Source organism: Streptomyces sp. HmicA12 (genome assembly GCF_000373565.1).
In the GTDB taxonomy this organism is placed as follows: Bacteria; Actinomycetota; Actinomycetes; order Streptomycetales; family Streptomycetaceae; genus Streptomyces.
Genome location: NZ_KB891803.1, coordinates 169,169 through 255,447 on the forward strand (window position 1 = coordinate 169,169; position 86,279 = coordinate 255,447).

At 71.9% G+C, this 86,279-nt stretch carries 86 protein-coding genes, 3 pseudogenes and 2 riboswitches (1 of these 91 cut by a window edge); of the genes and pseudogenes, 43 read left to right on the top strand and 46 right to left on the bottom strand.

All coding sequences use genetic code 11. The annotated features are described in order from the left end of the window. A protein-coding gene (locus B072_RS0112830) for an SAM-dependent methyltransferase (protein WP_018530351.1) crosses the window boundary here: on the top strand, positions 1-59 show its final stretch. Its footprint begins 721 nt before the window's first position; 59 of the gene's 780 nt are visible here — the last part of the coding sequence; its start codon lies off the left edge, out of view; the stop codon is at positions 57-59. Between the two features lie 4 nt (positions 60-63). Here the strand turns inward: B072_RS0112830 and B072_RS0112835 are convergent, their stop codons facing one another. Beyond that, a complete protein-coding gene (locus B072_RS0112835; RefSeq protein WP_018530352.1) occupies positions 64-936 on the bottom strand; it encodes an esterase/lipase family protein in 873 nt (290 codons plus the stop codon). A 211-nt stretch (positions 937-1,147) separates the two neighbouring features. Here B072_RS0112835 and B072_RS0112840 point away from each other — a divergent pair, with 211 nt between their 5' ends. After that, positions 1,148-2,779, top strand: coding sequence for a GMC oxidoreductase (locus tag B072_RS0112840; protein ID WP_018530353.1), 1,632 nt, complete (start codon positions 1,148-1,150; stop codon positions 2,777-2,779). Positions 2,780-2,806: 27 nt separating this feature from the next. Here the strand turns inward: B072_RS0112840 and B072_RS0112845 are convergent, their stop codons facing one another. Genes B072_RS0112845 through B072_RS0112855 form a run of 3 tightly spaced genes read right to left on the bottom strand, consistent with a single transcriptional unit; the run spans position 2,807 to position 5,265 of the window. Beyond that, the gene (locus tag B072_RS0112845; protein WP_018530354.1) at positions 2,807-3,289 is read right to left on the bottom strand and encodes a carboxymuconolactone decarboxylase family protein; all 483 of its coding nucleotides are present in this window, start codon (positions 3,287-3,289) and stop codon (positions 2,807-2,809) included. Further along, positions 3,286-4,371, bottom strand: a complete 1,086-nt coding sequence (locus B072_RS0112850; RefSeq protein ID WP_018530355.1) for a dihydrodipicolinate reductase — start codon at positions 4,369-4,371, stop codon at positions 3,286-3,288. The genes B072_RS0112845 and B072_RS0112850 overlap by 4 nt, the downstream gene beginning before the upstream one ends. A gap of 42 nt (positions 4,372-4,413) precedes the next feature. After that, positions 4,414-5,265, bottom strand: a complete 852-nt coding sequence (locus B072_RS0112855; RefSeq protein WP_018530356.1) for a fructosamine kinase family protein — start codon at positions 5,263-5,265, stop codon at positions 4,414-4,416. A gap of 259 nt (positions 5,266-5,524) precedes the next feature. On the opposite strand from B072_RS0112855, the gene B072_RS43090 reads away from it, so the two are divergent. After that, positions 5,525-6,106, top strand: coding sequence for a type 1 glutamine amidotransferase (locus B072_RS43090; RefSeq protein ID WP_086020347.1), 582 nt, complete (start codon positions 5,525-5,527; stop codon positions 6,104-6,106). Beyond that, positions 6,103-6,411: pseudogene (locus B072_RS43095) on the top strand (glutamine amidotransferase-related protein); the annotation flags it as partial. The gene B072_RS43090 and the pseudogene B072_RS43095, both read left to right, overlap by 4 nt. On the opposite strand, the gene B072_RS0112865 reads toward B072_RS43095, so the two are convergent. Beyond that, complete coding sequence (locus B072_RS0112865; RefSeq protein ID WP_018530357.1) at positions 6,377-7,639, bottom strand: benzoate/H(+) symporter BenE family transporter; 1,263 nt, start codon at positions 7,637-7,639, stop codon at positions 6,377-6,379. The pseudogene B072_RS43095 and the gene B072_RS0112865 sit on opposite strands and share 35 nt — an antisense overlap. 149 nt (positions 7,640-7,788) lie before the next feature. Between B072_RS0112865 and B072_RS0112870 the strand changes: the two genes are divergently transcribed. Further along, positions 7,789-8,325: a helix-turn-helix domain-containing protein gene (locus B072_RS0112870; protein ID WP_018530358.1), complete on the top strand. Its 537-nt coding sequence runs from the start codon at positions 7,789-7,791 to the stop codon at positions 8,323-8,325. A gap of 28 nt (positions 8,326-8,353) precedes the next feature. Here B072_RS0112870 and B072_RS0112875 read toward each other — a convergent pair whose 3' ends face one another. Genes B072_RS0112875 through B072_RS0112885 form a run of 3 tightly spaced genes read right to left on the bottom strand, consistent with a single transcriptional unit; the run spans position 8,354 to position 11,290 of the window. Continuing rightward, positions 8,354-9,205: an aldo/keto reductase gene (locus B072_RS0112875; RefSeq protein ID WP_018530359.1), complete on the bottom strand. Its 852-nt coding sequence runs from the start codon at positions 9,203-9,205 to the stop codon at positions 8,354-8,356. 37 nt (positions 9,206-9,242) lie between these two features. Next, positions 9,243-10,271 carry a zinc-binding dehydrogenase gene (locus B072_RS0112880; protein WP_026245764.1) on the bottom strand — a complete coding sequence of 343 codons (1,029 nt, stop codon included), beginning with the start codon at positions 10,269-10,271 and terminating at the stop codon, positions 9,243-9,245. A 41-nt stretch (positions 10,272-10,312) separates the two neighbouring features. Beyond that, entirely contained in the window at positions 10,313-11,290 is a 978-nt protein-coding gene (locus B072_RS0112885; protein ID WP_018530361.1) for an aldo/keto reductase, read from the bottom strand. A gap of 237 nt (positions 11,291-11,527) precedes the next feature. Between B072_RS0112885 and B072_RS43100 the strand changes: the two genes are divergently transcribed. Then, positions 11,528-12,472: a helix-turn-helix transcriptional regulator gene (locus tag B072_RS43100; RefSeq protein ID WP_051127167.1), complete on the top strand. Its 945-nt coding sequence runs from the start codon at positions 11,528-11,530 to the stop codon at positions 12,470-12,472. Between the two features lie 13 nt (positions 12,473-12,485). Here B072_RS43100 and B072_RS0112895 read toward each other — a convergent pair whose 3' ends face one another. After that, positions 12,486-13,355, bottom strand: coding sequence for a helix-turn-helix domain-containing protein (locus tag B072_RS0112895; protein WP_018530363.1), 870 nt, complete (start codon positions 13,353-13,355; stop codon positions 12,486-12,488). Between the two features lie 161 nt (positions 13,356-13,516). On the opposite strand from B072_RS0112895, the gene B072_RS0112900 reads away from it, so the two are divergent. Genes B072_RS0112900 through B072_RS49105 form a run of 3 tightly spaced genes read left to right on the top strand, consistent with a single transcriptional unit; the run spans position 13,517 to position 15,128 of the window. Beyond that, positions 13,517-14,359 (top strand): SDR family oxidoreductase, encoded by an 843-nt coding sequence (locus tag B072_RS0112900; protein WP_018530364.1) that lies wholly within the window; start codon positions 13,517-13,519, stop codon positions 14,357-14,359. 42 nt (positions 14,360-14,401) lie between these two features. Next, positions 14,402-14,824 (top strand): cupin domain-containing protein, encoded by a 423-nt coding sequence (locus B072_RS0112905; RefSeq protein ID WP_018530365.1) that lies wholly within the window; start codon positions 14,402-14,404, stop codon positions 14,822-14,824. Positions 14,825-14,858: 34 nt separating this feature from the next. Continuing rightward, positions 14,859-15,128 carry a zinc-binding dehydrogenase gene (locus tag B072_RS49105; RefSeq protein ID WP_018530366.1) on the top strand — a complete coding sequence of 90 codons (270 nt, stop codon included), beginning with the start codon at positions 14,859-14,861 and terminating at the stop codon, positions 15,126-15,128. A gap of 22 nt (positions 15,129-15,150) precedes the next feature. Here the strand turns inward: B072_RS49105 and B072_RS0112915 are convergent, their stop codons facing one another. The 5 genes from B072_RS0112915 to B072_RS0112935 all read right to left on the bottom strand — a co-directional run bounded on the left by B072_RS0112915 (position 15,151) and on the right by B072_RS0112935 (position 19,217). Next, the gene (locus B072_RS0112915) at positions 15,151-15,933 is read right to left on the bottom strand and encodes a lipoprotein (RefSeq protein WP_043243842.1); all 783 of its coding nucleotides are present in this window, start codon (positions 15,931-15,933) and stop codon (positions 15,151-15,153) included. A 121-nt stretch (positions 15,934-16,054) separates the two neighbouring features. After that, the gene (locus B072_RS0112920; protein WP_018530368.1) at positions 16,055-17,596 is read right to left on the bottom strand and encodes a PstS family phosphate ABC transporter substrate-binding protein; all 1,542 of its coding nucleotides are present in this window, start codon (positions 17,594-17,596) and stop codon (positions 16,055-16,057) included. Between the two features lie 112 nt (positions 17,597-17,708). After that, positions 17,709-18,170, bottom strand: coding sequence for a hypothetical protein (locus B072_RS0112925; RefSeq protein ID WP_018530369.1), 462 nt, complete (start codon positions 18,168-18,170; stop codon positions 17,709-17,711). A 2-nt stretch (positions 18,171-18,172) separates the two neighbouring features. Further along, positions 18,173-18,484, bottom strand: a complete 312-nt coding sequence (locus B072_RS0112930) for a hypothetical protein (RefSeq protein WP_018530370.1) — start codon at positions 18,482-18,484, stop codon at positions 18,173-18,175. 61 nt (positions 18,485-18,545) lie between these two features. After that, entirely contained in the window at positions 18,546-19,217 is a 672-nt protein-coding gene (locus tag B072_RS0112935) for a DJ-1/PfpI family protein (RefSeq protein WP_018530371.1), read from the bottom strand. Positions 19,218-19,424: 207 nt separating this feature from the next. Here B072_RS0112935 and B072_RS0112940 point away from each other — a divergent pair, with 207 nt between their 5' ends. Continuing rightward, a complete protein-coding gene (locus B072_RS0112940; protein ID WP_018530372.1) occupies positions 19,425-20,363 on the top strand; it encodes a GlxA family transcriptional regulator in 939 nt (312 codons plus the stop codon). Here the strand turns inward: B072_RS0112940 and B072_RS0112945 are convergent. Next, the gene (locus B072_RS0112945; RefSeq protein ID WP_043243887.1) at positions 20,356-20,985 is read right to left on the bottom strand and encodes a DUF6629 family protein; all 630 of its coding nucleotides are present in this window, start codon (positions 20,983-20,985) and stop codon (positions 20,356-20,358) included. The two genes, B072_RS0112940 and B072_RS0112945, sit on opposite strands and share 8 nt — an antisense overlap. 103 nt (positions 20,986-21,088) lie before the next feature. Here B072_RS0112945 and B072_RS0112950 point away from each other — a divergent pair, with 103 nt between their 5' ends. Together B072_RS0112950 and B072_RS0112955 are read left to right on the top strand one after the other, a co-directional pair. Then, positions 21,089-21,613 (top strand): MarR family winged helix-turn-helix transcriptional regulator, encoded by a 525-nt coding sequence (locus B072_RS0112950; protein WP_018530374.1) that lies wholly within the window; start codon positions 21,089-21,091, stop codon positions 21,611-21,613. Next, positions 21,610-24,246 (top strand): FUSC family protein, encoded by a 2,637-nt coding sequence (locus B072_RS0112955; protein WP_018530375.1) that lies wholly within the window; start codon positions 21,610-21,612, stop codon positions 24,244-24,246. Before B072_RS0112950 ends, B072_RS0112955 begins: the two co-directional genes overlap by 4 nt. On the opposite strand, the gene B072_RS0112960 is transcribed toward B072_RS0112955, so the two are convergent. Continuing rightward, positions 24,230-25,009: an AraC family transcriptional regulator gene (locus B072_RS0112960; RefSeq protein WP_018530376.1), complete on the bottom strand. Its 780-nt coding sequence runs from the start codon at positions 25,007-25,009 to the stop codon at positions 24,230-24,232. The genes B072_RS0112955 and B072_RS0112960 overlap by 17 nt on opposite strands. A gap of 72 nt (positions 25,010-25,081) precedes the next feature. Between B072_RS0112960 and B072_RS0112965 the strand changes: the two genes are divergently transcribed. Next, a complete protein-coding gene (locus tag B072_RS0112965) occupies positions 25,082-26,323 on the top strand; it encodes an MFS transporter (RefSeq protein ID WP_018530377.1) in 1,242 nt (413 codons plus the stop codon). Here the strand turns inward: B072_RS0112965 and B072_RS43105 are convergent. Continuing rightward, entirely contained in the window at positions 26,284-26,682 is a 399-nt protein-coding gene (locus B072_RS43105) for a hypothetical protein (RefSeq protein WP_018530378.1), read from the bottom strand. The genes B072_RS0112965 and B072_RS43105 overlap by 40 nt on opposite strands. A 239-nt stretch (positions 26,683-26,921) precedes the next feature. Next, positions 26,922-28,256, bottom strand: coding sequence for an SLC13 family permease (locus B072_RS0112975; RefSeq protein ID WP_018530379.1), 1,335 nt, complete (start codon positions 28,254-28,256; stop codon positions 26,922-26,924). Between the two features lie 239 nt (positions 28,257-28,495). On the opposite strand from B072_RS0112975, the gene B072_RS0112980 reads away from it, so the two are divergent. Further along, positions 28,496-29,008 carry a DUF5709 domain-containing protein gene (locus B072_RS0112980; RefSeq protein WP_018530380.1) on the top strand — a complete coding sequence of 171 codons (513 nt, stop codon included), beginning with the start codon at positions 28,496-28,498 and terminating at the stop codon, positions 29,006-29,008. Between the two features lie 16 nt (positions 29,009-29,024). Here the strand turns inward: B072_RS0112980 and B072_RS48125 are convergent, their stop codons facing one another. Then, positions 29,025-29,195 carry a hypothetical protein gene (locus B072_RS48125; protein WP_018530381.1) on the bottom strand — a complete coding sequence of 57 codons (171 nt, stop codon included), beginning with the start codon at positions 29,193-29,195 and terminating at the stop codon, positions 29,025-29,027. A gap of 130 nt (positions 29,196-29,325) precedes the next feature. On the opposite strand from B072_RS48125, the gene B072_RS0112990 reads away from it, so the two are divergent. Next, positions 29,326-29,643, top strand: a complete 318-nt coding sequence (locus B072_RS0112990; protein ID WP_018530382.1) for a YkvA family protein — start codon at positions 29,326-29,328, stop codon at positions 29,641-29,643. A 55-nt stretch (positions 29,644-29,698) separates the two neighbouring features. Here the strand turns inward: B072_RS0112990 and B072_RS0112995 are convergent, their stop codons facing one another. The 3 genes from B072_RS0112995 to B072_RS0113005 all read right to left on the bottom strand — a co-directional run bounded on the left by B072_RS0112995 (position 29,699) and on the right by B072_RS0113005 (position 32,742). Then, a complete protein-coding gene (locus B072_RS0112995) occupies positions 29,699-30,376 on the bottom strand; it encodes a TIGR00266 family protein (protein ID WP_018530383.1) in 678 nt (225 codons plus the stop codon). Positions 30,377-30,548: 172 nt separating this feature from the next. Next, positions 30,549-31,904 carry an MFS transporter gene (locus B072_RS0113000; protein ID WP_018530384.1) on the bottom strand — a complete coding sequence of 452 codons (1,356 nt, stop codon included), beginning with the start codon at positions 31,902-31,904 and terminating at the stop codon, positions 30,549-30,551. Between the two features lie 172 nt (positions 31,905-32,076). Next, on the bottom strand, positions 32,077-32,742 hold the full coding sequence (locus tag B072_RS0113005; RefSeq protein ID WP_018530385.1) for a TetR/AcrR family transcriptional regulator: 666 nt from the start codon (positions 32,740-32,742) through the stop codon (positions 32,077-32,079). Between the two features lie 259 nt (positions 32,743-33,001). Here B072_RS0113005 and B072_RS0113010 point away from each other — a divergent pair, with 259 nt between their 5' ends. Both B072_RS0113010 and B072_RS0113015 read left to right on the top strand, forming a co-directional pair. Then, positions 33,002-34,792 (top strand): bifunctional sugar phosphate isomerase/epimerase/4-hydroxyphenylpyruvate dioxygenase family protein, encoded by a 1,791-nt coding sequence (locus B072_RS0113010; RefSeq protein WP_018530386.1) that lies wholly within the window; start codon positions 33,002-33,004, stop codon positions 34,790-34,792. A 117-nt stretch (positions 34,793-34,909) separates the two neighbouring features. Continuing rightward, the gene (locus tag B072_RS0113015) at positions 34,910-35,971 is read left to right on the top strand and encodes a PP2C family protein-serine/threonine phosphatase (protein WP_018530387.1); all 1,062 of its coding nucleotides are present in this window, start codon (positions 34,910-34,912) and stop codon (positions 35,969-35,971) included. A gap of 1 nt (position 35,972) precedes the next feature. On the opposite strand, the gene B072_RS0113020 is transcribed toward B072_RS0113015, so the two are convergent. Then, positions 35,973-36,566 (bottom strand): DinB family protein, encoded by a 594-nt coding sequence (locus B072_RS0113020; protein ID WP_018530388.1) that lies wholly within the window; start codon positions 36,564-36,566, stop codon positions 35,973-35,975. Between the two features lie 52 nt (positions 36,567-36,618). Here B072_RS0113020 and glsA point away from each other — a divergent pair, with 52 nt between their 5' ends. Further along, positions 36,619-38,430 (top strand): glutaminase A, encoded by a 1,812-nt coding sequence (glsA, locus tag B072_RS49110; RefSeq protein ID WP_018530389.1) that lies wholly within the window; start codon positions 36,619-36,621, stop codon positions 38,428-38,430. A 30-nt stretch (positions 38,431-38,460) separates the two neighbouring features. On the opposite strand, the gene B072_RS0113030 is transcribed toward glsA, so the two are convergent. Continuing rightward, complete coding sequence (locus B072_RS0113030) at positions 38,461-39,180, bottom strand: GntR family transcriptional regulator (protein ID WP_018530390.1); 720 nt, start codon at positions 39,178-39,180, stop codon at positions 38,461-38,463. Between the two features lie 169 nt (positions 39,181-39,349). Here B072_RS0113030 and B072_RS0113035 point away from each other — a divergent pair, with 169 nt between their 5' ends. The 7 genes from B072_RS0113035 (at position 39,350) to B072_RS0113065 (ending at position 48,614) form a co-directional block, all read left to right on the top strand. Beyond that, positions 39,350-40,354 (top strand): BMP family ABC transporter substrate-binding protein, encoded by a 1,005-nt coding sequence (locus B072_RS0113035; RefSeq protein ID WP_018530391.1) that lies wholly within the window; start codon positions 39,350-39,352, stop codon positions 40,352-40,354. Further along, complete coding sequence (locus B072_RS0113040) at positions 40,351-41,907, top strand: ABC transporter ATP-binding protein (RefSeq protein ID WP_018530392.1); 1,557 nt, start codon at positions 40,351-40,353, stop codon at positions 41,905-41,907. The genes B072_RS0113035 and B072_RS0113040 overlap by 4 nt, the downstream gene beginning before the upstream one ends. Before the next feature lie 238 nt (positions 41,908-42,145). Next, positions 42,146-43,252 (top strand): ABC transporter permease, encoded by a 1,107-nt coding sequence (locus B072_RS0113045; RefSeq protein WP_018530393.1) that lies wholly within the window; start codon positions 42,146-42,148, stop codon positions 43,250-43,252. After that, positions 43,249-44,175 carry an ABC transporter permease gene (locus B072_RS0113050; protein ID WP_018530394.1) on the top strand — a complete coding sequence of 309 codons (927 nt, stop codon included), beginning with the start codon at positions 43,249-43,251 and terminating at the stop codon, positions 44,173-44,175. The genes B072_RS0113045 and B072_RS0113050 overlap by 4 nt, the downstream gene beginning before the upstream one ends. Positions 44,176-44,243: 68 nt before the next feature. Continuing rightward, positions 44,244-45,239 carry an ornithine cyclodeaminase family protein gene (locus tag B072_RS0113055; protein ID WP_018530395.1) on the top strand — a complete coding sequence of 332 codons (996 nt, stop codon included), beginning with the start codon at positions 44,244-44,246 and terminating at the stop codon, positions 45,237-45,239. Positions 45,240-45,270: 31 nt separating this feature from the next. After that, positions 45,271-46,497 carry a 4-hydroxybenzoate 3-monooxygenase gene (locus B072_RS0113060; RefSeq protein ID WP_026245765.1) on the top strand — a complete coding sequence of 409 codons (1,227 nt, stop codon included), beginning with the start codon at positions 45,271-45,273 and terminating at the stop codon, positions 46,495-46,497. Positions 46,498-46,568: 71 nt separating this feature from the next. Then, on the top strand, positions 46,569-48,614 hold the full coding sequence (locus B072_RS0113065) for a SpoIIE family protein phosphatase (RefSeq protein ID WP_018530397.1): 2,046 nt from the start codon (positions 46,569-46,571) through the stop codon (positions 48,612-48,614). A 15-nt stretch (positions 48,615-48,629) separates the two neighbouring features. Here B072_RS0113065 and B072_RS0113070 read toward each other — a convergent pair whose 3' ends face one another. The 3 genes from B072_RS0113070 to B072_RS0113080 all read right to left on the bottom strand — a co-directional run bounded on the left by B072_RS0113070 (position 48,630) and on the right by B072_RS0113080 (position 52,564). Beyond that, positions 48,630-49,244, bottom strand: coding sequence for a hypothetical protein (locus B072_RS0113070; protein WP_026245766.1), 615 nt, complete (start codon positions 49,242-49,244; stop codon positions 48,630-48,632). A gap of 156 nt (positions 49,245-49,400) precedes the next feature. Next, positions 49,401-50,777: a diaminopimelate decarboxylase gene (locus B072_RS0113075; RefSeq protein ID WP_051127174.1), complete on the bottom strand. Its 1,377-nt coding sequence runs from the start codon at positions 50,775-50,777 to the stop codon at positions 49,401-49,403. A gap of 131 nt (positions 50,778-50,908) precedes the next feature. Continuing rightward, positions 50,909-52,564, bottom strand: a complete 1,656-nt coding sequence (locus B072_RS0113080) for a helix-turn-helix domain-containing protein (RefSeq protein ID WP_018530400.1) — start codon at positions 52,562-52,564, stop codon at positions 50,909-50,911. Positions 52,565-52,798: 234 nt separating this feature from the next. Between B072_RS0113080 and B072_RS45510 the strand changes: the two genes are divergently transcribed. Continuing rightward, positions 52,799-55,078 (top strand): MFS transporter, encoded by a 2,280-nt coding sequence (locus B072_RS45510; protein WP_051127168.1) that lies wholly within the window; start codon positions 52,799-52,801, stop codon positions 55,076-55,078. 31 nt (positions 55,079-55,109) lie between these two features. After that, positions 55,110-57,224 (top strand): NAD-dependent DNA ligase LigA, encoded by a 2,115-nt coding sequence (ligA, locus tag B072_RS0113090; RefSeq protein WP_051127169.1) that lies wholly within the window; start codon positions 55,110-55,112, stop codon positions 57,222-57,224. A gap of 211 nt (positions 57,225-57,435) precedes the next feature. Here the strand turns inward: ligA and B072_RS0113095 are convergent, their stop codons facing one another. Further along, positions 57,436-58,230 (bottom strand): SDR family NAD(P)-dependent oxidoreductase, encoded by a 795-nt coding sequence (locus tag B072_RS0113095; protein WP_018530402.1) that lies wholly within the window; start codon positions 58,228-58,230, stop codon positions 57,436-57,438. Between the two features lie 161 nt (positions 58,231-58,391). On the opposite strand from B072_RS0113095, the gene B072_RS0113100 reads away from it, so the two are divergent. Together B072_RS0113100 and B072_RS0113105 are read left to right on the top strand one after the other, a co-directional pair. Continuing rightward, entirely contained in the window at positions 58,392-59,027 is a 636-nt protein-coding gene (locus tag B072_RS0113100; protein ID WP_018530403.1) for a GNAT family N-acetyltransferase, read from the top strand. 53 nt (positions 59,028-59,080) lie between these two features. Then, on the top strand, positions 59,081-59,488 hold the full coding sequence (locus B072_RS0113105) for a hypothetical protein (RefSeq protein WP_018530404.1): 408 nt from the start codon (positions 59,081-59,083) through the stop codon (positions 59,486-59,488). Between the two features lie 257 nt (positions 59,489-59,745). Here B072_RS0113105 and B072_RS0113110 read toward each other — a convergent pair whose 3' ends face one another. Next, positions 59,746-59,979, bottom strand: coding sequence for a DUF5133 domain-containing protein (locus B072_RS0113110; RefSeq protein ID WP_018530405.1), 234 nt, complete (start codon positions 59,977-59,979; stop codon positions 59,746-59,748). 136 nt (positions 59,980-60,115) lie between these two features. After that, on the bottom strand, positions 60,116-60,673 hold the full coding sequence (locus tag B072_RS0113115) for a Dps family protein (protein ID WP_018530406.1): 558 nt from the start codon (positions 60,671-60,673) through the stop codon (positions 60,116-60,118). A gap of 253 nt (positions 60,674-60,926) precedes the next feature. On the opposite strand from B072_RS0113115, the gene B072_RS48130 reads away from it, so the two are divergent. From B072_RS48130 to B072_RS0113140, 5 genes are all read left to right on the top strand, one after another. Next, the gene (locus tag B072_RS48130; protein WP_018530407.1) at positions 60,927-61,091 is read left to right on the top strand and encodes a hypothetical protein; all 165 of its coding nucleotides are present in this window, start codon (positions 60,927-60,929) and stop codon (positions 61,089-61,091) included. A 222-nt stretch (positions 61,092-61,313) separates the two neighbouring features. Beyond that, positions 61,314-62,777, top strand: a complete 1,464-nt coding sequence (locus tag B072_RS0113125) for a hypothetical protein (RefSeq protein ID WP_018530408.1) — start codon at positions 61,314-61,316, stop codon at positions 62,775-62,777. 76 nt (positions 62,778-62,853) lie between these two features. Next, positions 62,854-62,954: riboswitch (TPP riboswitch) on the top strand. Continuing rightward, positions 62,946-64,355, top strand: a complete 1,410-nt coding sequence (locus B072_RS0113130) for a purine-cytosine permease family protein (protein WP_051127170.1) — start codon at positions 62,946-62,948, stop codon at positions 64,353-64,355. (Overlaps the previous riboswitch by 9 nt.) Before the next feature lie 100 nt (positions 64,356-64,455). Further along, positions 64,456-64,773: a hypothetical protein gene (locus B072_RS0113135; RefSeq protein WP_018530410.1), complete on the top strand. Its 318-nt coding sequence runs from the start codon at positions 64,456-64,458 to the stop codon at positions 64,771-64,773. Positions 64,774-64,857: 84 nt separating this feature from the next. Beyond that, a complete protein-coding gene (locus B072_RS0113140; RefSeq protein ID WP_018530411.1) occupies positions 64,858-65,757 on the top strand; it encodes an NAD-dependent protein deacetylase in 900 nt (299 codons plus the stop codon). Between the two features lie 113 nt (positions 65,758-65,870). Here the strand turns inward: B072_RS0113140 and B072_RS0113145 are convergent, their stop codons facing one another. Next, on the bottom strand, positions 65,871-66,098 hold the full coding sequence (locus B072_RS0113145) for a hypothetical protein (RefSeq protein ID WP_018530412.1): 228 nt from the start codon (positions 66,096-66,098) through the stop codon (positions 65,871-65,873). 211 nt (positions 66,099-66,309) lie between these two features. Here B072_RS0113145 and B072_RS0113150 point away from each other — a divergent pair, with 211 nt between their 5' ends. Then, on the top strand, positions 66,310-67,392 hold the full coding sequence (locus tag B072_RS0113150) for a TrmB family transcriptional regulator sugar-binding domain-containing protein (protein WP_158689186.1): 1,083 nt from the start codon (positions 66,310-66,312) through the stop codon (positions 67,390-67,392). Between the two features lie 13 nt (positions 67,393-67,405). Here the strand turns inward: B072_RS0113150 and B072_RS0113155 are convergent, their stop codons facing one another. The 5 genes from B072_RS0113155 to B072_RS0113175 all read right to left on the bottom strand — a co-directional run bounded on the left by B072_RS0113155 (position 67,406) and on the right by B072_RS0113175 (position 70,135). Next, positions 67,406-67,780, bottom strand: a complete 375-nt coding sequence (locus tag B072_RS0113155) for a VOC family protein (protein WP_018530414.1) — start codon at positions 67,778-67,780, stop codon at positions 67,406-67,408. 28 nt (positions 67,781-67,808) lie between these two features. Next, positions 67,809-68,198: an ArsR/SmtB family transcription factor gene (locus B072_RS0113160; protein WP_018530415.1), complete on the bottom strand. Its 390-nt coding sequence runs from the start codon at positions 68,196-68,198 to the stop codon at positions 67,809-67,811. 188 nt (positions 68,199-68,386) lie between these two features. Then, complete coding sequence (locus B072_RS0113165; protein ID WP_018530416.1) at positions 68,387-68,761, bottom strand: hypothetical protein; 375 nt, start codon at positions 68,759-68,761, stop codon at positions 68,387-68,389. 162 nt (positions 68,762-68,923) lie between these two features. Further along, the gene (locus B072_RS0113170; RefSeq protein ID WP_018530417.1) at positions 68,924-69,307 is read right to left on the bottom strand and encodes a PPOX class F420-dependent oxidoreductase; all 384 of its coding nucleotides are present in this window, start codon (positions 69,305-69,307) and stop codon (positions 68,924-68,926) included. Between the two features lie 9 nt (positions 69,308-69,316). Then, on the bottom strand, positions 69,317-70,135 hold the full coding sequence (locus tag B072_RS0113175) for an endonuclease/exonuclease/phosphatase family protein (RefSeq protein WP_018530418.1): 819 nt from the start codon (positions 70,133-70,135) through the stop codon (positions 69,317-69,319). A gap of 145 nt (positions 70,136-70,280) precedes the next feature. On the opposite strand from B072_RS0113175, the gene B072_RS0113180 reads away from it, so the two are divergent. Beyond that, the gene (locus B072_RS0113180; RefSeq protein WP_018530419.1) at positions 70,281-70,715 is read left to right on the top strand and encodes a GNAT family N-acetyltransferase; all 435 of its coding nucleotides are present in this window, start codon (positions 70,281-70,283) and stop codon (positions 70,713-70,715) included. 27 nt (positions 70,716-70,742) lie between these two features. Here B072_RS0113180 and B072_RS0113185 read toward each other — a convergent pair whose 3' ends face one another. From B072_RS0113185 to B072_RS0113195, 3 genes are all read right to left on the bottom strand, one after another. Beyond that, positions 70,743-71,609 (bottom strand): bifunctional 5,10-methylenetetrahydrofolate dehydrogenase/5,10-methenyltetrahydrofolate cyclohydrolase, encoded by an 867-nt coding sequence (locus B072_RS0113185; protein WP_026245768.1) that lies wholly within the window; start codon positions 71,607-71,609, stop codon positions 70,743-70,745. A 22-nt stretch (positions 71,610-71,631) separates the two neighbouring features. Further along, positions 71,632-71,717, bottom strand: a riboswitch (ZMP/ZTP riboswitch). A 107-nt stretch (positions 71,718-71,824) separates the two neighbouring features. Beyond that, on the bottom strand, positions 71,825-72,376 hold the full coding sequence (locus tag B072_RS0113190) for a TetR/AcrR family transcriptional regulator (protein WP_018530421.1): 552 nt from the start codon (positions 72,374-72,376) through the stop codon (positions 71,825-71,827). A gap of 292 nt (positions 72,377-72,668) precedes the next feature. Beyond that, positions 72,669-73,889 carry a hypothetical protein gene (locus tag B072_RS0113195; protein WP_043243848.1) on the bottom strand — a complete coding sequence of 407 codons (1,221 nt, stop codon included), beginning with the start codon at positions 73,887-73,889 and terminating at the stop codon, positions 72,669-72,671. A gap of 286 nt (positions 73,890-74,175) precedes the next feature. Between B072_RS0113195 and B072_RS43120 the strand changes: the two are divergent. Beyond that, positions 74,176-74,769: pseudogene (locus B072_RS43120) on the top strand (metallophosphoesterase); the annotation flags it as partial. Between the two features lie 209 nt (positions 74,770-74,978). Here B072_RS43120 and B072_RS0113205 read toward each other — a convergent pair. After that, positions 74,979-78,308 carry a S8 family peptidase gene (locus B072_RS0113205; RefSeq protein ID WP_234018845.1) on the bottom strand — a complete coding sequence of 1,110 codons (3,330 nt, stop codon included), beginning with the start codon at positions 78,306-78,308 and terminating at the stop codon, positions 74,979-74,981. A gap of 509 nt (positions 78,309-78,817) precedes the next feature. Here B072_RS0113205 and B072_RS0113210 point away from each other — a divergent pair. Then, complete coding sequence (locus tag B072_RS0113210; protein ID WP_018530425.1) at positions 78,818-79,483, top strand: MSMEG_1061 family FMN-dependent PPOX-type flavoprotein; 666 nt, start codon at positions 78,818-78,820, stop codon at positions 79,481-79,483. Between the two features lie 86 nt (positions 79,484-79,569). Here the strand turns inward: B072_RS0113210 and B072_RS0113215 are convergent, their stop codons facing one another. After that, complete coding sequence (locus tag B072_RS0113215; protein ID WP_026245770.1) at positions 79,570-80,235, bottom strand: nitroreductase; 666 nt, start codon at positions 80,233-80,235, stop codon at positions 79,570-79,572. A 163-nt stretch (positions 80,236-80,398) separates the two neighbouring features. Between B072_RS0113215 and B072_RS0113220 the strand changes: the two genes are divergently transcribed. Further along, positions 80,399-80,881, top strand: a complete 483-nt coding sequence (locus B072_RS0113220) for a PaaI family thioesterase (protein ID WP_202539179.1) — start codon at positions 80,399-80,401, stop codon at positions 80,879-80,881. 242 nt (positions 80,882-81,123) lie between these two features. Further along, positions 81,124-81,561, top strand: coding sequence for a DUF6281 family protein (locus B072_RS0113225; RefSeq protein WP_026245771.1), 438 nt, complete (start codon positions 81,124-81,126; stop codon positions 81,559-81,561). A 142-nt stretch (positions 81,562-81,703) separates the two neighbouring features. On the opposite strand, the gene B072_RS49620 is transcribed toward B072_RS0113225, so the two are convergent. Further along, the gene (locus tag B072_RS49620; protein ID WP_324603824.1) at positions 81,704-82,336 is read right to left on the bottom strand and encodes a S41 family peptidase; all 633 of its coding nucleotides are present in this window, start codon (positions 82,334-82,336) and stop codon (positions 81,704-81,706) included. A 36-nt stretch (positions 82,337-82,372) separates the two neighbouring features. Further along, positions 82,373-82,612, bottom strand: a pseudogene (locus B072_RS49625) (peptidase S41); the annotation flags it as partial. 54 nt (positions 82,613-82,666) lie between these two features. On the opposite strand from B072_RS49625, the gene B072_RS0113235 reads away from it, so the two are divergent. After that, complete coding sequence (locus B072_RS0113235; RefSeq protein ID WP_018530430.1) at positions 82,667-83,209, top strand: ArsR/SmtB family transcription factor; 543 nt, start codon at positions 82,667-82,669, stop codon at positions 83,207-83,209. Positions 83,210-83,332: 123 nt separating this feature from the next. On the opposite strand, the gene B072_RS0113240 is transcribed toward B072_RS0113235, so the two are convergent. After that, entirely contained in the window at positions 83,333-84,016 is a 684-nt protein-coding gene (locus B072_RS0113240) for an HAD family hydrolase (protein WP_018530431.1), read from the bottom strand. Between the two features lie 124 nt (positions 84,017-84,140). Between B072_RS0113240 and B072_RS0113245 the strand changes: the two genes are divergently transcribed. After that, positions 84,141-84,572 carry a hypothetical protein gene (locus tag B072_RS0113245; RefSeq protein WP_018530432.1) on the top strand — a complete coding sequence of 144 codons (432 nt, stop codon included), beginning with the start codon at positions 84,141-84,143 and terminating at the stop codon, positions 84,570-84,572. Between the two features lie 17 nt (positions 84,573-84,589). On the opposite strand, the gene B072_RS0113250 is transcribed toward B072_RS0113245, so the two are convergent. Next, the gene (locus B072_RS0113250) at positions 84,590-85,270 is read right to left on the bottom strand and encodes an HAD family hydrolase (RefSeq protein ID WP_026245772.1); all 681 of its coding nucleotides are present in this window, start codon (positions 85,268-85,270) and stop codon (positions 84,590-84,592) included. A 123-nt stretch (positions 85,271-85,393) separates the two neighbouring features. Here B072_RS0113250 and B072_RS0113255 point away from each other — a divergent pair, with 123 nt between their 5' ends. Then, positions 85,394-85,546 carry a hypothetical protein gene (locus tag B072_RS0113255; protein ID WP_158689187.1) on the top strand — a complete coding sequence of 51 codons (153 nt, stop codon included), beginning with the start codon at positions 85,394-85,396 and terminating at the stop codon, positions 85,544-85,546. A 159-nt stretch (positions 85,547-85,705) separates the two neighbouring features. Here B072_RS0113255 and B072_RS0113260 read toward each other — a convergent pair. After that, a partial coding sequence (locus tag B072_RS0113260) for a fasciclin domain-containing protein (protein ID WP_018530435.1) occupies positions 85,706-86,279 on the bottom strand: 574 nt, incomplete at its 5' end.

An 86,279-nucleotide genomic window follows, 5' to 3' on the forward strand; every position in this document is an offset into this window, starting at 1 on the left:
ACGACGTCCCCGAGCCGGAGGAGAGCGGGATCTACGGGGCCGTGGCGCGGATCCCCTGATGCGTCAGCCCAGCGGGCACGCCGGTTTCACGGCGTGCTCCGGGTCCAGGGCGTTGAGGGCGAGGCGCGTGGCCACCGGGTCGGACAGCGAGTCGCTGTGCTGCGCCCCGTTCGCCGGGCAGACGTCCTGCAGCAGGATGTTGTCGACGTTCGCGCCCGTGAGGAACTGGCTCGTGGGCGGTACGACCACCTTGTCCTTGGCGGTGACGATCACGGTGTAGGAGGTGCCGGGCAGGGTGTCCCCGCCCGCGTTGAGCTTCCGCAGGAACGACGAGCCGTGGATCTGGTCCGTGCAGGCCGGGCACGGGACGTCGACGAGGGCGCCGAGCGCCGGCGCGAGATCGGAGCGGCCCGTGCCGTGGTTCGACGGGGAGATCCCCACCAGGGTGTGCACCGCGTCCGCACCGCCCTCGAACTTCATGTACTGACGCGGCATCATGCCGCCCTGCGAGTGCCCGACGAGGTCCACCTGCCGCGCCCCGGTGGCGGCGAGCACGCCGTCGACGAACACCCCGAGCTGCTCGGCCGAGCCGGCGATCCGTCCGACGCCGCCCACGAACAGGCTCAGCAGGCCGCCCGTCCTGCCGTAGTCGAGGGCGAAGACGCAGTACCCGGCCTTCTTGTAGGCGGTAGCCGTCTCCTTCCACACCTGTCCCGTGGCGAAGGTGCCGTGGACCAGGATCACCGGCCGGGGGTGCGCGGCGGACGGTGTGCACGACCAGTCGTTGACCCCGGGCAGGCCGGGCGTGGCGAGCTTCTTGGCGGCAGGGACGGGATCGGCGCTGGTGGCAGCGTCGGCCTCGGCGGCCGGGCCGAGGAACAGCGCGGCGGCGATCACGGTCACGGCGGCGGACCGCAGGACGGACGGGAAGGACAAGGGGACTCCCGGTGGCGAGGGGGACGATCACTCGACCCCAGCCTCTTCATGCCCGTCGGTGGCCGCGCGTCCGGAATGATCCACTTGGCGTAGAACAAGATCGGTTCAATCGGGCCGGAATCGGACGCTGATTACCCGTCAGTTTGCATCGACTTGCCACGCGATCGGCAGTAGAACTCGTTCCCATTCCGTCGAGAGTGAGGAACCGTAAATGACCGAGGCAACCCGCCCTGAAGTCGGCCGAAACGGACTGACCCGTCGTGGCTTCATCGTAGGAACAGGTTCTCTTCTCGGTGCCGCGACCCTGACCGGTCACGCCGCCGCAGCACAGCCCCGCGCCGCCGCCGTCGCCGACGGCGCACACCTCCCCGCCCTCGTCATCGGCACCGGCTACGGCGGCTCGGTGGCCGCGCTGCGCCTCGCCGAGGCCGGCGTCGACGTGCAGATGGTGGAGATGGGCATGGCCTGGGACACCCCGGGCTCCGACGGCAAGATCTTCGCCAACACGACGACCCCGGACAACAGATCCTTCTGGCTCAGAACCAAAACGAAGCAACCGCTGAGCAACTTCCTCGGCTTCCCCATCGACAAGACCGTCCCGCGCTACACCGGCATCCTCGACGCCGAGGAGTTCGCCGGGATCACCGTCTACCAGGGCCGCGGCGTCGGCGGCGGTTCGCTGGTCAACGGCGGTATGGCCGTCACGCCGAAGCAGGAGAACTTCGCGGCCATCCTGCCGTCCGTCGACCCCGCGGAGATGTACGGCACGTACTACCCGCGCGCCAACGCCGGCCTGGGCGTCGCCACCATCGACCCGGACTGGTTCGAGACCGCCGAGTGTTACAAGTACGCGCGTGTCGGCCGCAAGCACGCACAGCGCTCCGGGTTTCCGTTCGTGTTCGTGCCCGACGTGTACGACTGGGACTACATGGAGCAGGAGGCCGCCGGTACCGTCCCGAAGTCGGCGCTCGCGGGCGAGATCCTGTACGGAAACAACTACGGCAAGAAGAGCCTGCAGAAGACCTACCTCGCCCGCGCCAAGGCGACCGGGCGGGTCTCCATCTCCCCCCTGCACAAGGTGACGTCGGTGGTCCCCGCCTCCGGCGGCGGCTACACGGTCCGCATCGACCAGCTCGACACCAGCGGCGCCACCACCGCCACCAAGGAGATCACCGCCGACCGCGTCTTCCTCGCCGCGGGCAGTGTCGGCACCAGCAAACTGCTCACCCGGCTCAAGGCGACCGGCGCCCTGCCCGCCCTGAACGGCGAGATCGGCAAGGGCTGGGGCGACAACGGCAACGTCATGTGCGGCCGCGCCAACCACCTCTGGGACCCCACCGGTGCGCTCCAGGCGTCCATCCCGACCGGCGGCATCGACAACTGGGCGGCGGGCGGCGCCTTCGCCGAGGTCGCGCCGCTGCCGACCGGCATCGAGACGTACGCGTCGTTCTACCTGTCCATCACGAAGACCCCGCAGCGCGCCGAGTTCACGTACAACCCGACGACCGGCGGGGTCGACCTGAGCTGGCAGCGGGCCTGGAAGCAGACGTCCATCGACGCGGCCAAGACCATCTTCGACAGGATCAACAGCAAGGAGGGCACGATCTACCGCACCGACCTGTTCGGCACGTACAAGATCTGGGGCGACCACCTCACCTACCACCCGCTGGGTGGCGCGATCCTGAACAAGGCGACCGACAACTACGGTCGCCTGCACGGCTATTCAGGGCTCTACGTGATGGACGGTTCGCTCATCCCGGGCAACACCAGCGTGAACCCGTTCGTCACCATCACCGCGCTCGCCGAGCGCAACATCGCGAAGATCGTCGCCACTGATCTGTGAGGCGAACGTCCTGCCCGGGCCGCTGTCTCAGGGCTTGGGCAGGACGCACACCGCGTCGAGGCCGAGGACGTGGTTGAGCCGTCCGAACGCGAGCCACGAGCCGATGCTCATGCTCAGCTCCACGATCTCCGCCTGGCTGTAGCGCGCGGACATCCGCTTCCAGAACTCCTCGTCCAGGCCGTGCGGGTCGAGCGCGTACCGCTCCGCGTACTCGGCGGCCAGCCGGGTCCGCTCGTCGAAGGCGTCCGTGGTGCGCCACTCGGTGACGGCGTCGGCGAACGACTCCTCGACCTTCTCCTCGCCGTCGCGCTCGGTCCGCCAGTCGAGGCAGAACAAGCAGCCGTTGATCTGCGCGATGCGCAGCCGTGCCGCCTCGAACTCCCGCAGCCCCAGCGTCGAATGGTCGTAGACGGCCATCGAGAACTGTGCCGCCGCCACGCCGATGCCGGGCACCATCTCGCCCCACACGTACGCGATCGGGTCCTTGTCGTCGGGTACGTCGATCATCATGGCTGCTGTTTCCTTCCCAGGCGGCCGGTGGCGGGGAGTAGGGGGACGTCGAGCGCGTCGTAGAGGCCGGGCTCCGCCGCGACCAGCCATTCGATGGCGCCGACCAGCCGGCCGACGGCGGTGGCGTTGCCGCCCGCGGAGTGGTTGCCGCCCTCGTCGGTGGCCTGCACGGTGACCTCGATGTGCGGGCGGCCCTCGATGACGACCCGGTGCGCGCCGGCCCCGCCGCCGGGCGGCATCGGCCAGTCCGGCGCGCAGGACGGATGGATGCGGGTGACATGCTCGACGACCAGCCGTACCTCGCCGTCGACGACGCCCTGCACCTCGAAGCGGACCGCGCCCTGGGTGCCCGCGGCGAAGTCACCCATGATCTCCGTCGTCACGTCGCTCTCCAGCGGGCGACGCTCCAACGTCTCGCGAATCTCGTCGAGTTGGACGCCGAGCGCGCGGGCGAGCAACCGGATCTGGCCACCCCACACCATCGTCGGGACCGTCTCGGCGAGCATCAGCGGCTCGTACTCCATGGGGTGCCCCATGCCGATCAGGTCGCGGACGGCGTCCGGCTGGTCGTACGTCGAGTAGTCGAAGATCTCCTGGCAGCGAACCGTGTCGATGTGCGTACCGAGGCCGCTGACCAGGAGCGGCAGCACGTCGTTGGCCCAGCCCGGGTCGACGCCCGACACGAACAGCGAGCCGCCGCCCTCGGCGATCGCCGCGCGCACCGGATCGGTGAAGTCGGGCGGCGCGCTCGCCGGGTCGTAGAGCGGGTAGAGGGCGGGCGTGACGACGACGGCCCCGGCGCGCAGCGCCCGGCAGATGTCGTCGAGGGCCTCGTCGGGACGCAGATCGCCGGACGCCGCGTACACGACGGCGTCGGGGCGGGTCGCGAGCGTCGCCTCGACGTCGGTCGTGGCCGCCACCCCGAGGGCGCGGTCGAGTCCGGCAAGGTCGCCGGCGTCGCGGCCGGCCTTCGCGGGATCGTGCACGAGCACACCTGACAGGGCGAGCGCGGGGTGAGCGGAGACGGCTCTGATCGCCGCGCGGCCCACGTTGCCGGTGCCCCAGATCACCGTGGATGTCATGCGCCGGAGCGTAACCTGATGGGGTGTCAGTTCATAGACTCACTACGTGAGTTGGGTTCTGGCGGCGGACAGGGCCTGCTCGGCGTAGCCGCGGCCGAAGAGGACCGTGTGCACCAGGAGGGGGAAGAGCTGGTGCAGCGGGACGCGCTCGCGCCAGCCCTCCGCGAGCGGCGCCGCCTCCTGGTAGCCGGCCACGATCCCGTCGAGGTGCGGCGCGCCGAACAGGTGCAGCATCGCGAGGTCGCTCTCACGGTGTCCGCCGTGCGCGGCCGGGTCGATCAGCCAGGCGGAGCCGCCGGTGTCCCACAGGACGTTGCCGTTCCACAGGTCGCCGTGCAGCCGGGCGGGCGGCTCGGCGGGGCCCGCGCGTTCGGGCAGCCGCTCGCAGACCCGCTCGATCGTTCCGGCCTCGGCGTCGGTCAGCGTCCCCTCGTCGACGGCCCGGCGCAGATAGGGCAGCACCCGGTGCTCGGCGTACCAGCCCGGCCAGTCGTCGCCCCGCGCATTGCGCATGGGGGCGAGCCCGATGTACGCGTCCACGGGTCCGTCCGGTGGCGGGGCGCCGAACGCGGGGGCGCCCGCGGCGTGCAGTGCCGCCAGTTCGCGGCCGAACCGGACGGCTCCCTCGGTGCTCGGCCGGCCCTCGGCGACCCGGTCGGTCACCAGCCACCGTTCGTCGTGCCCGTGCACCTCCGGCACCCGCACCGCCTTCGCGTCGGCGAGCCAGCGCAGCCCGGCCGCCTCGGCCCACGTGGCGCCCGGAGCGTCCGCTGATTTGGCCATGACGACGCGGCCGTCGGCGAGGGTGACTTCCGTGAGGTGCGTGGAGAGGCGGCGCTCGGAGGTGGCGGGGGAGTGGGTGAAGCGTTCCGTGATGGTGGAGGGGGCGGACATGGGTTCAGGGTAGAGGGGCTCGATCGCGGGGCGGGGCGGCGTCGGCGGGCGTGGGGTACGTCGTGGCTGGCCGCGCGGTTCCCCGCGCCCTGGGAAGGTCTGCGGTCTTCAGGAGCCCGGAGAACTCGGGCTGTCGGCCCGCGTGCTCTGCCGGCTGCCGCCCCTGCCGTCTGCGGCTCCCTGCCGTTGACGGTGAGTGCCGCGCCTTGATCTGCTGCTTCCTGATCAACGTAGCGACGGTGCAGAGGAGTTGAGCGCGGTGCAAAGCGGACGCGGTCCCGTCCTGGCGGTGCAGCACACCGAGCGCGGAGGTCCCGGTCGGGTCGGTGACTGGTTGCGTGAGGCCGGGCTCGACGTGCGGGTCGTGCGCCCGTACGCGGGCGAGGCGCTGCCCGCGTCGCTCGACGGGCGGCCGCTGCTCGTGCTCGGCGGCGGCTACCTCCCGGACGACGACGCACGCGCCCCCTGGCTCCCCGCCACCCGGCACCTGGTGGCCCAGGCACTCGCGGACGGCAGCCCGATGCTCGGGATCTGCCTCGGCGGGCAGATGCTGGCCCAGGTGGCGGGCGGCACGGTCGCGGCCGACCACGGCAGGCCCGAGTTGGGCAGCACGGCCATCACGCTGCGTCCGGAGGCGGCCGACGATCCGCTGCTGCACGGGCTAGGGCCTGTCTTCAGACTCCCGTCTGCCCCGCGACGCCTGGCACGCGCTCTCGCCGCACCGGGCACAAGGCCAAGTACGGTCCAGTACGAGGCCGTGCCCCCGGCACGCCGAGAGCACGCACCAGACGCCGCGAGGCCGCCCTCCGGGCGACGACGGGAGTCTGAAGACAGGCCCTAGGCCCGGTGGTGCCCGCGATCGAGCGGCACGTCGACGCCATCACCGAACTCCCTGCGGGCTCCGCCTGGTTGGCCTCCAGTGACGACTGCCCGTATCAGGCCTTCCGGGTGGAGGAGCGGGCGTGGGGCGTGCAGTTCCATCCCGAGGTGAACGCCGCTCGCGTCGCCGTCTGGGACCGCGATCAGCTCGCCGCGCGCGGCGTCGACCCGGACCGGTTGCATGCCCGTGCCGTTGCCGACGAGGGCGCGGCGATCGCCGTCTGGTCGCTCTTCACGCGCCGGTTCGCTGCGGTGTGCCGGGACTGACCTCGGCCTGCGCGGGCACCGGCGCGGTCGCCTTCCTGCGCCGTCCCACCGACGCGACGAGGCTGGTCAGCACCCCGGCGAGCAACCCCCAGAACGCCGAGCCGATCCCGAGAAGCGTGACCCCGGACGCGGTCGCGAGGAACGTCACCGCGGCCGCCTCGCGCGCCGTCGCGTCGGACAGCGCGGCGGCGAGCGACGCCTCGATCGTGGCGAGGAGGCCGACCCCCGCGACCGCCATGATCAGCGCGTGCGGCATCGCGGCCAGCAGCGAGACGACGGTCGCGCCGAGCAGGCCCACGCACAGATAGAAGACGCCCGACCAGACGGCCGCGAGATAGCGCTTCGCACGGTCGGGGTGCGCCTCCTCGCCGGTGCAGATCGCGGCGGTGATCGCCGCCAGGTTCAGACCGAACGCGCCGAACGGCGCGAGCACCGCCGTCACGGCGCCGATCCACGTCATCATCGGCGAGATCGGCACCTCGTACCCCGAACCGCGCAGCACGGCGACGCCGGGCATGTTCTGCGACGCCATCGTCACCACGAACAGCGGCACACCGACGCTGACGAGCACCTTCCAGTCGAACTCGGGTGCCGTGAACACCGGGTGCGCGAGCGACAGTCGGACCTTCTCCAGGTGCCAGCCGCCGGCGAGGACCGAGGCCACCACGCCACCGCCGAGCGCCACGAGCACCGCGTACCGGGGCAGCAACCGCCGCGCCAGCAGGTACAGCGCGAACACGGGGAAGGCGATCGCGAAACTGCCGTTCATCTCGGCGAACAGATTCGTGCCGAAATGCAGCAGCACCCCGGCCAGCAGCGCCGATGCCAGCGGCACCGGGATGCGGTCCATGGCCTTCGCGAACCACCCCGTCACCCCGCTCACGACCATCAGGACGGCGCTGAACACGAACGCTCCCACGGCCTGTGCCATCGACACCCCGCTGAGGCTGGTGGCGAGCAGCGCCGCGCCCGGCGTCGACCAGGCGGTGACCACCGGCGCCCGGAACCGCAGCGACAGGCCGACGCACGTGACGGCGATGCCGACGCCGATCGCCAGCATCCACGAGGAGGTCTCCCGCGCGTCGGCCCCGGCGGCCCGCGCCGCGGTGAACACCAGGGCCGCCGAACTCGTGACGCCGACGAGCACGGCGATGAGCCCCGCCGCGACGGCCGAGGGCGGAGCGAGGGCGCGTATGCGGGCGAGCGGGGACGGGGGCGACGGGGACATGAGGGCATCACTTCCGGGCGGCGTGCGGCAGGTTGCTCAAGTACTCCAGGGCGTTCCATAAACGGAACGTTCTGTTTATGGAACACTAAGGACGCGGGCGACGGCCCGTCAACCGGGTACGGGAACAGCTACGGGCAGGAGCCGGGGCGATGGGCCTGAACGACGAAGTGGGACGCAGGCTGAAGCGGCTGCGCCAGGACGCCGGCCTCTCGCTCTCCGAACTCGCCCGCCGCTCGGGCGTCGGCAAGGGCACCCTCTCGGAACTGGAGAGCGGCCTGCGCAACCCCACCCTGGAGACGCTCTACGCCCTGACCACCGAACTCGGCCGCCCGCTGAGCGTGGTCCTCGACGACCCGCCGCCCGGCGTCACCGAGCGCGCGACCGGCGTCTCCGGCAGTGCCGTCACCGCGGTCCTGATCGAGCGGTACGAGGACGACGCCGCGGCCACCGACGTCTTCCGCGTCACCATCGCCGAGGGCGCCACCCAGGAGTCGGCCGCCCACGTCCCGCGCACCACCGAGAGCCTGATGGTGCTCTCCGGCACCGCGGTCGTCGGCCTGCCGCACGCACCGCAGACCGCGGGCCCGGGCGCCCACGCCCACTGGCCCGCCGACGAACCGCACCTGTACCGGGCGCCGCACGGCGAGGTGCACGGCATCCTCTTCGTGCGGTACCCGAAGAGCTGACGCCCGTGACGCCCCCGGGCGGACGCCGTCAGGCGTCGAGGCGGCGCTTGGCGAGCCAGGCGACGATCTCGGGGTCGTGGTGGTCGAAGAAGAGCGAGGCGCCGGTGTCGAGGGCGGCGATGCGGGCCAGTTGCTCGTCGGTGAGTTCGAAGTCGAAGACGTCGAAGTTCTCCGCCATGCGTTCGGCGCGCACCGACTTGGGGATGGCGATGACGCCGCGCTGGGTGAGCCAGCGCAGGACGACCTGGGCGACGGTCTTGTCGTGTTCCTCGCCGATCTCGGCGAGGAGCGGGTTGGTGAAGAGGTCGTTCTTGCCTTCGGCGAAGCCGCCCCAGGACTGGATCTGGACGCCGTGTTCGCGCATCAGGTCCTGGTAGTCGGCGCGCTGGAAGAAGGGGTGGGTCTCGATCTGGTTGACCGCAGGGGTGATCTCGTTGTTGAGGGTCAGATCGAGGAGGCGGTCGGGGTAGAAGTTCGCGACGCCGATCGCCTTGGTGAGGCCCTCGCGGTGGAGGTTCTCCATGGCGCGCCACTGTCCGTAGACGTCGCCGAACGGCTGGTGCATCAGGTACAGGTCGAGGTGGTCGAGGCCCAGCTTGGTCAGCGACGTCTCGAAGGCGGGGCGGGTGTTGTCCTCGGCGGGGGCGTCCTGCAGCCACAACTTGGTGGTGACGAAGAGGTCGTCGCGGGGGATTCCGCTGGACTTGATGGCGCGGCCGACGGCCTCCTCGTTGCCGTAGGCGGCGGCGGTGTCGAGGAGCCGGTAGCCGGCGGCGAGGGCGTCGGAGACGGCGCGCTCGGTGTCGTCGGCGGAAATCTGGTAGACGCCGAAGCCGAGGAGCGGCATCTCGACGCCGTTGTTCAAGGTCACGTACTGCATGGGGAGTTGGTTCCTTAGCTGTGCGGGGTGAGGGGGGTCAGGGGCGGACGAGGGCTTTGAGGACCTGGCGGTCGGCCATGGCCCGGTAGGCGTCCGGCGTCTGGTCGAGAGGGAATTCCTGGTCGAACACGCGGCCCGGAGCGATCGTGCCGTCCAGGACATCGGGCAGCAGCTGCTCGATGTAGGCGCGTGCGGGGCTGGCGCCGCCGGTCAGGGTGATGTTGCGCATGAACTCGGCCGGACCGATGGGGCCCTCCTCGTACTGCGGGACGCCCAGACGGCTGATGGTCCCGCCGTCCAGGACCGCGCCGAGAGCGGTGTCGAGGGACTGCCGGGTGCCGACGGCCTCGATGACCTTGTCCACGCCGCCGGTCAGCTCGCGGATACGGGCGACGCCCTCCTCGCCGCGCTCGGCGACCACGTCGGTGGCGCCGAAGCGGCGGCCCAGGTCGGTCCGCGCCTCGTGGCGACCCGCAAGCACGATCCGTTCGGCGCCGAGCCGCTTCGCGGCGATCACCGCGCACAGGCCGACCGCACCGTCACCGACGACCAGCACCGCGTCGCCACGGCCGACGCCCGCGGTGACCGCGCCGTGATGACCGGTGGTCATGACGTCCGACAACGCCAGCAGAGAAGGAAGCAGCGCGGAGTCGGCGGCCACCGGCAGCTTCACCAAGGTGCCGTCCGCCTGCGGGACGCGGACGGCTTCCCCCTGACCGCCGTCGACACCGTCGAGTCCGTACCGGCCGCCGTTGCGGCACGAGATCTGCAGGCCCTTGGCGCAGTAGTCACAGGTGTTGTCGCTGTACGTGAACGGGGCGACGACCAGATCGCCCGCCTTGAGTCCGGCCACGTCCGCGCCGGTCTCCTCGACGACGCCGAGGAACTCGTGCCCCATGGGGCGGCCGGTTTCGGTGGCGGGCATCGACTGATACGGCCACAGGTCGCTGCCGCACACGCACGAGGCGACGACGCGGACCACGGCGTCGGTCGACACGGCGATCTTCGGGTCGGGCCGGTCCTCGACGCGGACGTCGCCGGCTCCGTACATCACTGCTGCACGCATGAAGGGTGCACTCCAGACTTGGGGTGGTGCGGTGGGGGTGATCAGCGTTCGAGCATGCGCGCCTGCGCCTCGGTGTGGGTGTCGCCTGCGGGGGGCGGCATGCTGCTGAGCTGGTCGAGCTGCTCGGCGGTCAGGGTGACGGCGTCGGCGGCCGTGTTCTCCTCGACGCGGCTGACGCGCTTGGTGCCGGGGATCGGGGCGATGTCGTCGCCCTGGGCGAGCAGCCAGGCCAGCGCGACCTGGGCGGGCGTGGCGCCGACCTCGGTCGCCAGGGCCTTGACCTCGTCGGCGAGGGCGAGGTTGCGCCGGAAGTTCTCGCCGGTGAAGCGCGGGTTGTCGCGCCGGAAGTCGCCCTCCTCGAACTGGTCGGTCGAGCGGACCGTGCCCGTCAGGAAGCCGCGGCCGAGCGGCGAGAACGGCACCAGGCCGATGTTCAGCTCCCGCAGCACCGGCAGCACACGGTCCTCGATGCCGCGGGTCCACAGGGAGTACTCGGACTGCACCGCGGTGACGGGCTGGACGGCGTGTGCGCGCCGGATGGTGTCAGGACCCGCCTCGGAGAGGCCGAAGGCGCGGACCTTGCCCTCGGCGATCAGCTCCGCCACCGCGCCCGCGGTCTCCTCGACAGGCGTGTAAGGGTCCACCCGGTGCTGGTAGTACAGGTCGATGTGGTCGGTGCCGAGCCGCTGCAGGGAACCCTCCACGGCGGTACGGATGTTCGCCGGGCCGGAATCCAGGTTCCACGCACCTTCTCCACCGTGGGACACGAGACCGAACTTCGTGGCCAGCACCACCTGGTCCCGGCGCCCCTTGAGCGCCTTCCCGAGCAGCTCCTCGTTGGTGTACGGGCCGTAGATCTCGGCGGTGTCGATGAGGGTGACACCGAGCTCCAGCGCACGGTGCACGGTCCTGATCGACTCCGCGTCGTCCGTGCCGGAGCCGGTGTAGCCGTGGGACATCCCCATCGCGCCCAGGCCGATCCGGGATACCTCCAGGTCACGCAGCTTGATGTAACGCATGTCGTCCTCTCCGGTCCGTGGCGTCGCCCGCACCTTCGCTCTCGCCGGCCCCTTCACTCTCGCCCGGCCCGGCCGGTCGCGCCTGCTGTGGCCGGCGACGGCTCCGGGGGGTGTCGGCGTCCTGCTCATTCAGCTTCGCCCGGATCACGCCCGTGCGGCAGGGCGGGCTCTTCGGGGGTAATCACAGGGCCCCCCTCGCGCCTGCGCACCAGGTCGTGCGCGGGTGAGACTGGAGGCATGGCATCGATGAGCGCGCACAGCGAAGGCGCCGAGCTGGGCCGCTACCTGCGCGCCCGCCGCACCCAGACCAGCCCCGAACGCGTCGGCCTCACCGTCGGCGCCGGCATCCGCCGCACCCCCGGTCTGCGCCGCGAGGAGCTGGCCACGCTGGCCGGCATCAGCATGGACTACTACGTGCGGCTGGAGCGCGGCAAGGAGACCCGCCCGAGCCCCGCCGTCCTGGACGCGCTCGCCCGCGCGCTGCACATGGACGACCAGGAGCACCAGCACCTGCGCGAGCTCGCCGCCCGCGCCGCGCGCTACGTTCCCGAACCGCCGCCCGCGCCCAGCCGTGCCGTGCGGCCCCACCTCAAGCTGCTGCTCGAGTCCCTGCGCCCGAACCCGGCCTACGTGATCAGTCGCAGCATGGACATGCTCGCCTGGAACCCCGGAGGTCTCGCCCTGTACGCGGGCCTGGACGACTGGCCCGTGAAGCAGCGCAACCTCGCGCGCTATCTGTTCCTGCACCCCGGTGCCCGCGAGCTGTTCGCCGACTGGGACCGTCAGATCACCGCCTGCGTCGCGCGGCTGCGTGCCATGGCCGGCACCGCCCCCGACGCACCCGACCTGACCCACCTCGTCGGCGAACTCCTGCTCAAGAGCCCCGACTTCGCGAAGCTCTGGGAGCGCTACGAGGTGGCCGGACGCAAGCCCGCGCAGAAGAGCTTCCAGCACCCGCAGGTCGGCACGCTCACCCTCACCTCGCAGTCCCTTCAGGTGGAAGGCACCCCGGGCCAGCGGATCGGTGTCTACACCGCCGAACCCGGCACCCCCGACCACGACGCCCTGCTCCTGCTCGACATGACCGCACCGCAGCCGGCCGAACGCCCCGCGCCCGCACCGCAGCCGGCCGAACGCCCCGCGCCCGCCCCGGAAGCCGCCGGAGAGCCCCGCCGGGACTGACCGCGCGGGAGACTCAGTCGGCGGGTTCCACGGTGGTGCGGTGCCGGTCGGCCGCCCAGGACGCGAGGATCCGCAGACCGTCGTGGGTGGGCGAGCCGACTTCGGCGGTCCACACGACGAGCTGCTGGTCGGGGTCGGTGCTGGCCGTCAGGGTGTCCCAGTCGAGGGACAGCTCACCGGCGACCGGATGGTTCATAACCTTCGTCCCCACGCCGAGCGTGGCGACATGGTGCGCGGCCCACCACTGACGGAAATCCTCGTCCTGGACGCACAACTCACCGACCAAAGCGGTCAGTCGGGGGTCGTCCGGATACTTCGCCGCCTGCATGCGCAATTGCGCGACCGCGGTACGGGCGACACCTTTCCAGTCCGCATACAGAGTGCGCATCGCGGGATCGGTGAAAAGAATCCGCACGTAATTCCGGTGCTTCTCCGGCACCGCGCCGAAGTCGGTCACGAGCGCCGCCGCCAGAGGATTCCAGGCGATGACGTCCATCCGGCGGCCCATCACGACGGCCGGCGTGGAGGTGAGGTCGTCCAGGACCCTGCGCAGCTGCGGCTGCACCTTCTGCCGGGCCCGGCGGCGGGGCCGGGCCGTCTCCTTGCCCGCCAGGCCGAACACGTAGCGTCGCTGGTCGTCGTCGAGACGCAGCACCTGGGCCACGGCCTCCAGCACCGGCGCCGACGGAGGCAGTCGGCCCTGCTCAAGACGCGTGTAGTAGTCGGTGGAGATCGCCGCGAGCAGGGCCACCTCTTCCCTGCGCAGCCCGGCGACCCTGCGCTGCCCGCCGCTGTCGGGCAGGCCCACGGCGCGCGGGCTCAGCTCGGACCGGCGGGCCTTGAGGAATTCGCCCAGCTCGTTCAGATGCGGTGTCGGACTCATACGTCCAGTGTGGCAGCGGAAGGTCCCGGCGTGAGGGGGAAGAATTCTTCCCAGGAAGTTTCTCTCCCAGGAACAAAGTCTCCTCTGCACGTACGTCCGCGGGAGTGCCAGTCTGGAATTGCGCCAGACAGGAACCCGAATACGCAGGAGTTTTCCCCCTCATGAGCAAGGTCATCTTCGTCACCGGTGCGGGCCGCGGCCTGGGCGCCGACATCGCCCGCCAGGCCCTTGCCGCCGGCCACCAGGTCGTCGCCACCGGCCGCCGCCCGGAAAGCGTGCTGCGGGCGCTCGGCGGCGAGCAGGACAAGCTGCTGGTGACCGCGCTGGACATCACCAGTGCCGACGACGCCCGTACGGCTGTCGCCGCCGCCGTGGCCCGGTTCGGCCGCATCGACGTCCTGATCAACAATGCGGCCGCTTTCCAGGCCGGCTACTTCGAGGAGATCTCCGACGCGCAGATGCGCGCGCAGATGGAGACGAACCTGTTCGGCCCGATGAACGTCACCCGCGCCGTCCTGCCCGCCATGCGCGGCCGGCGCTCGGGGCACATCGTCACGATCTCCTCGATCGCCGGACTGGTCGGCCAGGAGTTCTGCGTCGCCTACGCCGCCGCCAAGTTCGGTGTCGAGGGCTGGATGGAGTCCCTGCGGTACGACGTCGAGCCGTACGGCATCGGCACGACGATCGTCGAGCCCGGCTTCTTCCGCACCGAGCTGCTCGTGGACGCCTCCACCAGCTGGGCCGAGCTGTCCGTCGACGACTACGCCGAGCGCACCCGGACCACCAAGGCGATGTGGCAGTCGATGAACGGGCAGCAGGCCGGCGACCCGGTCAAGCTCGCCGACGCACTCCTGGAGGTCATCGACCTGCCCGATCCGCCGCTGCGGTTCGTCGCCGGCGACGACGCCCTCCACACCGCCGAGGCCAAGGGCCAGGAGATCACCGCGCAGGCCACCGCATCCCGCGCCCTGGGCAGCGACCTCGCCCACACCGACGCCGCCTGACCCAGCCACCCCCGATCCCCACCACGCACCAAGGAGCACGTCATGGAATTCGTGAAGCCGCAGCCGACCGGTAAGGGCCCTGCCGACTGGTTCGACGGAGACGTCTGGTTCGACGTCATCCACGCGGGTCAGGAGCCCTCCCGGATCCGCGCCAACATGGTGCGCTTCGCGCCGGGCGCCCACACGGCCTGGCACCACCACGCCGTCGGCCAGACCCTGCACGTCGTCGCCGGCACCGCCCTGATCGGCACCCGCGACGGCACCGTCTACGAGGCCCACCCGGGCGAGACGGTGACCTGCCCGCCCGGCGAGGAGCACTGGCACGGCGCCACCGAGGAGAACTTCATGCAGCACCTCGCCCTGTGGGAAGGCACCGCACCCGACGACGACCGGCCCGAGACCACCTGGCTCGAACACGTCACCGACGAGCAGTACACCGCACCCCGCACGCGCAGCAGCCGCTGACCGCATCCGTTTGCACGCCAAGGAGCACCCGATCATGACCGCGACGATGACCGCGCTCTTCGGCGGCACGGGACCCGACTGGACACCTCGTCAGGTGCCCGTTCACGTCCAGGGCCCCGGTCAGATCGTGGTGCGCGCGCACGCGGTGGCGCTCAACAACGCCGACGCCGTGAGGCTCGCCGCCGCCGACGGCAGCGTTCGCCCCCTCATCGAGAGCACCTGGTCCTTCGACACCGCCGCACCAGCCCTGGCGCGGCTTCGGTCGCACCGGGCCCACGGGGAGATCGTCCTCACTGTCCCGTGAGAAGGGACTTGGCGGACACGACCTAGGCCTGCGGCGGGGTCGCGTCCGGGTCGACGTCGTGCAGCTTCGAGATGTCGACCGACTCGTCCGCGGACGGCGTCTTGTCTGGCACGGGCGTGTCGTAGTCCGTGAGTGTCATCGTGATGTTCTCGTCGTCGCCCTTCTCGGTGGCCCGGACGAGACGGTGCGGCGCGTCGGAGGTGACGTACATCGTGATCGTGCTGCCGTCCTCGCTACCGGTCAGCGGGACGACACCGGTGCCGTCGACCTGGGTCGCGTCGCCCTTGGTGAGGCTCTCCTGCGCCGCGCGCGCCGAGCCGCTGTCCAGCTGACCGCGGAACGCGTCGAGATCGCAGGTGTCGGCGAGCCCGGCGAGCATCGGGTCGTCGGTGGTGCCGTGCACGTACCGGTCGCCGAACAGCTGCGACGCCAACTCGCCCGCGCCGCCGCCGACCTGTGTCTTCCAGAAGGTCGCGTCCGGCTTCATCCACACCTCGTCGCCGCGTTTCACGAGATCGACACTGCCGCCGTTCGCGCCGCCGACGCCCATGCGCAGCGAACCGGCGCAGTTGCCGTCCTCGTCGAGACGCAGGTCGAACGCGGCAGGGGTGCGGGTGCTGCGCTCGGTGTCCGACCGGTTCGCCAGGGTGATGTGCAGGGACTGCGCGTCCAGGAGTTCCTGCTTCGCCTCGTCGGCCAGCTGCCGTGCGCTGAGGTCCGCCGCGTCGCCGTCGGCGGCGAACGCCGGGCCCACGGCCAGCACGCTCGCGCACAGGCAAGCGGTCGCCACTGTCTTACGTCTCATGACGTCACCTCGCCGTCGCGGACCCCACGTCCGGGTGCCCTAAATACCCGTAAAGTCTATGTTCGTCACGCCGTCGGTGTCCTGGTGGAAGCCCAGCGAGGAGACGGAGGGGAGGGCGGAGTCAGTCGCCCCTGCCGCACACCCGAAGGCCCACCGGAGTTCCGCACGGCAGATGTCCGTGGGCGGCGACGACTCCCTTGCCGGTGCCGTTGTCGACGGCGTACGACAGGAAGCTGGACGCCAGCGAGTCGGCCGGCGGACGGCCGTAGGTGTAGGCGTACTCGATCTCGCGGTACGGGTAGCCGCCCGCGTCGAGCCGGTCCGGGTCCGGGGCGCGCCCGTCGAGGGTGACGCGGTGCAGGCCGAGCGGCGCGTCCGGCGGGGACGCGGCGCGCAGTTCGCTGTAGCCGAGGGCGCCGGGCGTGCGGGCGACGGCCTCCAGGACCTGCTCGGTGGAGTCGAGTTCGCAGCGCAGCACCGACGCCGTGCGCACGGTGCGGTTGACGCAGTCGTCCGAGGAGGCCGGTGGCTCGTCGGCGCCCGCGAGAACGCGGCTCGTCAGGGCGGAGCGGGTGCCCGAGCCCGAGGAGCGGCTGACGAGCACCACCGGCAGATCCGGACCGCCGAGCTCGGACCAGTTGCGGACCCGGCCACCGTAGAGGCGGCGTACGTCGGCCACGGACAGGTTCGTCAGGCGGACGTCGTCGTGCACGACGAGGGTGAAGAGGGAGACCGCGATGCGGCTCTCGCCGAGCCGGGTGTAGCTCGCCGGGCGGGGCCCGTCCGAGAACGCCACGACATGGGCCCCCTGGTCCAACGCGCCTTCGGACAGCGCGAGTTCACGTACGCCGGTGCGGCTGCCGTGCGTGGTGACCGTGATGTCGGGTCTGCCCTGGCAATGGTCCCGGTATTTCTGCGCCAGCTCGTTCAGGACGGGCTCGAACGCGGTGGAGCCGGTGAGCCGGAGCCTGCCCGTCTCGCAGTCGCTCGGGAGCGCGGGCGGCAGCAGCATCGGCAGGGTCACGGCGGCGATCAGGGCGATGCCGAGGACCACCGTGGTCCAGCGGGCCTTCCTGCTGAACACCGGCGGCTTCTCGTCCGGGGTGAGGCTGTGGTTCTCGTGCAGGGAGCCGTCGCGGACGTCGCCGGTGACCGTGACCTTGTCCCCCTCCTGCCCGCCCGTCAGCAGCACGAGGATCTTGTAGAACGCGCCCGGCTTCAGCGGGACGCGGGGGATGAGCAGGGTGCTGGTGCCCACGACGCGCAGGCCGGGCTCGTTCTCGAAGTAGCCCATCAGATTGGCGTGGTCCTCGGGCAGTGTGACGTCCTGCGCCTCGATGCGGCGCCCGGTGAACTCGGCGGTGAGCCCGTACTCGCGCGGCGAGTGGATGTAGTCGGACTCCTCGATGTGCCGGGTGCCGTCGTTCTCGATGCGCAACAGGACGAGCGTCGCGTCGCGCATCGCGGGCAGGTCGTTGAAGAGCCCGAGGCGCGGATCGGCTTCGTCCGTCGGGCCGTTGTGTCCTATGGCGATGTCCATCTGTGTGCGGAAACCGATGCGCCGGCTGCGCCGCGCCCGCAGGTCGGCGGCGAACGGGGTGACCATGGAGGCGAGGCCGAGCACCAGGCCCGCTGCCGTGAAGCTGATTTCGAGCCATCCCATGCCCCGACCGTACGGACTCTCCCGGCCCGCCAGGAGAGTCCGGAGCCGTCCTTCGCCCAGTGTTCGGCGACCGTTCAACTGCGGTGCCGCGTAAGGCGGTTGGGTGGCGCGATCACGCCCCGGTCGTGGTGCCGGGCCGAATGATCATCAGTACCGTGACCGCGGCCCACAGCAGATTGAACGCGCCGGTGACCATGGCGAGCCGCGACGCGGACGGAGGCGGTGACCCCGCTTGTCCGACGCCGTCCAGCGCCGCTTCCTGCGCGGGCAGGATCCCCACGATGAGGACCGCGGCGGCCGCGAGGGTCAGGACGATCGACACGATCAGCCACGCGCTGCCGAGCACGCCGAGGCTGCTCGCCGTCGCGAACCCGAACACCGGCACGGCGATGCCGACACCGGCGTACACCCGGCAGATGCGGTGCAGTGTCCGCAGCGTCGCCGCCGAGTCGCCCCCGTCCGGTGAACCGGCCGCCTCGCGCAGGGACTTGGGGAACATGCCGGCGGCCACGGCGACCGGTCCGACGGTCAGGACGGCGGCCAGGACGTGCAGGGTAAGCAGAAGCTTTGTCATGGTCAGCGGTCGACCGCCGCGCGGCGCACTCCGGTGACCTTCGACGCCGGCAGGCGCCCGGCGCGAGAGGTCCCGGCGAGCGTGTCGCCGTCGACGGTCACGGCGAACGCGAGGTTCAGCCGGAGCGGCCTGGTGACGGCCTGCCGCCAGGTGAGCCGGTCGCCGTCCAGGGCCACGTCCCGCAGCGGCACCTCCTCGCCGGTTCCCCGGGCGACGCCGCTGAACCGCCCTCCCTCTTCCCGGAGTTGGACGACTGCCTTGATCGTGCCGATGGGCGTGGCGACGGCCAGGTCCCAGATTCCCGCGACGGACATACGACGGTTCTTCCTCACTGATGCGATGACAAGGGGCGGTGATGGTGGGGGTCGGGCGGTGTCAGAAGGTGGCGGGCGGCGGGCCCTGAGGACGCCACACGACGCCCCGGCGCTCGTACGCGAAGAGCTCCTCGACGGCGTGGGCGATCCGCGGTCCCAGCTCGCGCTCCAGCAGATACAGGCCCAGGTCGAGACCTGAGGTGACGGCGGCTCCGGAGACGAGGTCGCCGTCGTCGACGACCCGGGCGTGCACCGCGTGCGCCCCGGTGGCGTCCAGCAGATCCATGCCCAGGTGGTGCGTCGTGACGTGCCGGCCCTCCAGGAGCCCCGCCATGGCCGGCACCAATGAGCCGCCGCACACCGTCGCCACGGTCGTGTCCGGGCCGTCCATCGCGGCCTTGAGCAGCGCGGGCAGCCCGGTGGTGAGCGTGCGGCCCAGCAGGACCGGGATCGTCGGCTCGGCCGCCTCCGGGTCCGGCTCCTCGTCCGGGGCGCCGACGCGGCCCGCGGCGCCGGGCACCAGGACGACACCGGGGCGGGCGGGATCGAGCGCGGCGGTGGCCCGCAGCGCCAGTCCACCGGTACCGCCGACCACCTCCCGGGCGCCCTCCGCGGACACCAGCTCGACGGTCACCGCGCCGCCCGAGGCGGCACCACCGGCGTGCAGCACCTCGTACGGGGCGATGACATCGAGTGGATCGAAACCATCGAACAGGACGATCTGGACGTGCATGGAGCGAATCCTTCGTAGGGGGATGCCCCGGTCCGCGCCGGGGTCGTCCCCGACGCTAGACAGTGAATGATCACCGCCCCAGTGGCATTGATGACACCTTTCAACGGGATAGCGACAGCGGTAACAAGAGGAAGATCTGGTCACCGTCTGCACAAGTGCGCCTGAGATGGGTCTGGCGGCTTTCCGGCGGCGAGATAGATTTCCGCCATGCACACCGTCGCCCTGCTCGCCCTGGACCAGGTCATCCCGTTCGATCTGTCCACTCCCATCGAGGTGTTCGCGCGCACCCGCCTGCCCGACGGCCGCCCCGGCTATCGGGTGCGGGTCTGCGCGGAGCGGCCCGAGATCGACGCGGGCGCGTTCCGGATCAGCGTGCCCTGGGGCCTCGACGGGCTGCGCGGCGCGGACACGATCATCGTGCCCGGGACCGCGGAGCCCCTGGCCCCGCTCCCGCCCGCCGTGCGCGACGCGCTGCGCGAGGCCGCGGCGGACGGCACCCGGATCGCGTCGATCTGCTCCGGCACGTTCCCGCTCGCGGCCACCGGACTCCTCGACGGACTGCGGGCCACCACGCACTGGATCGCCGCCGAGGCACTGGCCGCGGCGTACCCGGAGGTCGAGGTCGACGCGGACGTCCTCTACGTCGACAACGGGCAGATCCTCACCTCGGCGGGCGCCGCCGCCGGACTCGACCTGTGCCTGCACATGATCCGCCGCGACTACGGTTCCGCGGTCGCCGCCGACGCCGCCCGCCTGTCGGTCATGCCCCTCGAACGCGAGGGTGGGCAGGCGCAGTTCATCGTCCACACCCACGCGCCGACCCCGCAGGGCTCCTCGTTCGAACCGCTGCTCGGCTGGCTCCAGGACAACCTGAGCCGCGACCTCACCCTGCCCGACATCGCCGCGCACGCCGGTGTCAGCACCCGCACCCTGATGCGCCGCTTCCGCGAACAGACCGGCACCACGCCGCTGCAATGGCTGCACCGTGCCCGCATCCGCCGGGCCCAGCACCTCCTGGAGACCACCGGACACCCGGTGGAGCGGATCGCCGCGCAGGTCGGATTCGGCTCGCCGACCTCCTTCCGCGACCGCTTCAGGCGCACCACCGGCGTCAGCCCCCAGGCCTACCGGCGCAGTTTCAGTTGACCCGCGCTCCGGGCCGGGGGCGCAGCCAGTGGTGGAGGATCACCGAGCACAGCGCGGCCCAGGCGCACCACGTGGAGACGAACTCCCAGCGCCACAGTGCCGCGCACACCGCCGCACCGGCCGCCGCGAACGCGCCGAACAGCACCAGACCCGCCTCGCCGGACAGCAGCAGCGAGCCGATCGTCGCCAGCAGATAGCCGGCGAGCAGCCACGCGGCGTTCGGGAGCCCGACCGCGTACCCCATCGTGCGCCCGCGCACCTCGGCCGTGACCGTGCTCGTCGCCAGGACGTACACGAGCGCCGCCGACGTCACGACGCCGGACACGAGCGGCACCGCCAGGCGCCGCCGCGCGCTCGGGGGCGCCGCGCACAGCACCGCCACCGGCACCCACAGCGGCAGGAGCGGCAGCGCGATCACCGCCCACGCGACGGTCGCGGGTCCGGTGCCGCCGCCCGCGTTCCAGATCACCGCCTCGATGATCTGGTGCGCCCCGAGCAGCAACGGCAGCGCCGCCAGCGGCACCGCGCGCGGCCGGGTGCGGGCCGCGCGCGTCACGCACGCGAGGCCCACGGCGGTGATCGCGCTGCCTGCCACCAGGTCGGCCGTCGCACTCCAGCACATGTCGATCACGCTACGTTCCCGAGCTCCGCGGCGACATCGGAGTGCACCCCGCCGTGCAACCCCACGCGCAGGTGGGTGTACTCGGCATGTATATTCTTTCCATATGCATCTATCTCAAGGGTCGACCGGCGGCTCGGTCGACGTCGCCGCGGCGCAGCGCATCGAAGGCGCGGCCCGCGGACTGCTGCGCGGGATCGCCCAGCTGTCCCAAGCCCTCTTCAGGGCAGGGGAGTTCGGCCTCACCCGCAGTCAGGTCTCGGTGCTCGACGCGCTGGAGTCGGGGCCCTGCCGGGTGACCGCGCTCGCCGCGCGGACCGGCATGGCGCAGCCCCGCGTCACCGTGATCCTGCAGCAGCTCCAGGAGGCCGGACTCGTCGAGCGGCGACGCTGCGCCGACGACCGGCGCGCCGTGGAGACCTCGCTCACCGCCGCCGGCCGCGCGCTCATGGAACGCGCCCGGCAGCGGATGGCCGTCGCCCTGCTCGCCGCCCTCGACGGCGGCGTACCCGGCGGCGTCGACGACCCGGAGCGCGCGGTGGCCGCCGCACGGAGCGCGATCACGCCCCTGGTGGATGCCCTGCTGGCCCAGACGACTGTTGTGAACACCGCTGAAACGGAGGCGAGTTGACCACCCCGGGCACTCTGCCGGACCTGTCCACCACCGACGAGCACCCCGCCGCGGCGGGCCTCGCCCCGCACCGGGTCGCCGGACCCCGCAGATGGTGGGACTGGGTACTCGCCGCCGACCCCGGACTCGGTCAGCTGCAGTCGGGCTGGCGGTCGCTGGTCGCCATGGTGACCTCCCTCGCCGTCGGCTACTGGATGGCCGAGGCGCTGGGCATCCCGGACATGATCGGCATGATGGTCGCCGGGATGATGGGCCTGATGAGCGCGTTCGCGGTCGCCGAGAACACCTGGGACCGGCTCGCCCGCGCCATCCTGTGGATGCCGTTCCCGTACAGCGCGGTGCTGTGGGTGTGCGCGACCTTGGACGGTCGGCGCGCGGCACAGATGACCCTGATGGTCGTCGCGCTCGCCCTCACCTTCTTCCTCGCCAGGTTCGGGCCGTTCGCGCTCATCACCGGCATGATGCTGTTCAACGGCCTGATGGTCGGCATGCTCGCCGGCATCCCGGCCGCGCTCGTCGGCAAGGCCTTCGCCGTCGCCTTGGTCGCCGCGGCCGCCGTGCTCGCGACCCGGCTCCTGCTCTGCTTCCCGATGCCCCGCGAGGACCTGCTGCGCACCCAGCGCGCCTTCGTCGTGGAGGCCCGGCGCGTCGCCGACGCCGCCGTCGACGCGCTCGACCCCGACGCCGACCAGAAGCGGGCCGTACGCCGGATGACCCGCGCCCTGCGCCGCCTCAACGTCACCACGGTGACCATCGACGGCCGCCTCGCCCAGCCCGAGGTCGCCGCCGACCCGGCCGCCGCGGAACTCCTGCATCGCCACCTCTTCGACGCCGAACTCGCGCTGCGCGGCATCGGCCAGGCCGCCGCCGACCTGGCCCGGCTGCCCGTCCCCGGACCGCTGCGCGAAGCCCTCGCCGTCGGTCTCGTCCTCGCCCGCGACACCCCGCTCGGCCGCGCCGAGGGCCTGCGCCCGGCCGCCGCGCACCTCCAGGAACGGGCCCGGACGATTCTGCGCGACCCGTCCGCCCCGGCCGACGACGTCGAGGCCGCCGTTCTCGCCCGCCGGATCGGCGACCTCCTGGACACCCTCGCCGACGCCCTGCACAACTGGCTCGCCCTCGGGCAGCGCACCTGCGCCGACCCTGCCGACGTGCCGTTCCAGCCGACGGTCGCCCTGGAGAACAACCGGCTCCCGGGTTCCGCGGGCCCCGCCCGCCGCGTCCTCGCCGCCGGTTCCGAGACCGGCTGGCGGCGCGCCGTCCCGTACATCCGCGTTCCCGCGCACGCCGCCGTGGCCTCCGCCATCGTCTGCCCCATCGCCGACGCCATCGACCCGGGCCGCTTCTACTGGGGCCTGGTCGGCGTGATGATCACGCTGTTCGGCACCAACACCACGCACGAACGGCTGCGCAAGTTCGGCCACCGCATGGTCGGCACCGTCGTCGGCGCCGTACTCGGCATCGTGCTGCTCCACCTCATCGGCCGCGACCACGTCTACGCGACCCTCGCCGTCATCGTCGCCGGACTCACCGTCGGAGCCTGGGGCATCCAGCGCGCGTACGCCGTCTGGGTCGTCGGCCTCGTCGTCGCCCTCACCCAGCTCTACGGCATGACCACCCCCGACAGCGGCATGGAACACCTGCTGGGGGAGCGGATCCTCGACAACGGCCTGGGCATACTCGTCGCCACCGCCTGCGCGGCGCTGATCTTCCCGCTGTCGCGCCGCACCGTCGTCAAGGAGGCCGAACGCGGTTACGTCGACGCGCTCGCCCAGGTGATCCAGCAGGTCGAGCGGCGCTGGGACCAGCCCGAGGCCCCGGTCCGGCTGCGCGGCGCGGCCCGCACCGTGGACGCCGCGCTGCTCCAGGTGCAGAGCATCGTGCGGCCGCTGGTGCGGATGCCGCTGGGTGTGCGCGGCCCGTCCGCCGAGCACCGGGTGGCGCTGCTCGCGACGGCCACCGGCCACGCCCGCGCCCTCGCCTTCGCCGCCGACATCGACGTGGACCTGCCCCCGCGCCTCGCCGACCGCGCCCGCCTGGTGACCCGCACCCTCACCGCGTCCCTCAAGGAGCTCGACCGGTTCTACGCGACCGGCGAACCCGAAGGCGCCTGGCGGCGCGTCAGCCCGCTCGTGCGCGAACTGGAGACGGAACTCGCCCCCGCCGCACCCGGCCCCCGCGCCCAACGGCTGCGCACCGCGCTGCGCGAACTCGCCGCGCTCGACGAGGCGTTGGCCGCCTACGCCGAACAGGTCGGCCTCCCGGTCGCCGCGCCGGGACGCACCGCACCGGCCCCCGCCTCACCGATGCAGCGCACCACCCGCGCGTTGATGGCGGCCTGGGGCGAACCGAACGGCCGCGACCGCACCACGGTCGGCGCGGCGCGGATCACGGGATCGGTTCGCTGCGACACGCATCCCGAGGGCTGCCCCGCCTGGATCACCGTGATCAGCGCCCGCGGCAAGCGCCTTGCCAAGGCCCAGGTGCACCACGGCAGTTACACGGTGGACGCGCTGCCCGCCGGGACCCACACCCTGGTGATCTCCGCGGCCCGGCACGCTCCGCGCGCCGAGCTGGTCACCGTGGACCCGGACGCGAAGGACGTACGGCACGACCTCACCCAGGCGCGCTGAAGTACGTGGTCGGCGGCGTCCCGAGCGCCCGGTGGAACATCGCCGTGAACGCGCTCGGTGTCGCGTAGCCCACGGCGCCCGACACCGCCGTCACCGGCGTGCCCCGGGCCAGCAGCGTCACCGCGTGCACGAGCCTGGCCTGCTGCACCCAGCGGGCCAGGCTCATCCCGGTCGCTGCCGTGAAGCGGCGCTGCAGACTGCGCGCACTGAGATGGGCGTGCGCGGCCGCCCGCTGCGTCGTCCAGCGCTCCTGCGGACACTGCCGGATCGCCGCGCACAAGGCGGCCAGGCCGGAGTCGTCCGGCGTCGGCAGGTGCAGCGCGGGCACCGGATGCGGCGCGAGTTCGTGCAGCAGCAGCTCCATCAGGACGCCGTCCCGGCCGTCCAGGTCGTAGTCGACGGGCAGCCGCGTCGCCTCGTCGATCAGCTCGCGCAGCAGCGGCGACACGGAGACCACGGTGGGCACCGCGGGCATCCGCTCCGCCGCTCGCGTCGCGAGGTACAGCGTGCGCATGGCCACCGCGCCCGCACACGTCATCGCGTGCTCCAGGCCCGCGGGGATCCAGGCGCCGCGGGTGGCCGGGACCACCCAGACGCCGTGACCGGTGCTGACGCTGATGGCACCCGTCGTGCCGTAGATCAGCTGCGCGCGCCGGTGGTGGTGCGGCGGAATGTGGTGACCGTCGGCCAGGTCCCGGGCCATGGCCGCGAGCGGTCGCGGCACGTCCTGGTAGTCGTCGCGGTCCTCGCTCTTGCCGTACATGGCGCACTCTCGACAGATGATGGCTGAACCTCGAAAGTATGCCACCGGCCGCGCGCCATAGCGTCGCTGTACGTGAACGACTCCCCTCCCACCGAACGCACCGCGGGCCCCCGCCGGCTCACCCTCCTTCTCGCTGTCACCTGCGCCGTGACCGCCGCCAACGTCTACCTCTGCCAGCCCCTCCTGGCCACCGTCGCCGACGCGCTCGGCGCCCGCCCCGACGCCCTCGGCGCCGTGGCCACCGCCACCCAGCTCGGCTACGCGGCGGGCATCCTGCTGATCGTGCCCGCGGGCGACAGCCACGACCGGCGGCGGCTGATCCTCGCCCTGGGAACGGCCGGTGCGGTGGCCCTCGCGGCGTGCGCACTCGCCCCGTCCGTGCCGTTCCTGGCCATCGCGAGTTTCGCCGTCGGCGTGTGCTCGCCGGTGCCGCAGCTGGTCACTCCGCTCGCCGTCGCGCTGGCCGCCGACCGCGAGAGAGAACCGGGGCGCGGGCGTACCGTCGGCGCCGTGCAGGGCGGCCTGCTGGTCGGCGTGCTCGCCTCGCGCGCCTACGCGGGAACCCTTGCCGACCTCGTCGGATGGAGGGCCGTGTACGCCGTGTCCTGCCTGCTCACGCTCGCGCTCGTCGCTGTGCTCGGCCGTGCGCTGCCCGCCACCCCGGCGGCGGCCGCGACCTCGTACGGCAGGATGCTCACCTCACTGCCCCGGCTCGCCCGGCACCCGCTCGTCGCACGGGTCGTGCTCTCCGGGGCGCTGGTGGGGATCGCGTTCGGCGCGTTCTGGACGGCCCTGACCTTCCTGCTCACCGGTACCTACCACCTGGGCCCGGCCGCCGTCGGTCTGTTCGGCCTCGTCGCGGCTGTCAGCGGGCTCGCCTCACCGCGCGCCGGGCGGCTCGCGGAACGCCTCGGCCGGCGTGGCGCCACGGCCCTGCTCACCGCCCTGGTCGTCGTCGGATGGCTGGTGATGCTGCCCGGCGGCGGCTCGCTCGCGGCGATCGTGGTGGGCGTCGTCGTGCTCGACGTCGGCGTATGGGGCGGCCAGGTCGTGTGCCAGACCGTTCTGTTCGGGCTCGATCCGGCCCTGCACAGCCGCCTGAACACCCTCTACTTCACGCTGCGCTTCCTCGGCATCGCCGTCGGGTCGCTGTGCGGCACGCTCGGTTGGGGGCACGGCGGATGGACCGCCGTGGTGGCCGTCGGGCTCGGCGCCGCGACGGCCGGGCTCGTCGTCGGCGTGCTGCCCGTGCGGGTGGCGCGCGATGCGGACGATCAGCGCCTGGCGGATGCCGCGGGAAGCGCCCGCGGCTGAGGGCTCACGGTGAACGTCCCGCTGTAGGCCCGCGCGGCGCCGTCGCGGCCCGCGAGCTCGATCGAGTACCCCTCGCCGAGCACCGTCGTCGGCAGCACGGTGGCCGTCTCGCCCCGGGGCGTGTCCCCCAGTTTCGACGCCAGCTGCAGCACGCGCCCCTCGTCTGCGTGCACGAGCCACATGTCGAGCTGCTGCCCGGTGCCGTTGCGCCAGGACACGAACACGCTGCCGCCCGCCTGGTGCACGGAGCCGCCGGCCGGAGCCGTGACGGTCAGGCCCTCGTCGGGGACGGCCGGTCCCGCGGGGGCGAGGACGAGCAGGGGAAGAGCGGCCAGGGACAGGAATCCGGTGCGGCGCATGCGACGACCTCGTTCCGCAGGAGACGACAGGACGGTCGGGTCTCCCGCGCCGCACGGCACGGGAGCCGGACAGGGACAGAAATGCCACCCGGACAAGATCACGAAAGGGTTCGCGGGGCAGCCCCACCCCATGGGGTACGTCCCTGCACCCGAACCGGCGGTCCCGGCAGGACAGCGGCGCCGAAGGCCCGCATGCTCGCGCCCGCGCGCCCGTCGCCCTCTGTCCCGCGCGCAACCCGTCAGGCGCCGCCCGGGGCCACCAGCGCCAGCCACACCGCGGCGGGCGCGACGACCACCACCCCCGCCCCGTAGATCATCAGCTGACGGAAGAACCGCTCGCGGTCGACGTCCTCCGCGTTGGCGAGGACCAGCGCGCCATTGGTCGAGAAGGGGCTCACGTCGACGACGGTCGCGGAGACGGCCAGCGCCGCCACCATGCCCACCGCCCCGACCTCGCCCGCCGCGAGGAACGGCACGGCGAGCGGGATCAGCGCGCCCATGATCCCCACGGACGAGGCGAACGCCGACACGATCGCGCCGATGTAGCACAGCAGGAGGGCCGCGAGCAGCGGTACGCCGATGCCGCTGACGGCGTCGCCCGCCCACTTGATCGTGCCCATCTCGTCCAGGACGCCGACGTAGGTGAGGACGCCGCAGATCAGGAAGACCGTGGACCAGGAGATCTCGGCGACGGCCGTCTTGCTGGTCGCGGGCCATACGATGCTCAGGAGGACCGCGATCGTGATCGCGGTGAGGCCGACGTCCAGGTCGAAGACGAGCGCGCAGACGACGAGCGCCACCAGGCCGGCGAGCGTCGCGGCGATCGGCCCGTCCAGGCGCGGGGCCGGAGGCAGGGGGGCCGCGTCGGGAGAACCGCCCGACGGCGTCTCCTGGGCCTCCGGCGATGCCGTCGGCTCGTCCGCCGCGCCGCCGCCGACCGTGACGGCGGCCCGCTCGGGTGCCCGCGAGGGGACACCGCCGCGCCGCATGAGGACCACGTAGACGATGCCCGCGATGATCGTGTTCGCGACGAGGCTCGCGAGGAACAGGGCGCCCTCGTTTCCGGGCAGGTGTTCGCGGTCGACGATGCTGTTCACCGTCGACCCGTACACGCTGGTCGGCGAGAATCCGCCCGCCTGCGCGCCATGGACCACCATGATGCCCATCAGCAGCGGGCTGATCCCGTACTGCGCGGCGAAGCCGAGGGCCAGCGGCGCCACGATGGCGACGGCGCCGGGACTGACCGCGCCGATCGCCGTGAGCGCCGCCGTGACGGCGAACATCACCCACGGGATGAGCGCGACCCGGCCGCCCACGAGGCGTACCGAGGCGTGCACGAGCCACTCGGTCGTGCCGTTGGCGCGGGCGATGGCGAACAGGTACGTGACACCGGCGAGCACCACGAACAGATCGCCCGGGAACCCGGCGAACACGGCGTCGGCGTCGAGATCGGCAGCGAGTCCACCGACGGCGAAGGCCGCGGCGAACGCCAGGGCTCCCATGTTGACGGAGCGTGTGGTGGCGATCACGAAGATCACCGCGAGGGCGAGTACGGACAGCAGCTCGGGGGACACAAGTGGCTCCATTGGTCGAGTGGCTCAGCCAATTTTCCGGCACTTGGTCGTCCTGTCAATGACTTGCACACGGTCAACTCGACCCACACCGGCCCCTGTTGGCGCGGATCGGCGGACGGTGCCCGGGAGCGCGGGCGGACCGGAAGCGTCCCGTGCGGCCCGCGGGCGTGATCTGACGCAGACTGGATATGCGACAAGGACCGAAAGGCAACGGGGACCTGGGAGCGAGGTGACACCGAATGACCGAGCGGAGCGACACCACGGGCATGGGGGACGAGGTGTACCAGCCCGGTGACCCCGACGCCCACGAGGACGAGGGCATCCTCGAGGTGGAGGACACCCTCTACGACCGGGGCGTCGACCCGTACGACGAGGGTTGGTCGCCGCCCGAGCGACCGCTGGGCGTCGAGCACGCGGGCACCACGGCGGCGGAGCGGCTGCGCGGCGAGAGCCTGGACGAACGCCTGGCCGAGGAGCGTCCGGACCCCGTCGTCGACGAGTACGAGGCGCTGGAGTCGGGCGAGGAACCCGACGACGGGGTCGGTGACCTGCCCGGAGGTGAAGGAGAGCCGCTGGACGAGGAGGTCGGCACGCTGCGCGCCGGACGGCTCGTCGCGCCGGACGAGGGCGCCCACGAGGACGCCGAGAAGGACATGCTCGCCGCGGACGTGGGCTTCGACGGCGGCGCCGCGTCGGCGGAGGAGGCGGCCGTGCACCTCGTGGCCGAGGACGACGGATCGGCCGGGTTGTGACCGCTCGGCGGGCCGGTCACTGCCCGGAGTACGTCGCCACGACCATCAGCGCCACCGAGATCAACGCGGTGCACAGGGCGGCGACCGGCGGGCCGAGCGCGACACTGTCCGCCACGAACTGGCGCGCCGTGATACCTATGCAGACCACGCTCAGTGCTCCCAGGATCATCGCGACGAAGATGAGCACGACACCGTCCTCCTAGTTGCGGGGCGGCCTTCATCGTCGCGTGGCGGACGGCGCGGCGCACCCGGACGGTGGCCGAGGCAGGGCACGACAGGCGGGGCAGGCAGGTCAGGGCGGGGCTCGGAGGAGACATATGGACGGCAGTACCTGGCTCGTGCTCGCGACGATCGCCGCCGCCGTGATGCTGGTCGCCGCCGGCGTCCTGCTGGTCAAGGTCTTCCGGGCCCGGCGCCTGCTCGTCGACGCCGGGATCCCGCTGCGCAACAAGGCGCTGTTCTGGACCGCCGTGATCTACACGATCTCACCGGTCGACCTGCTGCCCGACCCGATCTACCTGGACGACATCGGAATACTGCTCGTCGCCCTGAACGCGCTGCACTCCGCGGCACGACGGGCCGGAGCGGAGAAGGGCGCCGACCGCGACCTGGCCGAGGGCGACGGCGGGCTCTAGGTCGGGTCCGGCAGGTGTGGTCACGTCTCGGGTGGCTTCGGCCTCCGGATGGGCCCTAGCCGCGGCTGAACGGCAGCTTCGCCGTCAGCCAGGTGACCAGCGCGCCCGGATTGCGGCTCTGCGTCCACAACCGCCCGGGGCCGGTGAACTCGAAGACGAGCCCCTCGCCCGACTTGAGGGTCTGCATCAGTCCACGGGTCACCTTCCGCGTGGTGAAGGAGACGCCGTCCTCGAAGGCGACGAGGTGCCCGGAGTCGAGGACCAGCTGCTCGCCCTCCTTGAGCTCGACCTCGTCGAGCGCGCCGTAGCAGGCGGCCAGTACGCGTCCGCGCCCCTCTGCACGCACCAGGAAGCCGCCCTCGCCGCCGACCAGGTTCTTGAACCCGCCCCATTTCGTCTCCAGGTCGAGACCGTCCGACGAGCACAGCCACGCGCCCCGCGCGAGATTCAGCCCGCCGTCGACGTCCACGGCCGTCACGTCGCCCGGGAGTTGCGCGGCGAGGTCCACCCAGCCGCCGTGGGCGCCGGCTGTGAAGCGCGTGACGAACAGTGACTCGCCGCCGAGGACGCTCCGCCTGAGCCCCTTCATCAGGCCGCCGTCCGCCTTCGCCTCGACGGCGATCCCGCCGGAGGTGGCCATCATCGCCCCGGACTCGGCGCGGACCGTCTCGCCGGGGGAGAGGTGGACGCGGGCGACAGCGAAGGAGGGGTTGTGGCGTACGTCGATTTCCATGCCCTGGACGCTACGGACAGGGCACGGTAGGCCGCCTCGGCCGAAAGTCGCCTGAGCATCGACCTTCGGCTACTCCGCGGGACGAGGGCGGACGAGGGCGGACGAGGGCGGCCATGGCCACGACGAGCCCGGGCCCGCGCCGCCACACCGCCCCCTGCCTTCCGTACCGGGCTCAGATCGTCGCCCGCCGCGCTCCTTCCACCGGCACGGATGCCACCGCAGGCTCACCGAGCTGCTCGGTCGGCACCCGGGACGTCTCGCGCGCCGTCAGCGCCGCGATCACCGGCGGCACGCACAGCGCCGCCGTGAACAGGGCCACCGCGAACCAGTCGTCGCCGCCGTCACCCGCGATCTGCGCCGCGAACGTCACCGCGAACCCGGCGACGGCGAAGCCTATTTGGGTGCCGATCGCCATCCCGGAGAGCCGCACCCTGGTCGGGAACATCTCGCCGTAGAAGGCGGGCCACACCGAGTTGGCCGCGCTGTAGACGACACCGAACGCCAGGATGCCGAGCACGAACGTCAGCGGGTACGAGCCCGTGGAGATCGCCCACAGGTAGCCGAACATCAGCAGCGCGCTGCCCGCGGCGCCGACGAGATAGACGGGACGGCGCCCGATGCGGTCGGCGAGCCGGGCCCAGAGCGGGATCGCGCCGAGCGCCACCACGTTCGCCAGGGCGCCCACCCACAGCATGGCCGAGCGGTCCATGCCGACCGCGTCGCTCGTCGCGTACGACAGGGCCCATACGGTGAAGATCGTGCTGACCGACGCGACGAGTGCGCCCGCGACGACCCGCAGCAGACTCGCCCAGTGCTCGGTGAGCAGCACCACCAGCGGCAGCCGCGCGGCCTGCGTGGTCCCCGTCGCCTGGCGCGCGAACTCCGGCGGCTCCTCCAGCGTGCGCCGGATGACATAGCCGACCACCGCGACGATCACGCTCAGCCAGAACGGGATCCGCCAGCCCCACGACAGGAGTTGGTCCTCCGGCAGGGCCGCGATCGGCAGGAACGCGAGCGTCGCCAGGAGCTGCCCGGCCTGGGTGCCGCTCAGCGTGAAACTCGTGAAGTACGCGCGCCGGTGGGACGGCGCGTGTTCCAGGGACATCGACCCGGCGCTGGCCTGCTCGCCCGCCGCCGATATGCCCTGCAGCACCCGGCACAGCACCAGCAGGACGGGCGCCAGCGAGCCGACCTGGTCACGGGTCGGCAGGCAGCCGATGAGGAAGGTCGACAGGCCCATCAGGACCAGCGTGAACACCATGATCCTGCGGCGGCCGAGCCGGTCGCCGACATGGCCGAGGAAGAACGCGCCGACGGGGCGGGCGGCATAGGCGACACCGAACGTCGCGAGCGAGAGCAGCGCCGCGTCGGCCGGGTCCGACTCGTCGAAGAACACCTTCGGGAACACGAGTGCGGCGGCGCTGCCGTAGATGAAGAAGTCGTAGTACTCGAGGGCGCTGCCGATCCAGGCGGCGAGCGCCGCCTTGCGGGGCTGGCCCTGTGGCGGCGGGGATGCGGGGACGGACACGCGGGCTCCTTCAGGGGACAGGAAGGGGCGGAAAAGGGGCGGAAAGGGCCGGGAAGCTCTGAAAAGGGGCCGCCCTGCTAATTAACCCACTGGATAGTTAGTAGTGGATGGCTACGGATGTTGCGCCGGTGTTACCCGCCTGTCAAGGGTCGTGTCGCGCCGGATCCGCTCGCTATGCGCCCGACTGCCGCGCCGTCAGATACGCGATGACCATGTCGCCGAGCATCGTCCGATAGTGCTCGCGCCGGTCCGCGGCGGTCAGATCGCGGCCGAACAGGGCCCCGAACGTGTGCCGGTTGGAGACCCGGAAGAAGCAGAACGAGCTGATCATCGCGTGCAGGTCGACCGCGTCCACGTCCGCCGTGAACACGCCCTCGGCCCGCCCCGCCTCCAGAATCCGCCGGATCACGTCGATCGCGGGCGAGTTGAGGGAGCTCAGCGTCTCGGACGCCGCGATGTGCTCGGCGTCGTGGATGTTCTCGATGCTGACGAGCCGGATGAAGTCCGGGTGTGCCTCGTGGTGGTCGAAGGTCAGCTCGGCGAGTCGACGGATCGCGGCCACCGGGTCGAGATGCTCGACGTCGACGTCCTGCTCGGCCTCCCGGATCACCGTGTAGCTGCGCTCCAGGACCGCCGTGAACAGCTGCTCCTTGCCGCCGAAGTAGTAATAGATCATCCGCTTCGTGGTGCGGGTGCGGGCGGCGATCTCGTCGACCCGAGCGCCCGTGTACCCGGCGCGGGCGAACTCCTCGGTGGCCACCGCGAGGATCTCGGCCTTCGTGCGGGCAGCGTCACGGATGCGGCCCTCGCGTCGCGCCGGCTCTTCGACAGTGGTCATGAGGATCGATCCTTCGCGCGGACGGACGGCTGGCCTGTGCTGTTGGCGATTGTAGAAGCCGCGCGGGAGCCGGGTTCCGGTGCCGGGTCCCTTCCCAGACGGCTCTCGGCCTGATATGAGTAACGAACCAGTTAGTACATTAGCTCCGCCCGCCCTCCTGTCACCGCCCGCCCTCCTGTCACCGTCCACCCTGCCGCCACCGTCCGCCCTGGCGTCCCCGCCTGTCCGGTGTCGCCGCCCCTCAAGCAAGGAGTCCGCCGTGCGTACCTCCATCGCCACCGTCTCGCTCAGCGGATCGCTCACCGAGAAGCTCACCGCCGCCGCCCGCGCCGGGTTCGACGGCGTCGAGATCTTCGAGAACGACCTGCTCGCCAGCCCGCTCACGCCCGAGGAGGTCCGCGCCCGCTGCGCCGACCTCGGTCTCGGCATCGACCTGTACCAGCCGATGCGCGACATCGAGGCCGTGCCCGCCGACGTGTTCGCCGGCAATCTGCGCCGCGCCGAGCAGAAGTTCCGGCTCATGCGGCGGCTCGGCGTCGACACCGTCCTCGTCTGCTCCAGCGTCTCCCCGCTCGCCGAGGACGACGACGCGCTCGCCGCGTACCAGCTGCGCCAACTGGCCGACAAGGCTGCCGAGTTCGGGATCCGCGTCGCCTACGAGGCGCTCGCCTGGGGGCGCCACGTCAACACGTACGACCACGCGTGGCGCATCGTCGAGGCCGCAGACCACCCGGCGCTCGGCACCTGCCTCGACAGCTTCCACATCCTGGCGCGGGGCTCCGACCCCAAGGGCATCGAGGACATCCCCGGCGAGAAGATCTTCTTCCTCCAGCTCGCCGACGCGCCGCAGCTCGGGATGGACGTCCTGCGCTGGAGCCGCCACTACCGCTGCTTCCCCGGGCAGGGCGACCTGGACGTGGCGGGACTGCTCGGGCACGTCCTGCGCGCGGGCTACCGCGGCCCGCTGTCCCTGGAGGTCTTCAACGACGTGTTCCGGCAGGCCGAGGCCGGGCCCGCCGCCGTCGACGCCCTGCGCTCCCTCCTCGTCCTCCAGGAGGCCGTGGGGGAGGGGGAGCTGCCCGCCCCGGTCGTGCCCACGGGCATCGCCTTCGCCGAGCTCGTCACCCCCGACGTGGAGCCGGCCGCCGCCCTGCTGACCGCGCTCGGCTTCACCCGCACCGGGCGGCACCGGGGCAAACCGGTCGACCTGTGGGAGCACGGCGCGGCCCGCGTGCTGCTCAACACCGGGCCCGCCGCCCGCCGCGACGGCACCGTCCTCGCCGCCGTCGGCCTGGAGAGCCCCGACCCGGACGGCGCCGCCCGCCGCGCGGAGGCGCTGATCGCCCCGGTCCTGCCCCGCCGCCGCGCCACCGGTGACGTCCTCCTCGAGGCCGTCGCCGCACCCGACGGCACCGAACTCTTCTTCTGCGCCACCGACCGGCCCGAACTCCCCAACTGGAAAAGCGACTTCGAGCCCACCGGGGAACACCCCGGGACCGGCGTCGTCCGGCGCATCGACCATCTGGCGCTCACCCAGCCCTGGCACCAGTTCGACGAGGCGTCGCTGTTCCATCGTGGCGTGCTCGGCCTCGACGCACAGGGCAGCGTCGACGTCGCCGACCCGTACGGACTGCTGCGCAGCCGCGCCTTCGCCACGGCCGACGGGGCCGTCCGCTTCGCCCTCGGTGTCGGCCCCGCACCCGGCGACGACGCGTCCCGTCCCCAGCACATCGCCCTCGCCACCGATGACGTGGTCACCGCCGCCCGCCGCTTCCGGGACGCCGGTGGCCAACTCCTCGCCGTACCGGGCAACTACTACGACGACCTCGCCGCTCGCCACGCCTTCGCCCCCGGCGAACTGGGGACGTATCAGGAACTCGGCATCCTCTACGACGAGGACGAGCACGGCACCTTCCGGCACTGCTACACACAGACCGTCGGCCGGGTCTTCTTCGAACTCGCCCAGCGCGATGCCGGATACCGCGGCTACGGCGCGCGGAACACCCCGGTGCGGCTCGCCGCGCAACACGGCCAGGGAGCTCCGCGCTGACGGAGTGTCATCGAAGGTCACGGATTTGCCTCGAACTCATCCGCTCCTAAGAAACCCCGCATACGCTCAAGGCGCGACAGATCCGAACGCCGACGTGCCGTCCTGACGGGGAGAGCGATGACGAAGGCGAAGTTCCGGGCCGGCCGGGCCCTCGCCGCCCTGCCGTACGGGGTGATGGGGCTCGTGGTGATCGCCGAACTGGTGACCCCCACGGGATTCGGGCTGCTGTCGCTGATGTCGCTGGGCCCGGCCTTCGCGGGCCTGACCGGCGGCAAGCGGCGCACGGCCCGGATCGGCGCCCTCGCCGTCCTGCTCTGCGTGCTGCTGTCCGCGTCCGACGGCACCCTCGGCAAGCGGCGCGTCTACATCGCCTCGATCAGCGTCGCCGGAGTGACCGCCGCGGCCCTCGGCGCCGTGGTGATGCGCGAGCGCCGGGACGCCGAACTGGCCAGCGTCCGCTCCATCGCGGAGGTCGCGCAGCGGGTCCTGCTGCGCCCGGTGCCGCGCGTCGCGGGCGAGCTGCGGGTGGCCGTCTCCTACACCTCGGCCGTCGCCCAGGCGCGGATCGGCGGCGACCTGTACGAGGTCGTGGCCTCGCCCGGCGCCACCCGGGCCATCATCGGCGACGTCCAGGGCAAGGGCCTGGAGGCCGTGGAGACCGCGGCGCGCGTCCTCGGCGCCTTCCGCGAGGCCGCGCACGACGAACCCGAACTGGCCGGTCTCGGTCGGAGGTTGGAGCGCGCCCTGGAGCGCGAGCTGCTCGGCGAGCGGTTCGTCAGCGCACTCCTCGTCGAGGTGGCGGCGGGCGGCCGCGAGGCGACGTTCCTGAACTTCGGGCACCCGGCGCCGCTCCTGGCCCGCGCCGACGGCACCACCGAGTTCCCCGAACCGCCGAGCTTCGCGCTGCCGCTCGGCCTCGGCGTCCAGGGCGGCGACGCGCCGGTCCCGTACGCGGTTCCGTTCGCGCCCGGCGACCAGCTGCTGCTCTACACCGACGGCGTGAGCGAGGCCCGCGACGCCGCGGGGGAGTTCTACCCCCTCGAAGCCAGGGTGCCGCTGCTCAAGGACACGGACCCGCAGGCCGCCCTGGAGCGGCTGCGCACGGACCTGGTGGAGCACGCGGCGGGCCCGCTGCACGACGACGCCGCGATGCTCCTCCTGCGCCACCGCGAGGGATGAACTAGCCCTCGGCGTCCGCCTGTCGGGCGATCAGCTCCAGGCGGGCGCGGTACTCCTCCCACCACTGCGGGTCGTGCGACGGCAGATTGTCGTTGGCCCGCAGACAACCCGCCGCGCCGTCCAGGCCCTCCCGCAGGATGTCGGCCTGCCCGGCGTGCCGCTGCGTGTCGGACACCACCCGGACCAGTACGTGGTGCAGCGTCACCGCCGCACGTTCCTTCGGCCACCACGGCACCGTGCCGGCCGCGTCGAGCGCGAGGGCGTCGACCGTGGCGTCCGCCAGGGCCCAGGCCCGGCGGTACCGCTCCACGATCTCCTCCCGCGACTCGTCGGCGGTGGCGAACATGTCCGCGTTCGGCTCCTCGTCGCCCTTGAAGTCGGGCAGCGGCTCGCTGTGCGGCCGGTCGAACGTGTCGCAGAGATAACCCAGCTCCACACCGGTGACGTGCTTGACCAGGCCCAGGAGATTGGTGCCGGTCGTGGTGAGGGGGCGCCGCACGTCGTACTCGCTCAGGCCGTCGAGCTTCCACAGCAGGGCGTCACGTGCGTCCTGGAGGTAGCGCAGGAGGTCCTTCTTGTGATCCTTCTCGGTCATGGGAGCAGTCTGCCGGGGCGCGGGCAGGCGCCCGATGCGTTTCGATGGAGGCGTGCGACTCGACCAGCAGGACCACCCCGGCGACCCGCTGACCGGTCTCCTCGACCAGGTGCGGCTGAGCCTGCGCGACCTCGACGACGGCGCGCCCGCCTCGTACATCCCCGAGCTGAGCCGCGTCGACCCGGACCTGTTCGGGCTCAGCCTGTGCGCCCTCGACGGGCAGGTCTACGGCAGCGGCGACACCACCGCGCCGTTCACCGTGCAGTCCGTCTCGAAGCCCTTCGTGTTCGCGCTCGCCCTCGCCGACCGCGGCCTGGAGGAGGTCCTCACCCGGGTGGGCGCCGAACCGAGCGGCGAGGCGTTCAACTCCATCCGCCTGGAGCCCGGCACCGGACGCCCGCCCAACCCGATGGTCAACGCCGGTGCCATCGTGACCACTTCACTCGTCGCGGGGGACACCCCCGGCAGCCGCTTCACCCGCATCCTCGACGGACTCGGCGCCTTCGCCGGCCGCCCCCTCGCCGTCGACGAGGCCGTCTACGCCTCGGAACGCGCCACCGGCGACCGCAACCGGGCCCTCGCCTACCTCATGCACAACGCCGGGTCCCTCACCGGCGACGTCGAGGACCAGCTCGGCGTGTACTTCCGCCAGTGCTCCGTCCTCGTCACCTGCGAGGACCTCGCCGTCATGCACGCCACCCTCGCCGCCGGAGGCCTCAACCCCGTCACCGGCGAACGCGTCGTCGCCCCGCGCCACGCCCAGCACGTCCTCGCCGTCATGGCGACCTGCGGCATGTACGACGCCTCCGGCCAGTGGATGCTCCAGGTCGGCATGCCCGCCAAGAGCGGCGTCTCCGGCGCCATCGGGGTGGCGCTGCCCGGTCAGTTCGGCATCGGGGTGTTCAGCCCGCCCCTGGAGGAGAAGGGCAACAGCGTCCGCGGCATCGCCGCCTGCCATCTGCTGTCGGACCAGTTCGGCCTCCACCTGATGCGGGCCAGCGTGCCCGAGCGCCGCCCGCTGCCGCCCCGCTCCCTGCACCCCACCCCGCTGCGCTCCCTGCGCCACCGGCCGCGCGACCAGCGCGCCGCGCTCGACGCCCACCCGGACCGCATCCGCGTCCACGTCCTGCAGGGCGACCTCGACTTCGCCACCGCCGAACAGACCCTGCGTGCCGCCCGTGAACTCGCCGCCGCCGTGCGCTGGTTCGCCCTCGACCTGACCCGCGTGGGACGCATCGAACCGGTCGCCGCCGACCTGCTGCGCGCCCTCGGCGCGGACCTGGGCCGGCGCGGGGTGCGCATGGTGCTCGCCGACCCCGACCAGCGTCAGGCCATGGCCCGCACCGCCGACGAGTTCCCCGACCTCGGGCGTGCCCTGGAGACCTGCGAGGACGCGCTGCTCGCCGACCTCGGCCTCGACGCGGACGCCCCCGTCCCGCTCGCCGACTGCGATCTGTTCGGCCGCGCCGACCCCCGGCTGCGGGCCGCCCTCACCGACGCCTTCGACACCCTGCACCTGGCGAGCGGGCAGACGGTCGACCCGCCGGAACGGAAGCTGAGCGAGCGCATCGTCCTCTGGTACGTCGAGTCCGGCCGCCTCGCGGTCTGCGCCGACACCGTCAAGACCGTGCCCACCCGGCGCACCTGGTCCGCGGGCCCCGGCGCGGCCCTGACCCCCGGCGACTTCCCGGACCGCACCGCCCGGCGCGTGCTCGCCGAGCGCGACACCGTCTGCCGCACCCTTACCGCCTCCGGCCTGCTGCGGCTGCGGGCCCGGGTGCCCGAGGCGGTCGCGTTCCTGGAGCGGGCGCCGCTGGAGGGCGCGGAGACGGTGGACCGGCCGGACGCCGGCCAGTCCGGATAGGGCCGCCAGCGGCACCGGCCGCCGGGACGGTCAGGGGGCGCGCCTGCGCCTGCGGGCCGCGACCGCCTGCGGATCGATCTCCGGCCTGGACCACGCGGCGGCCAGCGCGAGCGACTCCGCCCGCCCGTCCGCCACGTGGTCGTGGGCGAGGGCGGCCGCACGGTCCGCGGCACCGGCCGCGATCGCCTCGTACAGCTCCACGTGCTCCACGCACTGGCGCGCCGGATCCCGCTGCGCGGTGAGCCGGAACAGCCAGAGCGTGCGCGCCTCCAGCGGCCGCATCATCGTCGTCAGCAGCGGGTTCGCCGCCAGTTCCACGATGTCCGTGTGGAAACCGGCGTTCGCGGTGGCGATGGCCGCGCGGTCCCCGCTGTCCGTCGCCGAGCGCGCCGCGTCGAGCCGTGCCTTCAGGCGGGCCAGCCCCGCGGCGTCGGACCGCTCGGCCGCCAGTTGCGCCGCCAGGGACTCCAGAGATTCCCGTACGTCGAACAGGTCGCGGACGTCGGAGGGCGTGAACGGCGACACCAGGGCCCCGCGATGCGGTACCAGGACCACGAGTCCCTCCGCCTCGAGACGGCGCAGCGCCTCCCGCAGCGGGATCCGCGAGACCTCCAGCTCCGCGGCGAGGTCGCGCTCCACCAGTCGTTCGCCCGGCTGGAGTTGGGCCTCCACGATGCGCCGTCGCAGCGTGTCGTACGCATGGTCGCGCAGCGAACCGCGCCCCGCGCCCGCCGGCTGTGCCGCTGTCACCAAGGGTTTCCTCCACTCAGATCCGGCTCTCACAGTAAGCCGACCGCGGGGGAGGGTGCGCAGTGCTAACCGGCCGCTAACACGCGGGCAACACACGGCTCCCAGACTGAGGGCGCGTAACGGTATACCACTAACGGGCTCGCGGGCCCCTCCCCCTGGAGGCACCTCAGTGGCACACACCCCTCTCCGTCGGCCTGCCGCCCTCGCGGCCGGCGCCTGTCTCGCCCTGCTCACCGGATGCGGCGGCGCGTCCTCCGCCCAGGACGGGCCGAAGGACTCCGGTGACCTCAAGGTCGGCGTCCTGTTCCCCGGCTCGCTCTCCGACGACGGGTTCATGGAGTCGGCCTACCGGGGCTACCAGCGAGCCGCGAAGACGCATACGGGCAAGGTGGCGTTCAGCAAGGTCGAGCAGGTGCAGGCCGCCGACTACGAACAGGCACTCGTCCGCTTCGCCACCGGCTCCGACCTGGTGATCTCGCTCGGCGGTCAGACCGACGCCGCCGTGCGCAAGGTCGCCGCCCGCTTCCCCAAGGTCAAGTTCGCCGAGATCGGCGGCCCGGCCGACGGCAAACCGACCGCGAACCTCGCCCTCTACGACCCGCAGCAGGCACAGGCCGCCTTCCTGTCGGGTGCCGCGGCCGCACTCCTGTCGAAGAAGGACACCGTCGGTTTCGTCGGCGGCGCCGAACTGCCCGCCATCGTCAACGCGGCCCAGGAGTTCGAGCGCGGCGCCAAGGAAGCCGACGCGAAGGTGAAGGTCCTCGCACCGCAGTACGTCGGCGACTTCAACGACGCCGCCAAGGCCAAGCAGTCCGCCCTCGCCGACTACGGCGCGGGCGCCGACGTCCTCGGGCAGGTCCTCAACCTCGGCCACAAGGGCATGGCCCAGGCCGCGACCGGCCGTGGCGGAAGCCTCATCGGCGGCCCCGTCGCCCACGACTGCGGCAGCGACAAGGCCTACGCCGGATACGTCGAGACGGACATCGGCGCCGAGATCGAGTACGCCACCGACCACCTCGTGAAGGGGAACTGGAAGGCGGAGGCCGTCCACTTCGGCCTCACCTTCGAGACCCCGCACAACGACATCGTGCTGTGCGACGCCGACGCCTCGGTGAAGAAGAAGCTCGACGACCTCAAGGCGAGGATCACGTCCGGGGAGATCACCACCCGATGACCGACACGGCACCCGCACTGCGCATCACCTCACTCACCAAGTCCTACGCGGGCGTCAGCGCGTTGGACGGCGTCGACCTCGTCGTCCGGCCCGGCACCGTGCACTGCGTGCTCGGCGAGAACGGCGCCGGGAAGTCGACCCTCTGCCACGCCGTCGGCGGCTCCCTCGTCCCGGACTCGGGCACCCTGAACCTGTACGGGCAGGAGTACGCGCCGCGACGCCCGGCCGACGCGCTCGCCGCCGGGGTCGCCCTCGTCCACCAGCACTTCAGTCTCGTCGCCACACTGACCGTCGAGCAGAACCTGCGGCTGCTGCGCCTGCCCGGCCTCACGGACCGACTGGCCCGCGTCCGCGACGAGTACGGCCTCGACGTGCAACTCGACGCCGTCGTCGGCGAGTTGCCCGTCGCCGCCCGTCAACAGGTCGAGATCGTCAAGGCACTGCTGCGCCAACCGCGACTCCTGCTCCTCGACGAGCCGACCGGTGTGCTCGGCCCGGCCGAGACCGACGCGCTGCTCGCCACCTGCCGGCGCATCGCCGAGACGGGCGGCGCCGTCGTCCTCGTCACGCACAAGCTCGGCGAGGCCGTCCGCGCGGGCGACGAGGCCACCGTGCTGCGCGGCGGTCGCGTCGCGGGCGGCGGCCCCCTCGCCGAACTCGGCACGCGCCACCTGGTGCCGATGATGATCGGCCGCGCCGCCGACACCCTGGACGCGAGCCTCGCGGGAGCGGTCGGCCTGGCCGAGCCGGCGGCCGCCGCAGGCCGTGAGGCACCCCGGGGCGGGGAGGTCGCCCTACGACTGACCGACATCACGGTCCGTCGGTCCGACGGCACCCATGCCCTCGACGGGGTCGACCTCGACGTCGCCCGCGGGGAGATCGTCGGGATCGCCGGGGTCGAGGGCAACGGACAGAGCGAACTCATGGCCGTGCTCGGCGGCTCCCTCGCGCCGGCCGGCGGCAGCGTCGTGCTCGGCGGGCGGGACGTGACCCGTGACGGGCCCGCCGTCCGGACCCGGGCCGGGCTCGGCGTCGTACCGGAGGACCGTCATCACGAGGGCTGCGTACCGGAGTTGTCGGTCGCCGAGAACCTGCACCTCGGCCACCTCGGCCGCTTCCGTCGATGGGGCGTCCTCCTGGACCGGGCCGCACTGGCGCGGGCCACCGCCGATGCCGTCGCCGAGCACGGCATCCGCGCCGCGGGACCGGCCGCGCCGATGGCGTCGCTGTCCGGCGGCAACCAGCAAAAGGTCGTACTCGCACGGGAGTTGGCCCTCGACCCGCTGGTCGCCCTCGCCGCCGCCCAGCCGACCCGCGGCCTCGACATCGGTGCCGTGGACGCCGTCCACACCCGGATCCGCGAGGCGGCGGCACGTGGCGCGGGCGTCCTCCTCGTCTCCGCCGAACTGGACGAACTGCTCGCCCTGAGCGACCGCGTCCTCGTCGCGTACCGGGGGCGCCTGCTGGGCCCGGTCGACCCGCGCGACGCCAACGCCCGTGAGCGAATGGGGGAGTTGATGCTCGGCGCGACACCGGTGGAGGCGGTTCCTTGAGGGGTGCGCGCGGGGTAACCGGGTGCGTGCCGGGTGTCCGGCGGCCGGTCGGTCGTGCCGAGTGTCGAGTGCGGTGCTCGGTCTGCCGTCTGCCCCCGGTCGCTCCATCCGGCACCCGGGGTCCGTCCCGCCGCCGTGCCACGCCCCGACCGCCCCGTCGCACTCCGTCTCGCGCGGCGGCCCCACGTCCAGCCGCACCGTCCGCCCCGTTCCGCATCCTGACCGCTCGAGGAACTCCATGACCGCCACCACCACCGCGTCCCCACCGGACCGCCGCCGTCCCGCCCCACGCCCCGCCGACCTCGTCCGGCACCCCGTGTCCGTCGCCGTCCTGGCCGCCGTGCTCGCCCTCGGCGCCGGGATCCTGCTCGTCGTCGCGGCCGGGGCCGATCCGGCCACCGCCTGGGCCGCGCTCGACGAGGGCATGTTCGGGTCGTCGTACGCCATCGGCAGTTCCCTGAACTCCGCCGCCGTCCTGGCCCTGATCGCCACCGGGTTCACCGTCGCGCACCGGGCCGGACTCGTGAACGTCGGCGGAGAGGGGCAGTTGTGCGCGGGCGGCACCGCCGCGGCCGCCACCGGACTCGCCCTGCCCGCCGCCGTGCCCGGGGCGCTCGGCGTCCCCCTCGTGCTGCTCGCGGGCTTCCTCGGCGGCGCCGCCTGGGCGGGCATCGCCGCCTGGCTCAAGGTGCGGCGCGGTACCAGCGAGGTCATCACGACCCTGCTGCTCAACTTCGTCGGCATCGGGCTCGTCTCCGTCGCCGTTCACGAGGAGGCCCTGCTGCGCCAGCCGGTGACCTCGTCGGAGACGCTGCCGCAGTCCGCTCCGCTGCCCGCCGGCGCCCAACTGCCCCTGATCGGCGGGCCCGAGTCGCCGGCCACGGCCGTCGTCGTCATCGCCGCCGTCCTCGCCCTCGGTGTCGGCGTCGTGCTGCGGCACACCGCGACCGGGGTGCGGCTCCGCTCGATCGGGCACTCGCCCGCCGCCTCCGCCCGGCTCGGACTCCCCGTCGCCCGCCTGGAGGGCGGCTCGCTGGCCTTCGCGGGCGGACTCGCCGGACTCGCGGGCGCGGCACTGATCGCCACCGCCCCGTACGTGCTCGCCGAACACTTCTCGTCCGGCTACGGATTCTCCGGCCTCGTCGTCGGGCTGCTCGCCCGCGGTTCGCTGACCGCCGTCGCCGCCGCGAGCCTGCTGTTCGGCTTCCTCACCAGCGGCGGCATCAACCTCCAACTCGCCGCCCAGGTACCGGCGTCGACCGTACAGATCGTGCAGAGCCTGCTCGTCCTGTTCATCGCCGCCGCCATGCTGCTCACCCACCGCCGCACCAGGAGCACCTCATGAGCGCCGTCGTCGACGAACTCGCCTCCGGCGGCGTCCGGATGGCGCTGCCCCTGCTGCTCGCCTCCTCCGGCGAACTCCTCAGCGAACGCGCGGGCGTCCTGAACCTCTCCGTCGAGGGCATGATGCTCACCGGCGCCTTCGCGGGCGCGGCCGGAGCCCACGCCTCCGGCAGCGCGGGCGTCGGGGTCCTCACGGCGCTCGCCGCGGGCCTCCTGTTCGCCGCGCTGCAGGCGCTGCTCAGCGTCACCCTGCGCGCCGACCAGATCGTCACCGGCATCACCGCCAACGCCCTCGCCCTCGGCGCGACGACCTACGGCTCCCGCCTCCTGTTCGGCGACGGCGCCCAGGAGAACGCGCTGCCCGGCTTCGACCCGCTGCCGCTGCCCGGGCTGCACGCCATCCCCGTACTCGGACCCGCCCTCTTCGAGCAGACGCTCCTCGGGTACGCGGCGTTCGCCGTCGCGGCGGTCCTCGCCCTCACCCTGAGTCGCCGCACGACCTGGGGACTCGCCGTCGACGCCGTCGGCGAGGACGCGCTCACCGCCGACCGGTGCGGGCTGCCCGTCCGCAGGATCCGGTACGCCGTCGTGCTGCTCACCGGCGCCACATCCGCCCTCGCGGGTGCCCACCTCGCCCTCTCCGAAGTGCACGCCTTCAGCGACAACATCACCGGCGGCATCGGCTACCTCGCGGTCGTCGCCGTGATCGCGGGCCGCTGGCGCGCCTGGCCGACCCTGCTCGCCTGCCTCGTCTTCGGCCTCGCCCAGTCGCTCCAGTTCGCGGCCCCCGCCATCGGCCTCCACGTCTCCGCGCCCCTGCTGGTCACCCTCCCGTACGTGTTCGCGCTCCTCGCGGTGAGCGGCCTGGTGGGACGCAGCCGGGCTCCGTCCGGGCTCACCGTGCCGTTCGTACGCGGCAGTTGACCTGCGCCCGCCGACACACACCCCCACACACCCGCCGCCGCACCCGCACGTCTGGAGTACCCGCGCCCATGACCCTGATCCTCACCCGCTCCACCATCCGCGCCCTGCTGGCCGACCAGGTCGAGGCGGTGGAGGCGGCCGTGGCCCGCGCCCACCGGGACCTCGCCCTCGGCAGAGCGGTGCTGCCCGCCCCGCCCGCACTGCGACCACCGGGCGGCGACGGCACGTTCCTCGCCATGGCCGCCGCCTCCGCCCCCGACGGCCTCGCCACCGTCAAGCTCCTCGCGGACCTCCCCGGAAACCGGGAACGCGGCCTGCCCGTCCAGCGGTCCGCGGTCCTCGCCGTGGACACCGCCACCGGCGTCTGCCACGCCCTCCTCGACGGAGCCGAACTCACCCGCGTCCGCACCGCCGCCGCCACCGCCGTGGCCACCCGCGCCCTGGCCCGCGCCGACGCCACCACCCTCGGCCTCGTCGGCACCGGACCGCTGGCCCGCGCGCACGTCAGGGCCCTGCTGCCCGGCCGACCCTACGAGCAGGTCGTGCTGTGGGGACGCACCCCGTCCCGCGCCCACGACCTGGCCGCCTGGATCACCGCCGAACTCGGCCTCGCCGCGAAGGTGTTGGACGGTCCACGGGCCGTCACCGAAGCGTCCGACGTACTGTGCACCCTCACCCCGTCCCGCGAACCCGTCGTCGAGGGAGCCTGGCTGACACCCGGTCAGCACATCAACGCTGTCGGCGCCCCGCCCCGACCCGACCACCGCGAACTCGACACGGCGGCGGTCGTGCGCTGCCGCATCGTCGTCGACGCCTACGAAACGGCCCGCACCAAGTCGGGCGAGGTCCTGATCCCGCTCGCCGAAGGCGCCCTGCGCGAGGACGACTTCCGCACCGAACTCGGCGCCGTCCTCGCGGGCGCCGCGCCGGGCCGCACCGCCGACACCGACCTGACCCTGTTCGACTCCGTGGGCGTCGGCCTCCAGGACCTCGCCGTGACCCGCCTGCTCACCGACCTCGCCGAGGAGCGTGGCCTCGGCACTCGCATCGATCTCGGATCCTGACGGCCGCCCGCGCCGCCTCCATAATGACCGCGTGACCGTATCCCCAGACACCAACTCCCCTTCCACCGAACGCGTTTCGGTGGTCGTCGTCGGAGCGGGCCCGGCCGGGCTCACCGTCGGGAACATCCTGCGCGCGGCCGGCGTCGACTGCGTGGTCCTGGAGTGCGAGACCCGCGAGTTCATCGAGCGCAGGCCGCGCGCGGGCGTCATCGAGGAATGGGCGGTGCACGCCCTCGACCGCCGCGGCCTCGCCACCACCCTGCTCGCGCGCGCCGAACGGCACACCGCCTGCGCCTTCCGCTTCGAGGGCGAACAACACCGCTTCGAATACCGGGAGGTGACGGGAAGTCACCACTTCGTGTACCCGCAGCCGCTGCTCGTCACCGACCTGGTGCGCGAGTACGCCGACGTGCGCGGCGGCGACATCCGCTTCGGCGTGCGCGACGTGGAACCGCACGCCGTCGAGTCCGACCGGCCCGCCGTCTCCTACACCTGCCCCGACACCGGCCGGCGGCGCCTGCTGCGCTGCGACTACATCGCCGGCTGCGACGGGGCGCGCGGCGTGAGCCGTGCCGTGCTGCCCGAGGACCGGGTCCGCGTCGCCCGGCACGACTACGGCATCGGCTGGCTGGCCCTGCTCGCCGAGGCCCCGCCCTCGTCCGACTGCGTGCTGTTCGGCGTCCACGCGGACGGCTTCGCCGGACAGATGCCGCGCAGCCCCGAGGTCACGCGCTACTACCTGCAGTGCCCGCCCGGCGACGACCCGGACAACTGGCCGCACGACCGCGTCTGGACCCAGTTGCGCCGCCGCCTCGCCGCCACCGGGGCCGCGCCCCTGACCGAGGGACGCCTCACCGAGAAACGCGTCCTCGACATGCACGACTACGTCGTCGAGCCGATGGCCGTCGGACGGCTCTTCCTCGCCGGTGACGCCGCCCACCTCGTCGCGCCCATCGCGGCCAAGGGCATGAACCTGGCCCTGCACGACGCCTTCCTGCTCGGCGACGCACTCGCCGCCCGCCTCACCGGCGCCGACCCGAATGGCCGTGCCCTCGCCGACTACTCGCAGGCCTGCCTGCGCCGGGTCTGGGACTACCAGGAGTTCTCCCAGTGGCTGTCGGAGGTGTACCACGGCGCGGCGGCGGGGGACCCGTTCCGCACCGGCACCAGCCTGGCCCGGCTGCGCCGCCTGTTCACCTCGCGACAGGCCGCCGCCGCGTTCGCCGAGCAGTACCTGGGCACGGCCGAGCGCTACTGACCCTCCCTGCGTCGCCGCGCGGGGGCGGCACCCGGCCATTATCGTGGCCGAGCAGTACACCGGAGAGTCAAATGGGCCCTGCACACGAGCCGGACATCGGACTGGAAGAGCGCCTGCGCCTCACCGGCATGGGCAGCTTCGACTGGGACCTCGAGGACGGCATGCTCCGCCTCGACGACAACTGCCTTGCCGTGCTCGACCTGTCCCCGGAGGACTTCCGGGGCACCGTGGCGTCCCTGCGGCCGCGCATCCCGCCCGAGGAGGTGCTGCGAGTCACCGCTGTCGTCAACGAGGCGATCGCGACCGGCAGCGAGACCTACGGCGCGTATTTCCAGATCAGCCTCAGCGACGGCACAGCCCGCCTGACGCACGTCTCAGGGCGCCTTCTGCGTGATGCGGGTGGCCGGGCCGTTCGCGTCGTGGGCGTCCTGCGCGCGGCCCCGCACGAGCCGGCCGAGCTGGCCGGCCTGGACGGGGTGGACGCGAAGCGCCGCCGCGTCGCCCTCATGGTCCAGGGCACCACCGAGGCGCTGTCACGCGCTGTGACCGTCGACGATGTCGTGGCCGTGCTCTCGGGCGCGAGCGGCCTCGACCGGTTCGCCGCGGACGGACTCGTCCTCGGCCTGGTCGAGGGGGACGACCTGAAGCTGATCGCCCTGGTGGGGCAGTCGATGCAGGCCCTCGACGAGCTCAAGCTGCACCAGATCGACGAGTCCCTGCCGCTCGCCGAGGTCGTCGTCAACCGGCGGCCCCGCTTCGTCGAGGATCTGCCCGACCTCGCCCACCGGTTCACCCGTCTGGGCCCCTACATCGACCGGTTGAAGCTGGACTCCGCCGCGTTCCTGCCGTTGGTCGCGCAGGACCGTGCCATCGGCGGGCTCGCCCTGTTCTACCGCGGACGCCGGGAGTTCACCGACGCCGACCGCAACCTGTGCATCGGCCTGTCGGGCATCGTCGCCCAGTCCCTCCAGCGGGCCATCCTCTTCGACGAGGAACGCGACCTGGCCCGCAGTCTCCAGGCCACGATGCTGCCCAAGAGCGTCCCCCAGGTCCCGGACACCGAGCTCGCGGTCCGCTACCACGCCGCCTGGGGCGGACGGCAGGTAGGCGGCGACTTCTACGACGTCATCGTGCTGCCGCGCGGCCGCGTCGGTATCGTCGTCGGCGATGTCCAGGGGCACGACACCCACGCGGCCGCGATCATGGGCCAACTGCGCATCGCACTGCGGGCGTTCGCGGGCGAGGGGCACCCGCCGTCCGCGGTGCTCTCGCGTGCCTCACGGTTCCTCGCCGAACTGGACACGGAACGGTTCGCGACCTGCACGTACGCCCAGTTCGACCCGGCCACCGGCATCGTCCGCGCCGTCCGCGCCGGGCATCTGCCCCCGCTCGTGCGGCACATCGACGGCCGGGTCGGCATCCCCCGGCTGCGCGGCGGCCTGCCGCTCGGGCTGGCCACCGAGTTCGAGCAGGACGACTTCCCCGAGACCCGGCTCGACCTCGTACCCGGCGAGACCCTGGTGCTGTGCACCGACGGACTGGTGGAGGAGCCCGGCGTCGACGTCGACGCCGGGATGAGAGCCCTCGCCGACGCGCTGAGCGCGGGCCCGCCCACGGCCGAGGAGGTCGCCGACCACCTCTCCCGGTCCCTGTGGGAGAAGTGGGGCAGCGGGGACGACGTCGCCCTGCTCGTCCTGCGCCGCGTCCCCGACTCGGGCACCGCGCAGGCGCCCCGCATCCACCGCTACATCCACCAGGCCGACCCGGAGGGGCTCGCCGACGCCCGGGCCGCGCTGCGCGAACACCTCACCGCCTGGGGGCTCGGTGTCATGGCCGACGACATCGAGGTCGCCGCCGGCGAACTGCTCGGCAACGTCCTCGTGCACACCGAGGGCGGTGCCGTGCTGACCCTGGAAGTGATCACCGGTCCGCCGCGCGCGGTCCGGCTGTGGGTCAAGGACCGCTCCAGCGCCCGCCCCCACCGGCGCACCCCGGGGGAGACGGCGACCTCCGGACGCGGGATGCTGCTGGTGGAGGCGCTGGCCTCCCGCTGGGGCGTCGAGCCGCGCGGTGAGGGCAAGGCGGTGTGGTGCGACTTCACCGTGCCGGACGGCTGACGGGCGCCCTCCGCGTCAGCGGAGCTTGTCGACGGCCGTCACCGTCGTCTTCTTGAAGTCGGCCACCTGCGCGTGCGCGAAGGTGCCCATCTGCCCCCACTGGACGACGGTCACGATCCTGCCGTCCCGGCCCACCGAGAACAGGTTGATGTCGGAGGCGCCCCACGAGGCCTCGGTGTGCACGCCGTAGACGTGCGCGCCCTCCTCGACGGACAGTTTCCCGTAGTACTTCTGCTCCGCTGTGATCTCGGGGTCCTGCGCCATCACATCCTGCGCGCAGCTGTCGAGGTGCCGGCGCAGCAGCGCGGCGAACTCCTTGGCCGCCGCCGCGTCCCGCTCGACGACGGTCACCTGCAGCGCGCCGGTGTCGTAATCGGTGCGGAAGACACGGTGCACCGACGTCGACGGCAGGGCGTCCCCCACGCACATCGGCAGCGGGTCCGGCTGCCCGGCCGTGACCGGCCCGGCGTGCCAGGCCGACGCCGGGTGCGGCGGCAGCTGGGACGCGGACAGGAAGCGGGGCGTGTCGGCCGCCGACGCCGGGGCGGCCAGTGCCGCCACCGCCGCGACGGCCGCGGTCGCACCCGACGCCGACAGCGCGCGGTTCACTCGTACGTTCATGATGGTCATCCCCCGTGTAGGTCGATCCGCCGGTCGTGCGGACCGTACGACGTGCCCGGCCCGCACGGCGGTGGACGCTCCGGCACCGTCACCCGCCCGGTCCCGGCGTCTCCCGCCTCACCTCTTACGACCCGTGATCCGCCACGCCCGTTGCCCCCGCGTTTGTCACAGAACTGTCCCCGATGTCGCCGCGGGGGCCAGGGCGATGAGCCGGTCGGTGTGCCGGGCGCCGCTCTCGGCCGCGATCTCGTCGAGGGTCTGGGCGTCGCGGACGGGCGCGCACCGCACCTCGCCGTGGGCGTCGCAGGCGTACCCGTGCACGCCGGGGCGGGGCAGGCTGTTGTAGGCCCATGGGGTCGAGAAGTAGTAGGCGCCCGTGTCGCGCAGCACGACGAAGTCGCCCTCCGTCAGCGGCGGCAACTCCCGCGCCTCGGCGACGACATCGCCCGCGAAGCAGCACGGCCCCGCGACGTCCTGGGGCACGGGGGTACCCTCCTTCGGCCGGCCCTGCGGGTCGAAGGCGCCGACGCGCAGCGGCCAGGCGCCCGGCATCAGCACCGTACGGGTCGCCGTCTGCGCGCCCGCGTGCGTCACCGCGATCCGGCGGCCCCCGGACTCCTTCGCGTACTCCACGCGGGCCGCGATGAAGCCGTTCTTGGCGAGCAGTGACCGCCCGAACTCCGTGACCAGGCCGTACCGCCCGTCGAACAGGCCGGGTTCCGCGGCGCGCAGGGCCCGCGTGTAGTCCTCGTACGTGGGACGCACCGCGTCGTCGGCGAAGTTCACGGGCAGACCGCCGCCGATGTCGAGGCTGGTGACCTGTCGTCTGCCGACCGTCGCGTTGATCTCCTCCGCGAGGCGGTACGTCTCCGCGATGCCCTCGGCGATCAGCTCCAACGGGCAGCCCTGCGAGCCGACATGGGCGTGCAGCCGCGTCAGCCACGGCCGCTCCGCGAACGCCCGCACGACGCGCTCGCGCCCGCCCGCGTCGCGCAGCGCCACCCCGAACTTGGACGTGGCCGTGGCCGTACTCATCGCGCCGATCGCACCGGAGCCGACCTGCGGATTGACGCGCAGCCCGATCACGGAGGCGCTGCCGGCCGGGCGCAGCGCGTCGATGCGCTCCAGCTCGTCGAGGTTGTCGGCGTTGAGGGCCACACCGAGGGCGAGCGCCTCGGCGATCTCCTCGCGGGTCTTCGCGGGGGAGTCCAGCACGATCCGGTCCGGGGCGCAGCCGGCGTCCAGGGCAAGACGCAGCTCACCGGGGCTCGCCACCTCGCAGCCCATGCCGAGGTCGGTGAGCAGCCGCAGCACCGGGATCAGCGACGACGCCTTGACGGCGAAGGTGTGCAGCACGTCGGGGACGGCGGCGAACGCGGTGTGCAGAGCGGCGACGGACGCGCGGATGCCGTCGGTGTCGAGGAACCCGGCCACGGGCTGCTCGGTGCCGACCAGCCCCCGGTCGATCGCGTGCCGCAGCACGGCGGCGACGCGCGCCTCGGTCGCGCGGAGGTCTTGGCGGGTGTCGTGGTCCAGAGTCACGGGGCGGCCTTCGTCGCGGGAACGGGGGAGTGCCACGAGCCTCGCCTCCTCCGCGCGCCCACGTCTTCGTACCCCGGGCCAAAGGGGTGGCGGTTATTTGTCCGCCGGTCCGAACACCGTCATGAAGCGCATCAAATCGGTTCGCCGCCGGAGATGTCGTCCGACGTGGTGAGCCGCATCGCGAGGGTGACGATCAGGCGCGTGTCCGGATCGTCGAGGTCGAGGCCGAAGCGCTCCCGGACCCGCTTGAGCCGGTACCGCAGCGTGTTCGGGTGCAGGACCAGGCGCCGCGCCGCGCGCGGGACGTCGCCCGCCGCGTCGAGGTAGGCGGTGAGCGAGCGGACCAGTTCGCCGCCGGTGGCCAGGTCGGCCGCGACCATGTCGTGCACCGGCCCGCCGTGCCGCTCCCACAGCGGACGGACCGCGTCCAGGACGCGGAGCACCGCCACGCTCTGGCGGACGTCCGCGGCACCCGCGTGCCGCGCGGGCGGCTCACCGGCGGCACGCGACTCGCGCTCCCGCAGCGCGCGCACGACGAGCCGGGCCTCCTCGGCCGAGGAAACCGCGTCCAGCGGCGAGGCCACCACCGGTCCCGCGCCGACCCAGACGCGCGGTGCGTCGGGCAGCGCGGCCGCCAGTGCGGCGAGGTCGCGGGCGAGCCAGGCGGCGTCCCGGTCCTGCCCGTCGGGCACCGGCAGCAGCACGGTGAGCCGGTGACTCTCGCGCACACAACGCGCCGCGGACCGATGCGCCCGAGACTGCAGCGCGAGCGCCTGGAAGGTGCGCTCGGGGAACGGTGCGGCGGAGTCCTCCTGCGCGGCGACGAGCACCGCACAGGGCGTCTCAGGGGTGAGCCCGAGCGACCACATGTGGGAGCTCCGGTCGCCCTCGCCCGCCAGCAGCCCGCGCAGGGCGTGCTCCTCGCGTCGCCGGTCGGAACCGACGCGCAAGCGGTGCTGGAGGAGATACGGCACGGCGACCTCAGCGGCCCGCCGCAACGCCTCCGGCGCCTCGGGCGCGAAACTCCCCCCGTCGGCCGCCGCCCAGATCGAGCCCAGCATCTCGCCGCCGCTGCGGATCGCCACGATGAGCCGCTCGGGATCGTCTCCGTCCGCCGCCCGGTGGATCACATCGCGCGCACTCCACAGGGCGCGCACCAGGCCGGCCCGCCGCAACTCGGCCACGCGCCAGTCCGGCACCTTCCCGCCGAGGATCGTCGACCGGCGTACGGGGTCGGCGTCCGGGCCGGTCGCGGAGTGCGCGAGCACCCGGAAGCGCGTGTCCTCGACGGTGATGGAGGCGCCGCAGTGCCGCGCGACCTCGGCGGCGAGGACGGCGAGCCCGCCGCCCGCGATGTCGCCGACGAGCCGCTCGCCGGTCCCCAGCGCCGCGTACGCGCAGGCGGACCGGAGCAGTTCGACGGCGTCCGCCCAGTCCGCCCACCCGGCCCGCACCAGCAGGGCGAGGCCCGTCTCCCGCGCCGCCGCGACGATCTCCTCCGCCGGTGAACCCTCGCCGTCGTCCCTGAGCACGAGGGCGCTGGCGCCCCGCCGGGCCACCTCGCGCACCCGCTCGGCCCCGGCGTTCGCGTCCGAGGTGAGCCCCACGCCCAGCACGACGTGCCCCTGGTGCGGCCGGGTGGCGTCCTCGTCGCCGATCACCACACCGCGGACCGGGACGTCGGACCCGGACGGGGCGAGGACGAGACGCAGCACGCCGTCCTCGTCGTAGGCGAGGACCTGGCGCAGCGTGGCGTCCTGAGGCGCGTCCCGGGTCGGCTCGGTCATCCGAGCAGCGTACGAAGCGCGCCCCTGGTCGAACGGCCCGGGGTGGCTGTGACTTTAGCCCTTAAAACTTAGCAAAGTGAATATTTGGTGCATAAGCGGGCATTCCATGATGGGTGCGCTCGGGGCGCACGGTCAGACGCAAGAGGTGCGGGGGCGGGCGCATGAAAGGGAAGAGGCGGTCCCGTGGCGAGTGAGATGGTCGTCCCAGGAGCAGGTCCACACGGATCCGGCGGTGTGCCGTCGGCTGTCGTGCGGGACCGCGCGCCCCTGCGGGTGTACGCGGTCCTTGCCGCGCTGGCGGCCGTGTACGTCGTCGTGCCCGTGCTCCGGGCGGCCGCCAGGCCCGCGCTCGTCCGGGAACTCGGCGTCGGCCGCGAGGCCATCGCCCTCGCCGACGTGCTCGGCGCCGTCGGCGGCATCGTGGCGCTCTTCGTCACGGGCCGCGCGGGCGACCGGCTCGGCAGGCGCCGGGTGCTCGTCTGGGCGCTGGGCGTGCTCGGCGCCGGATCCCTGTTCGTCGCCCTCGTGGCGCATCCGTCCGCGTACGTCGTCGGACGCGTCGTGGTGACCATGGCCGCCTCCGCCGTCTTCGTGACCTGCCTCGCCTTCCTGCCCTCCCTGTCGCTGCCCGGACAGCTGCGCCGGATCATGGGGACCTGGCTCGCCGTCATGTCGCTGACCTTCCTCGGCATCACCGTCACCGCCTCCGCGATCGTGGCGACCCTGGGCTGGCGCGCTGTCTCGCTGGTCTTCGCCGCGCTCGCCGTCGTGGGCATCGTCTCGGTACGGCGGATCGTGCCCGAGACGCCCGCCGCCGGCGCCTCGACCCGCCTCGACGTGCTCTTCTCGGGCTGCCTGGCCGCGGCGGCCCTGCTGGCCGCCGCTCTCTATCTCGCGCCCGTGCGGGGCTGGTCCGACCCCTGGGTGCTCGTACTGCTCGCCGCCTCGCCGTGCGCCGTGGCGGGCGGACTGCTGAGCTCCCGGGGCCGCCGCCACGCCCTCGGTGCCTCGCTGCGGTCGCCCGGCACGGCACTCGCCACCGGGGTCATCGTCGGCTTCACGCAGATCATCGTCGCCGTCGCCCTGCCCACCCTGGTCGCCACGGGCGGCGGCACGGCCACGCAGGGCATGCTGGCCGTCGCCGCGTTCGGTCTCGGCGGCGCCGCCGCCTGTCTGCTCGCCCGGCACACCCCCTTCACCCCGCTGACGGGCTGCTCGCTCGGCCTTCCCCTGGCCGCGGTGGGCCTCGCCCTGCTGCACGCCGTCCCCATGGGCGCCGGCCCCGCGACGGCCATGTGCTGCGCGATGTCCGCCCTCGTCGGATTCGGCATCATGACGGCCCAGACCCCGCAGATGGCGGTGTTCCTCGCCGCGCTGCCCCACTCCCGCCTGGGCGCCTTCTCCGCGCTCCACCCCACCGCGGTCGCGCTGGGCATCGCCGCGGCCCAGGCCATGCCCAGCACCTCCGTCCTGCGCGGCGACACGCTGCCCCTCGACATGGAGCAGCTGCTGTGGGTCGCCGTCGCCGTCGTCGCCAGCGCGGCCCTCGTCGTCGGCCGGCCCGCCGTCGCCCTCGCCGTCGCGGGCGTCGCCGGCCTGGAGCACCTGCTGATCCGCGGCCTCGCCGGACCCGAGCTGGCGGCGCGACCCGTCGCCGTCGGCACCGTCCTCGCCGTCGGCGCCCTCGCCGGCGTGCTCACCTTCCTGCGCCGCCAGCAGACAGAACGGCACACCCGCGTCCAGCAGGCCGCGGGCGCACTCCAGCACGCGGTGCTGCACCCCATTCCGGCCCGGCTCGGCCGGCTGCGGCTGGCCGGCCTGTACCGGCCCGCCACCGCAGGCACCGGGATCGGCGGCGACTTCCTCGAAGCCGTCGACACGCCCTTCGGCACCCGCATCCTCGTCGGCGACGTCCGCGGCAAGGGCATGCAGGCGGTGCAGACCGTCACCGACGTCCTCGGCGCCTTCCGCAGCCAGGCGCACGAGGTCGAGGACCTCGGCGAACTCGCCGCCCGCCTCGACCGCCAGCTCGTCCGCGCCGCGGGCGCCCGCGACGACGAGGAACTGTTCGCCACGGCCCTCCTCCTCCAGCACGGCACCGCGGGCGACGCGGTCGAACTGGTCAACTGCGGGCACCTCGCCCCCCTCGCCGTCTCCGGGCGGCAGGTGCGGGAGATCACCGTGCCCGCCCTGCTGCCGCTCGGCTTCGGCCTCCTCGGCGACGACAGCCCCCGGCCCGCCACGGTCCCTCTCGACCCCGAGGAGACCCTCCTGCTGCACACCGACGGACTCAGCGAGGCCCGCAACTCGTCCGGCGAGTTCTATCCCCTCGCCGAACGCCTGCAGGTGGCGACGGGCACCGAACCGGGCGCCCTGGTGACCCACCTCGACCGGGACGTCCACGACTGGACCCATCACCTGACCGACGACATCGCCGTCGTCGCCCTCACCCACGAGGAGGCGCCGACCGTCACCGCGCCGCGCGCCGAGGACGCGAGCCTGTCCGTCGTCTGACGACCCGTCATTGTCAGTGGCACCAGGCAGGATGAACAGCATGACGACGACTTCTGCCGTTCCTTCGCCTCCTTCAGCGCTGTCCGATTCCGCCGCCTACACCCAGGCCGTGCGGGACGCGCGCGCCGCTGCCGCCGCGTACTACGAAGGCGGCACCTCCGCCCTGGACGACGACGCCTACGACCGGCTCGTGCGGGCGATCACGGTGTACGAGACGGAGCACCCCGAGGAGGTGCTGCCCGACTCGCCCACGGGCAAGGTGGCGGGTGGCGCGGTCGAGGGCGACGTCGCGCACACGGTGCCCATGCTCAGCCTGGACAACGTTTTCTCCGGCGAGGAGTTCACCACCTGGGCCGCGTCGCTGGAGCGCCGGATCGGCCGCGACGTCACGTGCTGGAACGTATCGCCGAAGCTGGACGGCCTCGCCATCGCGGCCCGCTACCAGGACGGCCGTCTCGCCCGGCTCGTCACGCGCGGCGACGGCACGGCGGGCGAGGACGTCTCGCACGCCATCGGCACGATCGAGGGCCTGCCCGACCGGCTCACCGAAGCGGTCACCCTGGAGGTGCGGGGCGAGATCCTCATGACGGGCGCCCAGTTCGAGTACGCCAACGAAGTGCGCACCGAACACGGCGGCGACCCCTTCGCCAACCCGCGCAACGCGGCGGCCGGCACCCTGCGCGCCAAGGACCGGGCCTACACGGTCCCGATGACCTTCTTCGGGTACGGTCTGCTCCCGCTGCCCGACACCGACCCCGCGCTCGCCGCCGAACTCGGCGAGGGCGCGCACGGCGCCCTCATGGACCGCACCGCGGTCTGGGGTGTGAACACCCCGGCGAGCACCCAGGTGCCCGCGGTCGTCGTCACCTCCGTCGATCAGGTCGTGGAGCGCGTCGAGCAGATCGCCGCGCTCCGCGCCGAGCTGCCGTTCGGCATCGACGGCATCGTCGTCAGAGCCGACCTCGCCGCCGACCGGCAGGCGGCGGGCGAGGGATCGCGGGCGCCGCGCTGGGCGGTCGCGTTCAAGCTCCCGGCCGTCGAGAAGATCACCAAGCTGCTCGACGTCGAGTGGAACGTGGGACGCACCGGCATCATCGCCCCGCGCGCCGTCCTCGAACCGGTCGAGATCGACGGCTCCACGGTCACGTACGCCACCCTGCACAACCCGGCCGACATCACCCGCCGCGGCCTGCTCCTCGGCGACCAGGTGATGGTCTACAAGGCGGGCGACATCATCCCGCGCATCGAGGCGCCCGTCGCGCACCTGCGCACCGGCGACGAGAAGGAGATCGTCTTCCCCGCCGTGTGCCCGCAATGCGGCTCGGGCATCGACACGAGCGAACAGCGCTGGCGGTGCGAGCGCGGCCGCAACTGCCACCTGGTCGCCTCGATCACGTACGCGGCCGGGCGCGACCAGCTCGACATCGAGGGCCTCGGCCACTCCCGAGTCGTCCAGCTCGTCGAGGCGGGCCTGGTCACCGCCCTGCCCGACCTCTTCGACCGGCTGACCCGCGAGCAGCTGCTCGGCCTGGAGCGGATGGGGGAGACCAGCACCGACAACCTGATGGCGGCGCTCCAGGCGGCGAGATCCCAGCCGCTGTCGCGGGTGCTGTGCGCCCTGGGCGTGCGCGGCACCGGCCGTTCCATGTCCCGCCGCATCGCCCGGTACTTCGCGACGATGGACGGGATCCGCGCCGCGGACGCGGAGGCGATGCAGCGGGTCGACGGCATCGGCGCGGAGAGGGCCCCGGTCATCGTGGCCGAACTCGCCGAGCTCGCCGACCAGATCGACCGGCTCGCGGCGGCCGGGCTGAGCATGACCGAACCCGGCGCCACACCGCCCGCCGCCGAGGACGACCAGGAGACCGGCGAGTCCGGAGAGACCGCGGACGCCGGACCGCTCGCGGGCCTGAAGGTCGTGGTGACCGGCGCGATGACCGGCCCCCTGGAACAGCTCTCCCGCAACCAGATGAACGAGCTGATCGAGCGGGCCGGCGGCAAGTCCTCGGGCAGCGTCTCCAAGAACACGAGCCTGGTCGTCGCGGGCGAGGGCGCCGGATCCAAACGGGCCAAGGCCGAGAGCCTCGGCGTCCGGCTGGCCACCCCGGACGAGTTCGCGGCGATGGTCGCCGACTTCCTCGACTGACCGGAGCGCGGAGAGGCGGAGCCGCGTCCGGCTCCGTCTCGCTCTTCAGGTCCTAGGTCGTGTCCGCAAAGTCCCTCCGTCCGCCCGGAGGGCGGCCCTGCGGCGTCAATGGGGTCTCCCCTGCTCGAACGGAGTTGAGAGCTTGGGGAAGCGTGCCAGGCGTCGCGGGGCGGGAGGGACTTTGCGGACACGACCTCCCCGGACAGAACACCTAGGGCAGGATCGAGTCCACGTATCCGCCGTCCACGCGCAGCGCCCCGCCCGTCGTGGCGCTCGCCTGGGCGGAGGCGAGATAGACGACCATGTTCGCGATCTCCTCGGGCTCGATGAGCCGCTGGAGCAGCGACTGCGGCCGGTACTCGCGCATGAAGGCGCGCTGGGCCTCGTCCCAGGGCAGCTCGCGGTCGACCAGGCCGTACACGAAGTCCTCCACGCCGCCGGTGTGGGTCGGGCCCGCGATGACCGAGTTGACGGTCACGCCGGTGCCGGCCGCCTGTTTCGCGAAGCCGCGCGTGACCGCGAGCAGCGCCGTCTTGGACATGCCGTAGTGGATCATCTCGGCGGGGATCACCACGGCCGAGTCGCTGGCGATGTTCTGCACCCGGCCCCAGCCACGCTCCGTCATGCCCGGCAGGTACTGCCGGATCATCCGGACCGCGGCCAGCACGTTCACCTCGAAGTAGCGGCGCCATTCGTCGTCGCTGATCTCCAGCGGGTCGGCGGAGTCGAAGATGCCCAGGTTGTTGACCAGGATGTCGACCCGCGGCAAGGCCTCGGCCGCGCGCAGTGCGCCCTCCTCGGTGGTCACGTCGGCCACCACCGGCACCAGCTCCGCGCCGGGCACGTCGCCGCCGATCCGGCCGACGGCCTCGTCGACCCGTTGCCCCGTACGACCGTTGATCCCGACCCGGGCCCCGGCCCGCGCCAGGCCCGTGGCGATCGCTGCCCCGATGCCCTGGGTGGAACCGGTGACCAGCGCGGTACGTCCTGTCAGATCGATCTGCATGCGGGCGAGCTCCTCACGGATGGCGATGTTGTGCGTGCCAGCCCTACCCGCCCGGCGGCGAACACACCGGTGAGGGTGCGCCGTCGGAGTGGTGCGGCCGAGCGCGGCCCGGCATCCGTGATCGGCTGCGGGAGCGCTCCCATGCTGGCATCGTGCGGCGCATGGAGAACACACCCTTCGTCCGTGCCTACCGCCCGTCCGACCACGAAGCACTCGGCCACATATGCGTCATGACGGCTCATCAGGGCGGCGACTCGTCCTCTCTCTACCCCGACCACGAACTGATGCCGTCGATCTTCGCCCACCCCTATGCGCGGTTGGAGCCCGACTTCGCCTTCGTCCTGGACGACGGCGCGGGAACCGCCGTCGGCTACGTACTCGGGGTCCCGGACACCGCCGCGTTCGCCAAGCGGTTCCGCGCGGAATGGCTCCCGGACGTCGCGGACCGCTACCCGGCCCCCGCGGGTCCGCCCCGCACGCCGAGCGAGGAGATGATCGGGCTGCTGCACACCCCCGAACGCATGGTGCGCGACGAACTGGCCGCATTCCCCGCCCACTTGCACATCGACCTGCTGCCGCCCTGGCAGGGGCGGGGTCATGGCCGCGCCCTGATGGACACCCTCCTGGGCGCGCTCCACCGGCAGCACGTGCCGGCCGTCCACCTGTGCATGGTGCGGGAGAACACGTCGGCCAGGGCGTTCTACGACCGGCTGGGCTTCCGGCTCCTGACGGTGCGTGACCCCGCGCCGGTCTGGTACCTCGGCCGTTCCACGGACGAGGCGGGGGACAGCCCGTAGATCGGATCGGCGTCGCGCTGTTTGTCATGGCTGGATCCGGCTATGCGAACACCATGGTGAACGCACATGACAACGGAGAGACGGCCGGGCCCACCACGAAGGCGGCGCAGCCGGCCGCGGCGGAGACAACGAAGAAGGCCGCGCAGAAGACCGCGACCAAGGCGGAGTCGATGGGCGCGGCGACCGGCCGCGCGGTCCGATCGGCGGGTACCGAAGGGGCCCGCGCGGCCACCGCGGCGAACGCCGCGGTGGCGCGCGCCCGCACCACCGTGACGTCGGCGGCTGGCCAAGCGGCCTCCGCGGCCACGACGGCGTGGGCGGCGCTCAAGCACCACAAGGTCGTCGCCGCCGGCGTCACGGCCGGTGCCACGGCCCTGGCCGCCACGTCCTTCGTGGCCGGACGCCGCGCCGAGCGCAGCAGCCACGGGCCGCTCACCCGGCTGACCGGCGGACGTGTCTGACGGAGCGACACACAAAGGCGCCGCTCAACTCGGTCCACTTGGAGGAGAGTTGAGCGGCGCCGTCGTGTGGCGTAGCTGATCGTGCGTGATGTGCCGGCTCCGCGACAGGGAACATGGAGGACATGGTGCAGGGGGCGTGTCCTGATTCCAGGACACGCCCCCTGCACCACTACTGGACCCGCGTCAGGGGACGACGGGATCGCGCCACGAGTGTCCCCGCACGCTCCGTTCGCACACGCGCGGTCCCACGCGCCGGTTCAGGCCGCTTGCGACTCGTCGGCGACGGTCGCCGCAGCCGCCTGCTCCAGGACTCGGTCGGCCGCGGCCAGAGCGTCGCGGATCGTGCGGGTCCCGGTGCAGACGCACAACGTGTAGGTCACGTCGTCCAGCTGCCATCTCAGCTCCTGCGAGGGCCGCTCGCAGTGACGCATCTGCAGATCGGCGTAGCGGCTGAGGAGGGTCCGCACGAACGTGGCGTCGGGCATCAGCATGAGGGCACCTGTTCTCGCTCGGGGGGCGGGACCTCCGCATGCCCCGGGTCGCGCGGACCATGCATGTCCGCGGCCCGGGGTGGCCCATTTCACTCGCGAACGTGCCGCTCACTCGCGAACGTGCCGCGCGGGCGCGCTAGTTGACGGCCCGGTGCGCCGCCTCCGCCTCCGTGGTCGCGGACCCGGTGCGCAGCGAACCGCCCGCCGTCTCCAGGTGCGCGCGGACGAACCACTGGAACTGCTCCAGTTCGCGCAACTGCCCGATGAGCAGGTCCTCCGTGGCGGCGTCGATCGGACCGGCCACCGCGATCGCCTTGCGCACGTCCTCGACGACCCCGGTGTAGACGACGTCGAGCGCCCCGAGGTGGGCGATGGCGTCGGCCCGGCCGACGCTGTAGTCCTGCCAGGACCGGGCGGCCACGAGCGCGCCGGGCGTGCCCTGGCTGACGCCGCCGAGAGCGGCGGCCCGCTCCGCGACGTCGTCGGCCATCGCGCGGACCCGGTCGACCTGCGGGTCGATCATCTCGTGCACGGCGATGAAGTGCGGGCCGACGACGTTCCAGTGAATGTGCTTCAGTGTCAGATGGAGATCGTTGAGGGCGTGCAGCCTCATCTGGAGGATCTCGATCAGCTCTCCGGCCTGGTCCACGGTGAGGCCGGGGACGGTGTACTTCGGAGTGCTCTGCAGAGGCATGGGGTGTGTCTCCCTTCGTACCGGACGGGCTGTTCTGCCCCACTACCCGTCCCACGGGATTCACACGTGCTTCATCGTGCGACAAGGATCACCGCCCACCCGACGCGCCCCCTCGACAGGTCCGCTGAGCCGGATGTTTGGATCGGCGTCCGCCGTAGTGACGGGCTTCGATCGTGTGACCCGCGCGCCGCCGCTCCCGCCCCGGCCCACGCACCGTGTCTAGCCTGGGGTCCGTCGACGAGGAGGTGCTCTGATGTCCGACGAGGAGCCGCAGCGTTCGGGGCTGCTGGGTGTGGAGATGCGGCGCGTGCCGCTGGACGACGGCAACGTCGTGACGATCGTGTGTGACGCCGGGCTGTCCGAGGAGGAGGCGCGGGCCCGGGCCGCGAGCGTCGTACAGGACAACCGCGCCCGGTAGGAGACGGTCGTCACGGGCTCTGGTCGGCCGAGTGCCGACCAGGGCCCGTTCGCGCCGTTCGTCGTCTGTGTGTGCCGGTCCGCGTGGCGTAGAAACGCCGTACATCCGCCGGACCCGGGGCGTGCCGCGCTGCGCGGCGGGAACGTGGAGTGCCCTGCGAGACGGGCAGCCAGGCCCGTCTCCCGCACCCAGCCGCGACGCGGCGCTCTCCGGGAGTCAGTCATGGCGCAGCCGACCGCTTTCCACGACTTCGGTGCCCTGCGATTCGACGACGGGGCGGCTTCCGATCCCGGCCGTACCGAGCAGGTGTGCGCGGCCGTGCGGGACAGCGGCGTTCGCGACCTGTACGTCGTCGCCCACGGGGCCCACAACGACGAGGCGGTGAGCCGCGCGGTCGACGACGCGTACCGCGCCCTGCTGACCGAGGCCTGGCGCGACGCGCCAGGACGGGCCGGGATACTCGGCGTGCACTGGCCGTCGCTGTGCTTCCGGGACGAGGGGCTGCCCGGCGTCGCGAAACCGGCGGACGCCACCGGGTTCGACCAGGCGACGGCCGACGACCTGCTGCGCCGACTCCCCGACCACGCCGACACGTTGACCCAGCTCATCGGCCTGCTGCGCGACCGGCCGAACCACAAGCCCGCCCTCGACGACTTCGGTACGGCTCTGCGCCGCCTCGCGGAACTGCCTCTCCAGGACCCGGTCGCCGCCTTCACCGCCGACACCGAGGGCGAGGTCATGCCGCAGTCCGACCCCCTCATGCTGTTCGAGGACACCCGGACCATGTGCGCCGAGTTCGGGGGCGCCGTCGACGACCTGCGTCGGGCCCGGAAGACGCAGGAGAGCCGGGCCGCCCGGCACGATTCCGGCACCCAGGGATCCGAAGCCTCCGGAGGGGACACCCCTGCCGAGGGCGGGATCGCGGGGGCGCGCCCCGGGCAGCCGCTGAGCGACCGTGCGGGCCGGGGCAGGACGATCGCGGGCGGCGGTCCGCTGGGGGAGCAGCCCGGTACCTCCGACGTCGCGAAGTTGTGGGACGGGGCCCACGAACTCTTCCGCCAGGTCGTACGCCATGTGCTGCGTCGGCGCGCCGGACTCATCGGGCAGCAGGGGCTAGGTGCCTTCCTGCCGAGGCTCGCGGAGGGCTCCGACGTCCGCCTGCACCTGGTCGGGCACGGGCTCGGCGGACGACTCGCCGGCTTCGCGTTGCGCGGTCTGGAAGGCGGTGGCGCGGAACCGATACTGCTGTCGTCCCTCACCCTCCTGCAGGCCGAGATGTCCCACTTCGCCTTCGCCGACAGCCTGCCGCAACAGGTCTCGGGCCACGGCGCGCTGTGGAGCCTGCAGCGACTCGTCCAAGGGCCGCTCATCTGCACGTTCTCGCACCTCGACTTCCACCTCGGGGTGCTGTTCCCGCTGTCGGCCCAGATGATCGGCGACTCCGCCGAGTTGGTGACCAGCGGACGCAAGTGGGGAGCCCTCGGCTTCGACGGGATCCAGGGCGTCGAGGGGCCCGCCCCGGTACCTCTGAAGGACATCGCGGAGCCGGACCTGCGCCACGACGTGCCCTACGTGAACGTGGACGCCTCCGACGTGGTCCGCTCCGCCCACCTGCCCATGGGCGGCCACCACGACGTCTTCGACCCCGAGATCGGACTGCTGCTGCGCCGGGCCGCCGAGTCCTGATGCCCTGGCCGTCCACGGCCCGTCATGCCCCCGGATCATCGCCCACCACGCCCTACGGCTAGGGTGTGACGCCGAACTGCCCGACACGGGGTGCCCCGCAGATGCGACGGGGCTGAGATCACACCCGTAGAACCTGAACCAGTTAGCACTGGCGGAGGGATGTCAGCGATGCCGACGACGCATGCTCCTGTGGACCCGACGACCGGCGAGCCGCGGACCGCGGCCGCCTTCGACGGCCGGATGCCGACCGCGCCGGGGGACTGGCGAATGGAGGCGCGCGGGATCGCCCCGGTGCCCGAGCGGCACCGATACGGCACCGCCGGACGGCTGTTCAGCGTGTGGTTCGCGCCGAACCTGACGATGAGCGGCGTCTTCACCGGCACCGTGGGCATCGCCCTCGGCCTGGACTTCGCGACCGCCCTGACCGCCGTCGTCCTCGGCACCTTCGTCGGCGCCGTGCCCGCCGCATACCTGACGACCTGGGGCAGCCGCACCGGTGCGGGCCAACTCCCGCTCGCCCGGATGGCGTTCGGCCGGGGCGTCGTGCTGCCCGGTGCCCTGCAGTGGCTGTCCTCCATCGCCTGGGACGCGTTGATCGGCCTGTTCGGCGGCGACGCGCTCGCCCGCCTGTGCGGCTGGCCGTTCTGGCTCGGAGCCCTCGTCATGATGGCGGGCCAGGGCCTGCTCGGCGCCTTCGGCTACGAGGCGATCCACCGCCTCCAGAAGGGCATGACGGTCGTCCTCGCGCTCGCCTTCACCGGCCTCGCGTTCCGCCTCGCGGACACCGGCGTCGCGCCCGTCGCCCACGGCACCGCGCACGGCGCCGACCGGGCCGGCGCGTTCGTCCTCACCTCCACCATCGCGCTCAGCCTGGCCCTGTCCTGGGCCCCGTACGCCGCCGACTTCAGCCGCTATCTGCCCCGCGCCACACCGCCCGCCCGCATGTTCTGGGCCACCCTGCTCGGCATCGCGACCTCCTTCGTCGCCGTGCAGGCGCTCGGTCTGTGGGGCGCCTCCGTCTTCACCGACCAGACCGCCCGCGGCGTCGACACCCTGCTCGGCGGCGGCTTCCTCGGCTCCGTCGGCCTGCTCGCCGTCGCGCTCGCCGCCCTGTGCAGCAACGCCATGAACGACTACAGCGGCTCCCTCGCCCTGCAGACCATCGGCGTTCGGATGCCACGTCCCCTCGCCGCCGCCCTCGCCGCGGTCCTGGGCTTCCCGCTCGTGCTGTGGATGCACGCCGCCGACACCGCCGCGCGCTTCCAGAACGTCCTGCTGTTCGTCGGGTACTGGATCCCCGGCTTCGTCGCGGTCGTCCTCGTCGACTGGCGGGCCCGCACCCGCGAACGCGGCACGGCGCCCGTCGGCCTCGCCGCCGAACAGACCGGAACCCAGCCGCTGCTCCCAGCACTCGTCGCCTTCGTCGCCGCGTTCGCCGCCACCGTGCCGTTCATGGACACCGCCCTGTACGTCGGCCCCGTCGCCCGGGCGCTGCACGGCGCGGACCTCGGGTACTACGTCGCCTTCGTCACGGCCCTGGTGATCTACGCGCCGCTGCGGCTGCGTCGTTCCCGCTGAACACGGCCGGACGGCGTACGACCGGAGTGAGCGCGGAAAGCGGGGGAAGCCGACCCCACACGGCCGCACCGTGGACATGGCACAGACAGGAGCACCTCACGTGACCACCTTCGTCATCACCATCCCCGGCACGTTCCTGCGCACGGCGGACGCCGGGACGAGAGCCCAGGTCGCACTGCACCTGCGCGGGGTGGACCCGCACCGGACGGAGCTGGGGCGCGAGGAGGACCTGGATCTGCTCACCGTCAACGACGACGGCACGTTCAGCATGCGCCTGGAAGTCACCGCGGACGCGAGCGCCGAGGCCCGCCGCACGGCCGGGGACCTGGCAGCCCAGGCCCTGCGCGCGGCGGGGTTCGACGAGAGCGACGCCCCACTGGGACCACCGTCCGTGACCGGCATCGACAATCCGGCCTGACCTGACGTTCGGACACCTCGGCCCGGGCCGGGCGGCCCGGGCACGGGTGCATGCCGCCCGGCCGGGATGCGTACGCTGGCAGGTATGCGGATCAGACCCACGCTGAACTGGGAACCCTCCGGCGACCAGCCGACCGCCACGACGGACCCGACGCCCGTCGTCGACGCCGTACGGGCCGGCGGCGTCGTGGTGCTGAGCGGCGCGGGTCTCTCGACGGAGTCGGGCATCCCGGACTACCGCGGGGAGCACGGCTCGCTGCGGCGGCACACCCCCATGACGTACCAGGAGTTCCTCGGCAGCGAGGGGGCCCGGCAGCGGTACTGGGCCCGCAGCCAGCTCGGCTGGCGCGCCATGACCCGGGCGCATCCGAACGCGGGGCACCGCGCGGTCACCGCCCTGGCCCGGGCCGGCCTGGTCACCGGCGTCATCACGCAGAACGTCGACGGGCTGCAGCAGGCCGCAGGAGCGCGCCGGGTGATCGAGCTGCACGGGAGCCTGAGCCGCGTGGTGTGCCTCGACTGCGGCTACGTCGATGACCGCGCGGAGCTCGACCGGCGGCTGCGCCAGGCCAATCCGGGGTTCGAGGCGGTCGCCGAGCGGCACCGGGCCGCGCGGGTCAATCCCGACGGCGACGTGGAACTGCCCGAGGCGGCGGTGCGGGAATTCCGCCTGGTGCCGTGCGCGAACTGTGGCACCGGGGTACTCAAGCCCGACGTGGTCTTCTTCGGCGAGAACGTCCCGCCCGAGCGGGTGGTGGAGTGCCGCGAGATGGTCGACGGCGCCACGACACTGCTCGTCCTCGGCTCGTCCCTGACCGTCATGTCGGGCCTGCGCTTCGTGCGCCGGGCGGCGGACGCCGGCATCCCGGTCCTGATCGTCAACCAGGGACCCACCCGCGGCGACCGGTGGGCCACCTGCCGGGTCGAACTGCCCCTGGGTGAAACGCTGTCCGTCGTGGTGGCGCAGGTCGCGGCCGCGACCTGAACCGTCACGACGAACCGGAACGAAGATGAGGGGCTCGGACGGTCTGCACGGTGCTTCCCCCCACAGGTAACCGTGCACGCCGTCCGAGCCCCGGCCAGGTGGCTCGTGTCCGTCTACCAGACGGAGTCCTGCGGCGCGGCGAGTGGCTGCGCGTCGTCCGACGCCTCGTCGGCGGCCGCGGAATCGTCGCCGGCCGCGTCGATCGGGGTGCTCGGCGCCAGCCAGACGCTGTCCGCGTTCGTGGTGTGGTCGTGCCCGGCACTCTCGGCCATGGCGAGCCCCACCAGAGCGGCGGCGGTGATGGCGACGAGGGCGCCGAATCGGCGGACGGTCGGGTTCATCGGGTGGTCCTTCCGAATCCGTGTGCTCGGGTCTGCGTCGGCGAAGGCCGGGCAGAATCCCGTGTAACGCAAGTGAGGCGAGTTTCTGGAGGAGCCGGAAAGGCCCCGCTCGTAGAATCTGACGTACGCGGGGGCATCGATTCAACCGAATACGCTGTCATCTTGATGACTGGCGTCAATACGCCAACTGCCTTCCGGGCAAAGAGTCTTGATGATCACTGGGGGACACGTGGAACAACAGGCGGCACGCCTGGACGCGCGAGGCAGCGCGTTACCGGAGCAGACGTTGTCGCCCGAGGCCGTGGCGCTCTTCGGCCGGCTCGCGAAGGGCGAACAGCCGGGACCGGGTGACGCCGAGGCGCTCGGGCAGCTGCGGTCGTGGGGCCTGGCGGGCGAGGCCGGGGGAGCCGAGGGGCACGAGCACGTCGTCGCGTTACCGCCGACCCCGGCCGCCTGGACGGTCGCCAAGGCCGCGCTCGCGCACCTGCACGAACAGATCCGCCTGCTGACCGAACTCCCGGGCCAGGTCGAGCGGATGAACGTGCTCTTCGCCCAGTCCCGCCATCGGGCCGGCTCGGGTTCGGAGTTCCTCGCGGACCGCGACGAGATCAACGAACGGATCGGGTCGATCCTCGCGCAGGCCCAGTACGAACTGCTCGGCGCGCACCCGCACGGTCCCCGCACCCGTGAGCAGATGGAGCTCGGCGTCCCGCGGGACACGGCCGCACTCGAACGCGGCGTGAACTACCGGACCCTGTACCGGGACGCGGTCCGCGACGACGTGGTGACCTGCGAGTGGGCCTCCGTCATGGCACCCAGGGGCGTGCACTTCAGGACGTTGGCAGATCCGTTCGAGCGCGTGGTCATCGTCGACGAGAAGGTCGCGGTGATCTCCAACTACGTGATTCCGGACGCCCCGCAGAGTGCCGCCTGGATCATCACCGACCGGGCGATGGTCGCGTTCTGCAAGCACGCGTTCGAGCAGGAGTGGCGCCGGGCTCAGCCCTGGCACGGGCAGCGCCGCGAGCGCGCCAGGGCCACCGTCGGCGGGCGCCTCTCGGAGATACAGAAGGCACTGCTGCGCTGCCTGTCGGAGGGCGAGTCGCAGGACGGCGCCGCAAAGCGGCTGCAGGTGTCCAAGCGGACGGTTCAGCGGGAACTGGACCAGGTCCGTGCCCTGTGGGCCCTCCCGCAGGCCACGGTCGCGCAGTTGACGTTCCGCTGGGCGACGTCCCCCGAGCGCGAGACCGTCCTCGGCACCCCCATAAACGCCGCCCTGAACACCGTCGTGTGAGGCACGGGCGGGTTCAGGCGCCCGGGAGGAAGAGGCAGAACAGGTGGCCGTGCGGGTCGCGCAGGACGCGTACGGCCGCCTGGGGCTGATGCGCCTCGACCGTCGCCCCCAGGGCGCGGGCGCGCTCCGTCTCCGCGGCCAGGTCGTCGACCTGGATGTCGAGATGGGCCTGCATCTGCTGGGTGCCCGGACGCGGGGGCCACACCGGCGGCGTGTGCGCGGGCTCCCACTGGAAGCTGAGGCCGGGGCGTTCGCTCTCCGGAGCCCGCAGCCGGACCCACTCCGGTTCGCGGTCCACCTCCACCCAGCCCAGCAGAGAGCGGTAGAAGTCGGCCAGTGCGGGCGGGTCGGGCGTGCCGAGGACAAAGGCACCGAGCATCGTCGTCATGCCCCTCACCCTCTCGGCGACGAGCACCTCAACGGGGGGACGGCGCGGCGGACCGCTGGGGATGTTCGGACTGCCCGGGATGCTCGAGGTGTTCGGAGTGCTGGAGTTCGGCCAGCAGAGCGCTCTGTCCGGCGAGCAGTTCGGTGAGGATGCGGCGCGCCGCGCGCAGGAGCTCGGCGACGTCGCCCCCGGCCAGGGCGTAGTTGACGGTCGCGCCCTCGCGGGTGGAGACGACGATGCCGGAGCGGCGCAGGACGGCGAGTTGCTGGGAGAGGTTCGACGGCTCGACGTCGATGTCCACGAGCAGGTCGCGCACGGACACCGGCCCGTTCTGGAGCAGCTCCAGAACGCGTATGCGGACCGGGTGCCCGAGCATGCGGAAGAACTCTGCTTTCACCTGGTAGAGGGGCGCCTGCACGGGATCGCTCACTTCCCTGAGGTGGATGCGGGGGTGTGGGACGGGGAGCGGCGGCCTCGCCTGCCGCCGCGCCCGCTGTGCCGCCCCATCCTTCCCGCCCGGGCCCGCTGGATCCGAGAGTTCGACGGATGCAGAGATGGAGACTTGAAGAAGTCTTCAATTGGTGGGCACACAAAAAGGAGCGGAGCTCAGACCTCCAGTTGCTCCTCGGTGCGCTTGAGGTGATGCCGTGCCATGGCGAGATTCGACCGGCCCTTGTCGATGACGAGATAGATGAACAGACCGTTCCCGGTCTTCCCGGCGACGGGGCGGATCAGGTGGTACTGGGTGCCGAGGGTGATGAGTATGTCCTCGACCTTCTCCTGGAGACCGAGCATCTCCATCGTGCGCATCTTGGCGCGGATCACATCGGTGTTTCCGGCCGCGGCGACGGTCAGGTCCAGTTCCTTTCCGCCCCCCAGGGTGCCGAGGGCCATGCCGCTGGTGTAGTCGACCACGGCGGCGCCCATCGCGCCCTCGACCTCGGTCAGCAGGGTCTTGAGGGACACTTCCACATTGGTCACTGGCTCTCCTCCACGGGACGCGGGAGCCGGTTCTCCGGCCCTCGCGGGAACCCTAGGCGGTCGGCCACCGCCAGGTATGGCATATGCCGAAATCGGTTGCCCGTGACCGTTTCAGTGCGCTCTCGCCCGTAGTTGTTTCGATGTTGACGAGATGTGATCGCTTCAGAGGGTGATCACGATGCCGATGTTCGGCTTCTTCCGTACCCGGAGCACCTTGAGGATGCCGTTGCCGATCCGCGACGAGAGGTACTTCTTCGCCAACAGCTTCTGGGCGTCCGCGGTACCCGCCTCGTCGAGCAGGCGCGCGGTGCCGGGCAGGACGGCGGCATCGGGGGCGACGTGTCCGCGGACCGTGCAGACGGCCACCGTCACGGCGCCGTTCCTGCGGATCCGCTTGACCTTCCACGAATCGGCGGGCGTCACGACGACGAGCTCGCCTTCGCCCCGCGCCACCTGCCAGACAGGGGTGGCCACGGGCGTTCCGTCTTTTCGGTAGGTGGTCAGGCTGATGTATGTGGCGCGGCGCACCGCGTCGATGTCGGACATGCGGGGAGTCTAGTGACGGGCCCGAAGGGGGCCCAGGTCGGCGTGCAACATGTCGTGGTCCGAGTAGGGGCTCGGGTGCACGCGATGGGCGAGCGAGGTGATCCCGCGCAGGAAGACGTAGTCGAACTTGCTCCGCCAGTCGGTGGTCGTCCCGCAGACCGTCGCGGCCGCCGGACGGCACCCCGGGTCGGTGTCCGCGGCCACCGCCCATATGCCGCCGAGTTCGGGGGAGTCCGGCACGGCGTTGAAGTCACCGAGCACGATCGCGCGGTCGTGCCGGGCGACCTGAGCGGCGAGCACACCGATCTGCTCGGCCCGCACCGTCTCCTGACGCCGCTGGGCGAGGTGGGTGTTGAAGACGCGGACGGGTTTGCCGCCCACCTTCGTCGTGACGGCCATGTACCCGCGGTCCTCCGAACCACCGTCGGGATACTCCGTGTTCACGCGGTCGGTCATCGGCGCGGCGGACAGGACGGCCTGGCCGTAGGCCCCCGGATGCCACGGCAGCCCTCCGCAGCGGCTCCACTTGCGCAGCACCGTCCCGTACGCGACGTGATAGTCGAGCCCGTAGAAGGTCTCCAGATAGTCCCGGATCTTCTCGACGTCCCGCACGCACGCCTCCTGCAGCCCGATGACCTGCGGCGCGTACGTGGCGATCTCCGCGGCCCGGCCGAGGTCGAACCCGGTCCGACCGCAGGGATTGCAGATGTTCCACGTCATGACCCGATTCGGTACGACGCCGTCGACGGCGTCGGCCGGCAACGGTTTCGGGACGAGCGCACCGCTCGGTGCGCTGGGACCGATGAGCACCACGCAGAGTGCGGCCATGACGCCCGCGAACCATCGCGTACCCCTTGCCGGCACCAACGCCTCCCCGAAGTGGATGGACAGGGCATCAAGGATGTTGCTGTGCACGAGGTTATGCCGACCGGGTGCGGGCCGCCGACGTCCGGGCCGGGGATACTCTCCCGGCATGGACGTACGTGTAGAGATCATCCGGGAAGCGAGCCCCGAACTCGTCGACGCCTTCGGCCGGTTGCTGCCGCAGCTGTCCTCCACGGCCAAACCGCTCGACCTCCAGGCGGTCGAACGGTTGACGACGTGTGACGCCGACACGGTGCTCGTGGCGCGGACACCGGAGGAGATCGTCGGAACCCTGACCCTGGTGCTCCTGCCGCTGCCGTCCGGCCTGCGCGGCCGCATCGAGGACGTGGTCGTGGACGACGCCGCCCGCGGACACGGCATCGCCGGCCTCCTCATGACGGAGGCCCTGCGGATCGCCCGGCAGTCCGGTGCCCGCACGGTGGACCTCACCTCCCGGCCCGATCGCGCGTCGGCGAACCGGCTGTACGAACGTCTCGGCTTCGAGACCCGGGAGTCGACCGTCTACCGCCTGGCCGTCGACTAGCGGGGCTCCGCCAGGCTGACGCGCGGATCAGGAGTGCTGGACCCCGAGTTGGTTCGCGGCGGCGGCCACGGTCTGCGCGAGCAGCACGGCGATGGTCATCGGCCCGACGCCACCGGGTACCGGAGTGATCAGCCGGGCCCGGGTGAGCGCGCCGTCGAAGTCCACGTCGCCGACGTTGCCCGGGTTGTATCCGGCGTCGACGACCACCGCGCCGGGCTTGATGTCCTCGCCCCGGATCAGCCGCGGCCGGCCCACGGCAGCCACGACGACGTCGGCCTCCCGGACGATCTCCGACAGGTTCGCGGTCCGGGAGTGGCAGTACGTCACCGTCGCGTCCCGGGCGAGCAGAAGCATCCCCACCGGCTTGCCGAGAATCGCGCTGCGGCCCACCACGACCGCGTGCTTGCCGGAGAGATCGACGTCGTACGCGTCGAGCAGCCGCATGATCCCGCCGGGGGTGCAGGACACGAAGCCAGGCAAGGAGAAGCTCATCGCGGCGAAGGAACGCGTCGTGACCCCGTCGACGTCCTTCTCCGGCGCGATGGCGTCGAACGCGGCTCGCTCGTCGATGTGCGGGCCGCAGGGATGCTGGAGCAGGATCCCGTGCACGTCCGGATCCTCGGACAGGCCGACGAGGGCGTCGACCAACTCGGCGGTCGTGGTGGTGGCGGGCAGCGCGATGTGCCGGGACCGGATTCCGGCCTTGGCGCACCGTGCCTGCTTCATGCGGACGTACGTGACCGAGGCGGGATCCTCGCCCACCAGCACGGTCGCCAGGCACGGGCTGGTCCCCGCGCTTCGAGAGATCCTCGCCGCTTCGAGCGCGGTCTCCTCGACGATGCGCCGGGCAAGGGCGGTGCCGTCCATGAGCTGAGCTGTGTGAGTCGCGGACATCGTTGCACTCCAGGCGTGGTTGACCACTCGCCCAGGCGCACGGCAACGACATCTCGTCAGACCGCTCCCCGGTGGTGCTCCACCTCAGCGCCAGTCACGGCCCGCCCCGCACTTTAGTCGAGGTGGCGTGTCACACGGTGGCGGGGGTGTCGGGCAGGCGGGCGGGCGCCGGGACTGCCCGAGCCCGCACTTCCGGGGGCTGATGCTCGCTCCTTCTACGGCCGGAAGCCGTCGATCGCCAGTTCCATCAGGCGGGCGGCCTGCGCTGTGCCCTCCGGGCTGTCCTGCGTGCGCCACAGGCAGCTGAGCAGCATGATGACGTCTACAGGGGCGACGTCCGCGCGTACCTCGCCGGCTTTTTCGCAGGCGTCGAGAAGTCGCCGGACGGCTTCGGTGACGGGGGGCCAGGAGGCGCTGATGACCTCCTCGGCGGCAGCGGAGTTCAGCGCCTCGCCCAAGCCGTGCTTGATCCGCACGTAGCCGGCGAGGCGGGTGAACCACTGGCGCAGCGCGTCCAGCGGGCTCTGGGTGGCGAGCAGCTCCGTCACGGAATCGACGAGCCGGGCGATGTCGTGCCGGTAGACGGCGAGGATCAGCGCCTCGCGGGTCGGGAAGTGCCGGTAGAGCGTGCCCGGACCGACGCCGGCACGTTTGGCGATGGAGTTGAGCGAGGCGTCCGGGGACTCGGCGAGGACATCATGGGCGACCTGGAGGATCACCTCCCGGTTCTTGAGCGCGTCGGCGCGCTGCGGCGCGGCTTCCGGCATGGGTCCTCCTTTTGCGTGGACGGTCGCCCGAGTGAGATCCGGAGAGCTGTCCGTAAGCGTCGCCAGGGCTAGTCGGAGAGTTCTCCGCTTGTTTTGATCTCCATTGTAGGAGTCCCCGCATACGCTGCACCAGGCGCGGCCGGACCGGTCTGGACATGCAGAGGCTGGGAAGGTCAGGATCTGGAGTCTTCTCGAGTGACGTGACTCGTCTCCAAGAGTGAACCCTCATACGCAAGATGAGTGATCCCTCGACGTCGCATCGAGGGTTGTCACTGGTGGCGGACCCGCTCTCTCACCTGGCGGGTCCCGGTTCCGGTACGACCAGCTCCGTCAGTAGTCGCGTGTAGTGCGCGGGACGCCGTTCGAAATCGACCCGAGCGGCGACTCCGGCCCGGTCCGCGTCGGGCCCGCGCAGCAGATCGACAGAGGTCTGGGCGAAGGTGCCTGTCACCTCGCGTTGTTCGGCATCGCTGAGCAGGCGGCGCAGTTGGGCGACCGCGCTTTTGGCCGCTGCGCGTTCGCCGGTGCCGGCGTGCAGCATCTGACGCCGGCCGGCGGCGGGTTCGGCCGCGGCGAGGAGGGGGCCGAGCCCCGCGGCCACCCGGGTCGCACGTTCCGCCGAGGCCTGCCCCTCGGGCCCGACCCGTATCAGTACGCTCAAGGCGTTGAGCAACTCGACGGCGTGCGGGTCGGATCGATCCTGGAGCGCTTGGGCCACACCTGCCCGCACCGCGTCGTCGGCCAGTCGCTGTGCCGCGGTGGTCAGCCGCTCCGCCGCGCCCGGCTCCACCCCGGGCAGCCGCGACAGCAGTGGCGTCCCGGCCGCCAGGACGTCCCGTGCGGTCCGGATGCCGCGCCGGTTCAGTTCCCTGGCGTCGAACCCGCGCCCCGCCGACCGCCGCATCCGCTGGACCGGCACCTGTACGAGCGCCCTGTCCACCAGCGACCGCCGTAGTGGCTCCCACGCGGTGCGCACCGCGTTCACGGCGTGCGCGTGGTCCTGCGCGAGGCGGCGGGCGACCTCTTCGAGAGCCCGCGCCGAGCGCACGACAGACGGGCTGGCGCCGCTGAGTCGGTACAGGGACCGGACGTTGCCGCCGACGACCCCGACGAGCAGGAGCAGGATCGCCGGGCCGACCAGGTCGTCCGCGAGGCCGATCACCTTGTTGCGCTCCGGGTCGTGTTGGCCGAGCACGTAGAGGTCGCCCTTGTCGGACCCCTCGGACACGAGCCAACCGGTGTCCCAGCCGTGGCCGGTGTCGGGGTCGTACGGCGGGCCCTTGAGCAGCGGGCTCCGGTCGGGATCGCATCGGTAGGCGCCTTTGCGCTGCACGTGGGCGTAGGGGTCGGTCCACGAGACCGTGCAACTGCCGTCGGGCTTCTCGCTCAGGACCGTCAGGTCGACCTGCTTGGTCTCGGGATCGTCCGGGGCCGTCACGTAGACCAGGTAGGAAGCGCTGAAGAGCAAGAGGCCGAGCGCGACCACCCAGCGGAAGAACGGCACATGTCTCACGCGGCCCCCTGACCCGCACCTCACTGAGTGATCGACCATGCCGGGAGCGGCGGAGGCGCGACAAGGTGGGGAGCGGGCAGTGCGACCAGGTGCAACCCTGCCGACATCCGGCAACGCCTCCCCGCGAAGCCGGCCACGATGACGCGGCCGTCGACGAGGCGGGCCCGCCACGGCGTGAGCTCCGACGACGCGGTGCCTACAGGGGGCGTACGTCGAGGCCGTTGATGTGCGTGGTGGGTGGGGCGTCCTCGGCCAGGAGCAGCGCGGTTAGCCGGACGACCCAGACGCGGTGGTCGTCACCGGTGATGTCGCGGACGACGGTTCCCGTGCGGCGTACACGCGGGCGGGTGCACTCCTGTCCGCGTACGCCGGTCCGCGAGGGGCCGAGGTCTTCTGCACGACGGGCAACCACGACGATCGCACCGCTTTCCGCGAGGTGCTCGGCAGTGGCCACCGGAAGCCGGAGGCCGCGTACGAGGGAGCGGCGGGTGAGCGGGCGGCGGTCGGCACGGTGGGCGGATGGCGGCTGATCACGCTGGACACCCTCGTCCCCGGCAAGGGCTACGGCCGCCTGGACGGCGGTCGACTCGACTGGCTGCGAGAACTGCCGGCCGAACCCGCGCCGTCGGGAACCGTCCTGGTGTGCCACCATCCGCCGGTCGCCCTGGACGTCGAGGTCCAGCGGGTGCTGGGCCTGCGGAACCCCGGTGAGTCGGCGGAGACGATTCGTGGGACCGACGTCCGGCTCATTCTGTGCGGGGACTCCCACCTGCAGATACTGGGGCGTCTGGAGCAGACGACGGTCTGGGTCACCCCAGGGGCCGTCCGCCGCATCGACCTGACCGCCCGAACGGGAACCGAGCGTGCGGACACGACCTAGGCCTCGCTGGTCCAACAGGAGGCTGGCCACGGGCCGTTGATCCACACGCTGCACGCCCGGGATCCGCGCATGGGCGAGACGGTCTACGAGACCGATGAGGCGCAGACGCACGATGTCGTCGAAAGGCTCGGCCCTCCGCGACGAGCATGAGCCCGGCACGGCCGGACGCCCCGAAGGCGTCCGGCCGCACGAGGGTCAGCGCCCGGGGGTCAGCGCCCGAGGAAAGCGTCGTACACGGCCAGCTTCGAGATGTTGCCCTGTTGGTCGACGACCTCGGCGCGCAGCGCGACGCCCTTGTCGACGGCGGGCGCCCGCAGGGACGCCCTGCCGTGCTTCAGGGACAGCTTCTGCCAGGTGGCGCCGCTGTCGTAAGAGGCCTCGACGGCAAGGGACTTGAGATTCTCGCCCGCCGCGGCGCCCTCCACCTCCACCGGCATGGAGATCTTCCTTCCGGCCTTGATCCGCGACTGGAGATCCACGTCCGGACGGAAGTGGACCGTCGAGGCGGGCAGCGCCTTGTCGCCGTCCTTCGAGTGGAACGTCCAGCTGGTGTCGACCCGCGTGCCGACCAGGGCGATGTTCGGGGCCCGGGTCACCGAGGAGCTCAGCGTGTACGTGCCGTCCTCGGCCGGGACCGGGAAGGAGAAGACGGACAGGTCGTCGTCGTTCTCGGTCAGTTTCTCCCCGTCGCGGGAGAGCGTGGTGTGCGCCGACGTGAGGGTGGAGCCTCCGGCGTGGCCCTGCCCGTCGGAGAGGACGTCCAGGAACGCGTAGAGCGTGTTCGTGGAACGGGTCAGGCCGCTGTATCCCGCCAGCACCGGACCGACGACGCCGGTGTTGAAGTTCTCGGTGTAGGTGTTCCCGGGCCGGTAGACGGCCTGGCTCACCCGGTACGTGGCGTCGGTCACCCGCCAGCCGTTGGGCAGCGTGTCACCGAGCTGCTCCATCGCGATGCTCCACTGGGCGTTGTCGGCCGTGGACAGGTACAGGTGCTGGGTGCTCGGCGCGTCCAGCGGCATACGTCCCGACGCGAAGCCCATCAGGGAGCCCTTGAGCGTGCCGATGGTGGACAGGTACGCGTCCTTGCCGGGCGTGGCCTCGCCGATGCCCGCCTTCACCTCGGCCAGGTTCCGCCGCTTCTCGTGCCGGGTGAATCCGGTGTCGAGCCGCTCCGCCGGACCGCCGTACACGAGCGAGTACTGCGTGTCGGCGCCCTTGTGGAAGTCCGCTTCCCACAACTGCTGGAGCGAGCCGTCGGTGATCTCCGGGCCCAGGTGGGCGGCACGGAGGTTCTTGTACGAGGTCAGCCGCCACCCGAACTGGTAGTTCGTGTAGCCCTTCTTGACCGCGTAGATCATGTACGCCTGCTGTGCCTTCGCCCTGCGCTCGGTCACCGTGATGTCGACCGGCTTCGCCGTACGGGCGTCAAGGGTGACCTTCTGGTCCTTGTCCACCACGAGCTTCGGCTGGGCGATCCAGTCGGTGCCCTTGGTCGAGTCGGCGCGGTCGGCGAGGATCACGCCCTGCACGCTGTACTCGCCCACCGGCAACCGCAGCACGGTCGAGTCACTGTTCTCGTCGAGCGCGAACTCGCTGCCCGCGGCCTCGCCGGTCAGCCCCTTCACGTACGTCTGGAAGTGCGCGGCGGACTTGCCGTCACGACCCAGATGGCTCAACTCGACTTTGTACGAGGCGACTTCACGCTCGACCGCGAACGCGGTGCGCACGTTCTGGTCCGTGCCGGTCGCGACGACCGCGCCGGTGTACTGCCCGTCCGCCGCCTCGACCTTGGTGTCGGCGGCGACCGTCACCTCGGCCGTCTTGCCCGCCGGCACCGTGACCTCGGCCGGGCTGACCGTGAACATGCCCTCCGGCGCGGCCTTCCCGTCCGCGTCCGTGCCACTCGCGGCCAGGTCCAGCGCGACGTCCGCGGTGCCTGTATTGCGGTAGGCCAGCGTGCGGGTCAGTGGCTTGTCGTCGTCGTGCGGCCAGGCAGCGGTGCCGAAGTTCAGCGAGGTCTGCTCGGCGTACACGCCCGTCCTGATCGCGTGGTCGACCTGGATGCGGCCCGAGCCCTGGTCGAAGGCGGGGACCCCGGTGTCCTTGGTGGAGCCGGTGAGTACGCCCTTGAGCTCGGCGGCCTTCCATTCCGGGTGCTGCTGCTTCAACAGGGCCGCGGAACCCGCGACATGGGGCGTCGCCATCGACGTACCCGAGATGGTGACATAGCCCTCGGGGTTCTCTCCGACCTCCTGGGCGATGGCGCTGCCGGGGGAGGAGGCGGCGGTGATGTCCACGCCCGGGGCGGTCACGTCCGGCTTGATCGCGCCGTCGCCGACGCGCGGACCGCGGCTGGAGAAGCCGGCCATCTTGTCGTCGCTGTCGACCGCGCCGACGGTGAGCGCGCCGTCCGCGGACCCGGGGGAGCCGACGGTGCTCGCGCCGGGGCCCTCGTTGCCGGCCGCGATGGCGAACAGGACGCCGCTCGTCCCGCTGTAGTGGTCGACGGTTTCCTCGAGCGGGTCGGCGTCCGGGGTGTCCGGGCCGCCCAGGCTCATGTTGACGATGTCGGCGCCCTGCTCGACCGCCCAGTCGATGCCGGCGATGATCTCGGACTCGCCGCCGCTGCCGGTGTCGTCGAGAACCTTGGCCTCGATGATGCTCGCCCCGGGGGCCACGCCCTTGTACTTGCCGCCCGACTTCGCGCCGGAACCGGCGATGGTGGACGCCACGTGGGTGCCGTGGCCCTGGTGGTCCTCGTTGTCGGGCGACGTCGAGAAGTTCTTCCCGGCGACCACCTTGCCGGCCAGGTCCGGGTGGTCCGCGTCGACGCCCGTGTCGACGACGGCGACCTTCACGCCCTTGCCGTCGAAGCCCGCCTGCCATGCCGCGGGGGCGCCGATCTGCGGGACGCTGACGTCGAGTTGGGCCTTGACCGTGCCGTCCAGCCAGACGTGGTCGACGCCCTGCGCGGTCGTCCGCATGACATCGTTGTCTGCCTGTGTCAGCGACTTCCACAGCGTGGGCACATCGGCCGAAGGAGTCGTCAACGCCTCGGCGTTGAGGGCCTTGAGCGCGTGGCGAACCTTGGTGGATCCGGCGTCGCGCACCTCGGCGCGGGCGGTCGACGCGGCGCCCTTGTAGCCGACGATGACGCGCAGGCCGTCCTTGTAGGCCCGGCGGGCGGCGGCGGTGTCGAGCCCGGCGGCGTCGAACAGCCGCTCGTCGAGCTTGCCCTCGCTGATCAGGCGCTGGGCGTCCAGCGGAACGACGAGGGACCGCTTGCCGTCGCTCTCCACGTGCACGGGTATGTTCTCGCGGCCCGGCGCGGGGTCGAACCCGGTGACGCGTCCGTCGGTCACCTCGACCGTGTCGCCGGTGATCAACTGCACCTGGTGGGTGCGCTGTTGCCGTTGCGCGGCCGGTGCGGGCAGCGCCGAGTCGCCGGCGGTGGCCGGCGTCCAGGCGCCCGTGGTCATCGCGGCGACCGCGGTGGCGGCCACGGCGACGAGGGCCGGTCTTGTGACGAGTCTTCGCACATCAATCCTTGGGGGATGGTTGGGCTGCAGGGCCGGTGGCGGTATCGCCGGTGGTTGTGGGGCCGTAGGGGTATACCGCTAACTTGTGCGTGCCGCAGTATTCACGCAGGTGTTGCCCGGGACAAGAGTCGATCTCTCTGCGGCGCACGTTTTTACTCGTCCGTCATGACGCGGCCGACGCGAAGAAACCGCTGCTCAGCCGTGCGGACGTGGTGTCGTTCAACTGGGATGCCCTCAACTCCCTTACAGCTGTGGGCCTTCGGGCCTCGGCCGGGACCTCCGGGTGGCGCGACGTCTTTGCGGCGGTGACGCCAAGGGTCTTCGCCAGGGCGCTCGTTGTATGCGGGTGTGCGTCAGCGGTCTCGCGCAGAGCCCGACGCAGGTTCAAAGGCATCGGCGTCGTCGTCCGCACGTGCTCCATTGCGCTCGCGGAGCGGAACCGCGTGATCCCTCCAGCTCGCCCTGCCAGCCCGCTTCCCTCGCCGCGTTCGTCTTCTAGGGTCGTCGGCATGATGACCGACACGGGGAACACCGGCTTGCTCTTCGACTCCCTGCGGGCGGACGCCCTCACCAGCCCGGACCAACTGCGCGATTTCTACCCGCAACCGAACCCGAACGCGCTCCGCAAGGAGATCGACCATCTTACCGAGGAGACCCGTGCGCTGATCGGCTGCTCCTCGCTGGTCCTCATCGGCAGTGCGGACGGTGAGGGCCGGGCGGACGTGACGCCGCGTGGCGGCCCGGCCGGGTTCGTATCGGTACTGGACGAGCGGACCCTGGTGATCCCCGACGCGACGGGCAACAAGCGGCTGGACACCCTGCACAACGTGCTGCAGACCGGACGCGTCGGGCTCCTCTTCCTCGTCCCCGGCCGCCCGACCACGCTGCGCGTCAATGGACGCGCCTGCGTCTCGGCACGCCCGGAACTGCTCGCCCAACTCACTCCCGTCGGCAAACCGCCGGTCACAGCCCTGGTGGTGCAAGTCGAACAGGCCTATCCGCACTGCCCGAAGTCGCTGATGCGCGCCAACGCCTGGCGGCCGGAGCGGTGGCTGCCCGGCGACGCCCAACCGACCAGCGCCGAGGTGACGCTGGCACAGCTGAACCTGCCGGGCCTGACCATCGACCAGATCGAGGAGACCGAACGCGAGTCGCTGCGCCTGCGCTACGAGTAGATGCGGACTTCATCGCTCCTCACAACCTGTCGGCGTGCGGCTCGCCAACCGGGTCGCTCACCGCATCCGAGCAGCGCCCCCGACGGTCACACTCCGACGAAACTCACCGTTTCTGCCATGTCCGCCCGCCCAGTACGGATGTGCGGCACGCCTTCCTTCTCGAATCCCACCGCGACACCGCAGAACAGCACGCGCCCGTCATCGGCTCCGACCAGCTGGCTGACGGTCCGGCGATACATCGTCCACATCACCTGGGGGCAGCTGTGCAAGCCCTCCGCCCTGAGCAACAGCATGACCGTCTGCAGGTACATCCCCGCGTCCCCCCACTGTCCGGGCCCCATCGTCCGGTCGAGATAGCAGAACAGGACGACCGGCGCCCCGAACGCGTCCGAGTTCAACGCGGCGATCTTCATGGGCCTTTCGGGGTCGTCGCGCCGGATTCCCAGCGCCTTGTACCGCTGGGCGGCAGCGGCGGAAAAACGTTCCAGATACGGCGAGGTCAGCTCGGCCGGGTACATCGGATACTCCCGCTCGTCACCCGGTTCTCCCGCCAGTGCCCTTGCCGTCGCACGCCTCTTGAGCTCGGCCAGGGGCTCGCCGGTCACGACGTATACGTGCCACGGCTGGAGGTTCCCGCTCGACGGAGCCTGCGCCGCTGCCGCCAGCACGCGTTCGAGTACGTCCTTGGACACGGGCTCGTCACTGAACGCCCGTACGGCTCGACGACTGTTCACGGCTTCATAGACGTGCACGCCTTCTCGTCCTCTCACTCGTCATTTCCGGACTGCTCTTGAAGCCCCGGCCCCCTGCGGTCAAGTTAGGCACCCGAATCGGCCCTGCCATGATGATCGCCATGGGCGCCTTCCCGCTGATGGAACGTCCGACGATCTGACCCACCGTCTCGACTCGCCCGACATGGACAGGCACGAAGGAGAGCACGTGGAAGACCAGACGCGCCATGAACAGGCGAGCCCCGAGGTCCAGAAGCGTGTGCAGAGCAGCTTCAACCTGCAGGGCCTGATGTCCCATCTCGGCGCACAGATGACGCACATCGGGCCCGGCCGCGTACACATCGTGCTGCCGTCCCGGCCCGAGGTGACCCAGCAGCACGGGTACGTCCACGCAGGTGCCACCAGCGCCATCGCCGACAGCGCGGGCGGCTACGCGGCACTCACCCTGTTCGACGAGGACTCCGACGTGCTCACCGTCGAGTACAAGATCAACCTCCTCGCACCGGCCTCCGGCGAACACCTCGAGGCGATCGGCACCGTCGTGAAGCCCGGACGCACCCTGACCGTCTGCCAGTTGGAGGTCTACGGCGTCCAGCGCAGCGGCGAACGCAAGCTCGTCGCCAACGGCCAGCAGACGATCATCCGCATCGACCGTCCCGGCCGGTGAAACACAGCCGGACGACAGGGGGTTGGTCCCGCCTGCACCACGACGCGTTGCGGCTCGACTCCGTAGGTTCATTCATCGGCACCGATCCATGAGGGCGAGTCACCGAAAGCGGAACGAACGAGTTCGCCCCGAGCTCCGTCATGTTCATGAATGGATCGGGTGACGCCCCGGGGTCCGAACCCCACATGAGTGACGCGGCACCCGGCGAGACGGAGCGCGCACGCTCCAGAGGGAGCCCACTGATGCGAATCAGAATTTCACGCCGACGCGTTGCCGACATGTCGACGCGGTCGCGGCGGCTGCCGTTGTATTTGGGCGTGATCATGGTCGGGGCCGTGCTGACGACCGCCTGTTCGGCGCAGGACGGCGGCGGGGAGGCCGAAGGGTCATGCGCGATCGCTGCCATGTACGGGGGCCGCACCTACACGCAGGTGGCCAACGTCGACTTCACCGTAGGCAAAGCACTCGGTCCCGCCGAGTTCCCGCCCTGCGATGACACGCCGGGCCACACCGACGATGCGGCAGGGCCCGAACCGACGACGGCCTATGCCGTCGACGGCTTGAATCCACGTATCGCCATCGCCATGCGCTACACCTCCGACGAGGTCATGCTCCTCGCCGTCCAGCCCGGTGGCAGCCTCCCTCCGGAGGTCAAGGCCCTGGCACGAGGCCAGCGGTGATGAGGCGATCGCCGTATCAGTGAGCTGTGCCCGCCAACCTTGCGTTCAGCGTTGGCGGGCGCCGCGCGCCGGCGACTGGGACACGCCTCGACGCCGATGGCGAAGACCGTCCGGGCCTTTCTGAGAGAAGCGCGCGGCTGGGTCAGTCGGCCAGTTGGGCGAGAGCCAGGGCGCGTGCGCGGTCGAGGGAGTCGGGAGCGGCGCAAGGGATGTCCGGCTGCACACCGGTGCCCTCCCAGTTCGTGCCGGATACGGGGTTGACGGCACGGCCCATGGGGATGGTCAACTCCAGGTGCGGGTGCACCGTCCAGCCCTTGCACGGATGTGCGCCGCCGCGGGTGCGCTCGCCGACGACCACGGCGCGGCCGAGCTGCTGGAGGTCGTACGCCAGCTCTTCAGCGGCAGAGAAGGTGCTGTCACTGGACAGCACGTACAACGGCTTGCTGCCGCCGAAGCGCGCGCCGGGAACGTACGGCAGGCTCCACGACTGCTCACGGCGGTCGCCGTCACGCCAGTGCATGGTGTTGAGGTGGGTGCGCTCGTCGAGGAGATAACTGCAGACGAAGGCGACCGTGTCCGGGTCGCCACCCAGGTTGCCGCGAAGGTCCACGATCAGCGCCCGGGCGCGGGAGGCCACGGTGAGCGCGGCGCCCAGCGGTTCGGCGGCCCACTCCAGCGGAAACAGCATCGGCGCCAGCTCCAGTACGGCCACGCCTCCATCGAGCAATTCCAGCCTGGGCGCACCGCCCAGCGAGGTGTCGAAGTCCCGGCGCATGGCGTCCAGAGTGGCCGCCCCTTGCTCCGGGGACACCGGGTCGGCGTGGTGCTTGAGTCTCAGGTGTCGGTCGCCGTTGACGGACTGCAGGTCCGCGGTGACCAGGCGGGAGAGTTCCTCGGCGGCGTCGACGTCGTAGGCGCCCTCCTTGAGGCGTCGTTGCAGCAGGCCGGTCACCTGCTCGGCCGTGTCGGGAAAGACGTAGTTCTCGGCCACCAGCCGGACTGTCTCGTCGATGACAGGGACCGGCCGAAGGTTCGTCAGAATCGTCATGGCAGGGAGTAGAGCACCGCCCTTGCGAAAGCGTCAATGAATTTAGACACTTTAGGTATGCGCGATTCGTCTTCCTACCCGCCGCCTCCCGAGGACGTCCTGGAGATCGGTGCGCCTGAGCAGTTCGCGGCACTCTCTCACCCGTTGCGTCAGCGCCTTCTCTTCGCCCTGGGGCAACGACCTGCCACCGTCGGCCAGTTGGCGGCACAGCTCGACGCGAAGAAGGGCAACGTGGCCCACCACCTCAAGGTGCTCCGCGAAGCCGGGCTGGTCCACGTCGCCGAGACGCGCCAGGTCCGCGGCGGCACCGAGCAGCACTTCCAGCGCACGGCCCGCCGCATGGTGGTCGCAGAACCCCGAGCGGCAGGCACCGCCGCGATGCTCGCCGCGGTCGCCCAGGAACTGGACCGCTCAACCGCCGAGACTCACCTGACACTGCGTCACCTTCGTCTGAGCCCCGCGAAGGCAAGACAACTCGGCGAGGCCCTTGCTCAACTGGTCGACGAGGCCGAGGAAGACGCAGAGGACCAACCGGTGCACGGTGTGTTGGTGGCGCTCTACCAGCAGGCTCAGCCGAACGACACCATCAGTTCCGCCTAGATACGCCAACAGGAGCGGACCGAGGTGGTCAAGGGCGCGGTCGGCAACCGGCGTGGGCTCGATCCGGTGAGTCGGACTGTCCAAGTTGCTTCCGGCGCCGTGATCACACCAGCCGCTACGCGATCATTCCACTGGGGTTGATTCCTCAAGGCCGTGAGAGCTACCGGTCGTGAAGGCGAGGATGTCGCGGACCGCGTCACGCAGGCTGTCGAAGTGACGATGCGCGCCGTCCACCGCCACAGATGTGTTCACTCCCCACACGGTCATCCCGGCACGCAGTCCGGACTCCACTCCGGAAGGTGCGTCCTCGATGACCAGGCAGTCCGCCGGTTCGGCACCGAGTTGCGTTGCGGCCCGCAGATAAGGCACAGGCGACGGCTTGCCTTCGTCCACGGCCGCCGCATCCACGACGACTTCCGGGACCGGCAAGCCGGTCCGTCCGAAGCGCCCACGTACCCGATGCTCGTAGTTGGAAGTCACCAGGGCCCAGGTGCCGGGGCGCAGTGCGGTCAGCAGTTCCGAAGCGCCGTCGAAGGCCGAGTAGGTCCCGGAGCGGACGTCCTCGTCCTCCAACGCATGCAGCACAGCCAGGCACTCCCGGGGATCGTGGCCCGGAGCGACCTGCGCGAACGTCTCCATCGGCCGCGTCCGCAACGCCACGCGGTAGACCTCATCGGGGTCCAGCCCGTACTGCTCTGCCCAGGTGCGCCAGACCAGGCGCTGATTGTCGACAGCGTCGATCAACGTACCGTCGACATCGAACAGGACGTACTTCGTCGTGCCAGGACGGCCGGGTTCACTGATCACGCCTCGATCATGCCATCAGGCTCTGAGCAGGCAGTTTGCGGGACAGGCCTCAGTTGTTGTGCGCGGGGATCGGTCTGGTGTTGGAGAAGCCAAATGGGGCGTTGCCTGACGGTACGGTCGTCGTGTGGAGTCCGAGCAGAAGAACCAGTGCCCGTTGCACACCTCTGACGCACGTGCGGAGAGCCTGATCGGGCGCCGGTTGGAGACGGCCGTCGCTGCGTGGCACCGGGGCGGCGGCGAGGAGGCGGTAGATCCACTGGACGTGTGGCTGATCGACAGCCAAGGTGGTTCTCTGCACATCACCACCGGTTCGGACTGGTGCCTGATCGTGGATTCCTCGAGTCCGCACGACGGATACGACATGGGCGACTGGGGGCGCGTCGAGGTGGATCCGGTCGGTGATCGGACGCCGTTTGCCGCCCACCTCGGACAACACATCTTGGCGGTCCGTGAGGAGTTCGAGTCCACGGCCGGTCGCATCGCGCTTGAGGTCACCTTCGTCTCGGGCAGCGTTCGTTGTGACAGCTGGGCTGGTGACCTGCGCCTGTCCACGTGAGATTCGCTCCCCGGGAGTCAGAAGAAGTCCAGGACTTCTGTCAGCGAGCTGATCGAGGGCACGTCTGCGACGGTCGAGTCTCTGCACAGGGCGCATCCTGCATAGCCGAGTTCCAACGCGGCGGCCACCAGCGCCGGATCGTCGTCTATGAACAGACACTGTGCAGGAGTGAGGCCCAGCGCGGCGCTCGCGTGGTGATACATGCGCGGGTCCGGCTTGTCGCAGCCGAGCACGGAGGAGATTGCGTACGCGTCGAAGAACCGGCGGATCCCGAGTCCGGCATGGAGATCGGGCAGATTGGGCCAGGCGTCCGACACCACAGCCATGGGCACACTTCGCCGGCTCAGCTCCTCCAGGGTCTCCTGGACGTCCGGGTAGGTCTCCAGGAAAACCTCCGGGGGAACGTCACGTCGCAAGTCGGCCAAGAGCTCCGAGCTCGCTTTCACGCCGAGCTCGCGAAGCATGACCCCGTGGTATTCGTCGTGGTCGGGCGTCGACGACGAAGCGGCGAAGAACTGGTCACCCGCAGCGATGGCCTTCGTGAACTGGTCCGGTGTGACGGACGGTTCGTGGGCGAGGACCGTCTGCTCGAAGTCTGCTCGCGGGTTCCAACGGCCGCCGATCGGCTGCATCAGCACTCCGCCTGAGTCGAAGAGGACGGCACGAAGACCTTCGGGAGAGGTGGGGTTGGTCGTCACCCGCCCAGTCTGGTGAGGAGACGTCTCGCCGTCGGGCCGCCGTCGGGCAAGATGCGTCAGCGCATCCGGTCGTTGCGTCGCGGAGTGCTGGTCGGCGCCCGCGGGCTACACCAGCGTGGCACCGTGGGGGTGGTCACCGACGACACCGGCGCACTGCTCGACTTCATCACCGTCGCGTGCGACGGGGGAAGAGATGGCGCGGGTTTCCGACCGTGCATGGGCGGCCAGGGCGGCACCCTGTTGTCGATCGGGAGGCCCCCGCTGCGCACCGGCTGATTGGGGCCGCGCGTCCGGCCGGCGACCGCGACACGGCCGCGGCCGCGGGAAGCGCCGTATCTCCCCGCGGCCTGCCGATGGACACCGGACCGAGCGCTCTCGGGTCGGTCGCCACGCACACTCACCGCTCGGTGTGCGCGACGTGCACAGTCCGCCGCGTCAGCTCTTGGGCATGAGGACCGTGTCGATGATCTCGACGTTGGCGTTGGCGGTCTTGACGTTGCCGCACACCACGTTCGCGCTGTCGTTGACCTTGTAGGACTCACCGGAACCGGACGTGGTGAGCTTCGACTTCTCCAGGGTGGGGTACGAGCCCTTCTCCAGGTCCTTCGGCGTGAGCTTCTGGCCCACGACGTGGTAGGTCAGGATCTTGGTGAGCTGGGCCTTGTCGCTCAGCACCTTGTCCAGGTCCGCCTTCGGGATCTTGGCGAAGGCGTCGTTGGTCGGCGCGAAGACGGTGATGTTCTCNGCGTTGTTCAGCGTGTCGACGAGCCCGGCCTTCTTCACGGCCGTGACGAGCGTCGACAGGGCCGGGTTGTTCGACGCGGCGGTGGCCACCGGGTCCTTGGCCATGCCGTCGAACGAACCGGCACCGTCCTTCGGCACCGACGAACAGGCCGGACCGAACGGCTCGCTCATCGCGTTCGTGTCGTCGGACGGGCTGGCCTTGNCCGACCCCTTCGACGCGGCGGACGACGCGGTGTCGGAGGCCTTGTCCTTGGAGTCGCTGTCG

What these genes read in the sequence shown, in the direction of transcription:
- B072_RS0112875 (WP_018530359.1), bottom strand. Translation starts at nt 9,205, where the DNA reads ATGCAGTACGTGACCTTGAACAACGGCGTCGAGATGCCGCTCCTCGGC.
- B072_RS0113190 (WP_018530421.1), bottom strand. Translation starts at nt 72,376, where the DNA reads ATGCCGGAAGCCGCGCCGCAGCGCGCCGACGCGCTCAAGAACCGGGAG.
- B072_RS48130 (WP_018530407.1), top strand. Translation starts at nt 60,927, where the DNA reads ATGTCCGACGAGGAGCCGCAGCGTTCGGGGCTGCTGGGTGTGGAGATG.
- B072_RS0113235 (WP_018530430.1), top strand. Translation starts at nt 82,667, where the DNA reads ATGCGCGATTCGTCTTCCTACCCGCCGCCTCCCGAGGACGTCCTGGAG.
- B072_RS0112905 (WP_018530365.1), top strand. Translation starts at nt 14,402, where the DNA reads ATGGAATTCGTGAAGCCGCAGCCGACCGGTAAGGGCCCTGCCGACTGG.
- B072_RS49105 (WP_018530366.1), top strand. Translation starts at nt 14,859, where the DNA reads ATGACCGCGACGATGACCGCGCTCTTCGGCGGCACGGGACCCGACTGG.
- B072_RS0113050 (WP_018530394.1), top strand. Translation starts at nt 43,249, where the DNA reads ATGAGCGCCGTCGTCGACGAACTCGCCTCCGGCGGCGTCCGGATGGCG.
- B072_RS0113145 (WP_018530412.1), bottom strand. Translation starts at nt 66,098, where the DNA reads ATGAACCCGACCGTCCGCCGATTCGGCGCCCTCGTCGCCATCACCGCC.
- B072_RS0113225 (WP_026245771.1), top strand. Translation starts at nt 81,124, where the DNA reads ATGCGAATCAGAATTTCACGCCGACGCGTTGCCGACATGTCGACGCGG.
- B072_RS0112925 (WP_018530369.1), bottom strand. Translation starts at nt 18,170, where the DNA reads ATGACAAAGCTTCTGCTTACCCTGCACGTCCTGGCCGCCGTCCTGACC.
- B072_RS0112950 (WP_018530374.1), top strand. Translation starts at nt 21,089, where the DNA reads ATGCATCTATCTCAAGGGTCGACCGGCGGCTCGGTCGACGTCGCCGCG.
- B072_RS0113095 (WP_018530402.1), bottom strand. Translation starts at nt 58,230, where the DNA reads ATGCAGATCGATCTGACAGGACGTACCGCGCTGGTCACCGGTTCCACC.
- B072_RS0113005 (WP_018530385.1), bottom strand. Translation starts at nt 32,742, where the DNA reads ATGACCACTGTCGAAGAGCCGGCGCGACGCGAGGGCCGCATCCGTGAC.
- B072_RS0112900 (WP_018530364.1), top strand. Translation starts at nt 13,517, where the DNA reads ATGAGCAAGGTCATCTTCGTCACCGGTGCGGGCCGCGGCCTGGGCGCC.
- B072_RS49620 (WP_324603824.1), bottom strand. Translation starts at nt 82,336, where the DNA reads ATGCGCCGGGACTTCGACACCTCGCTGGGCGGTGCGCCCAGGCTGGAA.
- B072_RS0112880 (WP_026245764.1), bottom strand. Translation starts at nt 10,271, where the DNA reads ATGCGTGCAGCAGTGATGTACGGAGCCGGCGACGTCCGCGTCGAGGAC.
- B072_RS43105 (WP_018530378.1), bottom strand. Translation starts at nt 26,682, where the DNA reads ATGCGCCGCACCGGATTCCTGTCCCTGGCCGCTCTTCCCCTGCTCGTC.
- B072_RS0113080 (WP_018530400.1), bottom strand. Translation starts at nt 52,564, where the DNA reads ATGACCGAGCCGACCCGGGACGCGCCTCAGGACGCCACGCTGCGCCAG.
- B072_RS0113065 (WP_018530397.1), top strand. Translation starts at nt 46,569, where the DNA reads ATGGGCCCTGCACACGAGCCGGACATCGGACTGGAAGAGCGCCTGCGC.
- B072_RS0113140 (WP_018530411.1), top strand. Translation starts at nt 64,858, where the DNA reads ATGCGGATCAGACCCACGCTGAACTGGGAACCCTCCGGCGACCAGCCG.
- B072_RS0113045 (WP_018530393.1), top strand. Translation starts at nt 42,146, where the DNA reads ATGACCGCCACCACCACCGCGTCCCCACCGGACCGCCGCCGTCCCGCC.
- B072_RS0113220 (WP_202539179.1), top strand. Translation starts at nt 80,399, where the DNA reads ATGGACAGGCACGAAGGAGAGCACGTGGAAGACCAGACGCGCCATGAA.
- B072_RS0113150 (WP_158689186.1), top strand. Translation starts at nt 66,310, where the DNA reads ATGATCACTGGGGGACACGTGGAACAACAGGCGGCACGCCTGGACGCG.
- B072_RS0112960 (WP_018530376.1), bottom strand. Translation starts at nt 25,009, where the DNA reads ATGTACGGCAAGAGCGAGGACCGCGACGACTACCAGGACGTGCCGCGA.
- B072_RS0112840 (WP_018530353.1), top strand. Translation starts at nt 1,148, where the DNA reads ATGACCGAGGCAACCCGCCCTGAAGTCGGCCGAAACGGACTGACCCGT.
- B072_RS43100 (WP_051127167.1), top strand. Translation starts at nt 11,528, where the DNA reads ATGGCATCGATGAGCGCGCACAGCGAAGGCGCCGAGCTGGGCCGCTAC.
- B072_RS0112885 (WP_018530361.1), bottom strand. Translation starts at nt 11,290, where the DNA reads ATGCGTTACATCAAGCTGCGTGACCTGGAGGTATCCCGGATCGGCCTG.
- B072_RS0112855 (WP_018530356.1), bottom strand. Translation starts at nt 5,265, where the DNA reads ATGTCCGCCCCCTCCACCATCACGGAACGCTTCACCCACTCCCCCGCC.
- B072_RS0113170 (WP_018530417.1), bottom strand. Translation starts at nt 69,307, where the DNA reads ATGTCCGACATCGACGCGGTGCGCCGCGCCACATACATCAGCCTGACC.
- B072_RS0113175 (WP_018530418.1), bottom strand. Translation starts at nt 70,135, where the DNA reads ATGGCCGCACTCTGCGTGGTGCTCATCGGTCCCAGCGCACCGAGCGGT.
- B072_RS0112940 (WP_018530372.1), top strand. Translation starts at nt 19,425, where the DNA reads ATGCACACCGTCGCCCTGCTCGCCCTGGACCAGGTCATCCCGTTCGAT.
- B072_RS0112930 (WP_018530370.1), bottom strand. Translation starts at nt 18,484, where the DNA reads ATGTCCGTCGCGGGAATCTGGGACCTGGCCGTCGCCACGCCCATCGGC.
- B072_RS0112870 (WP_018530358.1), top strand. Translation starts at nt 7,789, where the DNA reads ATGGGCCTGAACGACGAAGTGGGACGCAGGCTGAAGCGGCTGCGCCAG.
- B072_RS0112850 (WP_018530355.1), bottom strand. Translation starts at nt 4,371, where the DNA reads ATGACATCCACGGTGATCTGGGGCACCGGCAACGTGGGCCGCGCGGCG.
- B072_RS0112845 (WP_018530354.1), bottom strand. Translation starts at nt 3,289, where the DNA reads ATGATGATCGACGTACCCGACGACAAGGACCCGATCGCGTACGTGTGG.
- B072_RS0113040 (WP_018530392.1), top strand. Translation starts at nt 40,351, where the DNA reads ATGACCGACACGGCACCCGCACTGCGCATCACCTCACTCACCAAGTCC.
- B072_RS0112895 (WP_018530363.1), bottom strand. Translation starts at nt 13,355, where the DNA reads ATGAGTCCGACACCGCATCTGAACGAGCTGGGCGAATTCCTCAAGGCC.
- B072_RS0112915 (WP_043243842.1), bottom strand. Translation starts at nt 15,933, where the DNA reads ATGAGACGTAAGACAGTGGCGACCGCTTGCCTGTGCGCGAGCGTGCTG.
- B072_RS0113070 (WP_026245766.1), bottom strand. Translation starts at nt 49,244, where the DNA reads ATGACCATCATGAACGTACGAGTGAACCGCGCGCTGTCGGCGTCGGGT.
- B072_RS0113015 (WP_018530387.1), top strand. Translation starts at nt 34,910, where the DNA reads ATGACGAAGGCGAAGTTCCGGGCCGGCCGGGCCCTCGCCGCCCTGCCG.
- B072_RS0113110 (WP_018530405.1), bottom strand. Translation starts at nt 59,979, where the DNA reads ATGCTGATGCCCGACGCCACGTTCGTGCGGACCCTCCTCAGCCGCTAC.
- B072_RS0113130 (WP_051127170.1), top strand. Translation starts at nt 62,946, where the DNA reads ATGCCGACGACGCATGCTCCTGTGGACCCGACGACCGGCGAGCCGCGG.
- B072_RS0113105 (WP_018530404.1), top strand. Translation starts at nt 59,081, where the DNA reads ATGGTGAACGCACATGACAACGGAGAGACGGCCGGGCCCACCACGAAG.
- B072_RS0113210 (WP_018530425.1), top strand. Translation starts at nt 78,818, where the DNA reads ATGATGACCGACACGGGGAACACCGGCTTGCTCTTCGACTCCCTGCGG.
- B072_RS0113155 (WP_018530414.1), bottom strand. Translation starts at nt 67,780, where the DNA reads ATGACGACGATGCTCGGTGCCTTTGTCCTCGGCACGCCCGACCCGCCC.
- B072_RS0112990 (WP_018530382.1), top strand. Translation starts at nt 29,326, where the DNA reads ATGGACGGCAGTACCTGGCTCGTGCTCGCGACGATCGCCGCCGCCGTG.
- B072_RS0113185 (WP_026245768.1), bottom strand. Translation starts at nt 71,609, where the DNA reads ATGTCCGCGACTCACACAGCTCAGCTCATGGACGGCACCGCCCTTGCC.
- B072_RS0112980 (WP_018530380.1), top strand. Translation starts at nt 28,496, where the DNA reads ATGACCGAGCGGAGCGACACCACGGGCATGGGGGACGAGGTGTACCAG.
- B072_RS0113180 (WP_018530419.1), top strand. Translation starts at nt 70,281, where the DNA reads ATGGACGTACGTGTAGAGATCATCCGGGAAGCGAGCCCCGAACTCGTC.
- B072_RS0113100 (WP_018530403.1), top strand. Translation starts at nt 58,392, where the DNA reads ATGGAGAACACACCCTTCGTCCGTGCCTACCGCCCGTCCGACCACGAA.
- B072_RS0113055 (WP_018530395.1), top strand. Translation starts at nt 44,244, where the DNA reads ATGACCCTGATCCTCACCCGCTCCACCATCCGCGCCCTGCTGGCCGAC.
- B072_RS0113020 (WP_018530388.1), bottom strand. Translation starts at nt 36,566, where the DNA reads ATGACCGAGAAGGATCACAAGAAGGACCTCCTGCGCTACCTCCAGGAC.
- B072_RS0112945 (WP_043243887.1), bottom strand. Translation starts at nt 20,985, where the DNA reads ATGTGCTGGAGTGCGACGGCCGACCTGGTGGCAGGCAGCGCGATCACC.
- B072_RS0112920 (WP_018530368.1), bottom strand. Translation starts at nt 17,596, where the DNA reads ATGGGATGGCTCGAAATCAGCTTCACGGCAGCGGGCCTGGTGCTCGGC.
- B072_RS0112935 (WP_018530371.1), bottom strand. Translation starts at nt 19,217, where the DNA reads ATGCACGTCCAGATCGTCCTGTTCGATGGTTTCGATCCACTCGATGTC.
- B072_RS0113115 (WP_018530406.1), bottom strand. Translation starts at nt 60,673, where the DNA reads ATGCCTCTGCAGAGCACTCCGAAGTACACCGTCCCCGGCCTCACCGTG.
- ligA (WP_051127169.1), top strand. Translation starts at nt 55,110, where the DNA reads ATGAACAGCATGACGACGACTTCTGCCGTTCCTTCGCCTCCTTCAGCG.
- B072_RS0113125 (WP_018530408.1), top strand. Translation starts at nt 61,314, where the DNA reads ATGGCGCAGCCGACCGCTTTCCACGACTTCGGTGCCCTGCGATTCGAC.
- B072_RS0112865 (WP_018530357.1), bottom strand. Translation starts at nt 7,639, where the DNA reads ATGTCCCCGTCGCCCCCGTCCCCGCTCGCCCGCATACGCGCCCTCGCT.
- B072_RS0112995 (WP_018530383.1), bottom strand. Translation starts at nt 30,376, where the DNA reads ATGGAAATCGACGTACGCCACAACCCCTCCTTCGCTGTCGCCCGCGTC.